The organism is Mesorhizobium sp. B1-1-1, from assembly GCF_006442955.1.
Lineage (GTDB): Bacteria > Pseudomonadota > Alphaproteobacteria > Rhizobiales > Rhizobiaceae > Mesorhizobium.
The window spans coordinates 1-111,711 of record NZ_VFWW01000015.1; the positions used below are offsets into that span (position 1 = coordinate 1).

The following is a 111,711-nucleotide window of genomic DNA, read 5'->3' on the forward strand; positions in this document are numbered from 1 at the left end:
GTGGATCTCGGTGCGAGCGATACGGTCCTTTTCGGCATCGGGCAGCACCGCGCCGATCTTGACCAAAGCCTCATCAGCGGCCCGGGCCATGGCCGCACCGCCAAAGGCACGCACCATGCGGGCGCCGGCGACCAGCGCCACGATCTCGTCACGCGTGAACATCAGCGGTGGAAGGTCGAAACCCTCCCTCATCATGTAGCCGACGCCCGCTTCCCCATCGATCGGCACTCCGGTCGACTGAAGGTCGGCTATGTCGCGATAGATGGTTCGCTCGGAAACCTCGAGCCATGTGCCAAGCTTCTGCGCGGTGACCAGACGGCCACCGCGCAAATGCTGCACGATCTGGAAGAGCCTGTCGGCGCGTCGCATCGTATGGTCCCTCGATGTTGTTCCTATGCATGTCGCCCAAAACCGGTTGGGCTGCATGCATCGTGTTCTTGCGCATGCCTTTATTCCGAAACCGCAGAACACTCGGCGGCATGCATCACGGTTTCAGGCCTTCGCACTCGCGCTGCGCGGCCACAGATTCCGCGCCGAAGGACAATTTCCTCCTTGTCGGCGTCATTGGCATCGAGCTCGCGCCAGAATGGCGCGACATCGCTCAGCGTCATGCCGCGCCCGAGATCCTCAATGGCTGCTTCGGCAACGGCACGCCGATGATAGCCGATCGCGACCGGGCATGTCACTTTGGCGCCACGGTCAAAGGCAAGCGCCGTGCGCAGCACGCGAACGTCCATCTCGACGCCTTCGGGAATCGAGCGGATGAATTCGTCGACCTGTTGCGCCGTCGGCACCAGCATCGTCTGCTCTTCGACTCCATCTGCCACCGTGCGCGGGGCCGGTTTGATGCCGTTCACCCCCGGCGTGTTCAATCTGTCGGTCCAGCTCTTCATCGCTCGTCCTGTTCACCGCTCGCATCTATGGCATGGCGCTCCTGACACCATTCTGTCAGGAGGGTTCAGCATACTCCCTGGCGAATAGCGTCCGCATCTCGGCAAGTTCGCCGTTTCGTTCAGGATAGAGCGTCTTCAGGAAGGCCAGCGCGAAGGTGCCGGGCGCCGAACCTGGCGCGGAAACGATCTTGCCGTCGGACACGGCATGCGGCACGTCCTGATAATTGTGATCGCCGGCATAGCCAGCAATGTGGCGATTGATCCAGTCACGGCCATTGCTGGTGTGCCTCGCCTTCTCGAACATGCCGGCTCGGGCCAGCGCCAGCGTTCCGGCGCAGATACCGCCGACGACACCATCCCGCATCGCAACGTCCCTAAGCAATTCCGCCACCTCGGGCGGCGCCTCGCCCGCCCATCGGTCGGAGCCAATGACGGCGATGGCATCGAGATCGGCATTTTCATCAGCGCCGGCCGAGCGGTCGGGCGTCAGCCGGAAACCGCTGATCCCGCTCACCGGCCTGCCATCGGGTGTCAGCGAAACCGCGCGGGCGCCGAACCATTCGACCGCCGAGGCGGCCAGCAGGCCATATTCCCAGTCGGCGAAGCCGTCCATGAAAAGAAGGCCAATTGTCTTCTGCTTGGGCATACGCTCGCTCCGTCCCTCGCGTGCCGGACTTATCCTCTGGGCGTTGGGGCGCCCACATCCAACCGCTTTGCCGAAAAATTCGTCTCAATTGTCGCGAAGGCGACGTTCGGCATACATGTCCGGCCAGCCGATATCCTTGCGAATGTCCGCCGGCAGCGAGTTGATGAACCGCTGGGTGCGGATCTCGTTGCGCATCGTACGAATCTTGCCGACATAGTGCTGCATGCCGCGCAGAATGGTGGAACCGGTCATGGCTAGTCTCCTCTCTGTGAATGAAGACAGTATCGCACACCCCTCCTGACAGCAGTCTGTCAGGAGGATGGCAGGGCCTGGATAATAGTTGCGATCGGTGCGTTATCCCTGTGAAGGTGTCGTTTTCACTGCATCAGACCGCAGCCCGAAGCAGGTTTAGAAGGCCGAGATTGTTCACTAATGCAATGCCTGGTCATGATCCATTGTTCAGCCTTTGGCGACGGACTGTCAGGATACGTGGTCTCCAGCCAGGGATCCGAAGTTCTGATATGGAAGGAGAAAATTCTTCCCCAAAAACAGGGAGACGACCATGAGCCTTCAACTGACAGGAATTCACCATCTGACCGCCATCACCGCCAATGCGCGTGGAAATCTTCATTTCTATACAAGGGTGCTGGGTTTGCGGCTGGTCAAGAAGACGGTGAACCAGGACGATACCTCAGCCTACCACCTCTTCTATGCCGATGGCGAAGCGACGCCGGGCACCGACCTTACTTTCTTCGACTGGCCGGTCGGCCGCGAGCGACGCGGCACCCACAGCATTGTCCGGACCAGCCTCAGGGTTGGTGGCGAGGACAGCCTTGCCTGGTGGAAGCAACACTTGACTGACGAAAATATCGTCACGAGTGAGATTGCCGACATCGGTGGCTACGCCAGCCTGGATTTCGAGGACCCCGAGGGCCAGCGTCTGCGCCTCGTCAGCGATGACGGCAAGGGCGACAGCCGCCCCTGGGCGCAAAGCCGCGTGCCGGTCGAACACCAGATCCGCGGGCTCGGGCCGATCGTCATCAGCGTTCCCGACCTCACCAATACCGAAGCAGTGGTGACGCAAGTGATGAACATGCGCAAGGTCCGAGACTATGCCTCGCCGGAGGGCCAGGTTCAGGTCTTTGAAATGGGCGAGGGTGGGCCGGCGGCGGAATTGCACGTCCTGGTGCAGCCGGGACTGGCGCCGGCAAGGCAAGGTGCCGGTGCGGTTCATCACGTCGCCTTCAGGGCGCCGGACCAGGAGACGCTGCATCAATGGACGGCGCGGCTGGCCGAATTCCGTCTGCCGTCGAGCGGCGAGGTCGAGCGCTATTATTTCCGCTCGCTTTATTTCCGCGAGCCGAATGGCATCCTGTTCGAGATCGCCACTGACGGGCCGGGGTTCACCGCCGACGAACCGCTGGAGACGCTGGGCGAAAAGTTGGCCCTGCCGCCATTCCTGGAATCGAAGCGCGCTTCGATCGAGGCCGGCCTCAAGCCGCTGAAGTAGATCGTTCCCCGATCAAAGGCTGGCGCCGCGTTCCAGTCCGGATCGCGGCGCCTATTTTTTTCGAGCGACGAACGACGCGCTTTGACAGCCGACCGCGATGCTGGTCAAAGGCGGCATGTCGAAACTCCTCGCCCTCGTCATCCTTGGCATCATGGTCATCCAGTTGATCAAGCCGCTCGGCTGGCCGGGGCTGAAACGGCGCAGCGACTTCTGGAAGCTGGCGCTCCTGGCCATGGCGGCCATTTCGATAACGGCCGTGCTTGGACATTGGACGTAGCGCAGTTCCAGGAAGGTGTCTGGCGGTTTCCCGCCTGGAATGCGCAGGATGGAATATCGGGCCGGCACGAGCCGGCGGCAATCACTCTTCGATCACGCAGCCGACGAGGTGCTCGGCCCAGGCCCGGTAACCGGCTTCCGATGCATGAAATCCGTCCGAGGCGAAGCCGGCTTCGGGATTGGTGATCGGCAAGCGCGGCGCCGGCACCGCACCGCGTTCGAGGCAAAGACGTTTGCCCATCCGGTTCATCTCACCGGCGCGAATTTCCAGGATCTTGCCGAGCAGCGGCGGCATGGCTGGCGCTTGCGTGAACTCCAGCACAGGAGACCACACCACGCGGGCCTCAGGCCATTTGGCGCGCAGGGCGTAGAGCAGACCGCCGAACGCCCTCTTGAAGCGGGGCACGGAGTGGAAATTCTTGGTGTCGTTGGTGCCAATGGCGAGCACGATATGCGTCCACGGATCGGCCGAGAGATTGGGCAGGACGTGGTCGCGGATCTGCCCCGACGTCGCCGAATTGAACCCGGCGGCGCGCCAGCGCACGGCGCGGCCGGTTCGCTGCGAGATCAGGACGGCCAGCTGCGCGGCCAGGCCATTCTCGGATTTTTCGATGCCGACCGAGGCGGCGGAGGAATCGCCCAGCACCAGCAGCCAAACCGCCGGCTTCCGGCCGGCTATCTCATGCATGACCGGGCCTTGCGCGGGCAGCATGCGCGAGGTGCGTCGGCGCACGCCAAGCCCCTGCCAGACATAGACAGGAAAGGCGAGCCAAGTGAGGAGAGCCGGAAAGCGTCGCATCGAGCAGCATTTAACGCATGTTTCGCCGGAGGTGAACGATCCTTGCACCGGTGGCGGACGCCTTCAAGCGTCCAATGTTCGATGGGATCGCTGAATGCCTAAGCCCTGTCCGCTTGCGACCTGTTTCCATACTGGTCATGCAGCCGCACCCAGTCCATCAAGGTCCTATAAGGCCCGGTCTCGTCGCGGCCTTTCGGCGCAAGGTCGAGATATTGATAGGCGCCGATCAGCTGTTCGCTGCCGCGGGCGCGCGACATGAAGGTCAGGAAGATGTCGCCGGTCTCGTCCCGGTAGAACACGGTGGTGCCCGGCAGGTCTTTCGATTTCAGAACGGGCGTCTCGAAGTTGTAGATCGCTTCACCGGACGATCTGCTTGTCGGTGAACGACACCTGCATGTCGAAGTTGAAGTCCGAGGCATAGGATGAGACCCAGTCGAATTTCCAACCCATGCGCTCTCGGTAGGGCAGCAGCTCGGCGAGCGGCGCGCGTGACACCGCGACAAGCGACACGTCATGGTGTCTCAGATGCTGATTGGCACCGTCCATGTGGTCGGCGACGAACGCACAGCCTTCGCAATGATGGGTCGAGCCGGACCCGAACACGAAATGATAGACGATCAGCTGGCTGCGGCCGGCGAACAGTTCGGCCAGGCATCTTGGACCCTGCTCGGTTTCGAAGACGTAGTCCTTTCTCACCTTCAGCCAGGGCAATTCGCGCCGTTCCGCCGCGATGCGCTCGCGAAATCGCGTCAATTCCTTCTCGCGCGCCAGATGCGCTTTGTGTGCCCGGAACCAATCCTCGCGTGAAACGACCTTGTTGCGATGCATGAACCTCTCCCTGGCTTCATCCCAAGGACGTTCGGGACGGGCATGAGCCGACATCGCGCCGGCTGCGCTGGAGAGAAATAGGGATGGAGGCGCTTCATCCCAAGTCCGGCGGAGCGCAGCAAAACCCGGGCGCATGGCCCGGGTCCGATAGAGACGGAAAACCGTGGTCAGGCAGCCTGCTCCAGGCTCGGCTTCCATTGTCCAAGCGCCGCCAGATGGTTCATGTGGGCACGGTGGGTGAAGGCGGCCTGACCCGCGGCAACATTGGATGCCTTGCCGCTCCAGGCCTTCTGCGGGGCAGCCTGCAGGGCGCGGCCATAGGAGAAGGTCAGCTTCCACGGATGCGGGCCGATGGCGTTGATGGCGTTGAGGTTGGCGGTCGCTTCCTCATCCTCCTGGCCGCCGGAGAGGAAGGCGATGCCCGGCACCGCCGCCGGCACGGCCTCACGGAACAGTTTTATGGTCTTTTGCGCGACCTCTTCAGGGCTGCTCACCGCGCCCGACTTCCTGCCCGCCAGCACCATGTTGGGCTTCAGGATCGTGCCCTCGAGCACCACCCGGGCCGCGTAGAGCTCGTCGTAGAGCTTCGTCAGCGTCGCCCTCGAGATTTCATAGCACGTGTCGATGTCGTGGGCGCCGTCCATCAGCACTTCCGGCTCGACGATCGGCACGATGCCGGCTTCCTGGCAAAGGGCCGCATAGCGGGCGAGCGCATGGGTGTTCGCGCTGATCGAGGTGACCGACGGCACGCCCTTTGCCTTGTCGATGTCGATCACGGCACGCCATTTGGCGAAGCGGGCGCCGAGCTTGTAATAGTCGGCGAGCCGCTCGCGCAGGCCGTCGAGGCCCTCGGTGACCGTGTCGCCGGGAAAGCCGGCCAGGGGCTTGGCGCCGGCATCGACCTTGATTCCGGGGATGGCGCCTGAAGCCTTGATGATATCGACCAGCGGCGTGCCATCGGCCGCTTTCTGCCGAATAGTCTCGTCGTAAAGGATGACGCCGGAAATATACCTGGTCATGGCGTCACTGGTGCGGAACATCATCTCGCGGTAGTCGCGCCGGCTGTCCGCGGTCGATTCGACGCCGATGACGTCGAAGCGCTTCTTGATGGTTCCCGAGCTTTCGTCGGCGGCCAGCAGGCCCTTGCCGTTGGCCACCATCGCGGCGGCAATGTCTTCGAGACGTTCGCTCATCGTGCTTCTCCTTGACGGTGTTGTTCTGCGCCTGACAGGACACTACCGCCAAAGGAATGACGCCGGAAAGCTCCAATCGATCGAAAGTCCCGGCAACGCCGCGCGCTCGCCTCGAGTTGATCGTCTCAATGCTTGAGCACGTCGACGCCCGGCAGCGGCTTGCCTTCCATCCATTCGAGGAAGGCGCCGCCGGCAGTCGAGACATAGGTGAAATCGTCGGCAACCCCGGCCTGGTTGAGCGCCGCCACGGTATCGCCGCCACCGGCCACCGAAACCAGCTTGCCGGCCTTGGTGCGCGCCGCCGCATGCCTGGCTGCCGCCATCGTCGCGCGATCGAAGGGTTCGATCTCGAACGCGCCGAGCGGCCCGTTCCAGACCAAGGTCGCGGCGCGGTCGATCCAGTCGGCAACGGCCCTCACGGTCTTTTCGCCGACATCGAGGATCATGCCATCCGCAGGCACGTCGGCGATGGCCACGGTTTCGCTGGCCGCGCCCCCCTTGAATTCCTTCGCCACGACGCCGTCGACGGGCAGGATGATGGCGCAGCCGGCCTCGGCCGCCTCGATCATGATCTGCTTGGCGGTAGCGGCGAGGTCGTGCTCGCACAGCGACTTGCCGACATCGGTGCCGCGTGCGGCGAGAAAGGTGTTGGCCATGCCGCCGCCGATGACCAGCGCGTCGACTTTCTTGACCAGGTTCATCAGCAGGTCGATCTTGGTCGAGACCTTGGCGCCGCCGACGATGGCGACCACCGGGCGAACAGGATTTCCAAGGCCCTTCTCCAGCGCTTCCAGTTCGGCTTGCATGGTGCGGCCGGCAAAGGCTGGCAACAGATGCGCCAGTCCCTCGGTCGAGGAATGCGCCCGGTGGGCAGCGGAGAAGGCGTCGTTGACGAAGATATCGCCATTGGCGGCGAGCCGTTCGGTGAAGGCCGGGTCGTTCTTCTCCTCGGCCTTGTAGAAGCGGGTGTTCTCGAGCAGCAGCACGTCGCCCTTGTTCATGGCGGCGACCGCGCTTCCCGCCGTGTCGCCGACGCAGTCGCCGGCAAAGCCCAAGGGACGGCCAAGCACCTCGGCCGTCGCCCTGGCGATCGGCTCCAGCGAAAATTCCGGCGAGGGACCGTCCTTGGGCCGGCCGAAATGGGCGAGCAGGATGACCTTGGCGCCCTTGCCTGACAATTCAGCGATGGTCGGCGCTATGCGTTCGATGCGGGTCGTGTCGGTGACCTTGCCGTCAGCGACGGGAACGTTGAGGTCGACGCGCACCAGCACGCGCTTGCCATTGATGTTGCCGATATCGTCCAGTGTCTTGAAGCTGGCCATGCTGGTTCCTTTCGCTGAGAAATCGCCGGGACCATACCCCGCACCGACGACGATGCAAGACTTGGCTGGGGAGGGCGCGAAATTTTCAAGGCGAAGGCGAAGGCGAGGGCGTTGACGTCGCGAAGCGTCAGGGCAGGCGGATGAGGGGGGCGCAAAGGGTCGCCGTTGTCAGCTCTCGGTCGTCGCCTTTTCCGCCGCCGGCTCCGGTTTCTCGTCCGCGTGTGCCTCTGCGATCGGTGGTTCCACCGGCTTGCGCCAGGTCTGGACGAAGGCCTTGATCCGGTCGGCGATCTCGCCGGCGCTGAGGAAGACCGGTACCCGCGCAACGGGCGCGGTCGGTTCGAAGGAGAGGCCCAGGCCTGTGATCCTGCCCTTGTCATCGACATCGCGCACGATCAGCTCGATCGGGCCGATCAGCACGCGGTCAGCATATTCGGCATGGCCGCCGAGCCGCGCCGTGACCAGGGCGCCGACGGTGAGCTTCTGTTCCGCCTCGCTCAGGCCCGGCGCGTATGCGGCTTCCAGTTCGGCAGCGGAACGCGCCGGATCGACGGCGAAGGCGCCGAAGAAATCGGCGTCCTCGGGGTCGACGACGGCGCGGCTGGCGAACAGCTTGTCGAGCAGGCGTGGATAGCGGTCCGGCACGAAGATGTAGACCTGGTCGCCGGCGGCAAGCCTGCCCATGTCCTGGAAACGCATCGAGCGTCCGTCGCGCAACACCAGCGAGGGCCGCGCCCAGCGAGGGATGCGCTCGCCGCGCGCCACCGGGCTGCCCGGCGCGACGCGGTAGGCGAGGAGCTCGTGATGGGCCGAGCCCGGCAGTTCGAGCTCGACCTTGTCCAGAGGTCCGAGCCGCGCCGGCACGATCAGGCCGAGACGGCGCGCCAGCGGACCAACGGTCCAGCCCTGGATGACGAGCGACACCAGGACGATGATGAAGGCGGCGTTGAAGATGGTGCGGCCATTCTCCAGCCCGCCGAGCAAGGGAGTGATGGCAAGCAGGATCGAGACGGCGCCGCGCAGGCCGACCCAGGAAACGAAGGCGACTTCGGGGCGCGGCAGACGAAACGGGACCAGGCAAAGCCAGACCGCGATCGGCCGGGCGACGAACATCAGGAACAGGCCAAGCAGCACCGCCGGCACCATGATCGCCGGGAATTGCGAGGGCGTCGCGAACAGGCCGAGGATCAGGAACATGATGATCTGCGCCAGCCAGGACATGCCGTCCTGGAAGCGCTTGAGGATGGTGACGGCGCGGATGTCGGAATTACCCGCGATGAGACCGGCAAGATAGACCGCCAGGAAACCGGAGCCGCCGATGGCGCCGGCGGCGGCGAAGACCATCAGCGATAGGGTCAGCACGAAGATCGGCAGCAGGCCATGGTCGAGATTGAGCCGGTCGACGAGGCGCACGATGGCGAGGCCCCCCAGCACGCCGACAATGGCGCCCAGGCCCATGTTAATGAGGAAGCCGAGGACGAGGTTGGTGACCAGGACATTGGCCTCGGGGTCGGCATGGGCGGCTATGATCTCGACCAGGGTGATGGTCAGGAAGATGGCGATCGGATCGTTGGTGCCGGACTCCACCTCCAGCGTGGAGCGCACGCGCTCGCGCAGATTGATCTCGCCGGCGCGCAAAAGGAAGAACACGGCGGCCGCGTCGGTGGAGGCGACGGCGGCACCGAGCAGGAAGGATTCCAGCCAGGTGAGATCGAGCATATAGTAGGCGGCGGCGCCGAACAGGCCAGTGGTGAGGATCACGCCGAATGTGGCCAGAGACAGCGCCGGCCCGGCTGCCTGCCGCAAGGCATTGAGAGGCGTGCCGAAGCCGGAATCGAACAGGATCACCGCCAGCGCCAGTGAGCCGGCAAAATAGGCGATGCGGGCATTGTCGAACTCGATGCCGAGGCCATCGGTCCCGGTGGCGAGCCCGATGCAGAGAAACAGAAGCAGCAGCGGTGCGCCGAAGCGGAAGGCGATCAGGCTCGAAAACGCGGCGACGACGACAAGCGCGGTGCCCACCAGCGTGACGAGATAGATCGCATGCTCCATCCGTGACTTGTCCCCTGCCTCTTCTCTCGATTCAAGGAAGAGTGGGGCGAAGGCATGGCCGGCGCAAGGCGGGAGAGCGGTTTTTTGGCCGAAGCCCTACAAGTTCGTCGTCCTTCGGCTTAGCAGGAGCGAAGCGGCGCCTTGCCGAGCACTCCGACGAAAAACGCCCGGACCAAGCCGGGCGTTTCAAGTCTCTGGAAGATGGGCCCGCGATCAGGCGATGGTCTTGCCGAAGGCGACCGCGGTATCGCCCATGCGATTGGAGAAGCCCCATTCATTGTCGTACCAGGACAGCACCGAAACGAAGTTGCCGTCCATCACCTTGGTCTGGTCGAGCGCCACGATCGAGGAGTGCGGGTCGTGGTTGAAGTCGATCGACACGTTCGGATGATGGGTAACCGACAGGATGCCCTTGAGCTTGCCATTGGAGGCGGCGATCACCGCCTCGTTGATCTCCTGCGCCGACGTCGAGCGCTTGGCGATGAACTTGAAGTCGACGAGCGAGACGTTCGGCGTCGGCACGCGGATCGAGATGCCGTCGAGCTTGCCCTTGAGCTCGGGCAGCACCAGGCCGATGGCCTTGGCGGCACCGGTCGAGGTCGGGATCTGCGAGAGTGCCGCGGCGCGGGCGCGGTAGAGATCCTTGTGCATGGTGTCCAGCGTCGGCTGGTCGCCGGTGTAGGAATGGATCGTCGTCATCATGCCCTTTTCGATGCCGACCGTCTCGTGCAGGACTGCGGCCAGCGGCGCCAGGCAATTGGTGGTGCAGGACGCGTTCGAGATGACGATGTGGTCCTTGTTCAGCTTGTCGTGATTGATGCCGTAGACGACGGTGAGGTCGGCGCCTTCACCGGGCGCCGAAACGAGGACGCGCTTGGCGCCGGCGGTCAGGTGTGCGGCCGCCTTGTCGCGGGCGGTGAAGATGCCGGTGCATTCGAGCGCGATGTCGACGCCGAGCTCCTTCCACGGCAGCTGGGTCGGATCCTTGATCGCGGTGACCTTGAACGTCTCCTTGCCGACGGTGATCTGGTCGCCGGAAACCGATACTTCGTGCGGGAAGCGGCCGTGTACGCTGTCGTAGCGCAGGAGGTGGGCGTTGGTTTCAACCGGGCCGAGGTCGTTGACGGCGACGACGTCGATGTCCTTGCGGCCGGATTCATGGATGGCGCGCAGGATGTTGCGGCCGATGCGGCCGAATCCGTTGATGGCAACTCTGACGGTCATTTTTCTCTCCTTGGGAGCTGGAGGGCAGATGATTGGTCCGCAGCTTCATAGCGGCGGAAGCGGAAAGAATCCAGCCGCGGCGACGTGGATTTAAATCGATTAGGTCAGTCCGGCGGAACCGCTGTACGCGGTTTCGCCGAGCGTTCTTGTTTCATACATGTCGCTGTCCCAAAATCGAGATACACTTTTGGGCAACAAGCACGGCCTTACTTGCCATGCAGGCGGGCTTCCGCCGCCTTGGCGGCCGCCTCGGCGGTGATGCCGAAATGCGGATAGAGCTGCTCGATCGTTCCCGAGGCGCCGAAGCCGGTCATGCCGATGAAGATGCCATCGGAGCCGATGAGGTGATCCCAGCCCTGGCGGATGCCGGCTTCGATCGCCATCTTCACCTTCGCATTGCCGATCGTCTTGCGGCGGTAGTCCTCGCTCTGCTTATCGAACAGTTCGAAGCAAGGAACCGAGACGACGCGGGTCGGATGGCCGTGCTTCTCCAGGAGGTCGCGGGCGCCGAGCGCGATCTCGACTTCCGAACCCGTGGCGAAGATCGTCACCGCGGCTTCGCCGCTGGCGGCGGCGAGCTCATAGGCGCCCTGGCTGCTCAGGTTCTTCTCTGTGAATTCGGTGCGCACGGTCGGCAGGTTCTGTCGGGTCAGCGCCAGCGTTGACGGCGTCTTTTCCGATTCAAGGGCCAACTGCCAGCATTCGGCGGTCTCGACCGCGTCCGCCGGACGGAACACGTTGTGGTTGGGGATGGCGCGCAGTGCCGCCACATGCTCGACCGGCTGATGGGTCGGGCCGTCTTCGCCGAGACCGATGGAATCATGGGTCATGACGAAGATCGAGCGGATGCCCATCAGCGAGGCCAGCCGCATCGAGGGGCGGGCGTAGTCGGAGAAGCACAGGAAAGTGCCGCCATAGGCGATCAGGCCGCCATGCAGCGTCAGCCCGTTGATGGCGGCAGCCATGCCGTGTTCGCGGATGCCGTAGTGGACATAGCGCTGGCCGTAGTCGTCCGGGGTGATGTTCTTGGTCTGGCTGGTCTTGGTGTTGTTGGAGCCGGTGAGATCGGCCGAGCCGCCGATGGTTTCGGGCACGGCGCCGTTGATGACTTCCAGCGCCATTTCGGAAGATTTGCGGGTGGCGACCTTCGGCTTGTCGGCGGAGAGCTTCTTTTTGTAGTCGGCAATGACGGCGTCGAAGTTGGACGGCAGCTTGCCGGCAACGCGGCGCTCGAACTCTGCCCTGAGCTTGGCGTCGGCCTTGGCGAGGCGACCTTCCCAGTCGGCGCGCGCCTCGGCGCCGGCCGTGCCGGCCGTGCGCCAGGCATCGAGGATGTCGGCTGGAACCTCGAAGGGGGGTGACTCCCAGTTGAAGAACTTGCGCGCGCCGGCGATCTCGTCGGCGCCGAGAGGCGAGCCGTGCGCCTTGTTGGTGCCGGCCTTGGTCGGGGCGCCGAAGCCGATGGTCGTCTTGCAGGCGATCATCGTCGGCTTGTCGGAATGGCGGGCGGCTTCGATCGCATAGGCGATGGCTTCCGGATCCGTGCCGTCGATGTGGCTGGCGTTCCAACCGGAAGCCTGGAAGCGCGCGATCTGGTCGGTATTGTCAGCCAGCGACACCGGGCCGTCGATCGAGATGTTGTTGTTGTCCCAGAACACGATCAGCTTGTTGAGCTTGAGGTGCCCGGCAAGCGCGATCGCCTCCTGGGAGACACCTTCCATCAGGCAGCCGTCGCCGGCCAGCACATAGGTGTAGTGGCTGACGAGGTCGTTGCCGAAGGCGGCGTTCATGATGCGCTCGCCGAGCGCGAACCCGACAGAATTGGCAAGGCCTTGGCCGAGCGGGCCGGTGGTCGTTTCGATGCCGGCGGCGTGGCCATATTCGGGATGGCCGGCGGTTTTCGAGCCCAACTGGCGGAAGTGCTTGATCTGGTCGATCGTCATGTCTTCGTAGCCGGTCAGGTAGAGCAGCGAGTAGAGCAGCATCGAGCCGTGGCCGGCCGACAGGATGAAGCGGTCGCGGTCGGCCCAATGCGGCGCCTTGGCGTCGAATTTCAGGAAACGGGTGAACAGCACCGTGGCAATGTCGGCGCAGCCCATGGGCAGGCCGGGATGGCCGGAGTTCGCCTTCTCGACCGCGTCCATGGAGAGAAAGCGGATCGCATTGGCCATCCGGTCATGTTGTTCACGCGACGTCATGGTTCCTCCGGGGTGGGGTTCGGGGCCTTGGGAGAGCCCTTGAAAAACGTGCGCGACACATAGCAGGCGCGCACTTTTAGTCAACAAACCGGTGCGCATTTGCCGGCCTTGTGATGCCGCGGGCAGGCCTATATTAGCGTTAGCAGGGGACAGTCGCGAGAGCTTTGTTGACGTCGCCTTCACCCGGTGCCTAATGTTTCAGAGATAACGCGTTCTGAACGCGAGCGATTCGGTGATGGGCAGGGCACAGGACGAGGCCATGACCGGGGAAACGACACTCAAGGAAGTCATCGCAAGGCTGGGCAAGGCCATGGAAGGCCTGGAAAACGCCGTCGCGGCCAAGCTCGAGCATGAGCGCGATTATTCGGAAGCCGAGGCCGAGGTGCAGCGGATGAATGCCGACCGCTCGCGGCTGGCGCAGGAGCTCGACAGTTCCGAGGCGCGCGCCGAGCGGCTGGAGGATGCCAACAAGGAAGTGTCGCGACGACTGGTGACCGCCATGGAAACCATCCGCGCTGTGTTGGATAGGTAGGCTGATGGCACAGGTCACGGTTTCCATCGACGGCAAGCAGTATCGGATGGCCTGCGACGAAGGCCAGGAAGAGCATCTGATCGATCTCGCCGAGCGTTTCGACCGCTACGTCTCGCATCTGAAGGATTCATTCGGCGAGATCGGCGACCAGCGGCTGACGGTCATGGCCGGCATCATGGTCATGGATGAACTCTCGGAGCTGCAGAAGCGCGTCAAGGGCATGGAAAGCGAAGTGCTGACCTTGCGCAAGACCCGCGACGAGGCGCTGACCAAGGCCGACAAGAGCGACAGCGTGCTGACAAATGCGCTTGGCGCGCTGGCGCAGCGCATGGAAGATCTTGCGGCGACGCTGGCCGTCAACAAGGCATAAGCGGTCTCCTCGGAAATTCCTGCCGAACTTGGCGGCAAGAAGAGAAATTTTTTCGCGGGCGCGACGGGCGCCTGTGGCTTTAGGCATTTGTGGGTTGCCGCCGAGGTGTTAAAAAGATTTGAGCGCTCGCCAGCCGTTGCCGGCAACATTTCAAGGGTAGGGAAACAACATGAGCCTTCGCATCAACGATATCGCCCCGGATTTCACCGCCGAGACCACGCAAGGACCGATCAGCTTTCACCAGTGGATCGGTGACGGCTGGGCGGTGCTGTTCAGCCACCCGAAGAATTTCACTCCCGTCTGCACGACCGAGTTGGGCACGATGGCGGGGCTCGAGGGCGAGTTCAAGAAGCGCAACGTCAAGATCATCGGCATTTCGGTCGATCCGGTCGAAAGCCACGGCAAATGGCAGGACGATATCAAGACGGCGACCGGCCATTCGGTGAACTATCCGCTGATCGGCGACAAGGATCTCAAGGTCGCCAAGCTTTACGACATGCTGCCTGCTGGTGCCGGCGAGACCTCGGAAGGCCGCACGCCCGCCGACAATGCCACCGTGCGTTCGGTCTATGTCATTGGGCCAGACAAGAAGATCAAGCTGGTGCTGACCTATCCGATGACCACGGGCCGCAACTTTGACGAGATCCTGCGCGCGGTCGATTCCATGCAACTGACCGCCAAGCACCAGGTGGCGACGCCGGCGAACTGGAAACAGGGCGAGGACGTCATCATCACCGCGGCCGTTTCCAACGAGGACGCCATCAAGCGCTTCGGCGCCTACGAGACCATCCTGCCCTATCTCAGGAAGACCAAGCAGCCTTCTGCGTAGACCATCTCTTTGTTTTTGCGCAGTTCCCTGGGCGAAGCGCTATGCGCTTTTCCCGGGAAACCGATTGGAATTGCTCCAATTGCCTGGCCGGCATTTTTCGACTTCCGTCGCTTTTCTGGCAAGGCGTGCTTGACGGCAGGGCCCCGCTAGACAAGCATGCTCTTATGTTGCTCTGGCAGAGAAAATCATTCCTGTCTGGCTAACGGAGGGGACGTCGGATTGGACATAGGTTCGGCAAAGCCTGAGGTCACCGGTTTCCACGACAAGCCGACCGGCGCCATCCAGTATGTCGTCGCCGACCGGGTGACGAAGCGGTGTGCCATAATCGATCCGGTCCTCGACTTCGACGAGAAGTCCGGCGCAGTTTCGACAGCCAATGCCGATGCGCTGCTGGATTTCGTCAGGGCGGAGGGACTGAGCGTCGAATGGATTCTCGACACCCATCCGCATGCCGATCATTTCTCGGCCGCGCAGTACCTGAAGCAAAGGACCGCGGCGCCGACGGCGATCGGCGAGAGGATCGTCGAGGTCCAGAAATTGTGGAAGGCGATCTACAACTGGCCGGATTTCCCCGCCGACGGCTCGCAGTGGGACCGGCTGTTCGGCGACGGCGAGGTTTTTCGGGTGGGAACGCTTCCAGCAAGGGTGCTTTTCTCGCCCGGGCACACGCTGGCGTCGATCACCTATGTGATCGGGGATGCAGCCTTTGTTCACGACACGCTGTTCATGCCCGACAGCGGCACGGCAAGGACGGATTTTCCCGGCGGCAGCGCCGCGCGCCTGTGGCACTCGATCCAGGGCATTCTGGCCCTGCCGGAGGACACGCGCGTCTTTGTCGGCCATGATTATCAGCCCGGCGGGCGCCAGGCGTTATGGGAGAGCACGGTTGCCGCGCAGAAAGCCGACAACATACATCTTGCCGCCGCGCGCGGCGAGGCCGAGTTCGTTGCCCTGCGCGAGGCGCGCGACCGGACATTGCCGATGCCGAGGCTGATCCTGCATGCGCTGCAGGTCAACATGAATGGCGGACGCCTGCCGGAACCGGAAGCCAATGGCCGACGGTATCTGAAGTTTCCGCTGGATGGGCTTTGAAGCAATCACAGCACCCGCTGCGGTATACAAAAAGGCGGCGCCAGTCTCCTGACGCCGCCGTTTTATCTTGTTGCCGATGCCGGCTTTAAGCCGCCGGCTGCGCCTCGATGGTGCGCAGCGCCTGGGTCTGGCGCTTGGCGGCGGCCTTGACGGCATCCTGCACCTTCTCGAAAGCGCGCACTTCGATCTGGCGCACGCGCTCGCGGCTGATGTCGAACTCAGCCGACAGTTCTTCTAGGGTCAGCGGCTCATCGGCGAGGCGGCGCGCCTCGAAGATGCGCCGTTCGCGTTCGTTGAGCACCGCAAGAGCACCCGACAGCATGCCGCGCCGGTTTTCCAGCTCGTCCTGCTCGATCAGCATCTCTTCCTGGCTTTCGTGGTCGTCGACCAGCCAGTCCTGCCATTCGCCGGACTCGCCTTCCGTCGCCCGGATCGGCGCGTTGAGTGAGGCGTCGCCCGACAGGCGGCGGTTCATCGACACGACTTCCGCTTCCGAGACGTTCAGCCTCGTGGCGATTTCGGCGATCTGGTCGGGCTTGAGGTCGCCGTCGTCAAGCGCCTGGATCTTGCCCTTCACCTTGCGCAGGTTGAAGAACAGACGCTTCTGGTTGGCGGTCGTGCCCATCTTGACCAGGCTCCACGAGCGCAGGATGTATTCCTGGATCGAGGCCTTGATCCACCACATGGCGTAGGTCGCGAGGCGGAAGCCACGCTCTGGCTCGAATTTCTTGACGGCCTGCATCAGGCCGACATTGCCTTCCGAGATCACTTCGCCAATCGGCAGGCCGTAGCCGCGATAGCCCATGGCGATCTTGGCGACGAGCCGCAAATGGCTGGTGACGAGCTTGTGCGCTGCGGAAGTGTCCTCATGCTCGGCATAACGCTTGGCGAGCATGTACTCTTCTTGCGGCTGAAGCATCGGAAAGCGGCGGATCTCTTCCAGGTAGCGGCTGAGGCCGCCTTCGCCGGAAACGATACTGGGTAGTGACTGGGCCATGATAGCGCCCCCTCTCTATTGGAGTGATGCCCCCGAAACGCGGCGGGCATGTGACGCGAGCACCAAAGGCTCGCTCGCGACATCAGATATATACAGGAACAAAACCAGAAAAGACAGGCATTTGTTCAACACGAAACAGTGTGTCACGCTGAAGTGAACAACGCCAGTCAGGTTTTTGGTGGTTGATTTGAAGCTTGCCGGGCGGCGGATTCAGAGACTGCGAAAGCCGCCGACGAGTTCCTCCATGTCCCTCGGTATCGGTGCCTCGAACCTCATCGACAGATGGGTAGTCGGATGGCGAAATTCAAGGAGCCAGGCGTGCAAAGCTTGCCGGGAGAAGGCCTTGACCTGGCTTCTCAGCGGTTCGGGCAACCGGTTGGCCTTGGTGCGAAAGGCTTGGCCGTAATCGGGATCACCGAGTACCGGATGACCGATATGGGCCATGTGGACGCGGATCTGATGGGTGCGGCCGGTCTCCAGCCGGCATTCGACCAGACTTGCGGTCGCGAATTCCTTTTGGTTTTCGCCGAAGCGCTCCTGCACCGCAAAATGGGTGACGGCGCGGCGGGCATCGTCGCGTCCTTCGGGTACTACGGCGCGACGCACACGGTCGGCGGCGCGGCCGAGTGGGGCATCCACCGTTCCGGCCGGCCGCTGCGGTATGCCCCAGACCAGCGCCAGGTAGGCGCGCTCGAGATCGCCTGTCAGGCCGTGATCGGCAAAGGCCTCCGAAAGCGCCTTGTGGGCGCGGTCGGTCTTGGCCACGACCATGACGCCGCTGGTTTGCTTGTCGAGGCGATGAACGATGCCCGGCCGGCGCACGCCGCCGATGCCGGACAGGCTGTCGCCGCAATGATGGATTAGCGCATTGACCAGCGTGCCGGTCCAATTGCCGGCGCCGGGATGGACGACAAGCCCGGCGGGTTTGTTGATGACGATCAGTTCGTCATCTTCATAGAGGATATCGAGGGCGATGTTTTCCCCCTGTGGCTCCGCCGGTTCCGGCTCCGGCATGGCGACCGAGACAGTTTCGCCCGGCGACATCTTGCACTTGGTCTCGACAACGGCCTTGCCGTCGACCAAGACCGCGCCCTGCCTGATCAGCATCTGCACGCGGCTGCGCGACATTTCCGGGCCGAGCCTGCCTGCCAGCCACTGATCGATGCGCTGGCCGGCATCGTCGGCGCCGGCCACGAGCACGATCGGTTCTGCCTGCATGAATTGGTCCTCTATCAATCCGGGGGCCTCTTCGTTATGAGCGCTCATCGAGAATCGTTCCGGAATGTTTGCCATGGCCCGCCCCGCCGCCGACGAAGACGCCGTTGTTGAAGGCGGGGAAAAGCCGCTCAACCCCGAGATCGAAAAGGTGCGCGGCAGGCTCATCCGCTTCATGGCCATCAATCTCGGCCTGCTCTTGCTGGCCCTTATGGTGGTGATCGCGGCGATTGTCTACAAATCACGCAAGGCAGCGCCGGTGAGCCCGCCGCTGGCTGGCGACATCCAGGTGCCCGCCGGCGAACCGCTCAGCGGAGACATCGTGCTGCCGGTCGGCGCCAGGGTGGTCAGCCAGTCGCTATCCGGCAATCGCGTCTCGATCGAGGCCGAACTTGTCGATGGCAGCCGCACGATCTTCGTCTACGATATGGGCGAGCGGCGCATAATCGGCCGCTTCGCAATCCGCAACAAATGAAGCCCGGCGCGCAATGACCGGCTTTGCCGAAAACCGTCATATCGCCACCGTTGCGCTGGTCGTCGACAGCTATGACGAAGCAATCGACTGGTATGTCGAGCGAATGGGCTTTGTGCTCCTGGAGAATGTGGACCTTGGCGGCGGCAAGCGCTGGGTGACGGTCGCGCCGGCCAGCGGGCGCGGCGCGCGGCTGCTTCTGGCCGAGGCCTCCGACGAGGCACAAAGGAAGAGCATCGGCAACCAGACCGGCGGGCGGGTTTTTCTCTTCCTGGAAACCGACAACTTTGCCCGCGATCATGCGGCGATGGTGGCGAAGGGCGTCGAATTTCGCGAGCCACCGCGCTTGGAGCCCTACGGCACGGTGGCGGTTTTCGCCGATCTCCACGGCAATCTATGGGACCTGATCGAGCCAAAACGCTAGCAGCAGCCAGCTTTTTCTTGATCCCGGGAAAGCCGGCGGACCCCAGTTGCTTTTTCTCCGCCGCCAGCCTATATCGCCGGTTCTTGAACGCGCCCATCGTCTAGCGGTCAGGACACCGCCCTCTCACGGCGGGAACAGGGGTTCGATTCCCCTTGGGCGTACCAAGAAGGCGACGGCTCAGCCGTTGATGATCCCTCCAGCATCAAACAATGTTCAAGGCCTCCGCGGAAGCTTCGTCATATGCGCGCATATGACCGCATGGAGCGCTGGCAAAAGCCGGGCTCGGAGCTATGGCATGGCGGCTTCGATTAACGTTTCGTTTACCTATAATCTGTCTATTGGAGACAATTCACCCGCGACCACGGATGTACTGGCGCTGCGGTGAAAACAAAGGTCGGCCCACTGCCGGCCTTTTGTTTTTTGGCCGGCCGCTGCGGGCAGGGCTGCCTCCAATGCTTTCGGCAAGAGCTTTCGCCAAAGCATATTGCCCTTGCCATCTCCAGCCCTACCATCAATCCTGACGATCGCACGCGGGCGGCCGGAAGGGTCGACGGTGGAGGAATTGCAATGAAAAGAACCGCTGGAATGCTCCTGATTAGCGGCGCATTGGCGATTGGCGCCACCTGCCCGTCGGCTGCCGCCCAGCTCAACACGATGGACGAAGTCGGCACGGCGATCCAGGCATGCTGGACGCCGCCGGCGGATGCTGGAAATTCCATCGTCACTCTGAGCTTCAGCTTCAAGCGCGACGGCACGCTGCTTGGTCCGCCACGGCCGACCGCCGCCAAGGTGGCCGGCGACGACAAGGCGCGAAAGTCGTTCATCGACGCCGCAATGACCGCGGTGAAGAATTGCACGCCGCTCAGCCTTTCGCCGCAACTGGCGCAAGGGATTGCCGGCAACGTGTTCACCTTGCAATTCGTATCTCCCAAGATCGGCCAATAGCTGTTTTCCGCAACTCTCCGCGCAGGGCGCGCCGCGGCTTAATGCGCTAGAGCCGTTCGGCGTTCGGATCGCCGATCCCGCTTCAATTTTTTACGCAATCCTGACGGAAAACGTCTGCCAGCCAGCCGCTCAGGTAGCGACTACCACCAAACCATCTCGCCCAGCACCGCCTTCACCGGTCAGTGGCTGGTACGCCGCGCCTCGGCGTGCCGCGCCAGGTCGGGTGTCTCGAAGACGTAGTCGTTCCAAGCCGATTCCGGGATTTGCCCGGCCAGATAGCATTCCAGCAGCAGGTTTTGCTCGGCGCTCAGGGGCCTCGGATCAAGTCCCAGGGAATGAAAAAGATTTCTTGTCAGTTCCGATACCGTGACCTGGATCGACATCTGCGTTCTCCTTCGCGCTTCAACGCGAAAGGACGGGCAAAGGTTTCAGGGCCCGTTTCCGGTAACGCCGGAGTGATTCGGCAGGCCTGCCAGCCGTCGGTCCGGCTGCATTGTTTTGCAGTTCGTCTCAATCTTGAAATAAAAATGCAATATTGAATTCACAGAGGTTCTTCTATTAAACTAAAGACAAGTCTCTCAATGCATGGATACTAGAAAGATTAGATGAAACTCATTTAGCGAAAGCTTACCGAAGTCGAAAGAGTTGTCATTCCAAGTTCTCAGCAACAAGGACCGCGTCCTTCCGATGATCCGTTTCTGGTCCCCCATGATGATCGCGTTCGTCACCCTGACCGTGCTCGCGCTCGGCATGTCCAGTTCTTATGCCGACAGTTGCAGTGCAATAAGAAATCAGTTGTCTTCGGCCGGCCGTGGCGGCGGCACGAGCCCCGAGCTTGCCCAGTTGCACCGCCAGCTTGCCGCGATCCAAGGCATCGAGAGGCAGCGCAAGTGTACGGCGAAAAATTCCCTCGGTGGTTTCTTCAACGCATGCGCCGATCTTGCCAGGAACAGGAGCGAGGTGCAGCGCCAGATCGCTGCGGCCTCCAATTCAGGCCGGGACATGTCGGGGCTGCGGGCACGCTTTGTCGCGCTTGGCTGCGCGCCAGCGGCAAAGCGCGCGGCGGCGAAGACCCAATCGGTATCTGCGGCGGCGCCAGCGGCGAGGGCAACGGGCGCCGGCAACGCGATGCTGTTCTGCGTGCGCCTTTCGGATGGATATTTCTTCCCAGCACCCAAGTCGCAGTTCGCCGGCAGCGACGATGTGAAGGATATGGCCGATCAATGCCGCTACATCTGCGACGAGCCGGGCGTCGACCTCTATACGCTCAGCGACGTCAGCCTCGAAACCGAAAAGATGGTCTCTCTCGACACGCGCAAGCCCTACACCGATCTGCCGACCGCATTCCGCTACCGCGACGACGTCAATTTCAAGGCATGTGACCTAAAACGCTACTACAGCAGGGTCGCCGAATTGAGGGCCCGAACGGTAACGCCCACAAACATGACCAATGCCATCATCCCCTTGCCGTCGGCCAAGCCGGACCTCGGCAGCGTCGCGGCAATTCCCGCGGCGGACGCCGAAGCCTCCGGGGCGGCCCAGCATCAGTCGATAGAGGCCGGCAAGCGGCCGGTGAGAATAGTCGGCCCGGCCTTCTTCCCAGCCGAATGATCATCCGCCCCCGGTTGTAGGCGCCGGTTTCTCAGCCAAGGTCAGTTTTGGGTGGCACCCATCAGTCGCAGACCATGCGAACCCTCTTTCCGGGTTCGCTGACATTCCTGCATGCCAGGGGCTTTTCCTCATCGGAGGACGGCGGAGGTGGCCTCGAAACTCTTGAAAGATGACGTCTCGGTGCGGCGCGCGGCGCGGGCCTGCGCTCGGAAAACCGGGTTGGCGGTTGTGGCGGCGCCGGAAAAGCGCCGTTTTCCATTCCGGACGGCCCGTATTCCACATTGGGCGGCGGCCGGTCCCAGAAACGCCGGGCATCGAGCGGGCGCGGAATGACGACGGTGCCGTCATAGCTGCGCGAACAGCCGCTGCCGAAAAGCAGCGCAGCGCTCAGCAAGCAAGGCACAATCCGTCCAAACATCAGCAACACCCCTGTATTGGCTTATAGCGCGGCTTCGATCCGGCCGACAACCGGGCGCAATGGCGCAGGCCAGGGCCCGTCCGGTGCGCAACGGCTTGTTAAGGTTAGCGGATCGTTAATGCTTCTCGGGCACATTCCGCCGACGAACCGCGGAGGGAGGGTTCGGCCTTGGATTCGGGGTGGGGACGGCATGGCTGAAGCGAACGAGACAGCCGGCGTGCGCGGCGAGCGCGGGTCGGGCGAAATGACAGTGAACGACGCGGCCTCGTTCACCGCAGGCATGGATTTGGCCATGCTACGCCAGCTGGTCGAGACGGGCTCGGACTGGATCTGGGAGACCGATGCCGAGCTGCGCTTTTCCTGGCTTTCGCACAACTACCAGGCGGTCACGGGCATCGACCCGGCCGCCGTGCTCGGCCGCTTCCGTTTCGATTTCCTGAAGCAGGTCCTGAACGGCAACCGCAGCGCGGCAATGCATCTGGAGGATCTGCAGGCGCATCGGCCGTTCCGTGACTTTGTCTACGAACTGAAGGGAGGTCGCGCCGATTGCCGCTGGGTGCTGACCTCAGGCTTTCCACGCTTCGATGACGAGGGGAAATTCGCCGGCTATCGTGGCATTGGACGCAATGTCACGGGATTGGCCGTCGCCTTCGAAGAACTGGAGCAGAAGCAGCAAGGAGAGGCGTCTTCGGGAGGCCTTCCCGACCTTCGCACGATGGTCGATTCGATGCCGATCGGGATCATGGTCCTCGACGCCGACCTGCGCGCCGAAGTGATCAACCAGGCCTTCTACAATTTGTGGAAAATCGATCCCCAGCGCGCCGGGATCGGCTCGGGCTTCCGCGAGTTGATGGAGGCCAGCCGCGCCGCCGATTCCTACGGCGCCGACGACGTTGCCTGGCAGCGTCATACCGCCGAGCGCGAGGCCGAGATCAGGGCCGGCGTCGCCGGCTCGAGACAATTGCCGCGCAATGACGGGCGTACCCTGGTTGCGTCGCTGGCCCCGCTGGCCGGCGGCAAGCGGCTCATCTCCTATGTCGATGTCACCGACATGAAGGATCGCGAGGCCGAGCTGGCCGACGCGCTGGAAAAGGCGCGACTGGCGGAAGCGGTGATCAACGGCGTCAAGGATCCGATCTTCGTCAAGGATGACGATCTGCGCTTCGTCTTCGTCAACGAGGCGTTTGCGGGCCTGTTCGGCCAGACGCCGCAAACCATGCTTGGCAAGCCCGGCGGCAATTTTCTCGCGCCGGCCGAGGTTGCGCTGTTCGAGAAAAGCGAGCGCGAGGTGCTGGCGACCGGGCGGCCTTACGAGGTGGAGGAAAGCTTCGAGGTCGACGGCGTCAACCGCTCGCGCGTCGTCAGGAAGAACCGCGTTAGAATGGTAAGCGGCCGCAACTACGTGGCCGGCTTCCTCTTCGACGTCTCGGACATGAAGGGCCGTGAGACCGAGGCGCAGGACGCCCGCAAACACCTGGCCAGCGTGCTGGAATCGCTGCCGGCCGCCGTGATCATCTACGACCGCGAGGACAATTTCGTTTTCGCCAACCGCAAGATGCAGGACACGCTGCCGGCGTTGAAGCCGGCGTGGCAGCCCGGCCGCACCTTCCGCGACGCGCTGGCACTCGGTCATTCGGCTGGCTATTTCCGCTCGAGCGGCGATCCGCGGGTCGATGCGCTCTATGATGGCGATCTCGATGGCTGGCTGGACAGCATCCTCGCCCGTTACCACCTGCCATACTCATCCTTCGAACGTCTCAATCCCGACGGCCGCTGGTATCAGGTTTATGACATGCGCACCGATGACGGCACGTTCATCGGCGTGCGCGTCGACATCTCCGAGATCAAGAGCCGCGAAAAGGCGCTGCACGATTCGATGCGGCAGATCGACCTGTTCCGGCACGTGCTGGACGAACTGCCCGTGGCCGCCTTCATCAAGGCGCAGGACCTCAGCATCGAGTTCGTCAACAAGGCCTGGTGCGCGATCACCGGGCTCGCCAAGGAAGACGTTATCGGCCGCACCGATCGGCAGCTGTTCGGCGACGGAGATGGAGAAAGCTACAGCCTGGACGATACCGAGGTTGCCCTCACGGGCAGCGTCAGGGAGGTCGAGGAGCCCGTCACCCATCGCGACGGCACGGTGCGGCAGTTGATGACGCGCAAGAGCCGGCTGGTGGCGCTGGACGGATCGGTGCATCTGGTCGGCTCCAGCACCGACATCACCGAGGTCAAGGCGCGCGAGCGGGCGCTGGAAGAAAGCATGCGCGAGAACGAGGTGTTCCGCAGCCTGATCGACAACGTGCCGGTGTCGATCTATGCCAAACGCTCCGATCTCAGGCAATTCTACGTCAACAAGGGCTGGTGCGATCTCACCGGCTTCAGCAAGCAGGACGCGATCGGCAAGACCGATATCGAAATTTTCGGGCCCGACGGCGAAGCCTTCGTCAATGGCGACCTCGCGGTGCTACGCAGCGGCGAAACCCAGGAGGTCGAGGAGACGGTGATGCTCCCGGACGGCAGCGTGCGCCACCAGTTCGCCCGCAAGGGCGCGATGATCGCGTCCGACGGGTCGCTCTACCTGATCGGGTCGACCACCGACATCACCGAATTGAAGCTGCGCGAGGCGGAACTGCGCGAGGCGCGCCAGCGCGCCATACTTGCCGACCGCGCCAAGTCGGAATTCCTCGCCAATATGAGCCATGAGATTCGCACCCCGATGAACGGCGTGCTGGGCATGGCCGAACTCCTGGCCAAATCCGATCTCGATCCGAAGCAGAAGACCTTCACCGACATCATCGTCAAATCGGGCAACGCGCTGCTCACCATCATCAACGATATCCTGGATTTCTCCAAGATCGATGCCGGCCAGTTGGTGCTCGATCCCGCCCCCTTCAATCTCGCCGAGGCGATCGAGGACGTGGCGACGCTGGTGTCGACGCGGGCCAAGGAAAAGGACCTCGAGCTCATCGTGCGCATCGAGCCTGGGCTCGAAAGCTTGTTCATCGGCGATGTCGGCCGCATCCGGCAGATCGTCACCAACCTGCTCGGCAATGCGGTGAAGTTCACCGAAGAAGGCCATGTGCTCGTCGACGTCACCGGCGAAAGTGTGCCGGACGGAACCAGGCTGACGATCTCGGTCACCGACACCGGGATCGGCATCCCTGAGGAAAAGCTGAAACAGGTGTTCGAGAAATTCAGCCAGGTCGACACCTCCTCGACGAGGCGGCATGAGGGCACTGGGCTCGGGCTCGCGATCACCTCGCGGCTGGTCGAATTGATGGGCGGCGACATCGGCGTGGAAAGCGCCGAAGGCAAGGGGTCGACCTTCTGGTTCACGGTCACGCTGCCCAGGGCCGGACAACAGAACGCGCAGCGCATCATGCCGGTGGACGTGACCGGCGCGCGGGTGCTGATCGTCGACGACAATGCCGTCAACCGCGCCATCCTGACCGAGCAGATGACGTCATGGACCTTCGATTCCTGCGCGGCCGAGAGCGGCGCCGAGGGACTGAAAGTGCTGATCGCGGCCGCCGCCTACGGCGTGCCGGTCGATTGCGTCGTGCTCGATTATCAGATGCCCGAGATGAGCGGCGCCGAGATGGCAGGTGTCGTGCGCAACACCGCCGGGCTTGCCGACACGCCGATCATCATGCTGACCTCCGTCGATCAGTCGCTGGCCAACACCAGTTACCGCGATCTCGGCATTGATGCCCAACTCATCAAGCCCGCACGCTCTTCGGTGCTCCTGGAAACGCTGGTCGCCACCATCCAGCGGCATCGCCACGCCACGGATGTCGCCCGGCCGCTTGCTGTCGAGGGAGACGGGGGGAACGGTCCGCAACCATCGCCAGCGGCTGCGTCGGGGCAACGCGCGTTGCTGCAGCCGCCGCCGGTCAGACCCCGGCTCGCCGCGATTGGCGGCGAGCAGCGGCTGGACATCCTCGTGGCCGAGGACAATGAGGTCAACCAGATGGTCTTCACCCAGATCCTCGGCGAGACCGGCTACGGTTTCGAGATCGTCGGCAATGGCCGCAAGGCGCTGGACGCATTCGGCAGGCTCAATCCCTGCATGATCCTGATGGACGTCTCGATGCCGGAGATGAACGGGCTCGAGGCAACCGCCGCCATCCGCCGGCTGGAAGAGGAAACCGGCACGCATGTGCCGATCGTCGGGGTCACCGCGCATGCGCTCAAGGGCGATCGCGAACGCTGCCTGGACGCCGGCATGGATGATTATCTGCCCAAGCCGATCAGCCCCAGGGCCCTGCTCGAAAAGGTCGAGCGCTGGGTCGGCGCTGGTCGCCAGGCCCGGCGCAACGCGGGATAGACTTTGCGCCTTCGGCCGGATTGCGGCGAGAATCAGTCGGGGTCGGCCGCTGCCCTTCGAGCAAGACTATGGTGCGATCGCACCATATCAAAGCCGGCGTCCAGCCGGGACAATGACGGCATCGAATTTCCGCTCTCTCTTGAGTTACGGGCGGGAGCAGCGACCGCCAGTATGAAGCAGCGTCAATCTACCCCAACGGACCTGTTTTTGGCGATGGCCCGGCCAAGACATCCTCTGGCCTCGAGCAACGCGCTCCCGTCCGGCTTTTCTTAGATCAGCGATCCATGCCGAATCCGATGGCTGTTTGGGTGACCGGATAGCGCAAGTCCCTGATTCCCGAAGGCAAACCGGCGCCATGCCGCAGCCGCCAATCGCCATCGCCTTTCCAAGCGCCGGCGACGCGTTACCGGGCTGACACGAAACTGTCATGCGACTGTTATAATCGAACGCTATTGGCCTCAGCGGGCGCTGGCAAGGAATGGCGCCGAGAGACCATCTTCCGAACAGGAGCAGGCCATATGAGACATTTCATCCGCTCGGCGGCCGTTGCGATCGCAATGGCTGCGGCGTCCACCCTCACCCTTTCCGCGGCAATGGCAGCTGACATCTCCGGTGCCGGCGCCACCTTCCCTTACCCGATCTATGCGAAGTGGGCCGATGCCTACAAGAAGGAGACCGGCATCGGTCTCAACTACCAGTCGATCGGCTCGGGCGGCGGCATCAAGCAGATCAAAGCCAAGACCGTCACCTTCGGCGCTTCCGATGCGCCGCTGAAGGGCGAGGATCTCGAATCCACCGGACTTGCACAGTTCCCGATGGTGATGGGCGGCATCGTTCCGGTCGTCAATCTCGAAGGCATCAAGCCGGGCGAACTGGTGCTCGACGGCCCGACGCTGGCCGATATCTTCGTCGGCAAGATCACCAACTGGAATGACGCGGCGATCGCCAAGCTCAATCACGACGTCAAGCTTCCCGACCAGGCGATCGCCGTCGTGCATCGCTCCGACGGTTCGGGCACCACGTTCAACTTCAGCTACTACCTGGCCGACGTCAGCGCCGACTGGAAGTCGAAGGTCGGCGTCAACACCGCGCTCGAATGGCCGGTTGGCATCGGCGCCAAGGGCAATGAAGGCGTCGCCAACAACGTCTCGCAGACCGGTGGCTCGATCGGCTATGTCGAATACGCCTACGCCAAGCAGAACAAGCTGACCTATGCCGACATGATCAACAAGGACGGCAAGAAGGTCGAGCCGACGGCGGCGGCGTTCTCGGCGGCGGCGGCCAATGCCGACTGGAGCTCGCAGCCGGGTTACGGCGTCATCCTGGCCAACCAGCCGGGCGCCGAATCCTGGCCGATGACGTCGGCGACCTGGATCCTGGTCTACAAGAAGCCCGGCGACGTGGCGGCGACCGGTGAAGCGCTCAAGTTCTTCGCCTGGTCCTACGCCAAGGGCGACGACATGGCCGGCGCGCTGGACTACGTTCCGATCCCCGACGCGGTCGTCAAGAGCGTCGAGGACATGTGGGCCAAGGACATCGTCGGCGAAGACGGCAAGCCGCTCTATTCCGCCATGTAATCCCTGCTGAACGAGGAGGGCGCTTCACGGCGCCCTCCCTGTCTTCCTTGAAACGCGAGGGCCAGATGACCGCCGTCTCCGAAGCCATGCCATCGTCGGCCGCCATGCGGGCCAGGGAAGCGACGGTCCGACGCTTCGCGCTCACCGATACGATTTTCCGAACGGCGACACGCTTTTCCGCCATCCTCGTCCTGCTCATCCTCGGCGGCGTGGCGATTTCGCTGTTTGCCGGCTCGTGGGAAGCGCTGTCGAAATTCGGGTTCTCCTTCCTGACGACCGAATCGTGGAACCCGGTCACCGAGAATTTCGGAGCGCTGGCCCCGATCTACGGAACCATCGTCACCGCCGCCATCGCCATCCTGATCGCCGTTCCCATCGGCATCGGCATCGCCATCTTCCTTACCGAACTCTGCCCGCGGCCACTCCGGCGCCCCATCGGCATCGCCGTCGAGCTGCTTGCCGGCATACCCTCCATCATCTACGGCATCTGGGGCCTGTTCGTGTTCGCGCCGTTCCTGCAGACGACGGTGCAGCCCTTCATCATCAAGCTTTTCCACGACGTGCCGGGACTCTCCAGCCTGTTTGCCGGCCCGCCCTACGGCATCGGCCTTCTGACCTCGGCGCTGATCCTTGCCATCATGGTCCTGCCCTTCATCACCTCGATCACCAAGGATGTCTTCGACACGGTGCCGGCGGTGCTGAAGGAATCGGCCTACGGCATCGGCTGCACGACCTGGGAGGTCACGCGCCGCGTCGTCATCCCCTATACCCGCGTCGGCATCATGGGCGGCGTCATGCTCGGCCTCGGCCGCGCGCTCGGCGAAACCATGGCGGTAACCTTCGTCATCGGCAACGCCCACCGCATCAGCGCCTCGCTGTTCGCGCCCGGCACGACGATCTCGGCGACCATCGCCAACGAGTTCACCGAAGCCGACGGCGATCTCTATACGTCTTCGCTGGTGGCGCTCGGCCTGATCCTGTTCGTCATCACTTTCCTGATCCTTGCCCTTGCGCGCTACATGCTGCTGCGCATGGACAGCCGCACGGGAGCCTGACCGATGTCGACGGCCACATCGCTTCACAATCGACGCAAGCGCAGGAATGCCGTGATGATGACGCTATGCGTCACGGCGGCGGGCATCGGCCTGGCCTGGCTGGCGCTCATCCTCGGCGCACTGCTCTATAAGGGCCTGTCGGGTGTTTCGCTCTCTGTGTTCACCGAAATGACACCGCCGCCCGGCGATGCCGGCGGCCTGCTCAATGCCATCTACGGCAGTATCATGATGACAGTCATCGCCGTCATCGTCGGCACGCCGATCGGTGTCCTCGCTGGGACCTACATGGCCGAATATGGCCGCTTCTCGCGCCTCACCACCGTCGTGCGCTTCATCAACGACATCCTGCTGTCGGCACCCTCGATCATCGTCGGCCTGTTCGTCTACGAGCTGCTGGTGCGGCCGATGGGACATTTCTCGGCGATCGCCGGTGCCGTCGCGCTGGCCATCCTGGTCATCCCGGTCGTCGTGCGCACCACCGAGGACATGCTCAACCTCGTGCCGAACGCCCTGCGCGAGGCCGGCGCCGCGATCGGCGCGCCGCGCTGGGTGGTCATCCGCTCGGTCGCCTACCGTGCGGCGCTGTCGGGCATCGTCACCGGCATATTGCTGGCCATCGCCCGCATTTCCGGCGAGACGGCGCCGCTGCTCTTCACGGCGCTCAACAACCAGTTCTGGTCGAGTAATCTCAATGCGCCGATGGCCAGCCTGCCCGTCACCATCTTCCAGTTCGCTCTCAGCCCCTACGAGGAATGGCAGCAGCTGGCGTGGACCGGCGCACTCATAATCACCCTTACGGTTCTCGGGCTGAGCATCTTCGCCCGCAGCCTTACCGGACGCAGAGAGGACAGATGAAACCGATGTTGTCCACCGAATTGAACACGCCCGAAGTCGCGGTCGAGAAAGCCAAGATCGAGGTCAAGAATCTCAATTTCTACTATGGCCAGTCGAAGGCGCTGAAGGATATCAGCCTGTCGCTGCCCGAGCGCAGCGTCACCGCCTTCATCGGGCCTTCGGGCTGCGGGAAGTCGACGCTGCTGCGCGTCTTCAACCGCATCTACGAGCTCTACCCGAGGCAGAGCGCCGAGGGCCAGGTGCTGCTCGACGGCCAGAATATCCTCGACCGCTCGCAGGACCTCAACCTGCTCAGGACCAAGATCGGCATGGTGTTCCAGAAGCCGACGCCGTTCCCGATGTCGATCTACGAGAACATCGCCTTCGGCGTCAGGCTCTATGAGAAGCTCAGCAAGGCGGAGATGGACGGCCGTGTCGAGCAGGCGCTGAAGCGCGCGGCACTGTGGAGCGAGGTCAAGGACAAGCTCAACGCCAGCGGCCTCAGCCTTTCGGGCGGCCAGCAGCAGCGCCTCTGCATCGCCCGCACGGTGGCGGTGAAGCCGGAGGTCATCCTGCTCGACGAGCCTGCCTCGGCGCTCGATCCGCTGTCGACCGCCAAGATCGAGGAGCTGATCGATGAGCTGCAGGCCGACTATACGATCGTCATCGTCACCCACAACATGCAGCAGGCGGCGCGCGTGTCGAAGCAGACCGCGTTCATGTATCTGGGCGAGTTGGTCGAGTTCGACCGCACCGAGAAGATCTTCACATCGCCCCGCGAGAAGCGCACGCAGGACTATATCACCGGCCGCTTCGGCTGATCCCAGGCATACGAGGACCAAGATCATGGCCGAACACACAGTCGCAGCCTTTGACGAAGATCTCGGACAGATCAGCAGGCTGATCCGCGACATGGGCGATCTCGCCTCATCGATGGTCGGCGGCGCCACCAAGGCGCTCCTGAATTCCGACAACGCGCTCGCCCAGCGCGTCGTCTCCGACGACGCCATCATGGACGCGCGCCAGCGCGAACTCGACGACCGCGCCATCACCCTGATCGCCAAGCGGCAGCCCATGGCGGACGATCTGCGCCATGTCGTCGGCTCGATCCGCATGGCGGGCGATCTCGAACGCATCGGCGATCTCGCCAAGAACATCGCCAAGCGCGTCGGCACCGTCGGCCTTGCCGCCACGCCGCGCGACCTGTCGCACTCCATCGACGCCATGGCGCAGCTTGTGCTGATCCAGGTGCAAGGCGTGATCGAGGAGTATGCGGCGCGCGATGCCGCGGCACTTGCGAAGCTGCGCGCCGACGATGAACGCATCGACGTCAAATACACGTCGGTCTTCCGCGAGCTGCTGACCTACATGATGGAGGATCCGCGCAACATCACCGCCTGCACGCATCTTTTGTTCTGCGCCAAGAATCTCGAGCGCATCGGCGATCACGTGACCAACATTGCCGAAAATGCCTATTATGTGCTGACCGGCACGCAATTGCCCGCCAATCGCCCGAAGCAGGACGAGACGGCGATGTCGGCGCCAGCGGCTTGACGGCAGGGGTGACCAGTCGATGATCGCGCCACGCATCATGGTGGTGGAGGACGAGGAGCCGCTGGGTGTGCTGCTCCGTTACAATCTGGAATCGGAGGGTTATCAGGTAGAGGTGGTGACGCGCGGCGACGAAGCCGAGATCCGCTTGCAGGAGAATGTCCCTGACCTTCTTGTGCTCGACTGGATGGTGCCGGCGGTGTCCGGCATCGAGCTCTGCCGCCGTCTCCGGATGCGGCCCGAGACCGAGCGGCTGCCGATCATCATGCTGACGGCGCGCGGCGAGGAAAGCGACCGGGTGCGCGGTCTCTCCACCGGCGCCGACGACTATCTGGTCAAGCCGTTCTCAACGCCGGAATTCATGGCACGCGTCAAGGCGCTGCTGCGCCGCGCCAAGCCCGAAGTTCTGTCCAGCGTGCTCAAGGTCGGCGACATCGTGCTCGACCGTGAATCGCACCGGGTCTACCGCAAGAAAAGCGAGATCCGGCTCGGGCCGACCGAGTTCCGCCTGCTCGAATTCATGATGCGACATCCCGGCCGCGTGTTCTCGCGCAGCCAACTGCTCGACAATGTCTGGGGCGAAACGATCTATATCGACGAGCGCACCGTGGACGTGCATGTCGGCCGGCTGCGCAAGGCGGTCAACAATGGCCGCATGCCTGACGTGATCCGCACCATTCGGGGCGCGGGGTATGCGATTCGCGAAGACTAGGGATATGTCACGCAACGTTCTCGCCCACGCCTGATTTCGCCTGTGCCCCCGGCGCGAAAATCTCCTGGTCGACGAAGGTCAGCGCGCGCATGGCGCAGCCCTCGCGGATCAGTGGCAGTTCGTTCGGCTCGGTGTCGAAGGAAATCGATTTCGAGTGCTGGCCGCCGGCGGTCTGGGCAATGGCCTCGCGCAGAGCCGGCTCGATCAGGTCGAAGGCGGCGGCGCTGACGCCGACCATGGCGACCGGCGCCGGATCGATCAGCGCGAACAGGCTGCCAAGGCCGTAACCCAGCGCCTCGCCGGCCTTGCGGTAGGCTTCGCGCTCCGGCCCGTCCTTTTCGCGCGCCGAGGCCGCCAGGGTGCGCATGTCGGCGTCGCTGACGTCGACGGGCTCGGTGTCCTCGCCAAGCTGCCTCGCGTTGCGCCAGATGGCATAGTTGCCGGCATAGGCCTCGACGCAGCCGCGCCGCCCGCAGCGGCAGAGCGCCCCGCCGGGGCGATGGATCATGTGGCCGAACTCGCCTCCGGATGAATGGGTGCCGGTGAACAGTTCACCCTTCAGCACCAAGCCCATGCCGATGCCGTGCGACAAAAGGATGGCGATGAAGTCGTCGCGGTAGCGCTGGGGATCGCGCCAGCGCAGCGCCACCGCCATCATGTTGCAATCGTTCTCCATGGTGGCGGGAATGCCGAACTCGGCCTCCAGTATGTCGGCGAAGGCGATGTCGGTCTGCGGCGTGATCGGCGACCACAGCATGGTGCGCGCATCCGTGTCGGTGATGCCCTGGATCGCCAGCGCGATACGGGCGATGCTGCCGACGTCGAGGTCGGGATCCTCGAACCGCCGCCTGACGATGGCCACGCATTCGCCGATCAGCGCCTCGCGCGACAGGGTGAGCGTGTCCAGCCGGCGCTGCTCTTCAGATATCACCTGGCCGGCATAGTCGATGACGGCGACGGAGAGAAAATTCAGCGACAGCACCACGGTCATCACCGCCGCGGCTTCAGGGTTGAGGCTGAGGCCGACCTGCGGCCGGCCGCGTTTCAGCGCACCGGCCTCGCTCGGCTTGCTCTGCGCCAGGATGCCTTCGCCAATCAGGTCGGAGGAGATCGCCGATATGGTGGAATGGCTGAGCCCGGTGGTCGCGGCAATCTCGGTGCGCGAGGGCTGCCCGGCACGGCGCACGGCCGCGATCACCATCGCCCGGTTGCGTCGGCGCAAATCGTCGTGGCGGATTCCGACCGACATGTTTCTCGCATCCTCCCCGTCGCCGCGTTCTCTCCCCAGGATCCCGACGACCGTCAAATACTGGCAGAACCGGCCTTGGCTGTCATTATTTATTCCGGAGCTCGAAAAAAATTCACGAGGACATCAAAATACATCAGAATCGACGTTGACAGCGTTCCGACGATGGACCAGTGTTTTTTCGAGGCTCGAAAAAATAGAGCCTTTGTGCCGGCCTACGGGCCTGTTTGGTCGCGCCATACGCGGCGCAGGGAGGATTAAGATGAAGAGATTCACAGCCGCCATCCTGGCGGGTGTCGCCATGTCGCTGACGCTCGCGTCGGTCGCGCAGGCGAAGGACAAGGTCATCGGCGTTTCCTGGTCGAACTTCCAGGAAGAGCGCTGGAAGACCGACGAGGCCGCCATGAAGAAGGCGATCGAAGCCGCCGGCGACAAGTATATTTCCGCCGACGCCCAGTCCAATCCCGGCAAGCAGCTCACCGACGTCGAGAGCCTGATCTCCCAGGGCGCCAATTCGCTGATCATCCTGGCGCAGGACGCCTCCGCCATCGGCCCGGCGGTGCAGAAGGCGCTCGACGAAGGCATTCCGGTCGTCGGCTATGACCGCCTGATCGAGAACAAGGACGTCTTCTATCTGACCTTCGACAACAAGGAAGTCGGCCGCATGCAGGCCCGCGAAGTGTTCAAGGTGAAGCCGGAAGGCAACTACGTCTTCATCAAGGGCTCGGGTGCCGATCCGAATGCCGATTTCCTGTTCTCGGGCTCCATGGAAGTGCTCAAGGACGCCATCGACAGCGGCAAGATCAAGAATGTCGGCGAAGCCTATACGGATGGCTGGCTGCCGGCCAATGCGCAGAAGAACATGGAGCAGTTCCTGACCGCCAACGACAACAAGGTCGACGCGGTCGTCGCGGCCAATGACGGCACTGCCGGCGGCGTCGTCGCGGCGCTGACGGCTCAAGGCCTGGCCGGTACCGTTCCGGTCTCGGGCCAGGACGGCGACCACGCGGCGCTGAACCGCATCGCGCTCGGCACGCAGACCGTGTCGGTGTGGAAGGACGCGCGTGAACTCGGCAAGAATGCCGCCGAGATCGCCTCGCAGCTGGCCGACGGCAAGAAGATGACCGATATCGCCGGCGTCAAGGACTTCACAACGCCCGGTGGGAACACCGTCAAATCGCTGTTCCTGACCCCGGTTGCGATCACCAAGGACAATCTCAACGTCGTCATCGACGCCGGCTGGATCAAGAAAGACGAGGTCTGTGCCGGCGTCGCGGCGGGCAGCGTAGCGGCCTGCAACTGATCTTCCATTTCATGCGATGAACGCCGCGGCTGCCAAGCCGCGGCGTTTTTTCAAGAAAATTTGTTTTTCCGCCCCGGGCGGGTAACTTCTAGGCTGGCTTCCGGCATCCCGCATCGGACGGGCAGGCCGGTGGGAGAAAATCATGACCGATACGACGTCCAACCCGCAGGCCGACACCGCGCGTGCGTCGGAACTCGGCGCCGTCGCCCGGTTCCTTAAGGCGACCGAGATCGACACGCGCATGCTCGGCATGATCGGCGCGCTGCTGCTGATCTGGATCGGGTTGCATGTCTTGTCCAGCCTGCGTCTCGGCGTCAATCCGCTCGATTTCGACAGCCGTACCTTTCTCACGCCGCGCAATCTGTGGAACCTGTCGGTGCAGACCTCGGCCGTCGCCATCATGGCCTGCGGCATGGTGCTGGTCATCGTCATGCGCAATATCGATCTGTCCGTCGGTTCCGCCGAAGGGTTGATCGGCATGGTCATGGGCTTCGCCCAGGTGCATTTCCTAGTGCGCTTCGTCGGGCTTGAGCTTGGCAACCCATGGATCTGGGTGCTGGCGCTGGTCATCGGCCTGGTGCTCGGTCTGTTGATCGGCGCCTTCCAGGGCTTTGTCATCGCCTATCTCGAAGTGCCGGCCTTTATCGTGACGCTGGGCGGGCTTCTGGTCTGGCGCGGTGCGGCATGGTGGGTTACCAGCGGCCAGACGGTGGCGCCGCTCAACGCGACGTTCCAGCTGATGGGCGGCGGCCCGGCCGGATCGATCGGCGCGACCTGGAGCTGGGTGGTCGGTATCGCCGCCTGCCTTGCGGTGGTGCTTGCGCTGTTCAACGGGCGGGTACAGCGCAAGCGCTTCCGTTTCCCGCTGCGTCCGATCTGGGCCGAGACGCTGATCGGCGTGGTGACCTGCGCCGTCATCATGGGCGCGGTTTGGCTGGCCAATTCCTATCCGTGGCCAGTCGGCATCGTGAACAGATATGCAGCCGCCAACAACATAACCGTGCCCGAGGGCGGCCTGTTCATCGCCCACGGCATCGCCATACCGGTGCTGATGGCCATCGCCGTCGGGCTGGTCATGACCTTCATCACCAAACGCACCCGTTTCGGCCGCTATGTCTTTGCCATCGGCGGCAATCCGGAAGCAGCCAACCTCGCCGGCATCAACACGCGCTGGATCACGATGAAAGTGTTCATGATCATGGGCGTGCTGGCCACGATCGCCGCCGCGATCTCGTCAGCCCGGCAGAACTCGGCCACCAACGTGCTCGGAACGCTCGATGAATTGCTGGTGATCGCGGCGGCCGTCATCGGCGGCACATCGCTCGCCGGCGGTTCGGGAACTATCATCGGCGCCATGCTGGGCGCGCTTTTGATGCAGTCGCTGCAATCCGGCATGGTGCTGCTTGGCGTCGACTCGCCGCTGCAGAGCATCGTCGTCGGCGCCGTGCTGGTCATCGCGGTGTGGCTCGACACCGTCTATCGCAAACGCGTTTGAGGGAGGAGGACAATCATGGCTGACAGGATCGCTCCCGCCGGCAACCCGCTGGTCGACATGCGCAACATCTCAATCGCGTTCGGCGGCATTCGCGCCGTCGACGATGCCTCGATCGATCTTTTCCCCGGCGAGGTCGTGGCCCTGCTCGGCCATAACGGCGCCGGCAAGTCGACACTGATCAAGATCCTGTCGGGCGCCTACAAGCGTGACGCGGGCCAAATCTTCGTCAACGGCGAAGAGGCTTCGATCTCCAACCCGCGCGATGCCAAGAAATACGGCATCGAGACGATCTACCAGACCCTAGCGCTCGCCGACAATGTCGACGCCGCCGCCAACCTGTTCCTCGGCCGCGAGCTGAGGACCGCCTGGGGCACGCTCGATGATGTCGCCATGGAGGCCGAGGCGCGCAAGGTGATGGGCAGGCTCAATCCCCGCTTCCAGCGCTTCAAGGAGCCGGTGATCAAGCTGTCGGGCGGACAGCGGCAGTCGGTGGCGATCGCACGCGCGATCCTGTTCAACGCCCGCATCCTGATCATGGACGAGCCGACGGCAGCACTTGGACCGCAGGAAACGGCCCAGGTCGGGGAACTGGTCAGGCAGCTCAAGTCCGACGGCATCGGCATCTTCCTGATCAGCCATGACATTCACGACGTATTCGAACTGGCCGACCGGGTGTGCGTCATGAAAAACGGCCAGGTCGTCGGCACTGCCCGCACCACCGATGTGACCCAGGACGAGGTGCTGGGCATGATCATCCTGGGCAAATGTCCGCCTGGCGCCATTCCCGGACCAGGCGCGTTGAAGATCGCTGCCTGAAGCCTGCTGGCCTGAGCCCGTTACCGATCTGCCGATCAGGTGATATGCCAGCCGGCGGGATGGCTTGGCCTTGCCATTGTGTTGACCGGGCGACTTGCCCATAAAGGGCTCACATGCTGATAGGCCGCATTATCCGTTGAAGAAGCTTTTTCCAATCGTCGCTTTCGTTGCCGTTGCGCTGATCAGCATGACAATGGCGGGGTTCGCCTATTTCGCGACGCAAGAGGCGGCTCGCATCAAGTTCGACGCGACCGCGGACGATGCGCTCAACCGTATCGAGAGCCGGATCGACCTGCAGCTGTCGCTGCTGCGCTCGTCGCAAGCCTTGTTCGACGCCCGCAATGGCGACATCTCGCAGAGCGAGTTCAAAGCGTTCTTCAATGCCCTCAATGTCGATACCAATTTCGCCGGCCTGCGCGGCATCGGCTTTCTCCGGCTGGTGAAAGCAGGCGACGAGGCGACGGTCGAGCGCGACATGCTGCATGACCAGGGCACCAGGCGTGCGATCTATCCGGACACCACCCAGCCATGGCGGACGCCCGTTGTGCTGTTCGAGCCGCTCGACCCGTCCAATAAGGCCAGCATCGGCTATGACATGTTCACCGAGCCCGTGCGGCGCGCGGCAATCGAGAAGGCAATGGCAGATGACCAGCAGCACGCGAGCGGGCTGGTGCAACTCGGCCAGGGCACGGGCGCGGCGCAGACCTTCACCGGCTTTCTCGTGTTCGTGCGGCTCAACGTCGAGACCGCACCTGATGCCATAAACGCATCGCGGTCCTCGACGGTAGGCTTTCTCTACGCGGCCTTCCGGGCCAGGGAGCTGTTCCAGATCGCGCTCAGCCGCGCGCCGCTGCTGCCGGTCAACACCGAAATCTACGATGGCGGGGTCGATCCGGATCATCTGCTGTTCCGGTCGGAGACACCGCCCGTCTCGGGCTTTGGCGACAGGCTGCTGGTCACCCGCAAGATCAGCGTGGCGGGCCGGCCGTGGACCGTGCAGTTCAGGCCGACAAGCGCCTTCTCGCAGCCATCGTCGCGGGCCATCCCGGTCATGCTCGGCCTGTTCGGGCTGCTGCTGGCTGGCGCCATCGCGCTCGTCGCGCGCTATCAGGAGCGAGCCTACGAGGCAGCGTCGCTGCTGCATGAGACGACGGAAAAGAGCCTGCTCGAAAAGGATTTGATGCTGCAGGAGATGAAGCATCGCATCAAGAATTCGATCACGCGAGTGCTGGCGATCGCGCGCCAGACCGCGTCACGTGCCAGCGACGTCAATGAGTTCTCGGCATCTTTCTCGGCCCGGCTGCAGGCAATGGCCGCGTCCCAGGACATGCTGACGCGCTCGCGCTGGCAGAAGGCGGATCTCGGCGATCTCCTGCGCATCGAGCTTGGCCAAGTGTTCGGAAAGGAGCTGCCGGAAGAGCTTTTGTCCGGGCCGGAGGTGCTGCTTGACGAAACCACGACGCAGGCACTGGGCCTCACCTTCCACGAACTGGCAACGAATGCGCTGAAATATGGCGAGGCCGGCAATACGGTCGGCGCCCTCAGGATCGAATGGTCGGTCGAAGGGCGCGGGCGTGACCGGGTCTTGGCTCTGAGCTGGCAGGAAACCGGGCAGAAGAAGGTCGACGCGCCGGCCACGACCGGCTTCGGCACCAAATTGATCGACCTCAATGTCACGCGTGAGCTGCGTGGCACGATCCACCGCGATTATCGCGATGACGGATTGAATGTGGAAATCAGGATTCCGCTGCCGGCGTGAATGCCATCGGGCCTTGGCGGAATCGCTCCAGGCTTCACGCGGCGGCCAATAAATTGCCGCACCGCTGCCGGGTTCGCGAATGAGCCCGACAGCGCGCGATTCAAGTTGCTCGGAGCGGTTCAGCGTCTGATAGATCGCCGATCCGCTCCTTGCTCGCAATTCCGGCGGGAAAACCGCTCCGCGCTTTTCCCGCCCGAATTGCTTAGTTGCAGCGAGCCGTGTAGATGCGACCCCGATGATCGCGATACTGGCAGTATCCATTGCGCAGGTTGCGGACCAGCAGGCCGGAGCCGGCACCGACGGCCGCGCCGATCAGCGCGCCCTTGCCGCCGCCGACCAAGCCGCCCACGCCGGCGCCGATCAAGCCGCCGCCGACGACATCCTGCTCGGTCGAGGTACAGCCGCTGACGGCGACCACGGCAGCCATGGCAATAAGAATTTTCCGCATAGGGTCACTCCTCACTTCGTGTCCTCACTTTAATAAGCTCCAGCCGTCACTTAGCATGAAAAAACGACCTTTGCTGCTCCAATTTATTGTTGGTGAAGAGAGTCTTTTTCTGGGCGCAGCTTTCCGATGCCTCGGCCGCCGAAAAACCCGAGCGATGTGCGCGCGCGAACGTGGGGGCGGGATCAGGCCAGCTGGGACAGGGCGATCAGGACAATTGCCGCGGCCAACGCCGGAGCGACGATGGGCAGGATGCCATGAGCAACCGGCGATGCCGTGGATGTCTCGGGATCCTGGATTTCGCCCATCGAAATGCGAGCGGCATGCTCGAGTCTGTTGATATCGGCGACCGTCAAGGCGCTCCTCCCCACTATGCTGCGGCAAAGCCCTCGAAAGCATGCTCGTCGGCTCGGCAGTTCCATCGGTATCTGGCAAAAACAGCATCTGCTTCTATGGTGAACAGCCGGTTAAAAAATGGCGGTCGCCTACTCCGTCTCGAAATTGCCGTGCGGAACAACGAGATGGTATTCGAGGCGACCATCCGCGATCTCGAGGCGCGCCGTTCCGTTCAGGGAAGAGGGCACTACGCGTTCCAGTGCGACGCTGCCGAAGCGCTTTTTGCCCTCTTGGTTGCTGTCGGTTCCTATGGTTTCGGCCCAGGTCAGCGACAGGGCAATGCCGCCATCGGCGGCGGTGTCGAGGACGGCGGTCACTTCGACGAAGCCCTCCGGCCGCGACAGGGCGCCATAGCTGACCGAGTTGACGGCCAGTTCATGCATCGCAAGGCCGATATGCAGCGCGGCGTTGGGGTTGAGGTAAGGATTTGCGCCGCGGAAGCGAAGGCTGTGCGACGCGTCCGTCCCGTAGCGGCCGACCTGACCGGCGACGAGTTCGCGAAGGGCAGCACCGCGCCAGTTGGAGGAGGTTACCAAATCCTGGGAGGAGGCCAGCGACTGGAGCCGGCCGCGAAAGCGGGTCAGGAAATCGCCGATGCTGTCGGAATAGCGTCCCGTCTGGGTGGCGATGCTCTGGATGATTGCCAGCAAATTCTTCGAGCGGTGCGTGACTTCGCGCAACAGCGTCGTCAGCGTCTGTTCGCGGCGTCGCTGCTCGGTCGTCTCGACCATGGTGGTGACGACACCTTGCACGTCGCCGGCCTCGCCATGGTCGGCGTCGATCCAGACCTGAAACCAGCGCATGCCGTCCTCCATCGGGACGCCGATCTCGAGGCGCTGCGGATCGCCGCTTGCGACGACGTTGCGCTTGGCAGCGCCAATGCGGTCGGCCTGTGCCGGCGGCAGGATGCCGTCGCCCTCGCTGCTGTCGGCGGCCCAGGGCGCACGCATGTTCCGCGCCCAGACCGTTTTCATGTCGCGGTCCTGGTAGAGGACGGAAATGCCGGCATTGTGGAGTGCGTGGAGAAGCGCCCGGCCAAGTTGCATGCCGCTTTCGGCGGGATGCAGGGCGATGACCTCGTCCCCCCGCTCGTTCTTCTTGGTATCTCGAGCCCTGGAACGCATCCGACCTGTTCACCCAACTCAGGCTGAACGGCTCACCGTCCAATGGGTTCCAAGGCAGGTTTTACGGGAACCAGACGCCCAAAAGCGGTCCGCCGGGCGGCGTCCTTGTGGGACACCACCCGGCGGTGGCTGGAAACCGTTTGAGGGGTGCGGCTTCCAGTGTTCGCCTGATAACCCTCAGGCCCGTCTGAACAGGCCGGCGAGAAGCGAAATGATGAGGAAAGCGAGAAAGATGAAGAACAATATCTGCGCTATCCCGGCAGATGTACCGGCAATGCCGCCGAAACCAAGCGCGCCGGCGATGATTGCCACGACGAGAAATACGAGCGCCCAGTAAAGCATGGTTCCATCTCCTTCCAACTATGTGAGAAAAACGTGGGTGGATGCGGTTTGTTCCACTTTTTGCCGAAAAAGACGATCCCCCCGCGCACCATCGTGGCGCGGAAAAGCAAGGCGCGGCCAGCGGAACCTTCCGGCTGGTCGCGCCCTGCTTTTGCGCGCGTTTGCGACTTCAGTTGCGCATGGCTATGCGGCTGCTTTCGCCTGCCGGTCGAAGAACAGAGCCTGGCTGATCAACGCCTTGACCATGTCCGGGTTGAACGGCTTCGTCACCAGGAAAGCCGGTTCGGGCCGCTCGCCGGTCAGGAGACGCTCGGGAAAGGCGGTGATGAAGATCACCGGCACGGAAGTCGACGACAGAATCTCGTTCACCGCCTCGATGCCCGAACTGCCGTCGGCGAGTTGGATGTCCGCGAGCACCATCTTCGGCCGCGTCTTGCCGAACATCGTCACCGCTTCGGCATGGGTGCGGGCGGTGCCGACGACCCGATGGCCCAGGCTCTCGACCATCTCCTCTATATCCATGGCGATCAGCGGTTCATCCTCGATGATCAGCACGTCGGTCGCCACCTGGCGGGAAATCTCGTTGCTCGCCTGGGCAAGCAGTTCTGAGAATTCCTGTTCGCCGACGCCAAGAATTTCGGCCGCCTCATCCTCGCTGAAACCCTCGACGGCCACCAGAAGGAAGGCCTGGCGGGGAAGCGGCGCGATCGCATTGAGATTGGCCGCGGCGCGCTGTTCCCATGCCGATTGCGCCTGTTCTTGTGGAACGCGGATGGCGACGGACGTGAACAGTTTGGCGAAGACCTTGTACAGCGCGATTCGGTCGCTAGATGCCTCGGGAAAAATGTCGACATCGGCGATGATGGCCTCGAGCATCGCGGCAACCAGCGCGTCGCCGCTCTCCTGCGATCCCGATACGGCACGCGAGAAGCGGCGCAGGAACGGCAGGTGCGGAGCGATGGTGGCGGATAAACTCATGACGGACGTCTCCCTCAGATGACGTGATTGACTAAAAATGCAGGTCAAGCCCCATTGCAAGCCCCAACGACACAAACGCGGGCTTTCGCAAAAAGTTCCGGCCCCGGGAACTAATACGCCTGAACGGCGTTTGAATTGGGGATGGGCAACCAGACGAGGATGCCGCTTGTGTTGTGTTGAGTTATGTTGAGCGGCTATGGGGCTGGATTAAAGGGCGAAATGAAGGAAATGACGAAAGATGTCTTGACTGGCGCCTCAATCAGGCGCCGGAACGGCGTGGGCGACCCGCTCGGGCCGAATTCCGAAATCGGACGCAAACTCAAGCAGTATTACGACGAGCTGGTCTCCGACGATGTGCCGGATCGTTTCGCGCAGTTGCTCAGCCAACTGGAGCGGGCCGAGCCCGCACAGAAAAAGGACTGAGGCATGGCAACGGTCTCACAAGGCTTCAAGACCGATCTGCTTGGGGCAATACCGAGCTTGCGTGCCTTCGCAGTGTCACTGACGCAGAATGCCGACAAGGCCGACGACCTCGTGCAGGAAACGCTGGTCAAGGCCTGGGACAAGCATGAGAGCTTTCAGCCCGGTACCAACCTGAAGGCATGGCTCTTCACCATCCTGCGCAACGAGTTCTATTCGCAGATGCGCAAACGCGGCCGCGAGGTGCAGGACAGCGACGGCATCATGACAGCCAGGCTTGCGGTGCATCCCGCCCAGCACGGCCAGCTCGACCTCAAGGATTTCCGCGGTGCGCTCGAGCAACTGCCCGAAGACCAGCGCGAGGCCATCATCCTCATCGGCGCCTCGGGCTTCTCTTACGAGGAGGCGGCCGAGATTTGCGGTTGCGCGGTCGGGACGATCAAGAGCCGCGTCAGCCGAGCCCGCACGCGCCTGCAGGAGATACTGAAAATCTCCGGCGAAGACGAGTACGGTCCCGATGCGATCTCAGCACAGGTCACGGGCACGGCGGCGCACTAAAAAAGCGTCGCATCGAAACGGCTGACAGAATCGCCATCGCATCCGCTCTGACTCTTACGCGACGCGACGCGACGTCGTCAGGCGGGCGGGACTCGTCCGCAGGCCCGGGCCACCGCTTCCACAAGATCTTCGCCCGAATAAGGTTTGCTGACCAGCCTTATCCCTGGAAAGGCAACCTTGATCTCGTCCGCATCCGAATAACCGGAGGCAAAGACGAAGGGCACGCCCGTTTCACGCAGGCGCGATGCAAAGTCGAAAGTCGGAGTGCCCCCCAGCATGAGGTCGACGATCGCCGCATCGAATTGGGTGGCAACCTGTCGACCATCGATCTCGGCCAGGTCGCGGACAAGCACTACGTCGTCGGCGCCGTGATCACGGCAAAGCTGCTCGACATCCATGGCGATGAGAAATTCATCTTCCAGGACAAGAATGCGCAATCCGTCAAGCAAAGGCGACACAGGCAATGGCTCCTTGAAACGCAGCGAGTCATGATCGCTATTTGACGCGCTGTCATTTAAAAAAGACATGCCACCGCAGCGGCTGAGCCCGCGGTTCTCGAGGAGCGGTCGAAATGTCAATCCAGAACGGCCTTGCTTCCTCCAGCCGCCGGTATGATTGCGAGAATTGCCCGCTGCGGCCGCTGCCGGGTTTCCGCAAATTCGAGAGATCGGAACTGGCCTTCATCGACAAATTGAAGAAAGGCGAGCTCGCGGTCGACAAGGGCGCAACGGTGCTGGTGGAAGGACGCCGCAGCACTCATCTCTACACGGTGCTGTCGGGCTGGGCTTTCCGCTACAAGCTGTTGTCGGATGGCCGCCGTCAAATCCTCAACTACGCCATCCCTGGAGATCTCATCGGGCTGCAAGGCAGCGTGATGGGCGAAATGCAGCATTCCGTCGAAGCCTTGTCGCCGATGCTGCTTTGCGTGTTCGAGCGGGAGTCCCTGCATGAGCTTTTCCGCAACCATCCGGGCCTGGCCTATGACATCACCTGGATCGCGTCGCGCGAGGAGCGGATGCTGGATGAGAACCTGCTCAGCGTCGGCCGCCGCAGCGCGATCGAGCGCACCGCCTATCTCATCGCCTTCATCGGCAGCCGGGCCAAGGCCGTTGGCCTCAATGGCGGGCGGCTCACCCGGATCGCGTTCACGCAGCAGCACATCGCCGATACGCTCGGGCTGTCGTTGGTCCATACCAACAAGACGATTCGCAAACTGATGGATCGCAAGCTGATCGCTTGGCGCGATGGCGGCTGCGAGATCATCGATCATGAAGGGTTGAAGCAGCTTGCTGGCTGGGAGGGGCTGGGCAAGGAACGACGGCCACTGATCTGATCGGATGCAGGAGGCCCCGTTTTGAGCTAGGGTCCAGATCGATGGAACCGGGACGGCCTCAATCCATTGGATTGAGCGTGATCTTTTGGCAAACCGACACCCGCTTTGCGGGATCATGCCCGTTTATCCGAGGGGCTCGGAACCTTGAGACATGCAGCGCGTTGAAATCAAAGCAATCACAGGGAGTTAAGCGATGGCAGCTGCCGCAGGAAAGAACGCAAGCGAAGCGCGGGCGAACTCGGACCTCGAAGCCGATATCAGGCAGTTGAAGGCCGATATCGACAAGCTGACGAAGCAGCTGGCAAAGACAGGTGAGCATGGATACGGCACCGCCCGCCGTGCCGCCGCCGAAGGTGTCGAGCATCTGCGCGCCCAAGGCGAGGCAGCCTTTGATAGCCTGCGCAGCAACACCAGGGATATAGAGGCGCAGATAGCGGCAAGCGTGCGCGAGAAGCCGGTGACTTCATTGGCGATCGCCGCCGGCGTTGGCTTCCTGTTCGCGCTCCTGGCGCGCCGCTAGTCCCGCTCAAATGGGATTGCTGGCTTCCCTTGTCTCGGGCCTGGCTTCGGGCGAAACCGTTGCAGCCATGCGCCGCGCGCGCACGGCTGCAATTGTCTATGCGCTTGCCGCGCTCGCGGCGCTGTGCGGTCTCGGCTTCCTGATCGGGGCCGGCTATATATGGGCTGCGGACCGCTATGGGCCGCTCGCGGCGGCGTTGGGCTTCGGCGTCGGCTTTCTGATCGTCGCGGGCCTGATCTTGCTGATCTATCGCTTCTCGGCCGGCTCGCGCGCACGGCGCCGGGCAGAACGGCGCAAGGCGGACATGACCGCAATCGGGGTCACCGCCGCACTGGCCGCTCTGCCGGCGCTGCTCAAGGGAAAGGGCGGCCTCGGGGCCATTCTCGGTCCCGCCGTGGCGTTGGCGGCTTATGCCATCTACCGCGAGAACGTGAAACCAGGTCCCGGCGGGCCGGCTGGCGGCGATCCTGATTGAGGCTGACCGGATGAAGGCTGCGTCCGGATTAAAGCTGGGCCGGTCACTTGGAGAGATCCTCCAGCGGCATGGATATTTCGGCAAAGACGCCTTCCGGCCGGAACTCGTGCGCCACTTCGCTGGAGATGACCTTGGCCAGGCTGCGGCGGATCAGGATCGAGCCGAAACCGTGCCGCTCGGGCGGGGCAACCGCAGGACCGCCGCTTTCGCGCCAGGTCAAGACAAGGCGCCGGTCGCTTTTTCTGCCTTGTGTCTTCCAGCTCAGATCGACCTTGCCGGATGTTGCCGACAGCGACCCATATTGTAGGGCGTTGCTGGCCAGTTCGTGCAAGATCAGGCCCAGCCCCACTGCCTGGTCCGGCGACAGCAACAGATCGGGACCGGTGATCGTCATGCGCAGTTGCTCGGCGGTGTCGAAGGGCCTCACCTCGATCTGGATGAGTTCATGGATGCCGATGCCGCGCCATTCCCGGTCGGACAGGAGATTATGGGCAATGCCGAGTGCCTGGAGCCGGGCGCCGAAGGCTTCCAGGAAAGCGCTCGGCTGCCGGGCATGGCGCACGGTCTGCGTCGCCAGCGCCTGAACGGTCGCCAGCGTGTTCTTGACGCGATGATTGAGTTCGCGAAGCAGCAGCCTTTGCCTTTCCTCCCCAAGCTTGCGTTCGGATATGTCGTAATTGACCCCGAAGATCAGCGTCGGCTTGCCGTCGCCATCGCGCTCGATGACGCGGCCGCGCGTCGCCAGCCAGCGGGGTGGATGGAAGCCTTTCACGCGGTACTCGCCGAAATAGTCGTCGCCGCCGGCCAAGGCGTCGCGGAAGCGGGTTTCGGTTTGATAGACGTCGCGTGGATCTATTGCCATCAGGATGTCGCGCGCCCGCAACCGGTTCGATCGCGGCAGATTGAACAATTCCGGCAGCAAACCATCGCATTCGATCATGTCGGTGCGGATGTCCCAGGCCCAGCTGGCAAGCGATGCCGCGTCGAGCGCTATGGCGCGCCGTTTTTCTTCGCGAACCAGCGCCGCCTCGGCGATGGCGCCGCTGCGCGTCGCATCCTTCAGCGTGAACAGGCTGGCGGCTAGGCCGGCCAGCGCCTTCAACTGGTCGAGCCTGACGCGCGATGGAAAGGGACGGGGCTTGCGGTCGAAAACGCAGAGCGTTCCGATCCTGGCGCCGGCGACGGTCACCGGCGCGCCCGCAAAGAAGCGGATGTGATGCTTGCCCGTGACCAGTGAGTTGGCTTTAAAACGCGGATCCAAGGTCGCGTCGGGTACCACCATCAGTTCGCCGCCCGCGGCAATCGCATGGGCGGAGAAGGAGATGTCGGTTGCGGTCTCGATCTCGTCCAGGCCGACACGCGACTTGAACCATTGCCGCTCGACGTCGACGAGCGTAACCAGCGCGATCGGTGCGCGCATGGCGGCCGCGGCAAGGCGGCTGACGCCGTCGAAGTCGGCGTCAGCCATCGTATCCAGCGCCTGCAAGCCGTGCAGCACGGCCAGCCGGCCGGCGTCGTTGACGACGTGCATTACTTCGGCCGGAAGGCCCGGCGCCAATTTCGCCGCCTTGTTCACCAGCGCCCCCGACGCTTCCTCGCGAGCCCTCCGACTTCGCCTTCCCGACTTGCCGGCGAAGGGCTTGGCCAAACGCGGAACCTTCGTAGCAAGGAACCGTTACCCGAAGATGTTTTGCCAGAGACGCTCAACGCGTCCACATCGCATCGAGGCCGGCTATGCCCAAGACCATTCCTGAAAACAAAGCGCGTCAGGGACACTGGGGCTGGCACGGCTTGCGGATCCTGATTGCGGGACTTCTCCTGGCCTTTGTCGTTTGGGGCATCGTCGAGATTTACGGCGAGTACACGAAATCCCCGACCACCGAACAAGGCAGCGCTCCGAGCGGCTAGTCTTCTGTTCCTCGTCGGCTGCCCCTGCATCAGGCCGCCTTTGCCCGCATGGCGTGCCGCGGCACCAGCACGTTCAAGGCGCCCGGGTGGATTTCGATGGTAATTTCGTCCTCGAGCTTGATAAGTTCACCGTCGAGGACGGCGCGGTATTTCCTGGCCGCCGACCGGATCTTCAGCACAGCCCGCTCTGTCTGATGGATTTCGACATGTTCATTGTCCCGCCATTTGCCACGCGCGACGTTGAAGAAGAACTTGACCAGTTCGGCGCGCTGCCGCGCGACCGTGACATAAATGCCGAGCACGCCGCCCGCCGGATTGTCGGCAAAGGGCAGGTGACCCTCTCCAAACAGGTTGTTGGTGACGCCGACGCCGGTGGTTCGCGCCGTGATCTCGGCCTCGCCAATGGTCAGGGTGACCGTCATCGCCGGCGGATTCTTGATCGTCTGCCAAGCCGCTTTCGCGGATGCCCGCATCTTGCCCAGCCGGGAGCCGAACTCCATGTTCTGGCGTAGCTGCACCATCTTGGCGTGCATGCCGATCGAGAACTGATGCACGAAAGGCCGGCCATTGGCGGTGGCGATGTCCACCGCCATCACCTCGCCATCGGCGAAGGATCGCAAAGCCGCATCGAGCGTCTGCGGGATGCCGAGCCCGCGCGCGAAGAGGTTCATGGTGCCTGCGGGCAATATGGCCAGCGCCTTTTTCTTGCCCATCAGCCGCGCCGCCGCCGCCGATATCGTGCCATCGCCGCCGCCGGCGAGAATCACGTCGATGCCGCGACGCGAAGCCGCGTTGTCCAATGCCGGCACGATGTCCTTGCCGGCAACCACGTCGATATCGATGGAATGGCCTGCTGCCTCCAGCAGGTCGCGCATGCGATCGCGAAAGCCATCCAGGTCGAGGGTGCGCAAGGTGCCACCGTCCCGGTTCAGCACCGCCGCAAACCGCATGTCCCCTCCGTGTTCTCAAAAAAACTCCGAGCCGGAGAAGCTCCAGCCGTCGGCTGAACGGCGCAAGTGGCAAAAAGGTTCCGGATGATGCGGCGAATTTCCCTTTGCAGGACGCAAGTTGCGAGCCGCGTGTGCGGAGAATATGCGTCCTGGCTTTTGTCGGAACAATGGGCGCAGTCACGACGTTGTGATCAGGCGAATGCCGCGTTCGCCCGTCGCCGGTGACGGCGGAGGCCGGTGCGGCATGCATGAAATCAGGCACGAGGAGACACCATCATGATCCGCAATCTTTTAGCCACGACTGCTCTTGCCATGTTCGTGGCGACGGGCGCGCATGCGCAGACAACTCCGACACCGGCTGCGCCTGGCGCGGAGCAACCCGCCGCTCCTGTGGTGCACGCCGAGGGCAGCATCGCCACCAACATCATCGGTGAATCGGTTTATAACGGCACCGGCGACAATGCCGAGAATATCGGCAAAGTAACCGACATCGTCTTCGACAAGGACGGTCAGGCCAAATCCATAGTCATCGGCGTCGGGGGCTTTCTGGGCGTTGGGACGAAGAATGTCGCGTTCGATTACGACAAGCTGCAGTGGGCCGAGAAAAACGGCGACCGCTGGCTGGTCGCCCAGACGACCAAGGACCAGTTGACGGCGCAGCCGGAGTTCGACACCAAGCCCTATGCTCCGGCACCGGCCGCATCGACAGCGGCACAGGCGCCGTCAACATCCGCGCCGAGCGATACCGCCCAGGCGCCAGTCGACATGAACGCGGCTCCGGCGGAACCGGTGAAGCGCGCCGACGGCAATCTCGCCACCAATATCATCGGTGAGAGCGTCTATAACGGGACCGGCGACGATGCGCAGAACATCGGCAACGTCAACGACATCGTCCTGACCAAGGAAGGCAAGGCGCAATCACTGGTCATCGGCGTCGGCGGCTTCCTCGGCATCGGCGAGAAGAACGTCACCTATGATTTCGGCAAGGCCCAGTGGGCCGAGAAAAACGGCGACCGCTGGCTGGTGGCCCAAACCACCAAGGAAGAGCTGCAGGCATTGCCGGACTTCAACCGCAAGGCTTATGATCCGGCTCCGGTCACGACCGCATCCAACGCACCTGCTGCGTCCACCCCGGCCGTCGCGCCGACAACCAATACGGCTCCGATGGACAAGACGGCGCAGGCCCCGTCCGCCTCCACGCCTGATGCGACCGCTCCCGACCAGACGAAGACCGCAGCGATCGACAAATCCAAACTGACCGAAATGCCTGTCGGCGAGGTCAGGGGCGACGATCTCAAGGGTACCACAGTTTATGGCGCCAACGACGTCAAGGTCGGCGAGATCGGCGATGTCGTGCTGACGCCCGACAACAAGACCGACGCGGTCATCGTGGATGTCGGCGGTTTCCTCGGCGTCGGCGAGAAGGAAGTCGCCGTCGGCATGGACAACCTGAAATTCATGACCGACAAGGACGGTAACAAATATCTCTACACGACCTTCACCAAGGAGCAGCTCGAGGCCCAGGCCGCCTATGACAAAGGCAGCTATGCGCAGAACCGCGAGCAGCAGCGGATGATCGTGAGATAGCAACAACGGCAGTAGGGCAGTAGGGCAGTAGGGCAGTAGGGATTCCCTATTCCCCTACTGCCCTACTTACACAGCCCACAACGCCATCCCTGGTCAGCTCCGCCAGCGCCAGCGACTGGTCGAGATGTTCGGCCCGCCAGGCAAGCAGCCGTTCGGCGAACTCGAGCCTGGTCGGGAGATAGGCGGGATCGGCGGCGAGATTGGCGAGCTCGGCGGGATCCTTCTCCAGGTCGAACAGCAAGGGCGGCAGGCCGCCGCCGAAATGCACATATTTGAATTTTTCCGTGCGGATCACGGCGAGATTGCACTGGCGCGAGGCATGGCCGAAATGCCGTTCGGCTTCGCCTTCCGCGATCGAACGAAAATCGAATTCCCAATGCGCGGCGTCGCGCCAGTCCGACGGCTCCTCGCCGACGATGAACGGCCGCAGCGAGTGACCGTCGAGATGCGGCGCCGGTTCGCCGCCCAGCAGGTCGAGCAAGGTCGGCAATATGTCCACCGCCTCGGTAAAGCGGTCGACGGCCACGCCTGCGGTGTGGCCGTGACGCGGGTCGCGGATGACCAGGGGGATATGATAGCTAGCGTCGAAGAAGCCGCCTTTGCCCAGCATGAAATGGTCGCCCATCATCTCGGCATGGTCGGAGGTAAGCACAACGATCGTGTCGTCCCACGCGCCCGCCGTCTTGACCGCCTGCCAGATACGGCCGAGCTGCGCATCGACTTCCGAGATCATGCCGTAATAGATCGCGCGGATGCGGCGGAAATCATCCTCGCTCCAGTCATGTACGCTGCCGGCGGCGCCAGGTCGAAACTTGTGCTTTTTCTGCCTGCCGAAATCGTAGGCGAGATAGGGATGGCTGTCCGCCTCTTTCTGCCAGCCTGCCGCGCGGCGAAAGCCGGGGCCGTCGGCGGGGTCGTACATCGCGTCGTATGGTGCAGGCGCGATGAAGGGCGGATGTGGGCTGATGAAAGAGAGATGCGCGAACCAGGGCGCGGCATGATCCTGTTCGCCCAGCCATCGGATGAATTCGCCGGCAAGAAAAGCCGTCGGCGTCTGCTCCTTCGAATAGACGGGCGGCGCAGTCGTCACGGAGCCGGCGTCGCCTGCCCCGTTCGCCGGTCGATGGATCGCGGGGGAGCCGGCGTCGGTATCGATGCCCTGCATTCCCAGCCATGACAGCCACTGCTTCTGATGCTCTGGCAGCAATTGGCGCACCGTGAAACCAGGAAGCACGCCTTCATAGCTTCGCAGCCGCGGATCAGCCGGAGCGAGCCGGCGCGGATCCAGCGATACGTCGGTGTAGCCGAACAGCGTCGGATCGTAGCCCAGCGCGCGCGCCGAAAGCGCTATATTGCCGTGACGGGCATCGAGCGGCGTGCCGTTGCGGCAAACCCGGTTATTCATCTGGTAGAGGCCGGTATAGAGGCAGGCACGGGCCGGCGAGCAGGGTGCCGCGCCGCCATAGTGCCGCTTGAACAATACGCCTTCCGCTGCCAATGCGTCGGCATTCGGCGTCTTCACCAGGGGATGGCCGGCCGCCGAAAGGCAATCGCCGCGCCATTGATCGCAGGTGATCAGGAGAACGTTCGGACGCCTGCCTTTTCCGGTCACTGGCGATAATCCTTGGCTAATGTGCGAGCGTCGCTCATGGAACCGAAATCCCGCCCCGGCGCAAGCCCGGGCTGCTGGTGGTTCGGTGAACAAACTGCTTTCGATTGTTCACTTCCAGAGTACAGTCCATCCCGTCTTTGTCGCCTTTGACGGGAACAGGCCGATGCTCATATTGGCGAGGACAGCGGCAGGGGCCGCAATAGAACAAGGGAGCAGCACTCATGCTCGACCAGATCAAGGGTTTGCATCACGTCACCTCGATGGCCAGCGATGCCCGCCAGAACAATGAGTTCTTCACTGGGAAGCTCGGCCTGCGCCGGGTCAAGAAAACGGTCAATTTCGACGCGCCCGACGTCTACCACCTCTACTATGCCGACGAGCTCGGCACGCCGGGTTCGGTGATGACCTATTTTCCGTTTCCCAATATCGGCAAGGGCCGTCACGGCGTCGGCGAGGTCGGCACCACCGCCTATTCGGTGCCGGAAGGCACGCTCGCCTATTGGGAAAGGCGCTTCGCCGAGGAAGGTATCGCCGGCCTTTCGCGCGAAGAGACCTTTGGCGAGAAGCGTCTGGCCTTCGCCGGACCGGACGGCGACGGTTTCGCGCTCGTCGAGGACAGGGCCGACACGCGCGCGCCATGGGCGAAGGGCGGCATTCCCGCCGACGAGGCGATCCGGGGCTTTCACTCCGTGTCGCTGCGCCTGAAGGATGGCGGCGCTACCGAGGAACTCTTGAAGTTCATGGGCTATGAGGAGCTCGACAAATCCGGCAATGTCCGGCGGCTGGCGATTAGGAACGGCAATGGCGCCGACGTCGTCGACATCGAATCGCTACCCGGTGCCGCCTTTGCCGATCTCGGCGCGGGCTCGGTCCATCACGTCGCTTTCGCTGTCGAGGATCGCGCCAGGCAGCTCGAAGTGCGCAAGGCGCTGATGGATACCGGCTACCAGGTGACGCCAGTGATCGACCGCGATTACTTCTGGGCGATCTATTTCCGCACGCCGGGCGGCGTTCTGTTCGAAGTCGCCACCAACGAGCCGGGCTTCGACCGCGACGAGGACACCGCCCATCTCGGTGAAGCTTTGAAGCTGCCGGCGCAGCATCAACACCTGCGGCCCTATCTCGAACAGCATCTGCAGAAGCTGGAAGACTGAGGGGCGGGGTCATGAGCACAGACAGCTACATCCACAAGGTGCTGCCCGGTTCGCCGGGCGGTCCGCTGCTCTTCGTCTTCCATGGCACCGGAGGCGACGAGGGCCAGCTCGTCTCGCTGGGGCGCGATCTCGCGCCCCAGGCAACCATCATCTCGCCACGCGGCGATGTGTCTGAACAAGGCGCTGCGCGCTTTTTCCGTCGCACCGGCGAGGGCGTCTATGACATGCAGGACCTGGCGCGCGCGACTCGGAAGATGGCGGGCTTCGTCAAGGCGCAGATAGCAGCGGCGAAGCCGTCGGCGATACACGCTCTCGGCTACTCCAACGGCGCCAACATCCTGGCGTCGCTGCTGTTCGAAGCCCCTGACCTGTTCGACGCGGCGGTGCTGATGCACCCGCTGATCCCGTTCGAACCGCAGGTGAACGGGAGTCTTGCCGGGCGCCGCATTCTGGTGACCGCCGGCAGGCGGGATCCGATCTGTCCGCCGAACCTGACTTCGCGGCTCGAAGCCTATTTGCGCGCCGATGGCGCCGATGTCACAGTGGAGTGGCATGAAGGCGGGCACGAAGTGCGGCCGAACGAAATCGAGGCGGCGCGGCGGCTCTTTGCCGGCGTGGCCCAAGGAGTAAGCGATGCCTGACCAACTGCCGGAGATCGAACTCGAAGATCGTGGTTCCAAGGGCCGCTACGTGCTGCGCGGTCCGGGCGGCGCCGAGGCGGAGATGACCTTCACCAGGATCGGCGAGCACCAGATCATCATCGACCACACCGAAGTGCCCGACGCGTTTCGCGGCCAGGGTGCCGGGCTTCGGCTCGTCACCCGCGCCGTCGAGGACGCGCGCGCGGCGGGCAAGAAGATCATCCCGCTCTGTCCCTTTGCCAACGCCCAGTTCCGCCGTCATCCGGAGTGGGCCGACGTGCTGAAGGGGTAGAATCAGCCGGCGCTTTACCAGTCGGGACCCGCGGGAGTAAAACAGTCTGATAGGCCAGCACGGCTTTGGCATTTGCACGCTCGGCCCATCTTGCCTAAGTAGATATGATATATCGCGGGCAGCGTGCGACACATCGAACCGAATGATCCCTTCATGACCGAAACCGATCTCGTTCCCGTCTTCGACGGCCATAACGACACGCTGCTCAGACTCTATCAGTCGAAAGACCCGGACGTCGAAAAGCTGTTCATGGAAGGGAAATCGGGCGGCCATATCGACCTGCCGCGCGCACGGGCCGGCGGGTTCGCCGGCGGCATGTTCGCGATCTTCCCGCCGCCTGTCGAGAGAGGCCGGCGCGGCGCTGTCCCGTCGACGCCCAGCGATGCCGAGCCTTTGCCGCCCGAACTCCCGCACAGCGATGCGCTGGCCTCGACGATTGCGATGGCCTCGATCCTGTTCAGGCTGGAACGGGCCGGAGCGCTGAGCGTCTGCCGCAATGCCGCAGATGTGCGCGGCGCCATGGCGCGCGACTCGATCGCTGCGGTATTCCATATCGAAGGGGTCGAGGCGATCGATCCCGAACTCACCATGCTCGACGTGCTGCATGCCGCCGGCTTGCGCTCGCTCGGCATCGTCTGGAGCCGCCCGAACGCTTTCGGCCATGGCGTGCCGTTCCGCTTTCCGTCCTCGCCCGATACCGGTCCCGGCTTGACCGATGCCGGCAAGGCGCTGGTCAAGGCCTGCAATCAACTCAGGATCATGATCGACCTGTCGCATCTCAACGAGAAGGGCTTTCGCGATGTCGCCGCGCTCAGCGATGCGCCGCTGGTCGCGACCCATTCCAACGTGCATGCGATCTGCGGCCACTCACGCAATCTCACCGACTGGCAGCTCGGCGCGATTCGCGAAACCGGCGGCATGGTCGGGCTGAACTTCGCCACCGGCTTCCTGCGCGAGGACGGAAAGATGAATGCCGATACCGGCCTCGACATCATGGTGCGCCACATCGATTCCCTGCTGCAGGCGCTGGGTGAGGATGGGGTTGGCCTCGGCTCCGATTTCGACGGAGCCATGATCCCGGCCGTCATTGGCGACGCCGCCGGCCTGCCGAAGCTCATCGATGCGCTCGCCGCACGCGGCTTCGGCCGCGGGCTGATCGAAAAGATCGCCTACCGAAACTGGCTGGCCATGCTGGAGAAAACCATAGGATAGGAAGTTCAGCCGAATCCCATGCGCTTCAGCCAGTCCTTGCCGACGCCGCGGTCGCGGATGATCGGCAGCGGGTTTTCCGAATCGAGCCGCGCGCAGATGCGGTAGACCTCAAGCGTCTCGGCGCTTATCTCGCCGCGCTTGTAGAAGAACATTGCGGCGGCATAGCGTGTGCGGCCCGACCATTTTTCGCCGAGTGGCGTGTTGACCAGTTCCCACTGTTCGGCCGCCTCTTCTTGCTGCTTGTCGGCTTCCTCGTCCATGGTCAGAAATCCGCCGGCGGATTGGCGGTGCGGCGATCGAGCTTGATGAACGGCCGCGGCACCACCTTGGCCCGCTTCATCAGCTTTTGGTATTGCAGCTCGCGCATGGCGTAGATCTCGACCCAGAGGTCGTCGACGACAGTATCACCATATGGTCGCGCCAGCGAAGCGATGGCGATGTTGCGCTTGGCCATCGGCGACCACATGGCGGCGCTGACCAGCCCGACCTCCTGGCTTTTTCTGTGATAGACGATGGCGTGTTCGGCCGGGATGTTGCCTTCGATCTCCAGCCCGACCAGCACATGCCGCAGCGTGCGCTTGGCGCGTCCCTCGAAGATGGCGCGACGGCCGTTGAAATGGGCCTTTTCCAGGTCGATCATGAAGCCGAGCCCGATCTCGTCGGGCATGCGCAAGCGGTCGGCACGGATGGCGTGTTCGGCTGTCGTGAAGTCGGCATTGGCGGCGATCAGCCCGGCCTCGATCCGGGCGCGGTTGAGCGCGGTATAGCCGATGGCTCGGATGCCGCGCAGTTCGCCGGCCGCCATCAGCCGGTCCCACAGGCTCAGCGCCTTGTCGGCCGGCATGAACAGTTCATAGCCGAGATCGCCGGTGAAGCCGGTGCGCGAGATGGTGACGGTTTCGCCATCATGCGGGAATTCGGCGAGGTCGAATGCCTTCAGCATTTCGACTCCGGCAAAACCGGCATCACGCAGCACGGCGAAAGAGGTCGGACCCTGCAATGCGAGGCCCGCGACGGCTTCGGTCTCTTCCTCCACCGTCACATCGAACCCGATGGCGCTGTCGAGCAGCCAGGGCAAATGCCGCTCCTGCGAGCACAGCCGGAACCGCATCGGCGAGAGCCGGAACAGCGTGCCGTCATCGAGGACGAAGCCGTCGTCGTTGCACCACGCGGTGTAATGGACGCGGCCCGGCTTCAGCCTGGTCACGTCGCGCAGCGTGACGCGGTCGAGGAAGGCCTCGGCGTCCGGTCCCTCGACGCGGTACTTGGTCATCGGCGAGATGTCGAAGAGCGCCGACTGGCTGCGAATGGCGAAATATTCGAGCTCCTCGTCCCACAGCGAATGGGGGGCGCGGTAGCCCGCCCAGTTGTACCAATCCTGGGTCTTGGCCAGAGCATCGATGCGCGGCTGGAACGGCGTGCCGAGACGCAACGTGCGGAAGTGGGATTGGGCTTCGATGCGGGCGGATGATGGTTGCTGATTCATGCTGGCGATCCTTCGCCGTAGAATGCGACTGCCGCCAACTGAAACATCGCCTTACCCCTTCATCGCAATGATACGTCGAGCGGCGTTCAATCCAGGTGCGCCGGAGACGCCGCCGCCGGGATGTGAACCGGCACCGGCGAGAAACAGCCCGTCGAGCGGTGTGTCGTAGCCGGACCAGCCCGAGACCGGGCGCGAGATCAGCATCTGGTCGGCCTGCAACTCGCCGTGGTGCCAGTGGCCGCCCGGCATGCGGTAGCGCGTTTCGATGTCGGCGGGCGTCAAGAGCTCGGTGTGGCGCACCGTCTTGCCGATGCCTGGCGCGTAGGCTTCGAGCTGAGCCGTGATTGCCTCCAGGAATTTCGCCTTGCCGGCGCCCCATCCCTCTTTCAGAGCATAGGGCGCGTATTGCACCACCGCCGACAGCACGCAGGCGCCGCCGGGCGCGAGCGATGGATCGGCGAGGCTTGGCAGCGTGATCTCCATCACCGGTTCGGGCGAGAACGCGCCGTATTTGGATGGATTGAAGGCGCGCTCGACATGATCGGGCGAGGGGGCGATAACCAGCCGCCCCCTGTGGCCGGCGGCATCGACACCTGTGAATTGCGGCGGCCTGTCGAGCGCCAGGTGAAGCTTGGCGACATCACCCTTCATGCGGATGTTGTTCACCTTGCGCACGAAGCCGGTGTCGAGTTCGCGTGGACCGACAAGGTCGAGCAAAGTCGTCGCCGGATTTGTCGCGGAGACGATCGTCCTGGCGCGCAGCACCTCGTCATTGTCCAATGCGACACCGACGGCGCGGTCTTTCTCGACAATGATCCTTGCGACAGGCGCCGATGTGCGGACGTTCACGCCGGCCTTTTCGGCCGAGGCGCGGATGGCGGCGATCACCGCGCCCATGCCGCCCTTCGGCACTATCTGCGCGCCGGCCGCACCGCCGGCCTCGCCGGCCAGCCGGTAATAGAGGCCGAGCAGCGAGGTGGGCGAGCGCGGACCGAGATGGCTGCCGAGCGTCGCGTCGAAGGACAGCAGCCCTTTCAGCCTGATGTCGGCAAGCTGCTCGTCGAGCAGGTCGGCGACGTTCATCAAGAGCACGCGCAGGAAATCGCGCATGTCTTCCTTGCCGAGCCTTTTCAGCGCCAGTGCGGCCTGGCCGAGCGCCGCTGTCTCCAGCAGCGACATGCCGGCCAGCTCGGGCGGACGACGCGAGAGGAAGGGTTCCAGGATGCCGGCGTAGCGCAGCAGCTGCGCGCGCAACTGCTTCCACGCCGATTGCTCCGACGAACTTGCGCCGGTCAGCGTTTCGCCATAGGCGCCGTGCAGGACCAGCGGGGAGCCGTCCATCGACAGCGCAACCGACGGCGCGAAGTCGTCTGGGGTGATCCGCAGACCATGCTTCTCCAGCTCCAGCGTCTTCACCACGTCGGCATGCAGGCGGTTCAGCAGATGGGCGATCGATGAGACATGAAAACCCGGCGCGAATTCCTCCGTGCGCGCGGCGCCGCCGAGTTCGGCTCCCGCTTCCAGCAGCAGCACCTTGCGCCCTGCCTTCGCCAGCGTGGCAGCAGTGACGAGGCCATTATGGCCGCCGCCAATGACGATTGCATCATATGACGTCATGGGCCGGGCTCATATGTGAGATCGATTTGGCGAGATCGCGCAGGATCTCCGCCGCGGCATTGCGTCCGGGCGCGCCCATGACGCCGCCGCCGGGATGGGTCGAGGAGCCGCACATATAAAGCCCGCCGATCGGTGAGCGGTATTGCGCGTAGCCCGGCACCGGGCGGTTGAACAGAAGCTGGTCGAAGGTCAGTTCGCCCTGGAAGATGTTGCCTTCGGTGAGACCGACCTCGGCCTCGATTTCGCGCGGCGTGCGCACCTCCATGTGGACGATGCGGTCGCGAAAGCCGGGCGAGTAGTCGGCAATCTGCGCAATCACGCTTTCGGCGAATCCGTCGCGATCGGCGTCGGTCCATTCATGGCCGTTTACCTTCGGCGGCGCGTATTGCACGAAGCAGCTCATGAAGTGTTTTCCCGGCGTCGCCATTGTCGGGTCGAGCGTCGTCGGGACGACCATGTCGAGGAAGGGATCGGCCGACCAGCGCCCGGCCTTCCAATCGTCATAGGCGCGCTCCATGCGCTCCATCGAATCGGTGAAATGCATGTCGCCGCGATAAACCGGCGAATCCTTCGGCAGAGCGGGGAATTCGGGCATCGAGTCCAGCGCGATGTTGACCTTGCCGGACGAGCCTCGGATCTTGAAGTTCCTGACCCGGCGCAGGAAAATCTCGGGCAGTTCCTTTTCCTCGACCAGCTTCAGGAAGGTTCGCTTCACGTCGGCGTTGGAGACGACGAGCTTGCCACGGATCTCCTCACCGCCGGCCAGCACCACACCCTTGGCCTTGCCGCGGCTCACCAGAACATGGTCGACCTCGGCGCCGGTGCGAATGGTTCCACCCGACGCCTTGAAGGACGCCGCCAGCGCTTTGGTCACCGCGCCCATGCCGCCGCGCGCATAACCCCAGGCGCCGACCGAGCCGTCAACCTCGCCCATATAGTGGTGCAGCAGCACATAAGCCGTGCCGGGCGACATCGGCCCGAGCGCCGTGCCGATGATGCCGGACAAAGCGAAATTGGCCTTGATGACATCGGTCTCGAAATATTCATCGAGGAAGTCCGAGATCGACATGGTCCAGAAGCGCAGCGTCAGCGCCATTTCCTCCGCCGACAGGCCCGCGAATTTCTTGCCCAGATAAAGGAGCTCGCCCAGATCCCGCGGCCGCAGACTGGTCGGGTCGGGCGCGGTGCGCATCAACAGCGGCTGGATGAAACGGCACTGGCGCGTCACGTCGCGCGCATAACGGTCGTAGGCTTCGGCATCGCGTTTCGAGAAGCGCGCAAATTCGCGCCGGTGTGCATCATGGTCCCGGTAATTGGCGAGATAATCGCCATCCCTGGTGAACACCGCGCCGCCCTCATAGGAGATAACCTGCAGGCCGAAGCGCGGCAGTTCGAGGTCGCGCATGATTTCAGGGCGAAACAGCGAACAGACATAGGAACAGTTGGAATAGAGGAAGCCCGGCGTCAATTCCCGGCTGGTGGCGGCGCCGCCGACCCAGGGATTCTTCTCCACCACCAGCACGTCGAGCCCGGCGCGCTGGAGATAGCAGGCATTGACCAGTCCGTTGTGTCCGCCGCCGATGACGATCGCATCCCAAGCTTTCATTTTGGCCCAGTCTTTCCATGCGATCCGCTGTTCATTTTGGCGTAATCCGTCCCCTCAATGCGCGAAACTTGGCATGGTAGTCGTCGTTTTGTCCAGCTATATTGAATGAATGTTCAACAAATGATGTTGCGTTTTCCCAGACATGGGCTAGGCTTTGCAGGCGTTCGAGACGGACATTCGTCGATTGGGGATCGAGGGTTGATGATCGAAACGGCCGAGGCCGAGCCGGAGTATGACGGAGCCGCCATCCGCTTCCTCGAGGCGCTGTGGGGCGACGGCTACCTGTCGCCGGGCGGGCCCGACGAAGTCGACCGCGTGCTCGAGGGGCTTTCGCTCGCAGGCAAGACCATCCTCGACATCGGCTGCGGGTCCGGAGGCATCACGCTGCATCTGGTCGAACGGCATGGCGCCGCGCACGTCACCGGCTTCGATGTTGAGCGGCCGGTGATCGAAACGGCCAGGCGGCGGGCAGCCTCCCGCAGGCTTGCCGACCGCGCCAGCTTCATCCAGGCGCCGCCTGGGCGGTTGCCTTTCGAGGATCAGTCCTTCGACGTCGTCTTCTCCAAGGATGCGCTGCTGCATGTCGCCGACAAGGATGCGCTGTTTGCGGAGATATTCCGCGTGCTCAAGGCCGGCGGCGCCTTTGCGGCATCAAACTGGATGATCTCGCATGACGGCGAACCATCACCGGAGATGAAGGCCTATGTCGCCGCCGAAGGGCTGTCCTTCGCGATGGCCTCGCCGGCGCGCTACGCAAAGGCGATGCGCCAGGCGGGCTTTGCCGAGATCGCGGTTCGCGACCGCAATCCCTGGTACCGCGAGGTGGCGCGGGGCGAACTGGAAAGGCTGAAGGGGCCGCTCTATCCGACGGTCGCGGCGGCAGTGGGCGCCGCCTATGTCGACAAGAACATACGAACCTGGGAGGCCATGCAGAAGGTGCTTGACAGTGGCGAGCACCGTCCCACTCATCTTCGCGGGCAAAAACCGAAGATGGTCGGCTAGCCGGCGATGTGGAGCATGACCGCACCCATGAAAATTGCAGCACGCCAAGAGCAGTCCGCCGAGGCATCGAGCGAACCCGAGAAACGCGGGCGTAAGGCTTCCAAGGAGGTCAGGCAGCTTCAGCTGATCGAGGCGACGATCGATTCGTTGGCCAAGCGCGGCTATTCGGAGACGACGATGGCCGACGTCGCCGATGGCGCGGGCCTGTCGCGCGGCATCGTCAATTTCCATTTCGAGAGCAAGGAAAAACTGCTGATCGCGACCTTGCAACATATGTATGACGAGTACTCGGCGCATTGGCGCAATGCCTTGGAGAAAGCGGGGAACGACCCCGCCGACCAGTTGCGGACCCTGGTCGCGGCCGATTTCGACCGTTCGATCTGCAACAAGCGCAAGCTGGCGGCCTGGTGCGCCTTCTGGGGCGAGGCCAAGTCGCGGCCGACCTATCAGGCGCTGAGCAGCGCCCGCGATGCCGTCTACCAGAACATCTTCATCGAGCTTTGCGCGACGCTCAAGCAAAGCGGCGGCTATGCCTATGAGCCGCAGGTCATGGCGCTGGCGCTCAGCGCGACGCTGGAGGGACTGTGGCTGCGCTTGATGATGGGCACCGAAGACACTACCCGCGAGAGCGCCTTGCAGGCAGCCAACGAATTCCTGTCGGCCGCATTCCCTAAACATTACCAGGGAGCAGCCGCCACCCGTCGCAAGGCATGAAGCAATCGATAAATAAAAGAGGATGGAACAGCAATGAAGACATCAATCCAGCGGCTGACATTGGCCCGACGCCTGACATTGACCCTGGCATTGACCGGCGTGCTGGCGGCCTCGGCCGCAGCCCTGGCGGTTGCCGCCGACAAAGACCTGGTCGTGTTCGACTGGTCCGGCTATGAGGATCCGAGCTTCCATCCGAAATATGTCGAGAAGAACGGCGATTCGCCGACCTTCGCCTTCTTTGGCGACGAGGACGAGGCGTTCGAAAAAGTGCGCTCGGGTTTCAAGGCCGATCTCGGCCATCCCTGCTCGCAGAGCGTGGTGAAATGGCGCGAGGCCGGCCTGCTGCGGCCGCTCGACACATCGAAGATAACAGGCTGGAAAGATCTCAATCCCGGAATCATGGCGATGAAGGATCTCGCCACGACGGCCGATGGCAAGGCCTGGTTCATGCCCTGGGACTGGGGCAACACCCAGCTCACCTATAATTCCGAAAAGGTCGACGCCAAGGACGTGCAGTCGCTGAAGGCGTTCGCCGATCCGAAGTTCAAGGGCCGGGTTTCGATCGGCGACAATGTCGACGACGCCTATGCGCTGGCAAGCCTGGCCATCGGCGTCAAGGACTGGACCAAGATGACCGACGACCAGTTCAAGCAGGCGTCGGATTTCCTGCGCCAGGTGCATAAGAACGTGCGCTCCTACTGGACCGACACAACGGACGTGGTGCAGCTTTTGAGCGGCGGCGAGGTCGATCTTGCCTGGGCATGGAACGACGCCACCGTGCAATCGGTCGCCGCCGGCGTGCCGATCAAAGCCAAGAAGGACACGGACGAAGGCATTTCGACCTGGGTCTGCGGCTATGTGCTGTTCAAGGATGCGCCCGGCAATGTCGACAAGGCATATGATTATCTGAACGCCGTCAACGATCCCGAAACCGCCAAGGTGCTGGTCAAGGACTGGGGCTATGGCCAGGCCAACGCCAAGGGCATGGCCGGCGTCGATCAGGCCGTGCTGAAGGAAAAAGGCTATGACGATGTGCAGAAATTCGTCGACAAGACGCTGTTCCAGTCGCCGGTGCCCTCGCAGCTCAAGCTCAAGATGATCGCCGAATTCGAGAAGATCAAAGCCGGATATTGAGCCGGTTCGGCCGCCCGCCCGCCTGCGGAGATGGTGGGTGGGCTCGCCAAGAGAGGCGAATTCTCATAACCTCGCGGCAGCCTTTCGCGACGGGGGAATTCGCACCATGAAGCCAGTGCTACGCAGCCTTGCCCTTGCCGCCGCCTGCGTGATCGGCGCCGGCGCCGTCTATGCCTGGGCGGAAGGTGGCGGCGACCTCGTCGTGTTCGACTGGTCCGGCTATGAGGACCCGCTGCTGCACCCTGCCTATGCCGCCAAATACGGCGCCGAGCCGACCTTCGCCTTCTTCGGCGACGAGGACGAGGCCTTCGAGAAGATGCGGGCCGGCTTCAAGGCCGACATCGCGCATCCCTGTTCGCAAAGCGTGGTCAAGTGGCGCGAGGCGGGCTTACTGCAGCCGCTCGACACGTCGAGGATAGCAGGCTGGAAAGACCTCAATCCCGGCATCATGGCGATGAAGGATCTCGCCACCACCGACGACGGCAAGGCGTGGTTCATGCCATTCGACTGGGGCAACACCTCGCTTCTCTACCGCACCGACAAGGTGACGCCGGAGCAGGCGCAATCGCTCAGGATCTTCGCCGACCCGAAGTTCAAGGGCCGCGTCACCATCGGCGACAATGTCGACGACGCCTATGCGCTGGCGAGCCTGGTCATCGGGCTGAAAGACTGGACCGGGATGACCGATGCCCAGTTCCAGAAGGCGTCCGCCTTCCTGCGCGACGTGCACAAGAACATCCGTTTCTACTGGACCGACGACACCGATCTCAACCAGGCCTTCATCGGCAATGAGGTCGATCTCGTCTGGGGCTGGAACGAGACCTATGTGACGCTGAAGGGGCAAGGCCTGCCGATCGCCATGAACCGCGACAGCAAGGAAGGCATCTCGACCTGGGTGTGCGGCTATGTGCTGATGAAGGATGCACCCGGCAAGCTCGATCAGGCCTATGACTTTCTGAATGCAGTCAACGCTTCTGCCGTTTCGGACTATCTGGTGAAGACCTTCGGCTACGGCCACGGCAACAGCGCCGGCATGGCTGTAGTCGACCACACGGTTCTGGCCGATCGCGGCTTCGACGATCTCGACAAATTCCTCGACAAGACGCTGTTCCAACAGCCGGTGGCGCCGGAGCTCAAGCAGCGCATGGTCGCCGAGTTCGAGAAGATCAAGGCCGGCTATTGAACAGCGAATCCACAAGAGCCGATGTCGTCATCATCGGCGCCGGCTTCACCGGGCTGTCGGCGGCGCTCGAGCTGAAAAAGGCCGGCGTCGATTTCGTGCTGCTCGAAGCGCGCGACCGTGTCGGCGGGCGCGTCGAGTCGATGGAGATCGGTTCCGGCGAGCGCATCGACAGTGGCGGGCAGTTCCTGTGCGAGGACATGCCGGAGCTGATGGCGCTTGTCGACGCGCGCGGCAAGACGCTTGTCGAAACCCATGTCGACGGCGCGTTTATCGCCCAGCCGCCAATCTCCGCCGCCGAGGCGAAGCGAACCTATTCTGGTTCGATGGCGATCCGCGATCGGATGAACGCGATCGCGCCGGACGATCCCTCGATTGCCGGGCTGACCGTTGCCGCCTGGCTCGACCGGCAAGACGATGCCGATGCCGCCAAGGCAGCCTTCCGCTCGATGATCGAAGGCCTGTGGTGCCTGACGCTGGAGAAACTGCCGCTCTGGCACCTGATCGACAACGATCGGCGCATCACCAATGAGGTGCCGGAGCTCCAGTATTTCCTGCGCGAGACGATGCAGTCGGTGGCCGAGGACCTGGCCAGCGATCTCGGCGACCGGCTGTGGCTCAACGCGGCCGTTTCATGCATCGAGCATGGACCGCAAGCCGTTCGCATCGTCTCGGCGGCGGGTGTCATTGAAGCGCGGGCGGCACTTGTCGCGGTGCCGCCGGTCATGGCGGCGAAACTGGGCTTCGCACCCGCCCTGCCCGAATCCCTGGCGAAGGCGCTCGGCGTTTGGGAAAGCGGCGCCGTGATCAAGGTGCTAGTGCGCTACCCCGCTGCCTTCTGGCGCCGCCGCGGCTTGAGCGGCATGGTGATGTGGCGCGACCCGCCGGGGCTGTTCGCTTGCGATGCCAGTCCGGATGAAGGCCACGCGGCGCTGGTCGTCTTCGTCGGCGGCCCGCTCGCCTTGCGCTGGGGTGAGCTTGGCGAGACGGCACTGCGCGCCGAAGTGACCGGGAAACTGGTGGAAGCCCTCGGTCCCGACGCGGCCGAAATCGCGGGTTTCAGCCAGCGCGACTGGACGCATGACCGCTGGAGCGGCGGCGGCTACAGCGACCTCATCGTCGACGTCGCGGCGACCGATGCCGAACCTGTGCTCCTGGCCGGCGCGCCGCCTGTTCATTTCGCATCGTCGGAGCTGTCGCCGTCATTTCCCGGCTATGTCGAAGGGGCGATCGTTGCCGGTCGCATAGCGGCGCGAAAGATCATCGCGGACCGTCAATCCGCCACCGCCACCAGGGCTTCGGGATCGTAGGCGAGGCGAATCGAAGTGCCGACCGGAATATCGTCGGCGCCGAAATCGTTGGTCTCGGTTACCGACAGCGGCTTTTCCAGGCCGGGGATCTCGACGATCAAATGGGTGATCTCGCCAAAATAGTGGCGTTCGACCACCTTTCCGGCAACCTCGAACTTGGCCGTCGCATTGTCCCACAGGACGCGCAGGCGCTCCGGGCGGATGCCGAGCGTGGCGCCGCCGCCATTGCGCACGAAGGCCTTCGGCTTGTCGGTCTTCACACGGCCGAAGCCCAGCGTGTCGACGACCAGCGAGGCGCCGTTCTCCTCGACGATCTCGGCCTTGACGAAATTCATGCCGCCGAGGAAGTCGGCAACCTGGCGGTTGACCGGCCGCTGGTAGATCTCCTTGGGCGAGGCGACCTGCGCGATCTTGCCGCCGAACATCACGGCGATGCGGTCGGACATGGCCAGCGCTTCATACTGGTCGTGGGTGACCAGCACGAAGGTGATGCCGACGGCCTGCTGCAGGCGGCGCAACTCGACCTGCATCTGCTCGCGCAGCTTCTTGTCGAGCGCCGACAGCGGCTCGTCGAGCAGCAGCACCTTGGGCCGCATCACCAGCGCGCGGGCGAGCGCGACGCGTTGCCGCTGGCCGCCGGACAGCTCGGTGGCGAGACGCTTGCCGAGGCCGGTGAGAGAGACCTGCGCCAGGGCTTCCTCGACGCGGCGCTTCTCCTCGCCGCCCTGCAATTTCAGCCGCTTCAGGCCATAGGCGACGTTCTGCTCGACGTTGAGATGCGGGAAGATCGCATAGCTCTGGAACACCATGTTGGTCGGTCGGCGATTGGGCGCAATGCCTTCCATCGGCTGGCCGCCGACCGAGATCGAACCGCTCGTCGGGTTGTCGAAGCCGGCGATCATGCGCAACAGCGTGGTCTTGCCGCAGCCGGACGGGCCGAGCAGCGAGAAGAATTCGCCCTCGCGGATGCTCAGGGAGGCATCGTCGAGCGCCTTGAAGGCGCCGTAGCTGCGGGTGACGCCGTTGATCTCGATCATCGTCCGTTCTGACAGGGTTCGTGCGGATGGGGCCTGCTCAGGCATAAAGCCCTCCCTCGTTCTTCGTGCGTCTGGCGGCGCGGCGGCGCAGGATTTCGGCGACGGTCATCAGCAGGAAGGAGGCGACCAGCAGCAGCGTGCCGAGCGCGAGCACGCCCGGCAGTTTCGCCGCGAAGCGCAACTGGCCCCAGATATAGATCGGCAGCGTCGCCTCGGTACCGGTCAGGAAGAAGGCGATGATGAACTCGTCCAGCGAAATGGTGAAGCAGACCAGCAGGCTGGAGATGATTGCCGGCGCCACCATCGGCAGCGTCACCCGCCGGAAGGTGCCGAAGGCGCTCTCGCCGAGGTCGGCCGAGGCCTCCTCGAGGCTGCGATCGAAACCCTCGAAGCCGGAGGTCAGCACCGTCATCGAATAGGGGATGCAGACCAGGACATGGCCGAGCACGACGGTGAACAGGGAGAGGCTCAAGCCGAGCTGCAGCATCACCAGCAGCATCGAGATGGCGACGATGACTTCCGGCAGCACGAGCGGCGCCATGATCAGGCCGTTGATGGCCCGCCGGCCGGGATAGCGGTAGCGGGTGATCGAGCGGGCGGCGAGGATGCCGAGAACCGTCGAAAGGACGGACGCCGAGACGCCAACGATCAGGCTGTTCCAGGTGGCGTCGAGCAGCGCCGGCGTGTTGGGCAGGTCCTCGTACCATTTGAGGGTGTAGCCGGTGAGAGGGAATTTCGGCGTAGCCGCCGTGTTGATCGAAAAGATCGGCAGGAAGATCACAGGCAGATAAAGGAAACCTACATAGAGGAAGGCATAGGCCGATAGCCAGCCGCCCGGCAGCAGACGTCGCGCCGCGCTCATCGCGCAAGCCTCTGGGCGGCACGGATGACCAGCACCGTGGCGCCGGCCATCAATGTCACGACCAGCATGGTGGTGACGGAAAGGGCGGCGCCCAGCGGCCAGTTCGAGGCCTTGCCGAACTGCGCCTGGATGGCGTTGGCGATCATGACGCCGTCCTTGCCGCCGACGAGCTTGGGGGTGACATAGTCGCCGACCGTCGGGATCATGACGATCAGCGCCGCCGAGATGATGCCTGGCGCCGACAGCGGCAAAGTCACGCGAAGGAACGAACGAAAGGGACCGTCGCCGAGATCCGTGGCCGCTTCCACCAGGGTCCGGTCGATCTTCTCCAGCGAGACGAAGATCGGCAGGATGGCAAAGGCCGCCCAGGCGTGGGTCAGCGTGATGATGACGGCGCTCGAATTGTAGAGCAGCGCCGTCGACGGCTCGTCGATGATGCCGAGGCCGATCAGCCCGGAGTTCAAGACGCCATTATAGCCGAGAATGACCTTCCACGACATCACGCGCAGGAGATAGCTGGTCCAGAACGGGATGGTGATGAGGAACAGCCACAGGCTCTTGTGGCGGCCGCCGTGGAAGGAAATGAAATAGGCGATCGGATAAGCCAGGACGACGGTGAAGAAGCTGACCGTCAGCGAGATATACAGCGAGCGCCACAACAGATCGCGATAGATCGGCTCGGTCAGGGCGACGCGGTAGTTTTCCAGCGTGAAGGTGCGGTCGATGGTCAGATAGTTCTGCGTCCAGAAGGAGTGGGCGATGACCACCAGGATCGGCAGGACCAGGAGGATGAGCGCGTAGAGAAAGGTCGGGCTGATCAGGGCAAAGCCCTGCACGGGTTCGGATTGCAGAAGGGCATTTCGTCTGGCCCGCGTCATGCGCAACGGGGGCGACCCTTCCGCCGCCGCCGTCATTGCCAGGCTCCGGGGGGCAGGGCTCCGGCTGTGATCTCGGTTGCTGGCCTGGAGCGTCCCGCCATGCGGTATCCCATTGGACTGGCGCCGGCTGTTTGTTCCCAATTTTGTTTTGGAGCGCGATCGAACGCAAAACCGGTGACCAGTTTTGCTGATCGCGCTCCGAGCTTGCCGGCTTTCTTTCATCATGCCCGCATCCGCGGATTGAAATCAAGCGCTATTTCTGAGATATTGATTGAACGGACATTCAAAATTGTGGGGATTATGCCGGAAATTTCCAGCATTGCCGGCCAAATTTCGAAATCCTGAATTCGACAAGTGATGTGGAGATGACGATGGCGGCTGCGAGGGACCTGAAGGCGAGCGAAATGGCCGGAGCCGGAGCTGCCGATGCCGTCGAGTTGGCCAGGCGCCATCTCGTCCAGCCTTGGCCGTATGCCGGTTCGGTCGGCGCGGAAGCGCGCGCGCTGATCGGCGAAGGCGACGGCATCTACATCACCGACGGCACCGGCAAGCGGTTGATCGACGGGCCGGCCGGCATGTGGTGCGTCAATGTCGGCCATCGGCGCGAGGAGCTCGCCAGGGTGATGTACGACCAGGCGATGGCACTGTCCTACAATACGCCCTGGTACACGATGAACGCGCCGTCGGCGGAACTTGCCGGTCGCATAGCAGGTCATGCGCCTGGCGATCTCAGCCACGTCTTCTACACCACAGGCGGCTCCTCGGCGGTGGAGACGGCGCTGCGCTTCATGCAGTTCTACAACAATGTGCGGGGCCGGCCGGAGAAGAAGCTGATCCTGTCGCGCGGCGGCGCCTATCACGGCTCGACCTATCTGTCGGCCTCGCTCAATGGCCGCCCGCGTGACCGCGACTGGATGGACGGCGCCGACGAGCTGGTGATCAAGCTGTCCTCGCCCGATCCGTTCCGTCGTCCGCAGGGCATGAGCATGGCTGATTTCACCGATTTCCTCGTCGACCAGTTCCGCGACACCGTCGCGCGAGTCGGTGCTGACCGGATCGGCGCTTTCGTCGGCGAGCCGGTGCAGGCCTCCGGCGGCGTTATCGTGCCGCCGGACGGCTACCTCAAGCGCATCCGCGAGATCTGCCGCGACAACGACATCCTCTATGTCTCCGACGAGGTGGTGACGGGCTTTGGACGGCTGGGCCATGTCTTCGCCTCCGGCGATGTGTTCGGCATCGATCCCGACATGATCACCTTCGCCAAGGGTGTGACGTCAGGCTATTTCCCGCTCGGCGGCGTCATCATATCGGAACGGCTGCTGGAGGAACTGCGCCGGTCGAACCATCCCGACGCGATGTTCGGCCATGGCCTGACCTACACCTCCCATCCGGTCGGCTGCGCAGTGGCGCTCAGGAATCTCGACCTTCTGGAGCAGGGCGTACTTGCCCACACGCAAGCGGTCGCGCCCTACTTCCAGGCGCAGATGAAGACGCTGGAAGAATTGCCGTTGGTCGGCGAGGTGCGCGGGCTGGGATTGATGGGCTGCGTCGAATGTGTCGCCGACCGCGAAAGCAAGGACCCGCTGCAGCTCGACAAGGATGTCGGCAAACGCATCGACGCGCATTGCCACGAGCTCGGCCTGCTGGTGCGGCCGCTGATCAACATGTGCGTGATGTCGCCGCCGCTGGTCATCACGCGCGAGCAGATCGACGACATGGTCGGCATTTTGCGCGAGGGCATTTCGCGCACGATGGATGATCTCAGGAAAGAAGGGGTGTGGCGGGGATGACGTTCTTTCTTCGCCCCGCATAGGACGGGGAGAGGAGCGCTCTCACCGATGGTTTCGCCAATTATCGGCGTCGCCTATCCACGCGACCGCAGCGCGTCGTTCAAGTTCCACATGTCGTTCTCCTCCGGCGCCGTTTCGAGCCCAAGCACGGGGATCTGCCTGCGCAGATGGTCGTGGTGGGTGCGCACTCCGTATTCTAGGTCGGAGAGGTAAAAACCCTCGAAGGCTTCCGACAGCATGGATTCGTTCGACCACACCGAAAGCTGGACATCCTCCGACATGGTGTCGCGGTCGATGCGGAAGGAGAGATAGCGGGCCGCAGCCTGCTCGCGGCTTTCGTCGCGATAGCGGTAAATGGCGCCGCGCAGCAGGGTCTCACCCGTCGACAGCGGGAACTCCTGATAGAACTGCACCGATTCCGGCATCACCGAGAGGACGGCATTGGGGAAGATGCCATAATAGACCCAGGCCTTCTTCAGATAGTCCGGCAGATGCGCCGGCTCCGGCGCGATCTTGACGTAGTTCCTTACGCTCCAGCGACGGCCGGCATGCGGGTTGTAGCTGGCGAAGGAGCGCGACACGCCGTTGACGAAGGGTTCGTCGAAATAGGTCGCGCCATAGAGGTCCTGCAGAGCCGGGTGCGCCATGGCGACGTGATAGCCCTCATTGTCGACGTCGCGCACCGACTTCCAGTTGACCGGAGTTTTCTGGGTCCAGATGCCCCAGGAAGGCACCATGTCGGCGGCCTTGTAGTGCGAGAATTCGGGCTCGATCGGCTTCATCAGCTCGGCGACGGAGGGCTGCGGGCCGCCAGCGCGGAAGCGAATGAAGATAAAGCCCATCCAGACCTCCAGATCGAGCGGCATCAGGCCGAACTCGGTCTTGTCGAGATCGGGAAAGGAACGCGGGCGGGCAGCGCCGCGCAACGTGCCATCGAGATTGTAGACCCAGCCGTGGAATGGGCACACAAGCGCGTTCTTGCAGTTGCCCTGGCTGTCGGCGACGACACGGCTGCCGCGATGGCGGCACATATTGTTGAAACCGCGCACGACGCCGTCCTTGCCGCGCACGATCAGAGCGCGTTCGCCGACGACGTCCATGGCCAGGTAGTCGCCTGCGTCAGGGATGTCGCTGACATGTCCGGCGATTTGCCAATGGTTGCGGAAAACGTGCTCCTTCTCGAGTTCGAGGAGGGCATCGGAATGGTAGCTCCAGCCAGGCAGTCCCCGCCGGTCCCAATCGTTGGGAATGGCCACGTCACGGAGATGCGGGTTCATAAAACGTCTCTTCTTTTTATTGAATATCCGTTCAATATAATCATATTTTTCATTGAAATGCAATGGCTTGTGGAGACAAGCATATTTTCGAAAGAAAATTGGCGCGCCGATTTCAATCCAATCCGATGCGACGGCTGGCCCCGAAAACCCCGGAGAATCCGGGCGTTAGCCCGGGTTTCAAAGCTTGGTTCCGGCAGGGTTTCGAAGCAAATCCTGCCACGGCGGAAGCCGAGGCAAAAGGCGTCGCCGCGCGTCTTGCCCGCTTGCCGATCCGCCGAGCCGAGATCGGCAAGCGGGCGCGTGATGCCCAGTTGGTGGGGTCTGCCGCGGGTGCCGTTTCAAGGCGGTTACAATATCAGATTCACGCCAGCTTTCCGCTGATACAGAGCGCGACTAAGTTCGTTTTATCAAAAAAAGAAAGTCAACGAAGGGGATGATGATGCATGCGAAAGTTCAGATTGCCAGCAATGACCGCCGGTCCCAGGCTCCGGAGCGCGTTGGCCGCCGCCCGAAGCTGGCGTTGCGCCAGCGCGCCAGCGACCACCCCATGGCGATGTTCATGGCGCTGGCTGCTTGCGCCTTCGCCGGCATGGCGTTCGCGCCGACGGTCGGCCCGGCCTTTGCTTCGCTCAATCCACCGGCCAACGTCGTCGGCGGCGCAATGACCACCACCAGAACCGCACGCCTGCCGATGCCGATGGTCGATTTTGCCTGCAAGAGTCAGGCCTGGGGCGCCGAGAGCGTCGACTGCCTGCGGGCCATAGCCGAGCAGTCCGGAGCCCACAAAGCCCGTGCGGTCCGGATGATCGCCAATGCCGCTGACCAATACGCCGAATATTTTCTGAGTTCGACTGAAACATGGTTCCGAAGCGGCTCCGCTTTGGAACGTGCCGCGGCGCTCCCCGAGCGCGTCCAGCGCTCCCTTCGGCTCCCGCCGCATGTCGGCCGGGGGCTTTTTTTACCGGTTGGTGCGGTCTATCCCTTCGAAACCACCTGGTCGGCAATGGCGGACAGGACGCTGCGCACATCCAGCGTGCTGAACGGTTTCTCCAGGATCTGCGGACGCTGCAGTAGCGGCAGCGCCTCGATTTCGGCCTTGGCGCCGATCAGGTCGCCAGTGACCAGCACGAAACGCCGCGCCAGTTCCGGTCTTTCGGCAAGCAACTCTCGATAGATGGTCATGCCGCTTGTTCCAGGCATGCGCAGGTCCGAAAAGACGATGTCGGGCGGCATGTGGCCAGCCAATATGGCTGTGGCCGTGTCCCAGAGGGGCGCGATCCGTGACTTGATGCCCATCAGTTCGAGTATGTCGGAGAGCGAACCGGCGACGTCGGGCTCGTCATCGATGATCAAGGCGTGGCGCAGCCCGCTCGATCGCGGCTGGCCCTCGCCGGCGATGGCGACGCCGGCTACAATGGCCGGCAGCTGGACGACGAAACGGGCGCCACTTGGCAGCACTTCCTCGAACCAGACATTGCCATTGTGCCGCTCGATGATCGATTTCGAGATCGACAGGCCGATGCCGGTTCCGACGCCGACCGGCTTGGTGGTGAAATAGGATTCGAAGATGCGGGACCGGATCGCTTCCGGTACGCCAGGCCCATTGTCCTCGACCGAGAAACCGGGATCGCCGCGCTCGCTGCGGAAGGTCCGCACCTTGATCAGCCGGTCGCCGCCTATGCCTGCCAGCGCATGCTGGCTGTTGATGAGGAAATTGGCGGCCACCTGGGTGACGTGATCGGCGTCGGCCATGGCCAGCAACGGGCCAGGCGCGAAATCGGTGTCGATGATGATCCCGCTCGAGCGCGCGCCGTAGGCGGTCACCTCGAGCGCCGCGCGGATCACCTGGTTAAGGTCCGTCTCGGCCCGCTCGGTCGGATGCAGCCGGACCATCGACAGGAAACTCTTGACGATACGGCCGCAGCGCTCGGCGGCGGCGCGAACTTTCTCGGCGCGAACCTTGGTCTGCGGATCGGAGGCGAATTCGTGCAGCAGCGTCGACTGGGCGACAACCACGGCCAGCGGGTTGTTGAGCTCATGCGAGACGCCCGCAAGCAGCGAACCCATCGCCGCCATCTTCTCGTTCTGGTGCAACTTCTCGCGCTGCCGATTGATCTCCTCCTCGGCGCGCAGCTTGTCGCGCAGGTCGCGGATGGAGCCGAAGATCAGGCGGCGGTCGGCGACTCGCATCTCGGTCGCCGTCAGTTCGATGGGGAAAATCTCGCCGGCGGCGTTCTGGGTCACCGTCTCGAGCCGCTGTCCGACCATTGGCGCGCCGCGGCCGGACATGTATTCGGCCCCCGACGCATAGCCCTTGCGGTAATAGATCGGCACGATGGTGTCGAGCAGGTCCTTGCCGAGGATATCGCTGCGCAGGAAGCCGAACATCTTCTCGGCGGCCGGATTGAATTCGACGATCGAGCCGGTCTCATCGATGACGAGGATGGCATCGAGCGAGGCTTGCAGCATGGTGCGGCGGATGACCTCGCTGGCGTGGGCGTCGGAGGGCGAGCGTTCGATCGCGTCGCCGATGGCCAGCGCGATGATGTGCAGCGTCGCTTCTTCCTCGTCGGTCCATTCGCGCTCCTCGATGCAGTCATTGACCGCCAGCGTCCCCCATAGGTGGCCATGCGCGAACACGGACACCGACAGGAACGATTTAATGCTCTGTTTTTCGAAATCGGCTCTCAGGAAGCCGTCCAGGTCGCGCGTATGGCCGGCGAAAATCTTGCCCTGCCGTTCATCCTCCTGCAGCCGTTCCAGCAGCGGATCGGCGTTGATGATCGACTGCACGATCACAGTCGGCGAGGCCAACTCGCCACCGAGCACGGGATCGATCCAGTAGGCGGCCACCGACTGGGCAAATCCCTGGCCGGGCAGTTCGCGCAGGCGGAACAGGATGCCGCGCTGGCAGTCCATTGCGTGGCAAAGCGTTTCCAGTATGGCTTCCATCTCGCGCTGCCAGTCGCCGGCCGCGCGCAGCCGCCGCACCACGCGCACGGCCGCCATCGCCGCGCCTTGCCGGCCGTCTTGCATGTCCGTGCCTGCTGCTTCAGCGGTCATTTTCAGCCATTGTTGCGGTGCCAAGCGGATTTCATGCGCCGCGTTTCAAATCCTTGTTTTTATGCCTTGTCCCAAATCCAAGAGCGTTTTTGGGCGACAAGTATTGCGACGGGTCCGTCCACAGACCAGCACAGGCGCGGGAGCAATCCCCGCGCCCACTTAGTGGCCGTCGCCGGCCGGCAGCGAGAAGATATAGCCTTCGCCGCGCACCGTACGCAGGAATTTCGGGCTGGCCGGATCCGTTTCTATCTTCTTGCGCAGGCGCATGATGCGAATGTCGACCGCGCGCGAGGATTCCGGATCTTCGGCGAGGCCGATCGCTTCGGAAATGGCAGCACGTGTCAGCAGCCGGTTGGCGCGGGTCAGGAAAACCTCCAGCACGTCGAACTCGCTCTTGGCCATGTCGATCACCGCGCCGTTGGCGCCGGTGACCAGCCTGCCGTCGAGATCAGCCTGGAAGGAGCCGAAAGCGACGGAGCGGCGGGGATCGCTCGCCTTTTGGCCGTGCATCGGCGCGTGCTGCGGAACCCGGCGCAGCACGCTTCGGACCCTGGCCAGCACCTCGCGCAGCTCGTAGGGTTTGACGATGTAGTCGTCGGCGCCGAGCTCAAGTCCGACGATGCGATCAAGCGCGGTGCCGGCGGCGGTGGCATAGATGATGCCGATCGGCAGTCTCGAGCGCAACCAGCGGCCGAGCGATAGCCCATCCTCACCCGGCATGGCGATGTCGAGGATGGCGAGGTGGAATGATTGCGTTTCGACCAGGCTGCGCGCGGCGGCCGCGGTTTCGGCGGTCGCCACGTCATAGCCGGCGGCGCCGAGATATTCGGCGACCGCCTCTCTTAGATCGGGCTCATCCTCGACAATTAAAATTCTTGCCCGCACGATGCGCTCGCTCCCACTTTCGGTGGAAAGTAGATTGGGTATAAACATGATGTCCAGCACTCATATCGGGTTGCCAGGAAATGGTTGGAAAACATGGCTGCACGCGCCGTTATCGGGCTTATCTGCGTCGCCGACGTGGTGGCGACCGAACTCGCCGATCACCTTGAGCGGCGAGGCCACGACGTGCGTCAGGCGCGCCAGCCCTGGGAAGCGGAATCTATGCTGGCGGGAAAGGGCGTCGACGTCGTCGTCGTCGGTGACAGCCTCAGCCAGGCGGAGGGACGTGATCTGCTCAGGCGTTATGGCAGCCAAGGCGGGGGCGGTGAAGGCGGACCGGATTTCATCCTGATCTGCCGGCCGTGCGACCTCGTCGACAAGGTGCTGGCGCTCGAGCTCGGTGCGGCCGACGTCATCGAAAGTCCGCTCAATGTCAGGGAACTCGCCGCCCGCGTCGGCGGCCTGCTGACGCGGCGGGGCAGGGCCGCCCAGGAACTGATCGTGTTGGAGAACGCGACCGTCGATTTGAGGTCGGCCATCGTCATGCACCGCTCGGGCACGGAGGAGCAGCTTTCGCCCGGCCAGGTGGCGCTGCTTCGGCTGTTCCTGGCCAGTCCCCGCAAGGTGCTGACGCGCGACGACATAATCGCGGCGGCGCCGGCCGAGAATGTCGACGCTTTCGACCGCTCGATCGATTCGCGCATCGTGCGGCTGCGCCGCAAGCTCGATACGGAAGCCATCATCACCATACGCGGCGCCGGCTACCGTTTCGATCCGCCGGCGCAATTCGCCGATTGACGGCCGGGCGCTCACGCAATTCCTCTGGTTGAGCATCGGATTTCCAAACCGGTTTTCACCTCGGGCCCGATTGCCCTGCGCTCAGCGCACCACCAGTAGCGATGGCCCCGGCGGCATGTCGCTGCCTGCCGCGAACTCGCCTGCATGCGCGCGCTCTTTCAAGAGCACGGTGGCGAGCCCGGCAAAGCCGAGCAGGCCCTGTGCGTAGAGCAGTGCCGAAAGCACCGAAGCTGCAAGTTTCGTTTTCATTGCGTCAATCCCCAGTAAATCATGTTGCGGCAGCTTGTTTTCCGAAGACCAACGCCCGTCTTGGGTGGGCGCGTGACGCCTCGGCATACTTCAGGAACTCCCGAAGTGCCCGCGCCGTCTACGGAGCCCCCCGTCACGGCGCGGGCCTTCGGTCCTCTCAGCAGCAAGTTGCCGGAGGGGCCGCGCAATGCCAGCAGCCGAAGGCCAACCCGCCAGTGGGCCTTGAGCCGGACGATGCGCAGGCTGGAACAATCCAGACCGTGGCACAAAACAGGACGGTATAGAGGGTTGAGATCTCACTCGAACTCATCGCCGCGAGGCTGGCCATGGAACCGTCGGCAACCGTGCCGGCGACGCTAATGGCTGCTGCTGCGATGCTGATCCCGAGAAACCAGGACCGCATGTTCGTTTTCGTTCCCGTGGTCGTTGCCGTCTGCTTTCGTTACGTCAACTTTGCCGACGGCCTGTATCCGCTTCATGCCGCCGAAAATGCGCTTTGTTGCAGATTCTGTTTCGAAATAGGGCTCCAACCTTTCAATTTTGGCTAATCCGAACTTTCGTTTCGGGCTGGATACCTATGTGCCTACTCCTGTCCAGGGTGACAGCGTCGATGTTCGCCATATGGGAACTTTGGCCCATTAACCAGAGGAAACATATTCGAAACACAAACGAGCATTTCACGAAATCTCTCCGAAACATGATGCAGGGATAAGCCGCTCATCGAATTTGGGGCCGGCCAGCCCGGCAGAGAGAGGGACATCATGCATACTGCTATTTCCGCCAAGCTCATCAACATCACCGCCGCCGCTGCCCTGACGGCTGCGGCGCTTCTGTTCGGCGCCGGCACGGGTACCGCGCATGCCGCCAACAAGATCGTGGCGCGCGTCTCGCTTTCGCAACAGGTGATGGAAGTCTCGGTCGACGGCCGCCCGGCCTTCGCCTGGAAGGTTTCCACCGGCGACAGGGCGCATGTGACGCCGACCGGCTCGTTCAAGCCGACGCGCATGCATGAAATGTGGTATTCGAAGAAGTACGACAACGCGCCGATGCCGCATTCGGTGTTCTTCAGCGGCGGCTATGCGGTGCACGCCACCTATGCCATCAAGCGGCTTGGCCGGCCGGCCTCGCATGGTTGCGTGCGGCTGCATCCCGACAATGCCGCCGATTTCTACCAGCTCGTCGAAACCTTCGGGCCGGCCAACACCAGCATCGTCATCGTCAAGTAGCTGGCTGGCAACGGATCGGCACAGCAGCCATATCCGTTCAGGGCTCCCGCCGGAACATTTTCCCACGGTAATCGAGCACAGCCAAAAAGAGGCCGGGACGTTTCCGGCCTCTTTTTTGTTAGTTTTTGTTAGTTCGGCAATGCCGTTTCCATCAGCTCGGCAATGCCGGCATCAATTTGGGATCCGGCTTCTCGGCCAGCTGGGGCAAGTCCTTGCTGGCAATGAAGGTATAGAACATGGGCACGACGAAGAGCGTGAACATGGTGCCTACCAGGATGCCGGTGAAAATGACCAGGCCCATCGAATAACGGGCCGCGGCGCCGGCGCCGCTGGACGTGATCAGCGGCACCACGCCAAGCGCCATCGCCGCCGTCGTCATCAGGATAGGCCGCAGCCGCACCTTGGCCGAAGCGATGATGGCGTCGCGCCGCCGCATACCGTGGATCTCGCGCTGCTGGTTGGCGAACTCGACCAGCAGGATGCCGTGCTTGGTGATCAGGCCGATCAGCGTGATCAGTCCGACCTGCGTGTAGATGTTGAGTGTGCCGAGGCCCAGATTGAGCGGCACGATGGCGCCGAAGATCGACAGCGGCACCGCCATCATGATGATCAGCGGATCACGGAAGCTTTCGAACTGCGCCGCCAGCACCAGATAGATGACGATGACGGCCGCCCCGAAAGCGATCAGGATCGTGTTGCCCTGTTCCTTCTCCTGCCTGGACTGGCCCGAATAGTCGATGAAGAAGGTGTCGGGCAGGCTCTCCCTGGCTATGTCCTCGAGGACTTTCAATCCATCGCCCGTGGTGACGCCGGGCAGCGGCAGCGCCGAGATCGTCGACGAATTCAGCTGGTTGAACTGCTCGATCGCGGCCGGCGACGCATTGGTCGAGATCTTCACCACCGCCGACAGCGGCACCATCTCGCCCGTTACGCTGCGCACGAAGTACTCGCCGAGTTTTTCGGGATTGTCGCGGAATTCTTTCGGCACCTGCGGAATGATGTCGTAGCTGTTGGAGTCGCGGTCGAACTGCGCCACTTCGGCGCCGCCGACCAGCAGCGTCAGCGTCCGGCCGATATCGGCGATCGGCAGGTTCAGCGCCGCGGCGCGGTCGCGATCGATGGTCACCGTCACCTGCGGCGCGTCATAGGCCATCGAATTCTGCACGACGATGAAGCGGCCGGAGGCCTGTGCCTTGTTCTTGATCTTCTCGGCCACGTCGTACACTTCCGAGGAGTCGCCGGTCGATCGCACCACCAGGGCGATGGGCAGGCCGCCGCCGGAGCCCGGCAGCGTCGGTGGCGCAAAGACGAAGGCCTGGACGCCCGCCACCTTGGCGAGACGGGCTGTGATGTCGGCCTGCAGCTCCTTCGAGTTTCGCTTGCGCTCCGCCCAGTCCTTGAAGGCGAAACCGACGAACGCGCTGTTCGTCGTGCCGCCGAACGCGACGGCCGAGAACTGCGCCCGCGTCTCGGGAATATCCTTCACCAGACCGAGCATCTGGTTGACGTAAGTCTCGGTGTAGTCGGATGTCGCGTAACGCGGCGCCGTTACAAGCGAGAGCAGGAAGCCCTGGTCTTCTTCCGGCGCCAGTTCGGTTGAGGTCTTGGTGAACATGAAGCCGGTCACCCCGACAAGCGCCAGCACGATGATCAGCGTCAGCGGGCGATAGTTGAGCGACCCGGTGACGGCCCGCTCATAGACGTGCTCGACCCGCGCGAAAGTGCCGTCGACAATGCGCTGGAAACGGCCTGGCGTGCCGGACTTCAGCAGGCGCGCCGACATCATTGGCGTGATGGTGATGGCGATCACGCCCGACAGCACCACCGAGCCGGCGAGCGTGACGGCGAATTCGCGGAACAGCGCGCCGGTCAGGCCGCCGGTGAAGGCCAATGGCGCGAACACCGCGGCCAGCGTCATGGTCATGGCGACGATGGCGGTGGCGATCTCGCGCATGCCGTTGAAGGCCGCCTGCATCGGCGACATGTGGTCCTCTTCCATGTGGCGGTGGATATTTTCCACCACCACGATGGCGTCGTCGACGACGAGGCCGATCGCCAGAACCATGGCGAGCAGGGACAGAAGGTTGATCGAATAGCCCACCGCGAACAACAAGAAGCAGACGCCGATCAGCGACAGGGGGATGGTGACGATGGGCATCATCACCGAACGGAAAGAGCCAAGGAACAGAAGGATGACGACGACGACGATGGCAACGGCCTCGCCGATGGTCTTGAACACTTCGTCGATCGAGGCGCTGATCTGCCCGGTCGCGTCGTAGACGATCTCGATCGTCATGCCTTTCGGCAACGTCTCCTGGATTTGAGGCACCAGCTTGGTGAGCGCCGCCGCCGTGGTCAGGGGATTGGCAGCCGGGGTCGGGAAGATGGCGAGGAAGGTGCCTGGCTTGCCGTTGAAGGAAACCCTGGTGTCGGTGTTCTCGGCGCCCAGTTCGACGCGGGCGACATCGCGCAGCCGCACCACATTGCCGTCGGTCGAGCGCAGCGGCAGCTCGGCGAAGGCTTCCGGCGTCTGCAGCGTCGAGCGCACGGTGATCGAGGAGACGACATATTCGTTCTCGGTGTTGCCGGGCGCCGACAGGAAGTTGGAGTTGTTGATCGCCGTCAGCACTTCCGATGCCGTCACGCCGCGCGCGGCGAGCCTGACCGGATCGATCCAGACGCGCATCGAGTATTCCTGGGCACCGAAGATCTGCACGTCGGCGACGCCTTCGACCGTCGACATGCGGGGCCTGATGACGCGTTCGATATACTCGGTCAGCTGCTCCTTGGTCATGTTCGGGTTCTGCATCGAGATGTACATCATCGCGAATTGCTGGCCCGTGCCCTTGACGATGACGGGATCCTTGGAGGCGTCCGGCAAGGTGCCGCGCACGCCCTGGACCTTGGACAGCACTTCGGTCAGCGCGACGTCCGGGTTGGAGCCGAGCTTCATCTGCACAGTCACGGTGCTGGAGGACGGTCGGCTCGACGACGTGACGTAATCGATGTTCTCGGTCGAGGCGACGGCGCGCGCGATCGGAGCGGAAATGAAGCCCTGGATCAGGTCGGCGCTGGCGCCCGGATAGGCCGTCGTGATGGTGATCGCGGTTTCGTCAACCTTCGGATACTGGCGGATCGACAGGCTGAATATGCCCTGGAAACCCAGGAGCAGGATCATGCATGCAAGGACCGTGGAGAGGACGGGCCGGCGAATGAAGAGATCGGAAACGCTCATTGCTGGTCGGCCTGCTTGTTCGCCGATTTGGTTGGGTCGATGGTGTTGTCGACGTTGACGGACATGCCGTTGAAGAGGCGATTCTGACCTGCCGTGACAACCTCATCGCCCGCCTTGAGGCCCTCGACGATCTCGACCATGCCCTCGTTGCGGCGGCCGGGCTTGACGAATACCTGCGACAGGACCAGGGCAGGCTGCTCGCCCCCGGTGGCCGGCTTGGCCTGATCGGCGGCGGCCTTGTCCGCTGGTTTTGCCGCATCGGCGGCAGGCTTCGCGGCTTCGGCCGGTTTGGCATCGGCCGCGGGCTTGGCGTCCGCCGGCTTGTCGGTCGCCGCCGCGGCGGGGTTTGTCTCCGGCTTGGTCGGCTGCGCCTCGGCGGGCTTTGCCGGGTGCACCACGAATATGTAGTCGCCATAGAGGCTGGTGGTCAGCGCCGTCTGCGGCAGCGCCAGCACATTCTGCTCCTCGGGCAGTTCGACACGCACTTGCACGAACTGGCCGGGGGTCAGCTTGCCTTCGGGATTGGCGACTTCCGCCCGGATGTTCACCAGCCGGCTGGACGGGTCGATCTTGGGATCGATACCGCGAATGGTCCCGGCAAAAGGCATGTCGCCGCCGCTGAGGCCCAGCCGAACCGTCTGCCCGATCTTGAGCAGCGGCAGTTGCTGTTCGGGAACCGTGAAGTCGACCCGCATCGTGTCGAGATCCTGCAGTGTCACCACGGCGGTGCCGGGCGCCAGATATTGGCCTAGATCGATCTTCGGGATGCCGACGGTTCCAGCAAAGGGCGCCGTCAGCTGCTTCTGGTCAAGCACTGCCTGAAGCCTGTTGACCTGGGATGCCGAGGCGGACGCGGCCGCACGTGCGGTGTCCAAGGTCGAGTCCGAGCCGACACCGCGCTTGGTCAGTTCGAGTGCACGGGTCAGCGATGTCTGATCGAGCGCCGCCTGCGCCTTCTGTGCCGCGAGATCGGCACGCTCTACGGCGTCGTCGAGCTGCAGCAGCACCGCATTGGCCGCCACTTTCTCGTTGGCATGGAAGGGGATCTCCTTGACGATGCCGGCGGTCTCAACCGTCAGGTCGACACCGCGCACGGCGCGGACCGTGCCGATCGCCTCGATGCCCGGCGTCCAGTTCGACGGCTTGACGATAGTTGTCGACACGGTTGCCGCTGGCGGCTTCATCGTGGCGAAATACTGCTTGATGCCGTTGTCACGCAGGAAATTGAACCCGACGATGCCGCCGACCATGATGACGAGCACGGCCAACACAACAATGATGATAACGAAACGGAGTATGCGCTTGAACAAGGAAGTCCCCTCAGTCGAAATCCGGCGCGAAGCGCGGATATCGGGACACATATCGACTGCGGGCCCCGATTTCAAATGACCGCGGTCTTACTGTACCGTCTGGACGGTCTTGTCAATTGGGCCTAAGCTTGCGATGGGAGGCGCCATGAAAGCCCAACGAACGAACTCGCGCGAGAGGATTCTCGCTGCGGCGGCGGACGTCGCACGGGAATCCGGCCCCGGTAGCCTGTCCCTGGATGCCGTCGCCAGCCGCGCCGGCGTATCGAAGGGCGGACTGCTCTACAATTTCCCGACCAAGGCCAAATTGATGCAGGGCCTGGTCGAAGGCTATCTGCGCGAGTTCGAGCAGGCGCTGGAGACCGCCAGCAGCAACGACAATGGCGCAAATCCGCTCGCCGTCTACATCAGGCTTTCGGCCAAGGATTGCGAGGACAAGCAGCCATCGGCGTCGTGGATATTTTCGGCGATCGCCGAGGATCCGGACTTCATGTCGCCCATAAAGACGTTCAAGCGACAACTCTTCCAACGACTGAAGAGCGAGACGCCGGATCTCAAATCGCTGCTGGTCTGCTATCTCGCCATCGAGGGCCTGCGCAGCATGAATCTGTTCGACGCGGATGTGCTTTCCCCAGACGAGCGGCAATTGCTGGTGTCGTCGCTGCTGGAAATCGCCGGATCGCCCGATGTCGGTCCTGCCCGGGCCAAGCGACCCTGACGGACCATCAGGGCCATTTGACCTATGGCCAGGGCGCCGCGGCCGAACTCGTCGCCATGGTGACCATCGGCATGGCCGACAGGCTCGGCCTGCCGGTGTCGACGACCCATGTGCTGTCGTCCGGCATCGCCGGAACCATGGCCGCCAATGGCTCGGGCCTGCAATGGTCGACGGTGCGCAACCTGCTGCTGGCCTGGGTGCTGACGCTGCCGTGCTCGATCACGCTGGCCTTCGTGCTGTTCATCATCTTTCACCAGGTGTTCTGAGCCGGGGCAGGCACTTTCAGAAAAAAGGCAGGCCGGTCGCCGGCGCTGCTTTTTTCTTTGCGCGAGGCTCTGTCATTATCATGCTGCGACGCACAATTATATCGTCATCTTCCCTCCCACTTCTCGCGAGATCGCCATGGCTTCCCTGTCTTCGAAAAACGCCCTCGTCACCGGCTCGACCAGCGGCATCGGCCTGGCTATCGCCCGCGCCTTCGCCGCCGAAGGCGCCAATCTCACCATCAACGGCCTGGGCGACGCCACGACCATCGAGCAGGAGCGCGCCGGCATCGAGAAGGATTTCGGTGTCAAATGCCGCTACTCCGACGCCAACATGATGGACGGCGCGGCGGTCAGCGCCATGGTGCATGAGGCGGAAGAGGCGTTCGGCAGCCTCGACATCCTGGTCAACAACGCCGGCATCCAGCATGTCGCGCCGATCGAGGAATTCCCGGACGACAAATGGGAAGCGATCATCCGCATCAACCTCGTGTCGGCCTTCTACGCGATAAAAGCGGCGCTGCCTGGCATGAAGAGCCGCAAATGGGGCCGCATCATCAACACGGCTTCGGCGCATGCGCTCGTCGCCTCGCCGTTCAAATCCGCCTATGTCTCGGCCAAGCACGGCATATCAGGCCTGACCAAGACGGTGGCGCTGGAAGTCGCGCAGGACGGCATCACCGTCAACGCGATCGCGCCCGGCTATGTCTGGACGCCGCTGGTCGAGAAGCAGATCCCCGACACGATGAAGGCGCGCGGCATGACCGAGGAACAGGTCAAGCGCGATGTGCTTCTGGCCGCACAGCCGACAAAGGAATTCGTCGCCGTCCAGGACCTTGCCGCCCTGGCGCTGTTCCTGTGCTCGGATTCAGCCAGGCAGATCACCGGCACGACCTTGCCGATGGACGGCGGCTGGACGGCACAGTAAAGCCCAGGCGAGGCGTTCTGTTCCCGGCTGATGCCGCAGGCGCCGGCAAGCGGTTGCAAGAGGCACCGGACCGGTCGGTCCTCCTGTTTATGCACCACCCGCCGTTCGGCATCCACATGCCGGTGCTCGACGAGGTCACGCTAACCGACGCCGATGCCCTTCAAGAGCTATTCCAACGCCATGGCAGTGTCCGTCACATCTTCGCCGGACGTGTCCACCGGCTGATCGCCGGCAAATGGCGCGGCATTCCGGTCAGCACCATCATCCATTTCCACGATTTTCCGGTTGGCTAGCACTTAAGCAGGGGGCGCCCCTTCTCTCGCCATCAAGCGCGCTCACGGTTGAAGTTTTTCCGGGCCCGAATGCGTCGAACCGTCGCGAGCGTTTGGTTGTCGGATTTGCCGGTTTTCCCACCTTGCTCGTGATGCTGGAAAGGGTACAAAAGTGCTACGAATCTGGACATTAGTCTTGACAGAAATACAGATGTTCAATACCCGTCAGGTGATTGAATAGCAGCATTACGGGAGGAATGAGCGGTATGGCTTCCAATGTTTCGTTGACGGGCCTTGCCCGTGATCTCGAGGTGCGGGCCAAGTCGGGCAAGCCAATCCGCATCGGCTTGATCGGTTCGGGCGAGATGGGAACCGACATCGTCACCCGCGTCGCCCATATGTCCGGCATCGAGATCGGCGCCATTTCCGAGCTGAACCTGCCCGCCGCCAGCAAGGCCGTGGATATCGCCTTCCAGGAAACCGGGCATGCGCGCGAAGTGTCGAACGCCTCGGCGATGACGGCCGCCATGGAGGCCGGCAAGGTGGCGGTCACCAACGACGCCAGCCTGGTCATCAACAATGACCTGATCGACGTCGTCATCGACGCCACCGGCGTTCCCGCCGTCGGCGCCGAGATCGGCTTGCGCGCCATGGAGCACGGCAAGCACCTGGTGATGATGAATGTCGAGGCCGACGTCACCATCGGCGCCTATCTCAAGAGCGAGGCCGACCGGCTCGGCGTCACCTATTCGCTGGGCGCCGGCGACGAGCCGTCTTCCTGCATGGAGCTTATCGAATTCGTCTCGGCGATGGGCCATCCGATCGTCGCCGCCGGCAAGGGCAAGAACAATCCGCTCAACATCGACGCCACGCCGCCCGACTATGAAGAGGAAGCCAAGCGCCGGCACATGAATGTGCGTATGCTGGTCGAGTTCGTCGACGGCTCCAAGACCATGGTCGAGATGGCGGCGATCGCCAACGCCACCGGGCTGGTGCCCGACAAGGCCGGCATGCATGGTCCGGCGGCGACGCTCGGCGAATTGTCCAAGGTGCTGGTGCCGCAGAAGGACGGCGGCGTGCTGTCGAAGGTCGGCGTCGTCGACTATTCGATCGGCAAGGGTGTCGCGCCCGGCGTGTTCGTCGTCGCCGACATGTCGCATCCGCGCATTTCGGAGCGCATGGAAGATTTGAAGATGGGCAAGGGCCCGTACTTCACCTTCCATCGGCCCTACCATCTGACCTCGCTCGAAGTGCCCCTGACCTGCGCCCGCGTCGTGCTCTACGGCAAGGCCGACATGGTGCCGCTGGCAAAGCCGGTGGCCGAAGTCGCAGCCGTGGCCAAGAAGGACATGAAGCCGGGCGAGAAGCTCGATGCGATCGGCGAATATTGCTACCGCGCCTGGATCATGACGGCGCCGGAAGCACATGCCGCCAGGGCCATTCCCTGCGGTCTGCTGCAAGGCGGTTCGGTGACGGCGCCGATCAAGAAGGGCGAGCTCATCACCTACGCCAATGCCGCCCCGGCTCCCGGCTCCAAGATCGCCGAACTGCGCGCGCGCCAGGACAAGCTCGTCTACGGAACCGTGGAGGTGTGATCATGGCCGCAGCCAGCAAAGCCGTCGCGGACAGCCGCGCCAACCTGCCCTTCGTCTATCGCCAGTACAGCGCCGAGCAGCTCAGACAGGTGCTCTACAAGATGTACCTCATCCGCCGCTTCGAAGAGGGCGCGGAGGAGAGCTACACGCGCGGCCTCATCCACGGCACCATGCATCTGTCGATCGGGCAGGAAGCCAGCGCCATGGGCATCTGCATGCCGCTCGGCGAGGATGACCAGATCACCTCGACGCATCGCGGCCACGGCCACTGCATCGCCAAGGGCGCCGAGGTCAAGCGCATGTTCGCCGAGTTCTTCGGCAAGACCACCGGCTACTGCAAGGGACGCGGCGGCTCGATGCACATCGCCGACGTGGCCAAGGGCAATCTGGGCGCCAATGGTATCGTCGGCGGCGGCATTCCGATCGCCGTCGGGGCGGCGCTCTCCTCCAAGATGATGAAGACCGGCAAGGTCGTGGTCTCCTTCTTCGGCGACGGCGCCAACAATGAGGGCGCTTTCCACGAGGCGCTGAACATGGCGGCGATCTGGAAGCTGCCGGTGATTTTCGTGTGCGAGAACAATGGCTACGGCATGTCGACGTCGACGGCCCGCTCGACCGCGGTCAAGAACATCGCCGAGCGCGCCGCCGCCTATTCGATGCCCGGCGTCATCGTCAACGGCAACATTTTTTCGGAGGTCGCCGAGGCGTCCTACAAGGCCGTCGAGCGCGCACGCGCGGGCGAGGGGCCGACGCTGATCGAGTCCAAGACCTACCGCCATCGCGGCCATTCCAAGAGCGACCGCAACCGCTATCGCACCAAGGAGGAGATCGAGGACTGGATGTCGAACCGCGATCCGATCACCCTGTTCGAAAGCGAGCTGCGCGACTTCGGGTTCATTGACGACAAGGGCATCGAGGCGATCCGCGAAGCGGTGGCCAAGGAAATCGCCGACGGCATCGAGTTCGCCAAGGCGAGCCCCTCGCCTGATGTCAGCGAGACCGGAAATTACGTGTATACGGAGCAGGCGTGATGGACGCGATGGTGCGTGAACTGAGCTACGCCCAGGCGATCCAGGAAGCCATGGCGATCGCCATGGACATGGACGAACGCGTCTTCCTGATGGGCGAGGACATCGGCGTCTATGGCGGCGCCTTCCAGGTGACCGGCGATCTGGTCGAGCGCTACGGCGCGGACCGGGTGATGGATACGCCGATCTCGGAACTGGGCGGGGCGGGTGTCGCGGTGGGTGCGGCCCTCACCGGGATGCGGCCGATCTTCGAGTTCCAGTTCTCCGACTTTGCCACGCTCGCCATGGAGCAGATCGTCAACCAGGCGGCCAAGATGCGCTTCATGCTGGGCGGTGAGGTTTCCGTTCCCGTGGTGATGCGCTTTCCCGCCGGTTCCGGCACCGGTGCCGCCGCGCAGCACAGCCAGAGCCTGGAGGCCTGGCTCGGCCATGTGCCGGGCCTAAAGGTCATCCAGCCGGCGACGCCGCACGATGCCAAGGGCATGCTTTTGGCTGCCGTCGCCGATCCCGATCCGGTGATGATCTTCGAGCACAAGCTGCTCTACAAGATGAAGGGCCCGGTTCCGGAAGGCTACTACACGGTGCCGATCGGCAAGGCCGATATCCGCCGCGAAGGGCGCGATCTCACCATCGTCGCCACCTCGATCATGGTGCAGAAGGCGCTCGACGCCGCGGCCGCGCTGGAAGCGGAAGGCATCGACGTCGAAGTCGTCGACCTCAGGACGATCCGGCCGATGGACAAGCAGACCGTCATCGACAGCGTCAAGAAGACGTCGCGGCTGATGTGCGTCTACGAAGCGGTCAAGACGCTGGGCATCGGCGCCGAGGTCAGCGCCATGATCGCCGAGAGCGAGGCGTTCGACTATCTCGACGCGCCGATCGTGCGGCTGGGCGGCGCGGAGACGCCGATCCCGTACAATCCGGAGCTGGAGAAGGCGACGGTGCCGCAGGTTCCCGGCATCATCACCGCCGCCCGCGACCTCGTGAGAGGGGTTCGCTGAGACATGCCGACCGAAGTCATTCTTCCCAAGGTCGACATGGACATGGCGACCGGACAGATCTCGCGCTGGTTCGCCGAGGAAGGCGCCCGGGTCAAGAAGGGCGACGTGCTGTTCGAGATCGAGACCGACAAGGCGGCGATGGAAATCGACGCGCCGGCCAGCGGCATCCTGCGCGATGTCTCCGGCAAGGAAGGCGTCGATATCCCCGTCGGCGCGCCGGTTGCGTGGATCTATGCCGATGATGAAAGCTACGGGGCCAAGCAGGACAAGGCGCCAATCTCCCCCCTTGAGGGGGAGATGTCGACGAAGTCGACAGAGGGGGTTGCCTCAGAAGGCCCCGCCCTCGCGCTGAGCCCGGTCGAACCGACCCCACCCGACCGGCCTTCGGCCGGCCACCCTCCCCTCGAGGGGGAGGGAAAAACCCGCGCTACACCCTTGGCGCGTCGATTGGCTCGTGAAGCAGGACTGAATCTCTCCGGCATATCAGGCACAGGCCCACATGGCCGCGTCGTGAAGGCGGATATCGATGCGGTACTCTCCTCCCCCCTCGAGGGGGAGGTGTCCGCGAAGCGGACGGAGGGGGTCGTCTCAGGAGGCACCGCTTTTGCGCCGAGCCCCGTCGAAGCGACCCCACCCGACCGGCCTGCGGCCGGCCACTCTCCCCTCAAGGGGGAGGGGGACGTGCTGCGCCTGTTCGAGGAAGGCTCCTATGAACTCGTCCCGCACGACAACATGCGCAAGACCATCGCGCGCCGGCTGGTCGAGGCCAAGACCACCATCCCGCATTTCTACCTGACGCTCGACTGCGAGCTCGATGCGCTGCTTTCGCTGCGCACGCAGCTCAATGCGGCCGCACCGGTAAAGAAGACCGACAAGGGCGAGGCGCCCGCCTACAAGCTGTCGGTCAACGACATGGTGATCAAGGCGATGGCCATGGCCCTGAAAGCGGTGCCGGATGCCAATGCCTCGTGGACCGAAAGCGCCATGGTCAAGCACAGGCATGCCGATGTCGGCGTCGCCGTCTCGATCCCCGGCGGCCTGATCACGCCGATCATTCGCAAGGCGGACGAAAAGACGCTGTCGGTGATCTCCAACGAGATGAAGGACCTGGCCAGCCGCGCGCGCAGTCGCAAGCTGAAGCCGGAAGAGTATCAAGGCGGCACCACGGCGGTGTCGAACCTTGGCATGTTCGGCATCAAGGATTTCGCCGCCGTCATCAACCCGCCGCATGCGACGATCCTGGCGGTGGGCGCCGGCGAGGAGCGGGCGGTGGCCAAGAACGGCGAGATCAGAATCGCCACGGTGATGTCGGTGACGCTGTCGACCGACCATCGCGCCGTGGACGGAGCACTCGGTGCCGAACTGCTGGTCGCCTTCAAGAAGCTGATCGAGAACCCGATGGGCATGCTGGTGTAGGTCACGTTGACGTGAGCCGGCGTCGAATGATGCGCCGGCTCACCACAGAATCGACTTGTCAGGCGCGAACCCTTCGCCCATGTTTCAGGTGGACTGTGATCAAGGGAGGTCCGCATGCCCGCATTCGATCCATCCGACGTCAAGACCCTGTTCGGCAAGGTGATGGGCGCGTCTCCGTCCGACATCAAGCTGGTGGCGCAGCGCCTGCACGATCACGCTTTCGAGCCGCGCATGTCGGCGGACGAAACCAAGCAACTCGTCGCCAGTCTCGGCTATGAGAGCCTGGATGCGTTCTGCGCCGACATCGGCTTGCCTGCGCATATCGCGGAGCGCTGGGGCCGCTTCGGCGTTTCCGGCGAGATGAAGCAGGTGTTCACGCTGCTGGCGGCCCAGCGCAGGCGGGTGGCCGAGGCGATCGCCGAATTCGAATCCATGACCCATGTCGGCGTCGAGGATTTCTTGCGCGAACGCGGCCTGATCTAAGCGGCACTGGAAGCAGCGTCAGCCAGCCTTTGCCAGCAGCGCCGTCGCCGTATCGCTGTCGGTGATCAGCACATTGGTGCTGACGGCCTTCAGCGCGGCGAGGATCGCGGCCACCTTGCGTTTTCCGCCGGCGGCCAGCACGACATTCGGCACCTGGCCGACGACATCGAGGTCGATGGCCATGACGCGGCCGTTGACTTCGTGGTCGACCAGCCTGCCTGAGGCATCGACGAAATAGCACAGCATGTTGGCGACCGCGCCCTTCGCTTTCAGCGACGCGATGAGCGACGACGGCACGATGCCGTGGCGGAAGATGGTCGCGTCCGGCGACATGTCGCCGACGGTAAGCAGCGCGATATCGGCGGCGGCAGCGCGCTGCCGCACGTCTTGCAGCGCCGGCTGCGCCCAGAGCAGGTCACGCAGCGAGGGGTTGTCGACCGTCACCGGCGCGGTGATCTGGTAGCTGTCGACCTCGAAGACATCGGCGACCTTGGCGGCGACGATGGACGGATTGATCCATTGCGAATGCGGCAGACTGCCGACGAGCGCCACGACCGAGGCGTGCTTCAGCTGCCGGCGGGCGAGAAAGCCCAAACTGGCATGCAGGGTCGCGCCGCCGCCGATTGCCAGCGTCATGCCGTCCTGCATCTGCTCGCCGAGATAGGCCGCCACGGCGTGGCCGATCGCCTTCTCCAGGTGGTCTTGCGCCGAAGGCGTCGGGATGACGACGGCGGCGTCGAGGCCCCAGCGCTTCTCGAGTGCACGTTCGAGCGCCACCTGTTCGGCGGTCGGCGCGTTGATCATGGTGACGACGATGCCTTCGGCCGTGCACGCGGCCAGCGTGCGCATGACCTTCACCCTGGAGACGTCGAGCTTCTCGGCGATCTGCTCCTGCGTGAAGCCCTCCACATAATAGAGCCACGCCGTCTTGACGTTGAGATCCGACGACACCATCGGCAATCCGGAGCGGGCCGGTCTGGGTTTTTCCACGGGCATCGCTTTTCGTCCTCATGAGCCTTGGCCTGGGCCCCGCATCGCCTCTTCGGAGAAAGGCCGGCCGCGTGTCAACTGGCGCCGGATGTCCGGCGTGTCGATTGTTGCACAGTTTTGTTCATTTGTAATTGACATCGAACATATGAACATATTTTGTATATCTCACGCGCTGTGTCATCCACCAGTCATATGCGCCGTGCAGGGAGGAAGAGACAGGGAACCGGCCGGGGCCGGACCGGTCGTGCACAGACAGGACAGGAGGTCTTATGAAGACGCTATTCATCAAGCTGCTGGGCAGCCAGCTGGCGCTCGCGGCAACTTTGTTTGCCGGCATGGCAAGTGCCGAAACGTTGACGCTCTACACATCCCAGCCGGAAGCCGATGCGGCCAAGACCGTGGAGGCCTTCAAGAAGGCGCAGCCCGGCATCGACGTGGCAATCTATCGTTCCGGTACCAGCGACATCCTCACAAAGATGGCGGCCGAATTCGCCGCCGGCAGCCCGCAGGCCGACGTGCTGTTGATCGCCGATGCGGTCTCGATGGAGCTGCTGAAGAAGGACGGCCGGCTGCTGCCTTATCCCGAGGCAAAGCTCGACGGCATCGAGCCGGATGCTTACGACGCCGACAAGACCTATTTCGGCAGCAAGCTGATCACCACCGGCATCGTCTACAACACCGCGGCCGCCGAGAAGCCGGAACATTGGGCCGATCTCGCCAAGCCGGCCTATGCCGATGGTCTCGTCATGCCGAGCCCGCTCTATTCAGGTGCCGCCGCCTACCTGCTTTCGGGCTTCGCCGGCGATGCCGATTACGGCTGGGATTTCTTCCAGAAGCTGAAGGCCAACAACACCGTCAGCGTGCGCGGCAATGGCGCGGTGCTGAAGTCCGTGGCATCAGGCGAGAAGCCCTATGGCATCCTCGTCGACTTCATGGCGATGAACGCCAAGAAGAAGGGCTCGCCGGTGGAATTCGTGTTCCCCTCGGAAGGCGTGCCGGCCGTGACCGAACCGGTCGCGATCATGAAGACGGCCAAGAATGTCGACGGCGCCAAGAAGTTCGTCGACTTCATTCTCTCGGACGAAGGCCAGAAGCTGGCGCTTTCCATGGGCTACCTGCCGGCACGGGCCTCGGTCGGCCGGCCCGAATGGCTGCCGGAAGGCGTCAAGGTCAAGGTGATGTCGTTCGACACCAAGGCAATCGTCGCCAAGACCGACGCCGACAAGGCGAAGTTCTCGGAACTGTTCGGCGGCTGACAAGGCTCGGCGATCCGGCCGGGATGCCGCTTCGGCGGCATCCCCACTGCGCGCTGGTCGAATTTCAGGAAAGCAACGATGCCATCAACGATCAGGGAAAGCCGGGGCCAGGAAATGGTCCTGACGGCGGCGGTAGCCGTCGTCATCGTGCTGCTCTCCCTGCTGCCGATGCTGCGCCTGATCAAGGAAATCGTGGCACCCGGCGGCACGGTGTCGACGATGGCCCTGGAGGCCGGACTGAGAAGCCCGGCGACCTGGATCGCCACCTGGCACACGCTTGTCGTCGGCATAGGCGGCACGGTGCTTGCCGTGCTGTCGGGAACGCTGGTGGCGGTGCTCATCACGCTGACCGACATACGCGGCCGAAGCGCGCTGGTGCTCTGCTACGTCATGCCGCTGATGATCGCGCCGCAGGTCACGGCGCTTGCCTGGCTGCAACTGTTCGGACCGGCCAGCCCGTTCCTCAAGCTGTTCGGCGCCGCACCGCCGCTGGGCACCAAGAACCCGCTCTATTCCACGTCGGGCATCATCCTGCTGCTCGGCGTGCAGTATGGCCCGCTGGTGTTCCTGCTGGTGCGCGCCGGCCTGCGCAAGCTGCCGCGCGAACTGGTCGAGGCGGCGCGAGCCGGCGGCGCGAGCTGGTTCACCGTGCTCGTCACCATCGTGCTACCCCTGATGACACCGTCGATCATGGCGGCAGCGGCACTGGCTTTCGTGTCCTGCGTCGGCAATTTCGGCATTCCCGCCTTTCTCGGCATTCCCGCCAATTACTTGGTGCTGCCGACCTTGATCTATCAAAAACTGGCCGGCGGCGGGCCGGCCGTGCTCGGCGAGACGGCGTTCCTGTCGGTGCTGATCGGCATCATCGCCATGGCCGGTATTATCGCCCAGGAGGTCATGAGCCGGCGCCGCGACTACCGCATCAGCTCCACCTCGCTGCCCGCCGATCCCTACGAGCTTGGCCGCTGGCGTCCGATCGTCCAGGCCGGCATGTGGCTGCTGGTCGTGCTGGTGTTGTTCCTGCCGCTGTTCGGGCTGGTGCTGACGTCGCTGGTTCCCGGCTACGGCATCGCGCTCAGCGCCAAGACGGCGACGCTCGACAATTACCGTTTCGTGCTGTTCGAGCACGCTGCCGCCAGCCGCGCCTTCTTCAACAGCTTCTGGCTGTCGATCGCCGCCGCCTTCTTCGCGGTCCTCGTCGCCGTGCCGATCGGCTATCTCATTGCCTGGGGCAAGCAGCGCTGGGTGCGGCTGCTCAATCTTTCGGTCGAACTGCCCTATGCCTTGCCCGGCGTGGTGCTGGCGATCGCATCGCTGCTGCTGTTCCTGCGGCCGATCCCGCTGACCGGCATACAGCTCTACAACACGGTCTGGATCATCCTCTACGCCTATCTCGCCCGCTTCCTGGTGCTGGCCTTGCGGCCGACGATCAGCGGCTATCACCAGATCGACCGGACGCTGGAGGAGGCTGCACAAGTGGCGGGCGCCGGCCTGTTCACGCGCATGCGCACCATCGTCTTTCCTTTGGTGGCGCCGGCGGCGATCGCCGGCGGCCTGCTGATCTTCATGACGGCGCTCAGCGAGCTCACGGTCTCGGCGCTGCTGTGGTCGTCGGGTTCCGAGACAATCGGCGTGGTGATGTTCTCGTTCGAACAGGGCGGCGATTCCAACTACGCGGCGGCGATGTCCGTCATCACGGTCGCGGTCACCTTCGTGCTGATGCTGGTGACCAACCTGCTTGCCCCTCACCTTCCGAGTGGAGTTCTGCCATGGCGCGATTGACCCTGGACCATGTGACCAAGAGCTTCGCCGAGTTCGATGCGGTCAAGGACGTTTCGATCGATGTCGGCGACGGCGAATTCCTTGCCGTGCTCGGGCCTTCCGGCTGCGGCAAGACGACGTTGCTGCGACTTGTCGCCGGCTTCGAGAAGGTGACGTCGGGCGAAATCCGGGTCGGCAGCGAGGTCGTGTCGGGTGCAGGCGGCAGCGTTCCACCAGAGAAGCGGCGGGTCGGCATCGTCTTCCAGAACTACGCATTGTGGCCGCACTTGACGGTCGCCGAGAACATCGGCTATTCGCTCAAGGTTGCAAAGCTGGACAAGGCGGTCGCCCGCCAGAAGGTTGCCGACGCGCTGGCCCTGGTCAATCTACAGGGGTTGGGAGACCGTAGGCCGGCCAACCTCTCCGGCGGCCAGCGCCAGCGCGTGGCCCTGGCGCGCTGCCTGGTCGCCGCGCCCTCGCTGGTATTGTTCGACGAGCCACTCGCCAATCTCGACGTGCATCTCAGGGCCTCGATGGAGGACGAGTTCGCCGCCTTTCACAAGCGCACCGGCACGACCATCGTCTACATCACCCACGATCAGGCCGAGGCCATGGCGCTGGCCGATCGCATCGCGGTGATGGATCACGGTCGCCTGGTCCAGCTCGCGACGCCGCGCGAGCTCTATCATGAGCCGGCGAATGAAATGGTGGCCTCCTTCATTTCACAGGGCATTCTGCTTCCGGCCGACGTGCTGAACGCCGAGGAAGCCGGTCATTGCAAGGTCCGGGTTCTCGGAACCGAGCTGGTCGTCCGCTGCCGGGCAGGCGAGCGGCCGCGCGCCGGCGCAAGGATCTGCTGCCGGTCGGCCGATCTCGACGTCTCGCCGGACGGCCCCGGCTTCGATGGCCTCGTCAAGCGGGTGATCTACCAGGGTGGCTCGGCGCGCATCGAATTTACGCCTTCCGCAGGACCTGATCTTACCTTGCATTTCGAGCAGCCCGACCCGGTCGTGCTGGAGAGCGGAGCCCAGGCGCGCCTGCGCATCAAGTCCGGCTGGCTGATCCCGGCGGAGGCGGCGTCGTGATGAAGCTGGACCTGGCCGGCGGCTTCGGCGAAAAGGGCCGCACCAGCGTTGCCGTCCGCAGCGGAAACGATCGCATCCTGCTCGATATCGGCATCAAGGTCGGGGCCACAGGGGCGGAGTACTATCCGGCACTTGACGGGTCGATCGCCGACATCGACGCGTTGTTTGTCTCGCATGCGCACGAGGATCACGTCGGTGCTCTGAGCTGGCTTTTGTCGCGCGGCTATGCCGGTCCGATTTTCATGACGGCCGAAACCCGCGCCGAGGCTCCGGCCACGCTCGCCGGCTATGCCGATCCCGGGGATCTCAAGCGATTTCCCTTTCCGGAAGATCGCATCGAGATTTTCGAACCCGGCGATTTGCTGAAGAGCGGCAATCTCACGGTCAGGACGGGGAGGTCGGGACATGTCGTCGGCGGCGTCTGGTTTGCCGTCGACGATGGCAAGAGCCGCGTCGTCTATTCGGCCGACGTGGTGCCGGACAGCAATGTCTTCGTGATGGACGCGATCCCCGAATGCGATCTTCTCGTTCTCGACGCGTCCTATGGCGCCGATCCCGTGCCGGGTGCGGCGCGCGCCGAGGCCATTTCGGGCTGGGTGGCGCGCCATTCGAACGGATGCCTTCTGCCGACGCCGCTGTCGGGGCGGTCGCTGGAATTGATCGCGGCCTTGCCGGGACCCTTCGCCATCCACGCCGGCATGCGTGCTTCGCTCGAAGCGCAGATCGCCGCCACTTCAGCGCTGCTGCCTGGCGTATCCGAGATCCTGCGCTTGCGGCTGGGTAGTGCCGCAGACTGGACCGACGCCGACCCGCTGCCCTCGCTGCCCTTGCTGGCCGATGACGGCATGGGCGAGGCCGGGCCTTCGTCCCGCCTGCTGCCGCGCGCCGACCGGGCCGGCTTTCCGGTGTTGCTGACCGGGCATCTGCCCTCCGGCTCCCCCGGCGATCTGCTGCACAAAGCCGGCCGGGCGGACTGGGTGCGCATGCCCACCCACCCAACGCTGTCGGGCAATGTCGATATCTGGGAGAAGGCAGGGCGCCCGGAGGCGCTCGGTCATTCCTGCGCGAGCGAACTCCTCGACGACCTGAAAGCCCATATTCCGTCGCTGCGCCCGCAATGCCGCACCGGCCAGAGCATAACGGTGCGCCGAGGAAAAGAGACATGAGACTCCTGATCTGCAACGATGACGGCATCGAGGCGCCGGGCCTTGTCCGGCTGGTCAAGGCGGCCGGCGGCCTGAGCGACGATTTGTGGGTGGTGGCACCCGACGGCAAGCGCACCGCCGCGGGCGCGTCGCTGACGATCGCGCGGCCGTTGACGATGCGACGCGTCAAGCCCGGCTGGTATTCGTGTTCCGGCACTCCGGCCGACTGCGTGGTGAGCGCGATGGCCTGGCTGTTCGCGGATGGCCAAAAGCCCGACCTGGTTCTGGCGGGCGTCAATGACGGGCGCAACGTCGCCGAGGACCTTGCCTATTCCGGGACGCTGGGCATTGCGCGCGAGGCGACATTCTGGGGTATTCCGGCGATCGGCTTTTCCCGGGTGAAGAATCCGGACTTCAGCGGTGTCGACGACGAGTGGCTCGGCGCGTTGATCGCCTCGCTCTGGCGGTCGCGTGAAGAGTGGGCGGCGGATGGCCATTGGCTCAGTATCAACCTGCCGGCTTCGCTGCCGGCCGGGATCCGGCAGCCGCGCATCGGCCGCGACAAGATCGGCCGCAAGGCTGAAATCCTGGAGAGCGACGGCGATCGCACCGTCATCACAGTCCCGCGCGGGCGCGCTCACGCAAGTGAGCCGGGCGACGAGAACGAGGCGATCGATGCCGGCTTCGTCAGCATCAACCGGCTGAACTGGTTTGGCGAAACGCCGCTGGACGGACAGTTTCTGGACGAGATCCAGCACCAGCGGCAAGGCTAGTCACTCGTCACAGAACAGGGTCGTTGCGAATATTCAGGACGGTACGGTCGCTCGACCAGCCGTGCCAACGCCTCGACGGGCGGCGCAGCGGCGCGGATCATCCAGATCACCGAGCTGTGCAGCGGTTAAATTGCATCAATCCAAAGCCTATGCTTGAAGCCGCCGCTATTTCATTCCACATCGGTCAGCATGAAGGACGAGGCACGAGAGCGGCGTCGGGATCTGTTGTGGGCGCTGCCCGCATCGCTGATCCTGCATGCGCTCCTCGCAGCGCTGGTGTTCTACAACCTGCCGAGGCCAGCCCAAGAGCCGCAGCAGGACCAGCCGGTAAATGTCGCGCTCGTGCCTCCGCCCGATCAGCCAAAACCGAAACCTGCTCCCGCACCGCCAAAGGAGCCCAAAGCCGAGAAGCCGCCGGAAACGAAGGCTGAAGAACCGCCCGCAAAGCAGCCGCGCAAGACGCCGCCGATCGAGACCTTGAGACCTGTCTTTCAGTTCGGCGACAAGGACGCCGGCCCCAGGAAATCCCTGGACGGAGCCAGCGCTCAAGACAATTCGCCAGCGCCTGCCAAGGAGGAGACGTCGAAGCCGCCTGTGACACCTGAGCCTGCGGAGACCAAGTCTGGCGCGCCGGCGGCCACCGAAAAGGGGGCAGAGTTGCCCGAGGCCGGCGAGAAGCCGGCAACCGCCGCGAAGGATGCCGAGTCCCTGAAGGATGCTGAGGAGGCGGAAACCCCCGACGCCGACAAGCAAACGGCCGCGGCACCGCCGTTGGCCGCCGATGACGGCGACACTGAGGTCGAGCTTCCCATATCGGCTGAAAAGCCGACGCCCAAACCCGCAAATGCGCCGAAGCCCGGCTCTTCAAAGGTCTCGAAGTCCCCCAAGGGGAGCGCGGGAGACCCAGCTTCCCCTGATGTCGCCAGTGCCGCGTCGCGTCGCTATTCCGGGCTTCCGGGCGTTCGCAAGCTCTATTCGCAAGACGCTACCGGCGATGCGCTGGCCACGACCTCGATGGGCGGCGTGCCGCGCGCCCAGCGTGGTGCCAAACTTTGCGCCAGCGCATTGCAGCAGCAATTGCTGGACGCCTCTTATTTCCCCGACTTGATCCCAAGCGTGCCGCTGAAGGCCGGCAATATTCTCAACGCCCCGGATGTCGCTTTCCGCGCAACGGGCACGTGGTACCATCTGGGCTTCCGCTGCGAGGTCGACAGCGATGTGACCAGGGTTTTGTCGTTCGGCCTACGTGTCGGATCTGTAATCCCGCCCGACGAATGGGTTCGGCTTGGACTACCCACTCGCTAGAACAAGCTCTTAGGCGGGGACACCGAGCCCGGACAATTGCCGGCTGATCTCTTGCCAGTCGGTGCAGACGAAATCGGCGCCGGCCGCCTTCAGTCGCGCGCCATGCTCGGGATAGGTGTGGCCGCCGCCGGTGTAGCCGATCGCCGTCATGCCGGCGGCAACCGCGCCCTGGATACCGAAGGGCGAATCCTCGATGACGATGCAGTCCGCCGGATTGGCGCCCCTCTTTGCCGCGGCGAACAGGAAAATGTCCGGCGCGGGCTTACCGTTCTTAACCATCGAGGAGCTGTAAATTGCGTCGCCGAAGAACCGTGCCAGCGCCGTCACTGCCAGGCTGTGGTTTATGCGCTCGACGGAGGACGACGAGGCAACGCAGCGGTCGCCCTCAAGCGCCTCCAGAAACGCGGCGATTCCTGGTGTCGGCTTCAGTTCCTGCGAAAACAGGATCCTGGTCTCGCTCCAGATGTCGCCATCCGCCGCCGCCGGAAACTGATGGCCGGTCAATTCCCTGATTTTGACGATGATGTCGGACTGTTTCATGCCGATGCACTGAGCGATGATGCCGCCGTGCACGCCCGGCATGCCGTGCTTTTCATAGACGCGCTCATAGGCCCTCGCGGCCAGCGGTTCGCTGTCGACGAGAACGCCGTCGCAATCGAAAATGATAGGCCTTGATCGCGCCACGCGCTTCTCCCCGGAGTTTTGCACTTTGCTACCGGCAAAAAGTCAAATGTTCAATAGCGTGGTGGTCGGGCGCCAAAATCTGTCAAAGCTGGCGTAGCGCATCGCTGGCCCGGGCCGACCCAAGCGCCCTTTGCATGGCCTGCCGCGATTGCGCGCGATCCGGCGTGATCCAGTTCGGTTCGGCGCCAAGGAAGCGGTCGAGGAAAGCCACGGCATAGGCCGGCATCTCGGTCACGTTCTCGCGATAGGACCACCATGTGCGCAGGTCGTCGGCGCATTTGTCGATGCTGGGCGCTGAGCCGAATTCCTGCTCGTAGATCGCCGAAATCACCGAAACGCAATAATTGGTGTAGAGGAACCCCTCAGGCCAGAAGCGGACGATTTCCAGCGTGCCGGCATTCTGCTCGGTCTCGACGAGATGGCTGAGGCCGGAGACTTCCCTGGCCGGCGCCTGCCGTATCAGTTCGCGCAGCACGAGGCCGGCGGCAAAGACGATGAAGTCGGCGCGGTCGATCGCGGCGAAACGCTTCTGCGCCTCCATGATCTCGACCCAGTCGAGAAAAGCCCTTGTGAGCCTGGCTTCGTCGATTTCAAAACGCACGCCGAATGTGTCGGACACCACCTTGGCGCTGCCGCGAAACGTGGCGCGGAACCAGCGCAATTGCCGCAACCGATGGCGAAGGTCGGGCATAAGGGCCAGTTCATCCCTGAAGGGCAGTTCCATTTCACATATCCCGTTTGACGACAGGCTAGCACAACCGTGCCGTCGCCGAAATCGGCCGACGGCCCTGTGGATGACCGTGACCGAGGTCAATATCATACATATTGACATTCTCGGAAACAAATGTTCTCACTTTGCTGTTGTCGCGCATCCGTCCAAGATGCGGTTCAATGAAGGCTTCGGGAGGAGAACCGAATGGCGATTTGGCAGTGGGGACTGCTTCTTCTGGTTATCGTGTGGGCGCTGCAGTCGCTCGGCGTCTGGCTGCAGATGCGGCACTATTCGGATGTCTTCCGGGGCGTCACCGACCAGTACAAGGATGGCTTCGTCGGGGCCGGCAATTTTCGCGGCCGGCTGGCCAAGGGCACTATCGCGCTCGTCGTGGTGACGCCGGACCTCATCGTGCGCCGCATGATGGTCATGAGCGGGCGCTCGGTGTTCACCAAATTCAAACGACATCAACAATTCGAGGGTGTTCCCCTCGATCAACTCCGGTCCAACCCTGCGATCATGGGGGAGGGGGAACCCGGTGTGGCCGAGGCCGTGAAACGGGCGATCGAACAGATCGACAAAGCACGGTCGGAGCCGGGGAAGAAGCCGGGCTTGTCCGGCTTGAACGTAGCAAGGGCCTAGAGGACGCCGCGCACCGGCCGGGATCAACCGGCGGGCGGCATAAGGAGGAGAAATGTCTGTATTTTCGTTATTGGCGCAGCATGCCGACATGGCCGTGCATAACCTGCATGTTGCAGGCACCATGGTCTCGGATGCTGCCTGGCACGGCAGGCTCGGCGTCGAGCATGCCACCGATCATCTCGTGGTGTTGGCGCAGGCGCAGACCGACAGCGCGCCTGTCACCGCCGATCAGCTGAAGGAACAGCTGAAAAACGTGCAGCAGGAAGAGCAACTCGGCTGGCTGACCGCAATCGGCAAATACTTCATCGGCATCTTCCAGAAAGGCGGCGAAGTGTTCGCCGGCTTCGTTACCGGCATCATCCCGACACTGGTGGTGCTGATGACCGCCTTCTACGCCGTCACCGAACTGGTCGGCGAGGAGCGCGTCCACGGCCTGGCACGCGGCGCCGGCAGGATCGCGCTGACCCGCTATACGCTGCTGCCTCTGCTGGCGGTGTTCTTCCTCACCAATCCGATGGCTTACACCTTCGGATCGTTCCTGGAAGAAAAGCACAAGCCCGCCTTCTATGACGCGGCTGTCTCCTACGTGCATCCGCCGCTCGGCCTGTTCCCGCATATCAACCCCGGCGAATACTTCGTCTGGGGCGGCATGCTGGTCGCATTGCTCGACCTGGAGAAGCGGGGTGTCGTCGCCGGAGGTTATCACGTCAAGGTGGCGATCTGGTACGCCATCGTCGGCCTCGTCGTCATCCTGCTCAAGGGCATGCTGACCGAGCGCATCACCGCCATCATGGCACGCCGCCAGGGCGTCGAGCTGTAAGGGCGGGGAGGACATCATGGCCAAGACATACAAAGCCGTAAGGATCTCCCGGGGCTCCACGGGCTGGGGCGGCCCGCTCGTCATCGAGCCGACCGCACAGCGCGACAAGATCGTCTCCGTCACCGGAGGCGGCATCCATCCCGTGGCACAGCTCATCGCCGACATGACCGGCGCCACGGCCGTCGACGGCTTCAAGGCGCCGCCGATCGAAAGCGAGATGGCGGTCGTCGTCGTCGACTGCGGCGGCACCGCACGCTGCGGCGTCTATCCGCGCAAGCGCATCCCGACCGTCAACCTGACGCCGGTCGGCCAGGCTGGGCCGCTCGCCCAGTTCATCACCGAGGACATCTACGTTTCGGGCGTGAAGCCGGCCAATGTCACGATGGCGGACGGATCCGAGGCGGTCACCACTGCGGGGGGAGCAGCATCGATGAGTCCAGGCAACAACACCGCGGCCGCGGCACCACGGCCGCTGCCGAGCGAAGGCGGGCTGATCGGCCTGATCAGCTCGATCGGCCGCGTCATGGGCCGCGTGGTCGGCATCTTCTTCAATGCCGGCCGCCGTACGATCGACCAGGTGGTGCGCAACGTGCTGCCGTTCATGGCCTTCGTGACCATGCTCATCGGCCTGATCCTGTACACCGGCATCGGCGACGTGCTTGCCCAGCCGATGGGACCGCTCGCCAACAACATCGTCGGCCTGCTGATCATCTCGGCTATCTGCGGCCTGCCGTTCCTGTCCCCCATCCTGGGACCGGGTGCGGTCATCGCGCAGGTCATCGGCGTCGCCATCATCGGTCCGCAGATCGCCAACGGCACGATTTCGCCGGCGATGGCGCTGCCGGCGCTGTTTGCCTACAACACCCAGGTGGGCTGCGACTTTGTCCCGGTCGGCCTGGCGCTCGGTGAAGCCAAGCCCAAGACGATCGAAATCGGCGTCCCGGCGGTTCTCATCAGCCGCCAGATCATGGGCCCGGTCTCGGTGCTGATCGCCTGGGTCGTCAGTCTGATCGTGTTCTAAGCAAATTCCGGGAAAGCCTGAAACGGCTTTCCCGGAAAAAGGCGCGTAGCGCTTTCCCTTGGGAATTGCGCCAAAGCACGGAGATAGAGGGGTTCACGGGCGTCCGTGACCCCCTCGAGGAAAGTAAGGAAATGAGGTTCGCCATATGACGGTTCTGCTGAGAACACGGGTCACTTCCATCGGGCCTGAAGTAGCGGACCTTGCCGAAGGGGGCGTGCTCATCCTGTTCGCGGATGGCTCGCCGCCGGAGCTTGCCGAGGTTTCCGTGCTCCACAAGACGGAACTCGGGCCCAGCGAAGGCGCGCCGCAGAAGGGCGCGTCGATCACCCTTGGACCTGTTTCCGCGACAATCACGGCGGTCGGCTCCAGCGCCTGGAGCAAGGTGCTCGAGATGGGGCATGTCGTCATCTCGTTCAATGGCGCCACCGAGGCCGAGCGGCCGGGCGAGATCTGCGCTTCGCAGGTCGACACCCAAGCGCTCGTGGCCGCCCTGAAGACAGACGCGATCATCACCATCGCCGCCTGAAGCATTCGCGCCGCGACCCATGTCGGCGCGGCGCCACAACAGAGTATTTGCCATGGAACGCTCGACCATCGTCAGAGTGCATGAAGGTTTGCACGCCCGTCCCGCCACGCGCTTCGTCAAGCTTGCCAAGGGTTTCGAATCCGATGTCGAGCTGGTCAAGGACGGCAAGGCGGTCAGCGCCAAGAGCTCGGTCAAGCTGATGCTGCTGGCGGTGAAGGAAAACCAGGAAGTCACCGTGCGGGCGAATGGCGCGGACGCCATCGAGGCGATCGAGGCGCTGATCGGCTATCTCGAGAATCCGAAGGCAGGTCTCGACGATGACGATCCGCAACCGGCCGCCAATACGGGCGAGGACATTGTGCCGGCGTCCGAACCCGCACCGGCTGCTTCAGGCGTGGCCGGTTTGCGCGGCGTCGCGGCGAGCGAGGGCGTCGCCATCGGGCCTGCCTTCGCGCATTTTCCGCCTGACATCGCTGGACAGGGCCGCATGCTGCAGGCGGAGGAGATCGCCGGCGAGATCGACAGGTTCCGCGCCGCCGTCGCCGCCGTTCAGGCGCGCATGGACAAGGCGCTGGCGCAGGACACCCTGTCCGCCGGAGATCGCGGCATCATCGCGGCGCTGCGGGACATCGCCGCCGACGACAGCCTGACCGGCGAGGCCGAGAAGGCGATCAAAAGCGGCAATGACGCTGTCTCAGCCGTCATCACCGCCGCCTCCACCATAGCCGCCGATTTCAGCGCGGTCGATGATCACTATCTCAACGCGCGCGCCGACGACTGCCATGCGGTCGGACGACAGATCTGTCTGGCGCTGCTCGGCCAGGATGACGCCAGCCTCGAAAATATCCCCGAAGGCGCCATCCTGATCGCCGACGACATCGGCGCCTGGGACCTGGCGCGGGCGCCGCTGAAGCGCATCGGCGGGGTGGTGTGCGGCCATGGCGGGGCCACCTCGCACATTGCCATCATCGCCCGTTCGCACGGCATTCCGGCAGTGCTGGGCCTTGGCGACCAGATCAATGCCCTGCGCAGCGCGCGCGAGGTGGCCGTGGACGGCAATGGCGGGCAGGTGATCGTCGATCCCGATGCGGCGACCCGCGCGGACTTCGCCGCCCGCGTCGAGGCGGCGGTCAAGGAGCGCGCCGGACTGGCCGTCTTCAAGACCGTGACGCCAAAACTCGCGGACGGCAGGATCATCGAGGTCGCCGCCAATATCGGCTCGCTGGAGGAAATCGAGGCAGCGCAGGAAGCCGGCGCCATGGGCGTCGGCCTGTTCCGCACCGAGCTTCTGTTCATGCGTCATATGCATCTGCCCTCCGAGGACATGCAGGCGGAGACCTATGCGGCGCTGGCCAAGGCATTCGCGCCCTATCCGGTCATCGTGCGCACGCTCGACATAGGCGGCGACAAGCCGATCGCCGGCATCGAATTTCCCGACGAGGAAAATCCCTTCCTCGGCTGGCGCGGCATCCGCATGTGCCTCGACCGGCCCGACATCTTCAAGCGCCAGCTACGGGCGCTGCTCAGGGCAGCCGTGCACGGCAACATCAAGGTGATGTTGCCGATGGTCTCCGACATATCGGAGGTGCGGCAGACGCGGGTTCTGGTTGCCGAATGCGCGGCGGAGTTGAAGGCGCAAGGCGTGCCGCATGCGGCGTTCGATCTCGGCGTGATGATCGAAACGCCGGCCGCCGTTCTGATCGCGCCGGCGCTGGCGAAAGAAGTGTCGTTCTTCTCGATCGGCACCAACGACCTGACCCAGTACATCATGGCCGCCGACCGGCTCAACCCGACCGTGGCCAAGCTCAATGATGTCGCCAACCCGGCCGTCATGTCGGCGATCGAGTTGACGGCAAGAGCCGGCGTGGCCGCCGGCATCATGGTGGGCATGTGCGGCGAGGCGGCCGGACGCCCCGACCTCATCCCGGCCTTTCTCAAGATGGGGCTGACCGAGCTCTCGATGAGTCCGGCCTCGATCCAGCGCGCCAAGAAGACCATCGCGGACATGGCGCTCGGGCGATAGTCTCGGCCAGAACCGGCAGCTACGGCAAATGGGCAAGCAAGGTGGCGAAGACAGGCGTCAATTCATCGACCGCGTTGGCCTTGGCACAGGCCTTGACGATGCGGTCATGACGGATGCCGGCCGCCAGAATGGCGGTCTCCAGCATGTCGGGCTCCGGCGCACCGTCGCTGGCCGTGGTGGCCAGACCGCAGGCCAGGACGACAGGTGCCAGGCAAGCTATGTCGAGGGTCCGGTCGCCCATTGCTTCCGGCTCGACTTCGACAAGGCGGACAGGACGGTGATTGAGGCATTCGACCAGCAGCGCCGCACAGGCAGCGGCGACGGCCGGCAGCGCGGCGGGGGTGGGTCTGGCGGGTATCGCGGCCAGCAGACCGGCGTGGCGTTTTCGCATGGCGGCGTGGACGGCGGCGAAATCCGCCTCGTGGATCCGGGCATTGTCGATCCTCAGGGCGGCGAGCACGGTCCTGGTCAGATAGTACATGTCGCGCCGGAAGACGCGCTCGGCGCTGGACCGGCGTTCCTCGTTGCCGGCCGGGAAATAGATGCCAAGGCCTTTCACGGTCGTTCCGTCGATCTTCGTCGGGCGGTCATGCGGGACAAAGGATTCGGCGATCGACAAGGCTTCGTCGACGGCACTGGCGGCATGGCCGAGCAGGCCTTCGATGCCTTTGCCCGGGAACGGCGGCAAATGGCTGGTTGCTTCCCGCACGAGATTGGCCTCGCTGTCGCTGTCGTGGCGGCTCTGGCGAATGATGTCGCGGACGTCGCGCAGCCGGTCCTTCAAATTGACGCGGACATCCCTGGAGATTTGTCGGAGCATCGCGAATCGCCTCGAAAACGTCTACCGGCCTCGGCCGCCGAGAGCCGGCCGCTGACCCTACATTGTTCCTATCGATTGGTAGCTCAATAGGCGATATTAAACCAGCGTGGAGAATCGGCGAGGGACTCCTACATCGCCGAGCGGGGAGACAGACAGTTGGGCAGGCGACGGCAGGGCGATAGCGAAAACGGCGGGGCCGAGGCGCCCGAACAGGTCGTCAACGAGAGCCGTACGGACCGCCTCCGGATCCGCGCCGCCTGGATGTATTTCGTCGAGCAGATGACGCAGAACGAGATAGCCGACGTGCTCGGCGTCGGCCGCGTCACCATCGTGCGCATGCTGGCGGAGGCGAGATCCCGCAACGAGGTGAAAATCACCATCGAAAGCGAGTTGTCAGAGATCGTGCGGCTGGAGCGCGCGCTGGAGCGCACGTTCGGCCTGAAGCAGGCGCTGGTGGCGCCGCTGACCGCGCCCAATGCCGATCCGATTCCCGCGATCAGCGCGAAGACCGGGATTTTCCTGTCCGACACGATGAAATCCGGCATGCGCGTCGGCGTCGGCTGGGGTCAGACGCTTTTCTCGAGCCTGCCCTTCATCAGCACCAAATCGCTCACCGACTTCAAGGTCATTTCGCTGCTGGGCGGTGTGGGCGTCGTGCGCCGCTACAACCCGGCCGAGTTCGCCTGGCGCTTCGCCCAAATCTTCCAGGGCGACGGCTATCTGATCCCGACGCCGGCCGTCGTCGACAGCGTCGAGACAAAGATCGCGCTGGTCGAGCGTTGCGGCCTGCAGGAAGTTTTTGAGATGGCCAACGTGCTCGATGCCGTTCTGCTGAGCGTCGGCGGCATCGCTTCGGCCACCACCTTCTCTCGCGGCGGCTTTCTTAAGGAGGCGGACCGCGAGGCCTTGGTTGCGCGTGGCGCCGTTGGCGACCTTCTGTTCCATTTCTTCGACCGCAATGGCGATTTGGTCGACCATCCCGTCAACAGCCATGTGATGTCAGTGGAGGTCGATCGGCTGCGCAAGGCGCCGATCCGCATTCTCACGTCCGGCGGCGAAGAGAAGACAGCGGCGCTGCTCGGCGCCATGAACTTGATCGCCCCGACGATCCTGATCACCGACGAGGAGAGCGCAAGGCGCATGCTCGAGGCGGTCAACGGAAGCTGAAGGACTCCGTGACGTAGTCCGGCCAGGCCTGCTCCTCGTCGAAAACAGCGACAAGATCCGAAGTGTCCGCCAATATCCCGCTCAGGACCAGCGCCGTGGCGATGCCGGAGCCGTTTCCGCCCGCTATGTCATGCTCGACACTGTCGCCGACGCAGACCACGCTGGCACGGTCGGGCTCGCCGGCCAGCGCCAGTGCGGCATCGAAGATCGCCGGGCCGGGCTTGCCGATGCGGGTGACGCTGCCGCCCAGGCTCTCGTAGAGATCGGCGATCTCGCCGGCGCCGAAGCGAGGCCCGACCGCCGTCAGCATGATCTTGTCGGGATTGGTGCAGAAGCATGGCACCTTTCGCGCCGCCGCCGGCGCCAGCAGGCGGCGATAATGGTCCAGGTCGTAGCGGTCGCCCTCGCTGGCCGCGATCAGTACCAGGTTGGCGGTATCGCCGGCTCCGGTCAACACAAAAGGCAGGCCCTCGATCGCTGTGCGGTCATTATCGCGGCTGATCAACAGGCAGTTCGTGCCGGGCCGCAACGCTCCGGTCCCCGCCATTTCGTGGAAGGATCGCCACGCCACCTCGCCGGAGGAAACGAAATGATCCCAACTTCCGGCCTCGAAGCCGAGCCTCAGCAAACGGTCCTCGTTGGGCTTGGCGCGCCTGCCGGAGTTGGAGACCAGCACCACGGTCTTTCCGGCGCGCTTCAGTGCCGCCAAGGCCGCCACCGCGCCGGGATAGGGGGCCGAGCCGTCATGCAGCACGCCGAACTGGTCGACCAGGAAGACCTGGTAGCGCTCCGCCAGCGGTCCGATGCCGTCGAGGCGTTCAGCCAGTTTCCGGTTCATAGCAGCCCCGCCTCGTTCGCACCCTTCAACGCCAGCCGCGCCGTTCCGGCAGCGGCCTCGTCCGACAAAGCCGGCAAGAACGCAACGCCGAGCTTACGCTGCCGGATCGCGCTCCACGCCGGATTTGCCGCGCCGCCGCCGACGCTGCGCACCGAAGTCAGCGCCGGCGCGCCGAGCTCGCCAAGCCGGCGATAGCCGAGCGCTTCGATCGCGGCCATGCCTTCGAACATCGCCTTGAGATAGTCGGCATCATCCGCCGGGCGCGGGACGAGGCGCGGGGGGAGCGCCGGATCGGCGATCGGGAACCGTTCGCCCGATGTGGCGAGCGGATAATAGTCGAGGCCGGTCTCGGTCGCCGGGTCGATCATGGCACTGAGCTCGATGATGCGCGCGAGGGGAAAATGCTGCGCCAGCACCTTGCCGCCGGAATTCGAGGCCCCGCCGGCCAGCCAGGCATTGCCCAGCCGATGGCTGTAGATGCCGTATCGCGGCGCCGAGATCGGCCGGTCGGACAGGATCTTGATGGTAAGCGAGGAGCCAAGCGCCGTGACTCCGTCGCCGACCCCCGCCGCACCCGTCGCCAGGAAAGAGGCGCAGCCATCGGTCGTGCCGGCAACGACGATCACGTCGCGGCCCAAGCCAAACAGATCCGCTATCGCCGCGGTGAGCGTGCCGGTGACGTCGCCCGGCTCGACGACGTCAGGCAGCAAATCCATGCGCATTCCGGTCGCCGCGATCCAGTCCGGCCAACGGCGGGCCTCGACATCGTAACCGGTTTTCAAGGCGTTGTTCTCGTCGCTGACGTCGAAGCGGCCCGAGAACTGTCCGGCGATCCAGTCCGCCTGATGCAGCACCGCCGCCACGCCCGGCAGATGCTGGAAGCGAAGCGCCTTGGCGAGGCCTGAGGTCGCGCCGTGCGCGGCGCTGCCCGCCGGCGCCTCGCGCGCGATCGCGGCCAGTATATCGTCGCCGGCGACCTTGTCGTTGTACATCAGCGGTTCGGCGAGCGGCCGTCCGGCACCGTCGACCGGCAGCAACGTGCCCGAGGTGCCATCCACGGCGATGGCGCGGACCGTGGTCCGGTCGATGCCCGCAATCAACTCCGCCAGCGCTGCCCGGACCGCTTGCCACCATGCCGCCGGGCTGCGCGGATCCTGGCCAAACGCGTCGAGGCGGACGGCGGCTTGGCCGGCAATTGAAAAGTCCGGGCGCATGGCTACGGCGCGGGCGCCCGAGGTGCCGATATCGACGCCGATGACGAGGCGATCCGAGAGAGGCGAGCCGGCGACGGGCGGCATGTCAGCCACCGGAGGCGTTCAGTTTCTGGCGGTACTGCTCGGCGTCCCAGTTGACGAGTTCGTCGTTCTCCGCCTCGGTAAGGTAATTCAACGTCGCCGTGACATCGACCCGCGCCGTCACGTCGGCAAGGCAACGCTGCATGGCGTCGGCGCCGGCGCTGGCATTGGCGCGCATCAGGACGCCGAGCCCCGGAAACAGGATCGACAGGGGCTGGGCGCCGCGACGCCTGACGACAGCGGCGACGTCCTCGCCGGGCGCAGCCACCACCGAACCCTTGCCGAGGAAGATGACATGGTCGGGATAGAGGCTGCCGCCCGATGCCATGCGGCGGCTGTCGGGATCGATGGCGACCGCGTGCGCCTCGGTGTCGATGGGCAAGCGGTAGCCGGAGTTTGCGGCAAGCGCGGTCAGTGCCGCGATGTCGGGCGCGGCCGCTTCGCGCGGCGCCCTTGCCAGAAGCCCGGTGACGCGGCGCAACAGCGCCTCCGCTCCGGTGACGGTCTCGGCCGCGACGACGAGGCCGTGATTGCCCAGGATCAGGACATCGATGCCCGGCCGCAGCCTTTCGGAGATGCCCTGGGCCAGCGGCAGGCCCGGCCGGCGGTAGGGAACATAGGCCCATTGGATGCCTGCGAGCCGGCGCGCGGCCAGGACCTCGCAATCGGCCTGCACCGCAAGCGAAATGGTGTCGACGCAGTGGACATGCAGGACCACGCGCTGCGGCATCAAGGCATGCACCGTGGTCTCGATCGAGGGACGCAGCCCGCGCGGGTTGAGCGCGCCAATGGCGAAGGCCTGAGGCTGGTCGGCGGCGGGGTCGCGTCGTTCAACCGCCTCGAGCAATGGCGCCATCGCCACCGGCACCATGATGTCATCGGCGAGCGCGTCTTTCAGCCAGGTCCCGGAAGCCTTGATCCACAGCGTGTCTCCGGCTTTCAGCGAGGTGTTGCCGCCGGCGGCCTGGGTCAGATGCGGATCCTGTCCGATGGCGGCCGAAAGCGCCCGCAGCGCCGCCAATTCCTGCGCATCCGCCTGGGTCGCCATCACGCATCTCCTCCAACAATCCGCCAACCGTCGAATGCGGTGGTCGGGCATTCGACGGGTTGATATCGCAGATAAGAGTGAGTTCCGTCAACCGTGATCGAATACCGTCAGTTGCGGCTTGCAATCGAGCTAATGTTGAGTAAGTTACACCAACTGCCGTCGCAGAACGGCGTTTTGGAGGAAACAGGTGAGCGACTCCGGCCGCCAGCGTCAGATCGTCGAACTCTTGCGTGATCGCCCCTTCGCCTCGGTGCGGGAGCTGCAGGAGCGGCTCGGCGTTTCGGCCGCGACGGTGCGGCGCGACATCGACCGGATCGACGAGGCGGGCGAGGCGCGCAAGGTCTATGGCGGTGTTTCGGCGCTCGACGGCACGTCGCAGGCCGGCGTCGCCTATGCCCGGCCCTATGACGAGAATCGCGACCTCGCGGTCGAGGCCAAGCGGCAGATCGCCAACCTAGCCGCGACCATGGTGCGCGACGGCGACGCGGTCATCGTGCATGGCGGCTCGACCTGTTTCCATCTCGGGGTCAAGCTCGCCGAGCGCAGCATCCGGCTCTACACCAACTCGATGCCGCTGGCGGCGTATCTGAGCGATCATGGCCATTGCAGCCTGACCGTTGCCGGCGGCGACCTGCACCGCGAGCCGGGCATCATTCACTCGCTCACCCATCCGGCACCTTTCTACGCTTCGAAGTTCTTTCTCGGCGCGCAAGGCATCGGCCAGGAAGGCTTGCTGGAATCGCACCCGCTGCTGGTGCGCTCGATCGTCGAGCTTAGCCAGTGCGCCGACCAGATCGTCGTGCTGGCCGACAGCCGCAAGCTTTCAATCCAGGCCCGTAACGTCGCGCTGCCCCTGTCGCGCATCGGCACGCTGGTCACCGACGACGGTCTTTCCGATGCCGACGCGCGCATGCTGGAGGATGCCGGCGTCATGGTGCGGATTGCTTCGACCATGGGAGCCATCGCATGAAGGTCGCGGTGCTCGACTTCGGCAAGACCAATTCGAAGCTGTTCGTCTTCGGCCAGGACGGACGCATTCTCGACGAGCGCCGGACCCAGCCGAAATGGGCGCGCCAAGGCGGCTTCAGCGTGCTCGATGAGGCCGACCTCCACGATTGGGCGCTCGGCGCCGTCACCGCTGTGATCGAAAACCATGGCGTGGAAGGGGTGATGGTGTCGGGCCATGGCTGCACCTTCGCCCTCGTGGACGACGCGGCGCTGACGCATCCGATCCTCGACTATGAGCAGGAGCCGCCGGCCGAAATCGCCGCGCGGATCGATCGCCGCATTCCGGACTACGCCGAGACGTTCTCGCCGCGGCTGCCGCTCGGTTTCAACTACGGCCGCCACATGCTGTGGCTGCAGGAGGCCGCATCCGACGCTTTCGCGACGGCGAAATGGATTCTCGGCTATCCGCAATATTGGAGCTGGCGCCTTGGCGGCAGGCCGGTTTGCGAAGTGTCCTATCTCGGCTGCCATTCGCATCTGTGGGCGCCGCGTCGTCACGATTTTTCCTCACTGGTCGACGCCGAGGGGTGGCGCCACCAGATGCCGGCCTTCGCGCGTGCCGGTACTGTCATCGGCGAACAGGACTTCGGCAGCGCGTCGCGGCCGCTCGCCATCCACAACGGCGTCCACGACTCGAATGCCGCGCTCCATGCCTATCGGCGGCAGGGGCTGGGCTCGGTGACAGTGGTTTCGACCGGCACCTGGGTCATCGTGCTCAATCCCGACTGTCCGCTCGAGGCGCTCGACCGCGATCGCGACATGCTGGTCAATGTCGATGTGGACGGCGGCCCGGTGCCGACCATCCGCTTCATGGGCGGGCGCGAATTCGCCGCCATCAGCGACGGCTGGCAAGGCCCGGTCGAAGGCGCGGCGGTGCAGCGGGCGATCGATGCCGGCATGATGGCATTACCGAGCTTCGCGCCGGGCGGGCCGATGCCAGGCCGTTCGGGCCGGCTGGTCGGACGCACGCCTGATGCCGGCGAGCGTGCGGCCGTGGCACTGCTCTATGTCGCGCTGATGCTCGACCTCTGCCTCGACCTCATCCATTCCAGCAACACCGTGATCGTCGACGGCGGGCTCAACACTGGCGGCCTGCTCGCCAGCCTGCTGGCGCAGCTGCGGCCGGAGCAGGCCTTCATGCAGGGCGCTTCGCTGCAAGGCAGCGCCACGGGCGCTGCGGCCCTGGCTTTCGAGAGCGTCGGGCGTGAATTCGCCGCCGAGCCGCCGGAGCCGGTGAAAGCAGCGCGCTTCACCAGCCTCGCCGGCTACCGCGACGGCTGGCGCGATCTGGTCGCCGGGACCGCCGGCAAGGTCGCAGCCCGATGAGCGCGCAGGCCAGGACGGAGACAGCCGGCATGGGGGCGGAACGCCACCCGGTGCTGGAAATGCGCCATATTTCGAAGACGTTCGGCGCGATCCGCGCCCTGCAGGATGTTTCGCTTACCGTCCAGGCCGGCGAGCTGCACGCGCTGATGGGCGAGAACGGTGCCGGCAAGTCGACGCTGATGAAGGTGCTTTCGGGCGCCTATCGTCCCGATCCCGGGGGCGAGATCCTGATCGATGGCATGCCCGCCGCGACCGGCGATCCGATCAAGGCGCGCGCCAGCGGCGTCGCGGTGATCTACCAGGAACTGTCGCTGGCGCCCAATCTGACCGTGGCGCAGAACATTTTCCTCGGCAACGAACCGCGCCGTTTCGGCATCGTCGACCGCGACCAGTGCAACCGGCGCGCGACCGAGATCATCGGCCGGCTCGGCGTTTCCTTTTCGGCGCGTGCCCTGGTTTCCGGCCTGTCACTCGGCGAGCGCCAGCTGGTCGAGATCGCCCGGGCGCTGTCGACCAATGCGCGCATCATCGTCATGGACGAGCCGACCACGTCGCTGACCTCGCGCGAGACCGAGCGGCTGTTCGAGGTGATCGCGACGCTGAAGGCGCAAGGCATCGCCATCATCTACATCAGCCATCGC

At 63.8% G+C, this 111,711-nt stretch carries 109 protein-coding genes, 1 tRNA gene and 3 pseudogenes (1 of these 113 only partly in view); 69 read left to right on the forward strand and 44 right to left on the reverse strand.

The window, feature by feature from the left end; all coding sequences use genetic code 11:
• The 4 genes from FJ986_RS26550 to FJ986_RS26565 form a co-directional block, all read right to left on the reverse strand.
• Window positions 1-369: HTH domain-containing protein (locus FJ986_RS26550; RefSeq protein WP_140509693.1), on the reverse strand; the 369-nt coding region annotated here is incomplete at its 3' end.
• 80 nt (window positions 370-449) lie between these two features.
• Window positions 450-893, reverse strand: coding sequence for a hypothetical protein (locus FJ986_RS26555; protein WP_246681841.1), 444 nt, complete (start codon window positions 891-893; stop codon window positions 450-452).
• Between the two features lie 55 nt (window positions 894-948).
• Complete coding sequence (locus FJ986_RS26560) at window positions 949-1,539, reverse strand: type 1 glutamine amidotransferase family protein (RefSeq protein WP_140561546.1); 591 nt, start codon at window positions 1,537-1,539, stop codon at window positions 949-951.
• Window positions 1,540-1,623: 84 nt separating this feature from the next.
• Window positions 1,624-1,791, reverse strand: a complete 168-nt coding sequence (locus FJ986_RS26565; protein WP_140500534.1) for a hypothetical protein — start codon at window positions 1,789-1,791, stop codon at window positions 1,624-1,626.
• Between the two features lie 310 nt (window positions 1,792-2,101).
• Here FJ986_RS26565 and FJ986_RS26570 point away from each other — a divergent pair, with 310 nt between their 5' ends.
• The gene (locus tag FJ986_RS26570) at window positions 2,102-3,049 is read left to right on the forward strand and encodes a ring-cleaving dioxygenase (RefSeq protein WP_140676401.1); all 948 of its coding nucleotides are present in this window, start codon (window positions 2,102-2,104) and stop codon (window positions 3,047-3,049) included.
• Window positions 3,050-3,146: 97 nt separating this feature from the next.
• Window positions 3,147-3,326, forward strand: coding sequence for a hypothetical protein (locus tag FJ986_RS26575; protein ID WP_181165425.1), 180 nt, complete (start codon window positions 3,147-3,149; stop codon window positions 3,324-3,326).
• Window positions 3,327-3,407: 81 nt separating this feature from the next.
• On the opposite strand, the gene FJ986_RS26580 is transcribed toward FJ986_RS26575, so the two are convergent.
• From FJ986_RS26580 to tkt, 7 genes and pseudogenes are all read right to left on the reverse strand, one after another.
• Window positions 3,408-4,124 (reverse strand): SGNH/GDSL hydrolase family protein, encoded by a 717-nt coding sequence (locus FJ986_RS26580; RefSeq protein WP_140584726.1) that lies wholly within the window; start codon window positions 4,122-4,124, stop codon window positions 3,408-3,410.
• Window positions 4,125-4,222: 98 nt separating this feature from the next.
• Window positions 4,223-4,952: pseudogene (locus FJ986_RS26585) on the reverse strand (thioredoxin family protein).
• A 167-nt stretch (window positions 4,953-5,119) separates the two neighbouring features.
• On the reverse strand, window positions 5,120-6,145 hold the full coding sequence (locus FJ986_RS26590; protein WP_140500540.1) for a class I fructose-bisphosphate aldolase: 1,026 nt from the start codon (window positions 6,143-6,145) through the stop codon (window positions 5,120-5,122).
• Between the two features lie 125 nt (window positions 6,146-6,270).
• Window positions 6,271-7,467 (reverse strand): phosphoglycerate kinase, encoded by a 1,197-nt coding sequence (locus tag FJ986_RS26595; RefSeq protein WP_140567456.1) that lies wholly within the window; start codon window positions 7,465-7,467, stop codon window positions 6,271-6,273.
• 168 nt (window positions 7,468-7,635) lie between these two features.
• The gene (locus FJ986_RS26600; RefSeq protein ID WP_140500544.1) at window positions 7,636-9,519 is read right to left on the reverse strand and encodes a potassium/proton antiporter; all 1,884 of its coding nucleotides are present in this window, start codon (window positions 9,517-9,519) and stop codon (window positions 7,636-7,638) included.
• Window positions 9,520-9,732: 213 nt separating this feature from the next.
• Window positions 9,733-10,743, reverse strand: coding sequence for a type I glyceraldehyde-3-phosphate dehydrogenase (gene gap, locus FJ986_RS26605; RefSeq protein ID WP_140500546.1), 1,011 nt, complete (start codon window positions 10,741-10,743; stop codon window positions 9,733-9,735).
• A 206-nt stretch (window positions 10,744-10,949) separates the two neighbouring features.
• The gene (gene tkt / locus FJ986_RS26610; protein WP_140672687.1) at window positions 10,950-12,941 is read right to left on the reverse strand and encodes a transketolase; all 1,992 of its coding nucleotides are present in this window, start codon (window positions 12,939-12,941) and stop codon (window positions 10,950-10,952) included.
• Between the two features lie 259 nt (window positions 12,942-13,200).
• On the opposite strand from tkt, the gene FJ986_RS26615 reads away from it, so the two are divergent.
• From FJ986_RS26615 to FJ986_RS26630, 4 genes are all read left to right on the forward strand, one after another.
• A complete protein-coding gene (locus tag FJ986_RS26615; RefSeq protein ID WP_140500550.1) occupies window positions 13,201-13,473 on the forward strand; it encodes a DUF4164 domain-containing protein in 273 nt (90 codons plus the stop codon).
• Window positions 13,474-13,477: 4 nt separating this feature from the next.
• A complete protein-coding gene (locus FJ986_RS26620) occupies window positions 13,478-13,843 on the forward strand; it encodes a cell division protein ZapA (protein WP_140500552.1) in 366 nt (121 codons plus the stop codon).
• A gap of 169 nt (window positions 13,844-14,012) precedes the next feature.
• The gene (locus FJ986_RS26625; RefSeq protein WP_140500553.1) at window positions 14,013-14,672 is read left to right on the forward strand and encodes a peroxiredoxin; all 660 of its coding nucleotides are present in this window, start codon (window positions 14,013-14,015) and stop codon (window positions 14,670-14,672) included.
• Window positions 14,673-14,891: 219 nt separating this feature from the next.
• Window positions 14,892-15,764, forward strand: coding sequence for an MBL fold metallo-hydrolase (locus FJ986_RS26630; RefSeq protein WP_140500555.1), 873 nt, complete (start codon window positions 14,892-14,894; stop codon window positions 15,762-15,764).
• Between the two features lie 85 nt (window positions 15,765-15,849).
• On the opposite strand, the gene rpoH is transcribed toward FJ986_RS26630, so the two are convergent.
• Both rpoH and FJ986_RS26640 read right to left on the reverse strand, forming a co-directional pair.
• Window positions 15,850-16,761: an RNA polymerase sigma factor RpoH gene (rpoH, locus tag FJ986_RS26635; protein WP_027023478.1), complete on the reverse strand. Its 912-nt coding sequence runs from the start codon at window positions 16,759-16,761 to the stop codon at window positions 15,850-15,852.
• Between the two features lie 210 nt (window positions 16,762-16,971).
• Complete coding sequence (locus tag FJ986_RS26640) at window positions 16,972-18,027, reverse strand: RluA family pseudouridine synthase (RefSeq protein ID WP_140500557.1); 1,056 nt, start codon at window positions 18,025-18,027, stop codon at window positions 16,972-16,974.
• A gap of 25 nt (window positions 18,028-18,052) precedes the next feature.
• On the opposite strand from FJ986_RS26640, the gene FJ986_RS26645 reads away from it, so the two are divergent.
• The 4 genes from FJ986_RS26645 to FJ986_RS26660 all read left to right on the forward strand — a co-directional run bounded on the left by FJ986_RS26645 (window position 18,053) and on the right by FJ986_RS26660 (window position 19,817).
• On the forward strand, window positions 18,053-18,451 hold the full coding sequence (locus FJ986_RS26645; protein ID WP_140517879.1) for a fimbrial protein: 399 nt from the start codon (window positions 18,053-18,055) through the stop codon (window positions 18,449-18,451).
• Between the two features lie 13 nt (window positions 18,452-18,464).
• Window positions 18,465-18,872 carry a VOC family protein gene (locus tag FJ986_RS26650; RefSeq protein WP_140525467.1) on the forward strand — a complete coding sequence of 136 codons (408 nt, stop codon included), beginning with the start codon at window positions 18,465-18,467 and terminating at the stop codon, window positions 18,870-18,872.
• Between the two features lie 89 nt (window positions 18,873-18,961).
• Window positions 18,962-19,036, forward strand: a tRNA-Glu gene (locus FJ986_RS26655).
• A 403-nt stretch (window positions 19,037-19,439) separates the two neighbouring features.
• Window positions 19,440-19,817, forward strand: coding sequence for a hypothetical protein (locus FJ986_RS26660; protein ID WP_140500560.1), 378 nt, complete (start codon window positions 19,440-19,442; stop codon window positions 19,815-19,817).
• A 179-nt stretch (window positions 19,818-19,996) separates the two neighbouring features.
• Here the strand turns inward: FJ986_RS26660 and FJ986_RS26665 are convergent, their stop codons facing one another.
• Window positions 19,997-20,200, reverse strand: coding sequence for a hypothetical protein (locus tag FJ986_RS26665; protein ID WP_140500562.1), 204 nt, complete (start codon window positions 20,198-20,200; stop codon window positions 19,997-19,999).
• A gap of 304 nt (window positions 20,201-20,504) precedes the next feature.
• Between FJ986_RS26665 and FJ986_RS26670 the strand changes: the two genes are divergently transcribed.
• The 8 genes from FJ986_RS26670 to phoB all read left to right on the forward strand — a co-directional run bounded on the left by FJ986_RS26670 (window position 20,505) and on the right by phoB (window position 31,902).
• A complete protein-coding gene (locus FJ986_RS26670; protein ID WP_140525468.1) occupies window positions 20,505-21,428 on the forward strand; it encodes a DUF2865 domain-containing protein in 924 nt (307 codons plus the stop codon).
• Between the two features lie 608 nt (window positions 21,429-22,036).
• Window positions 22,037-26,173 (forward strand): PAS domain-containing protein, encoded by a 4,137-nt coding sequence (locus FJ986_RS26680; RefSeq protein ID WP_181181926.1) that lies wholly within the window; start codon window positions 22,037-22,039, stop codon window positions 26,171-26,173.
• A gap of 518 nt (window positions 26,174-26,691) precedes the next feature.
• Entirely contained in the window at window positions 26,692-27,750 is a 1,059-nt protein-coding gene (gene pstS / locus FJ986_RS26685; RefSeq protein WP_140676407.1) for a phosphate ABC transporter substrate-binding protein PstS, read from the forward strand.
• Between the two features lie 65 nt (window positions 27,751-27,815).
• On the forward strand, window positions 27,816-28,805 hold the full coding sequence (gene pstC, locus FJ986_RS26690) for a phosphate ABC transporter permease subunit PstC (protein ID WP_140517886.1): 990 nt from the start codon (window positions 27,816-27,818) through the stop codon (window positions 28,803-28,805).
• A 3-nt stretch (window positions 28,806-28,808) separates the two neighbouring features.
• Window positions 28,809-29,660, forward strand: a complete 852-nt coding sequence (pstA, locus tag FJ986_RS26695; RefSeq protein WP_140500572.1) for a phosphate ABC transporter permease PstA — start codon at window positions 28,809-28,811, stop codon at window positions 29,658-29,660.
• Window positions 29,657-30,460: a phosphate ABC transporter ATP-binding protein PstB gene (pstB, locus tag FJ986_RS26700; RefSeq protein ID WP_140561568.1), complete on the forward strand. Its 804-nt coding sequence runs from the start codon at window positions 29,657-29,659 to the stop codon at window positions 30,458-30,460. Before pstA ends, pstB begins: the two co-directional genes overlap by 4 nt.
• Before the next feature lie 25 nt (window positions 30,461-30,485).
• On the forward strand, window positions 30,486-31,193 hold the full coding sequence (phoU, locus tag FJ986_RS26705; RefSeq protein ID WP_140500575.1) for a phosphate signaling complex protein PhoU: 708 nt from the start codon (window positions 30,486-30,488) through the stop codon (window positions 31,191-31,193).
• Window positions 31,194-31,212: 19 nt separating this feature from the next.
• Window positions 31,213-31,902 (forward strand): phosphate regulon transcriptional regulator PhoB, encoded by a 690-nt coding sequence (gene phoB, locus FJ986_RS26710; RefSeq protein WP_010911896.1) that lies wholly within the window; start codon window positions 31,213-31,215, stop codon window positions 31,900-31,902.
• Window positions 31,903-31,909: 7 nt separating this feature from the next.
• Here the strand turns inward: phoB and FJ986_RS26715 are convergent, their stop codons facing one another.
• Window positions 31,910-33,151, reverse strand: a complete 1,242-nt coding sequence (locus FJ986_RS26715) for an ROK family protein (RefSeq protein ID WP_140500577.1) — start codon at window positions 33,149-33,151, stop codon at window positions 31,910-31,912.
• A 259-nt stretch (window positions 33,152-33,410) separates the two neighbouring features.
• Between FJ986_RS26715 and xylF the strand changes: the two genes are divergently transcribed.
• From xylF to FJ986_RS26735, 4 genes are all read left to right on the forward strand, one after another.
• Window positions 33,411-34,451 carry a D-xylose ABC transporter substrate-binding protein gene (xylF, locus tag FJ986_RS26720; protein WP_140500579.1) on the forward strand — a complete coding sequence of 347 codons (1,041 nt, stop codon included), beginning with the start codon at window positions 33,411-33,413 and terminating at the stop codon, window positions 34,449-34,451.
• A 142-nt stretch (window positions 34,452-34,593) separates the two neighbouring features.
• Window positions 34,594-35,946 carry a sugar ABC transporter permease gene (locus tag FJ986_RS26725; protein WP_140561572.1) on the forward strand — a complete coding sequence of 451 codons (1,353 nt, stop codon included), beginning with the start codon at window positions 34,594-34,596 and terminating at the stop codon, window positions 35,944-35,946.
• A gap of 15 nt (window positions 35,947-35,961) precedes the next feature.
• Window positions 35,962-36,762 carry an ATP-binding cassette domain-containing protein gene (locus FJ986_RS26730; RefSeq protein ID WP_140500582.1) on the forward strand — a complete coding sequence of 267 codons (801 nt, stop codon included), beginning with the start codon at window positions 35,962-35,964 and terminating at the stop codon, window positions 36,760-36,762.
• Between the two features lie 136 nt (window positions 36,763-36,898).
• Window positions 36,899-38,521, forward strand: a complete 1,623-nt coding sequence (locus FJ986_RS26735) for a CHASE domain-containing protein (protein ID WP_140676410.1) — start codon at window positions 36,899-36,901, stop codon at window positions 38,519-38,521.
• A 202-nt stretch (window positions 38,522-38,723) separates the two neighbouring features.
• Here FJ986_RS26735 and FJ986_RS26740 read toward each other — a convergent pair whose 3' ends face one another.
• The 5 genes from FJ986_RS26740 to FJ986_RS26755 form a co-directional block, all read right to left on the reverse strand.
• Window positions 38,724-38,969, reverse strand: a complete 246-nt coding sequence (locus tag FJ986_RS26740) for a YMGG-like glycine zipper-containing protein (protein WP_140500585.1) — start codon at window positions 38,967-38,969, stop codon at window positions 38,724-38,726.
• Between the two features lie 182 nt (window positions 38,970-39,151).
• On the reverse strand, window positions 39,152-39,322 hold the full coding sequence (locus FJ986_RS30565) for a hypothetical protein (protein ID WP_181165419.1): 171 nt from the start codon (window positions 39,320-39,322) through the stop codon (window positions 39,152-39,154).
• A 129-nt stretch (window positions 39,323-39,451) separates the two neighbouring features.
• Window positions 39,452-40,486, reverse strand: coding sequence for a PAS domain-containing sensor histidine kinase (locus FJ986_RS26745; RefSeq protein ID WP_140500587.1), 1,035 nt, complete (start codon window positions 40,484-40,486; stop codon window positions 39,452-39,454).
• Window positions 40,487-40,663: 177 nt separating this feature from the next.
• Window positions 40,664-40,828, reverse strand: a complete 165-nt coding sequence (locus tag FJ986_RS26750; RefSeq protein ID WP_006203859.1) for a DUF1328 domain-containing protein — start codon at window positions 40,826-40,828, stop codon at window positions 40,664-40,666.
• Window positions 40,829-41,011: 183 nt separating this feature from the next.
• Window positions 41,012-41,806, reverse strand: a complete 795-nt coding sequence (locus FJ986_RS26755) for a response regulator (protein ID WP_140500589.1) — start codon at window positions 41,804-41,806, stop codon at window positions 41,012-41,014.
• A gap of 219 nt (window positions 41,807-42,025) precedes the next feature.
• Here FJ986_RS26755 and FJ986_RS26760 point away from each other — a divergent pair, with 219 nt between their 5' ends.
• Together FJ986_RS26760 and FJ986_RS26765 are read left to right on the forward strand one after the other, a co-directional pair.
• On the forward strand, window positions 42,026-42,229 hold the full coding sequence (locus tag FJ986_RS26760; protein WP_181165418.1) for a NepR family anti-sigma factor: 204 nt from the start codon (window positions 42,026-42,028) through the stop codon (window positions 42,227-42,229).
• 3 nt (window positions 42,230-42,232) lie between these two features.
• Window positions 42,233-42,784, forward strand: coding sequence for an RNA polymerase sigma factor (locus FJ986_RS26765; RefSeq protein WP_140500591.1), 552 nt, complete (start codon window positions 42,233-42,235; stop codon window positions 42,782-42,784).
• Between the two features lie 77 nt (window positions 42,785-42,861).
• On the opposite strand, the gene FJ986_RS26770 is transcribed toward FJ986_RS26765, so the two are convergent.
• Window positions 42,862-43,311, reverse strand: coding sequence for a response regulator (locus tag FJ986_RS26770; protein WP_140500637.1), 450 nt, complete (start codon window positions 43,309-43,311; stop codon window positions 42,862-42,864).
• A gap of 44 nt (window positions 43,312-43,355) precedes the next feature.
• Here FJ986_RS26770 and FJ986_RS26775 point away from each other — a divergent pair, with 44 nt between their 5' ends.
• From FJ986_RS26775 to FJ986_RS26785, 3 genes are all read left to right on the forward strand, one after another.
• A complete protein-coding gene (locus FJ986_RS26775) occupies window positions 43,356-44,117 on the forward strand; it encodes a Crp/Fnr family transcriptional regulator (protein ID WP_140525472.1) in 762 nt (253 codons plus the stop codon).
• A gap of 193 nt (window positions 44,118-44,310) precedes the next feature.
• A complete protein-coding gene (locus FJ986_RS26780) occupies window positions 44,311-44,637 on the forward strand; it encodes a DUF883 family protein (RefSeq protein ID WP_140517891.1) in 327 nt (108 codons plus the stop codon).
• A 10-nt stretch (window positions 44,638-44,647) separates the two neighbouring features.
• Window positions 44,648-45,112, forward strand: coding sequence for a hypothetical protein (locus tag FJ986_RS26785; RefSeq protein ID WP_140500594.1), 465 nt, complete (start codon window positions 44,648-44,650; stop codon window positions 45,110-45,112).
• Between the two features lie 43 nt (window positions 45,113-45,155).
• Here FJ986_RS26785 and FJ986_RS26790 read toward each other — a convergent pair whose 3' ends face one another.
• Window positions 45,156-46,643 carry an HWE histidine kinase domain-containing protein gene (locus tag FJ986_RS26790; protein ID WP_181173497.1) on the reverse strand — a complete coding sequence of 496 codons (1,488 nt, stop codon included), beginning with the start codon at window positions 46,641-46,643 and terminating at the stop codon, window positions 45,156-45,158.
• Window positions 46,644-46,846: 203 nt separating this feature from the next.
• Between FJ986_RS26790 and FJ986_RS30570 the strand changes: the two genes are divergently transcribed.
• Window positions 46,847-47,020: a hypothetical protein gene (locus tag FJ986_RS30570; RefSeq protein WP_181165417.1), complete on the forward strand. Its 174-nt coding sequence runs from the start codon at window positions 46,847-46,849 to the stop codon at window positions 47,018-47,020.
• Between the two features lie 29 nt (window positions 47,021-47,049).
• Here FJ986_RS30570 and FJ986_RS26795 read toward each other — a convergent pair whose 3' ends face one another.
• Window positions 47,050-47,970 (reverse strand): diacylglycerol kinase family protein, encoded by a 921-nt coding sequence (locus tag FJ986_RS26795; protein ID WP_140525473.1) that lies wholly within the window; start codon window positions 47,968-47,970, stop codon window positions 47,050-47,052.
• A gap of 276 nt (window positions 47,971-48,246) precedes the next feature.
• On the opposite strand from FJ986_RS26795, the gene FJ986_RS26800 reads away from it, so the two are divergent.
• Complete coding sequence (locus tag FJ986_RS26800) at window positions 48,247-49,557, forward strand: PRC-barrel domain-containing protein (RefSeq protein WP_140517892.1); 1,311 nt, start codon at window positions 48,247-48,249, stop codon at window positions 49,555-49,557.
• A 46-nt stretch (window positions 49,558-49,603) separates the two neighbouring features.
• Here the strand turns inward: FJ986_RS26800 and FJ986_RS26805 are convergent, their stop codons facing one another.
• A complete protein-coding gene (locus tag FJ986_RS26805) occupies window positions 49,604-51,169 on the reverse strand; it encodes an alkaline phosphatase family protein (protein ID WP_140525474.1) in 1,566 nt (521 codons plus the stop codon).
• Window positions 51,170-51,390: 221 nt separating this feature from the next.
• Here FJ986_RS26805 and FJ986_RS26810 point away from each other — a divergent pair, with 221 nt between their 5' ends.
• The 4 genes from FJ986_RS26810 (at window position 51,391) to FJ986_RS26825 (ending at window position 54,468) form a co-directional block, all read left to right on the forward strand.
• Window positions 51,391-52,323 carry a VOC family protein gene (locus FJ986_RS26810; protein WP_140558435.1) on the forward strand — a complete coding sequence of 311 codons (933 nt, stop codon included), beginning with the start codon at window positions 51,391-51,393 and terminating at the stop codon, window positions 52,321-52,323.
• Between the two features lie 11 nt (window positions 52,324-52,334).
• Window positions 52,335-52,964 (forward strand): alpha/beta hydrolase, encoded by a 630-nt coding sequence (locus FJ986_RS26815; protein ID WP_140676413.1) that lies wholly within the window; start codon window positions 52,335-52,337, stop codon window positions 52,962-52,964.
• Window positions 52,957-53,256, forward strand: a complete 300-nt coding sequence (locus tag FJ986_RS26820) for a GNAT family N-acetyltransferase (RefSeq protein ID WP_140500600.1) — start codon at window positions 52,957-52,959, stop codon at window positions 53,254-53,256. Before FJ986_RS26815 ends, FJ986_RS26820 begins: the two co-directional genes overlap by 8 nt.
• A 153-nt stretch (window positions 53,257-53,409) precedes the next feature.
• Window positions 53,410-54,468 (forward strand): dipeptidase, encoded by a 1,059-nt coding sequence (locus FJ986_RS26825; protein ID WP_140676415.1) that lies wholly within the window; start codon window positions 53,410-53,412, stop codon window positions 54,466-54,468.
• A gap of 5 nt (window positions 54,469-54,473) precedes the next feature.
• On the opposite strand, the gene FJ986_RS26830 is transcribed toward FJ986_RS26825, so the two are convergent.
• From FJ986_RS26830 to FJ986_RS26845, 4 genes are read right to left on the reverse strand one after another with little or no spacing between them, the layout of a single operon-like run.
• Window positions 54,474-54,728 carry a hypothetical protein gene (locus tag FJ986_RS26830; RefSeq protein ID WP_140676418.1) on the reverse strand — a complete coding sequence of 85 codons (255 nt, stop codon included), beginning with the start codon at window positions 54,726-54,728 and terminating at the stop codon, window positions 54,474-54,476.
• Window positions 54,729-54,730: 2 nt separating this feature from the next.
• Window positions 54,731-55,954, reverse strand: a complete 1,224-nt coding sequence (locus FJ986_RS26835) for an aminomethyltransferase family protein (RefSeq protein WP_140676421.1) — start codon at window positions 55,952-55,954, stop codon at window positions 54,731-54,733.
• A gap of 51 nt (window positions 55,955-56,005) precedes the next feature.
• Window positions 56,006-57,571, reverse strand: a complete 1,566-nt coding sequence (locus FJ986_RS26840; protein ID WP_140676424.1) for an NAD(P)/FAD-dependent oxidoreductase — start codon at window positions 57,569-57,571, stop codon at window positions 56,006-56,008.
• Window positions 57,558-59,177: an NAD(P)/FAD-dependent oxidoreductase gene (locus FJ986_RS26845; RefSeq protein WP_140676427.1), complete on the reverse strand. Its 1,620-nt coding sequence runs from the start codon at window positions 59,175-59,177 to the stop codon at window positions 57,558-57,560. The genes FJ986_RS26840 and FJ986_RS26845 overlap by 14 nt, the downstream gene beginning before the upstream one ends.
• Before the next feature lie 201 nt (window positions 59,178-59,378).
• Here FJ986_RS26845 and FJ986_RS26850 point away from each other — a divergent pair, with 201 nt between their 5' ends.
• The 5 genes from FJ986_RS26850 to FJ986_RS26870 all read left to right on the forward strand — a co-directional run bounded on the left by FJ986_RS26850 (window position 59,379) and on the right by FJ986_RS26870 (window position 64,517).
• Window positions 59,379-60,179 carry a class I SAM-dependent methyltransferase gene (locus FJ986_RS26850; protein ID WP_140676430.1) on the forward strand — a complete coding sequence of 267 codons (801 nt, stop codon included), beginning with the start codon at window positions 59,379-59,381 and terminating at the stop codon, window positions 60,177-60,179.
• Between the two features lie 27 nt (window positions 60,180-60,206).
• On the forward strand, window positions 60,207-60,893 hold the full coding sequence (gene betI / locus FJ986_RS26855) for a transcriptional regulator BetI (protein ID WP_224655901.1): 687 nt from the start codon (window positions 60,207-60,209) through the stop codon (window positions 60,891-60,893).
• A 33-nt stretch (window positions 60,894-60,926) separates the two neighbouring features.
• On the forward strand, window positions 60,927-62,027 hold the full coding sequence (locus FJ986_RS26860; protein ID WP_140525481.1) for an ABC transporter substrate-binding protein: 1,101 nt from the start codon (window positions 60,927-60,929) through the stop codon (window positions 62,025-62,027).
• Between the two features lie 106 nt (window positions 62,028-62,133).
• Entirely contained in the window at window positions 62,134-63,210 is a 1,077-nt protein-coding gene (locus tag FJ986_RS26865) for an extracellular solute-binding protein (RefSeq protein WP_140525482.1), read from the forward strand.
• On the forward strand, window positions 63,207-64,517 hold the full coding sequence (locus FJ986_RS26870) for a flavin monoamine oxidase family protein (RefSeq protein WP_246681842.1): 1,311 nt from the start codon (window positions 63,207-63,209) through the stop codon (window positions 64,515-64,517). The genes FJ986_RS26865 and FJ986_RS26870 overlap by 4 nt, the downstream gene beginning before the upstream one ends.
• On the opposite strand, the gene FJ986_RS26875 is transcribed toward FJ986_RS26870, so the two are convergent.
• The 3 genes from FJ986_RS26875 to FJ986_RS26885 are packed head-to-tail and all read right to left on the reverse strand — an operon-like array spanning window position 64,481 to window position 67,330.
• Entirely contained in the window at window positions 64,481-65,554 is a 1,074-nt protein-coding gene (locus tag FJ986_RS26875; protein ID WP_140676463.1) for an ABC transporter ATP-binding protein, read from the reverse strand. The two genes, FJ986_RS26870 and FJ986_RS26875, sit on opposite strands and share 37 nt — an antisense overlap.
• Before the next feature lie 37 nt (window positions 65,555-65,591).
• Window positions 65,592-66,416, reverse strand: a complete 825-nt coding sequence (locus FJ986_RS26880; RefSeq protein WP_140658314.1) for an ABC transporter permease — start codon at window positions 66,414-66,416, stop codon at window positions 65,592-65,594.
• Window positions 66,413-67,330, reverse strand: a complete 918-nt coding sequence (locus FJ986_RS26885) for an ABC transporter permease (RefSeq protein ID WP_140500612.1) — start codon at window positions 67,328-67,330, stop codon at window positions 66,413-66,415. Before FJ986_RS26885 ends, FJ986_RS26880 begins: the two co-directional genes overlap by 4 nt.
• Window positions 67,331-67,393: 63 nt before the next feature.
• Between FJ986_RS26885 and FJ986_RS26890 the strand changes: the two genes are divergently transcribed.
• Window positions 67,394-67,639, forward strand: coding sequence for a hypothetical protein (locus FJ986_RS26890; protein ID WP_140676436.1), 246 nt, complete (start codon window positions 67,394-67,396; stop codon window positions 67,637-67,639).
• Window positions 67,640-67,665: 26 nt separating this feature from the next.
• Complete coding sequence (locus FJ986_RS26895) at window positions 67,666-69,084, forward strand: aminotransferase (protein ID WP_140558454.1); 1,419 nt, start codon at window positions 67,666-67,668, stop codon at window positions 69,082-69,084.
• Window positions 69,085-69,158: 74 nt separating this feature from the next.
• On the opposite strand, the gene FJ986_RS26900 is transcribed toward FJ986_RS26895, so the two are convergent.
• A complete protein-coding gene (locus FJ986_RS26900; protein WP_140558455.1) occupies window positions 69,159-70,361 on the reverse strand; it encodes an aromatic ring-hydroxylating dioxygenase subunit alpha in 1,203 nt (400 codons plus the stop codon).
• A 62-nt stretch (window positions 70,362-70,423) separates the two neighbouring features.
• On the opposite strand from FJ986_RS26900, the gene FJ986_RS26905 reads away from it, so the two are divergent.
• Together FJ986_RS26905 and FJ986_RS31010 are read left to right on the forward strand one after the other, a co-directional pair.
• Window positions 70,424-70,798 carry a hypothetical protein gene (locus FJ986_RS26905; RefSeq protein ID WP_140558457.1) on the forward strand — a complete coding sequence of 125 codons (375 nt, stop codon included), beginning with the start codon at window positions 70,424-70,426 and terminating at the stop codon, window positions 70,796-70,798.
• Window positions 70,799-70,800: 2 nt separating this feature from the next.
• A pseudogene (locus FJ986_RS31010) lies at window positions 70,801-71,206 on the forward strand (hypothetical protein).
• A 130-nt stretch (window positions 71,207-71,336) separates the two neighbouring features.
• Here FJ986_RS31010 and FJ986_RS26915 read toward each other — a convergent pair.
• Together FJ986_RS26915 and FJ986_RS26920 are read right to left on the reverse strand one after the other, a co-directional pair.
• A complete protein-coding gene (locus FJ986_RS26915) occupies window positions 71,337-73,424 on the reverse strand; it encodes a sensor histidine kinase (protein WP_181181928.1) in 2,088 nt (695 codons plus the stop codon).
• 159 nt (window positions 73,425-73,583) lie between these two features.
• On the reverse strand, window positions 73,584-74,357 hold the full coding sequence (locus FJ986_RS26920; RefSeq protein WP_181181929.1) for a response regulator transcription factor: 774 nt from the start codon (window positions 74,355-74,357) through the stop codon (window positions 73,584-73,586).
• 45 nt (window positions 74,358-74,402) lie between these two features.
• Between FJ986_RS26920 and FJ986_RS26925 the strand changes: the two genes are divergently transcribed.
• Entirely contained in the window at window positions 74,403-75,104 is a 702-nt protein-coding gene (locus FJ986_RS26925; protein ID WP_140500617.1) for a response regulator transcription factor, read from the forward strand.
• Between the two features lie 81 nt (window positions 75,105-75,185).
• Here FJ986_RS26925 and FJ986_RS26930 read toward each other — a convergent pair whose 3' ends face one another.
• Window positions 75,186-75,353 (reverse strand): hypothetical protein, encoded by a 168-nt coding sequence (locus FJ986_RS26930; protein WP_140558462.1) that lies wholly within the window; start codon window positions 75,351-75,353, stop codon window positions 75,186-75,188.
• A 326-nt stretch (window positions 75,354-75,679) separates the two neighbouring features.
• Here FJ986_RS26930 and FJ986_RS30580 point away from each other — a divergent pair, with 326 nt between their 5' ends.
• Complete coding sequence (locus FJ986_RS30580) at window positions 75,680-75,901, forward strand: hypothetical protein (protein ID WP_181167427.1); 222 nt, start codon at window positions 75,680-75,682, stop codon at window positions 75,899-75,901.
• Between the two features lie 213 nt (window positions 75,902-76,114).
• Entirely contained in the window at window positions 76,115-76,579 is a 465-nt protein-coding gene (locus FJ986_RS26940; RefSeq protein WP_140525489.1) for a L,D-transpeptidase, read from the forward strand.
• Window positions 76,580-76,730: 151 nt separating this feature from the next.
• Here FJ986_RS26940 and FJ986_RS26945 read toward each other — a convergent pair whose 3' ends face one another.
• Window positions 76,731-79,814: an efflux RND transporter permease subunit gene (locus tag FJ986_RS26945; RefSeq protein WP_140525490.1), complete on the reverse strand. Its 3,084-nt coding sequence runs from the start codon at window positions 79,812-79,814 to the stop codon at window positions 76,731-76,733.
• Window positions 79,811-81,124 carry an efflux RND transporter periplasmic adaptor subunit gene (locus FJ986_RS26950; protein WP_140676439.1) on the reverse strand — a complete coding sequence of 438 codons (1,314 nt, stop codon included), beginning with the start codon at window positions 81,122-81,124 and terminating at the stop codon, window positions 79,811-79,813. The genes FJ986_RS26945 and FJ986_RS26950 overlap by 4 nt, the downstream gene beginning before the upstream one ends.
• Window positions 81,125-81,269: 145 nt before the next feature.
• On the opposite strand from FJ986_RS26950, the gene FJ986_RS26955 reads away from it, so the two are divergent.
• From FJ986_RS26955 to FJ986_RS26995, 9 genes and pseudogenes are all read left to right on the forward strand, one after another.
• Window positions 81,270-81,839 (forward strand): TetR/AcrR family transcriptional regulator, encoded by a 570-nt coding sequence (locus tag FJ986_RS26955; RefSeq protein ID WP_140517913.1) that lies wholly within the window; start codon window positions 81,270-81,272, stop codon window positions 81,837-81,839.
• A 14-nt stretch (window positions 81,840-81,853) separates the two neighbouring features.
• Window positions 81,854-82,105: pseudogene (locus FJ986_RS26960) on the forward strand (inorganic phosphate transporter); the annotation flags it as partial.
• A 136-nt stretch (window positions 82,106-82,241) separates the two neighbouring features.
• Window positions 82,242-83,030, forward strand: a complete 789-nt coding sequence (locus tag FJ986_RS26965) for a 3-hydroxybutyrate dehydrogenase (protein ID WP_140676442.1) — start codon at window positions 82,242-82,244, stop codon at window positions 83,028-83,030.
• Window positions 83,031-83,146: 116 nt separating this feature from the next.
• On the forward strand, window positions 83,147-83,323 hold the full coding sequence (locus tag FJ986_RS26970; protein ID WP_224619737.1) for a hypothetical protein: 177 nt from the start codon (window positions 83,147-83,149) through the stop codon (window positions 83,321-83,323).
• 245 nt (window positions 83,324-83,568) lie between these two features.
• Window positions 83,569-84,897: an NAD(P)H-dependent oxidoreductase gene (locus FJ986_RS26975; RefSeq protein ID WP_140525493.1), complete on the forward strand. Its 1,329-nt coding sequence runs from the start codon at window positions 83,569-83,571 to the stop codon at window positions 84,895-84,897.
• Window positions 84,898-84,899: 2 nt separating this feature from the next.
• Window positions 84,900-85,928, forward strand: a complete 1,029-nt coding sequence (locus FJ986_RS26980; protein WP_140500625.1) for a thiamine pyrophosphate-dependent dehydrogenase E1 component subunit alpha — start codon at window positions 84,900-84,902, stop codon at window positions 85,926-85,928.
• Window positions 85,928-86,926, forward strand: a complete 999-nt coding sequence (locus FJ986_RS26985; protein WP_140558466.1) for an alpha-ketoacid dehydrogenase subunit beta — start codon at window positions 85,928-85,930, stop codon at window positions 86,924-86,926. Before FJ986_RS26980 ends, FJ986_RS26985 begins: the two co-directional genes overlap by 1 nt.
• Window positions 86,927-86,929: 3 nt before the next feature.
• Window positions 86,930-88,342: a pyruvate dehydrogenase complex dihydrolipoamide acetyltransferase gene (locus tag FJ986_RS26990; protein WP_140676445.1), complete on the forward strand. Its 1,413-nt coding sequence runs from the start codon at window positions 86,930-86,932 to the stop codon at window positions 88,340-88,342.
• Window positions 88,343-88,456: 114 nt separating this feature from the next.
• Window positions 88,457-88,825 (forward strand): hypothetical protein, encoded by a 369-nt coding sequence (locus tag FJ986_RS26995; protein WP_140500628.1) that lies wholly within the window; start codon window positions 88,457-88,459, stop codon window positions 88,823-88,825.
• Between the two features lie 18 nt (window positions 88,826-88,843).
• Here FJ986_RS26995 and FJ986_RS27000 read toward each other — a convergent pair whose 3' ends face one another.
• Window positions 88,844-89,821 carry a sugar-binding transcriptional regulator gene (locus FJ986_RS27000; protein WP_140500629.1) on the reverse strand — a complete coding sequence of 326 codons (978 nt, stop codon included), beginning with the start codon at window positions 89,819-89,821 and terminating at the stop codon, window positions 88,844-88,846.
• Window positions 89,822-90,084: 263 nt separating this feature from the next.
• Here FJ986_RS27000 and FJ986_RS27005 point away from each other — a divergent pair, with 263 nt between their 5' ends.
• The 6 genes from FJ986_RS27005 to FJ986_RS31210 all read left to right on the forward strand — a co-directional run bounded on the left by FJ986_RS27005 (window position 90,085) and on the right by FJ986_RS31210 (window position 97,140).
• Window positions 90,085-91,071, forward strand: a complete 987-nt coding sequence (locus FJ986_RS27005; RefSeq protein ID WP_140500630.1) for an ABC transporter substrate-binding protein — start codon at window positions 90,085-90,087, stop codon at window positions 91,069-91,071.
• A gap of 78 nt (window positions 91,072-91,149) precedes the next feature.
• Window positions 91,150-92,853: an iron ABC transporter permease gene (locus FJ986_RS27010; RefSeq protein ID WP_140676448.1), complete on the forward strand. Its 1,704-nt coding sequence runs from the start codon at window positions 91,150-91,152 to the stop codon at window positions 92,851-92,853.
• The gene (locus tag FJ986_RS27015; RefSeq protein WP_140676451.1) at window positions 92,841-93,917 is read left to right on the forward strand and encodes an ABC transporter ATP-binding protein; all 1,077 of its coding nucleotides are present in this window, start codon (window positions 92,841-92,843) and stop codon (window positions 93,915-93,917) included. The genes FJ986_RS27010 and FJ986_RS27015 overlap by 13 nt, the downstream gene beginning before the upstream one ends.
• Window positions 93,917-95,083 carry an MBL fold metallo-hydrolase gene (locus FJ986_RS27020; RefSeq protein ID WP_140676472.1) on the forward strand — a complete coding sequence of 389 codons (1,167 nt, stop codon included), beginning with the start codon at window positions 93,917-93,919 and terminating at the stop codon, window positions 95,081-95,083. The genes FJ986_RS27015 and FJ986_RS27020 overlap by 1 nt, the downstream gene beginning before the upstream one ends.
• Window positions 95,080-95,835, forward strand: coding sequence for a 5'/3'-nucleotidase SurE (locus FJ986_RS27025; protein WP_140627881.1), 756 nt, complete (start codon window positions 95,080-95,082; stop codon window positions 95,833-95,835). Before FJ986_RS27020 ends, FJ986_RS27025 begins: the two co-directional genes overlap by 4 nt.
• 657 nt (window positions 95,836-96,492) lie before the next feature.
• Window positions 96,493-97,140, forward strand: coding sequence for a DUF930 domain-containing protein (locus tag FJ986_RS31210; protein WP_348640456.1), 648 nt, complete (start codon window positions 96,493-96,495; stop codon window positions 97,138-97,140).
• A 9-nt stretch (window positions 97,141-97,149) separates the two neighbouring features.
• Here the strand turns inward: FJ986_RS31210 and FJ986_RS27035 are convergent, their stop codons facing one another.
• Together FJ986_RS27035 and FJ986_RS27040 are read right to left on the reverse strand one after the other, a co-directional pair.
• Complete coding sequence (locus tag FJ986_RS27035) at window positions 97,150-97,824, reverse strand: HAD family phosphatase (protein ID WP_140676457.1); 675 nt, start codon at window positions 97,822-97,824, stop codon at window positions 97,150-97,152.
• A gap of 82 nt (window positions 97,825-97,906) precedes the next feature.
• On the reverse strand, window positions 97,907-98,548 hold the full coding sequence (locus FJ986_RS27040) for a hypothetical protein (RefSeq protein WP_140517923.1): 642 nt from the start codon (window positions 98,546-98,548) through the stop codon (window positions 97,907-97,909).
• Between the two features lie 192 nt (window positions 98,549-98,740).
• Between FJ986_RS27040 and FJ986_RS27045 the strand changes: the two genes are divergently transcribed.
• The 5 genes from FJ986_RS27045 (at window position 98,741) to ptsP (ending at window position 103,568) form a co-directional block, all read left to right on the forward strand.
• A complete protein-coding gene (locus FJ986_RS27045; RefSeq protein WP_140501610.1) occupies window positions 98,741-99,178 on the forward strand; it encodes a transcriptional regulator GutM in 438 nt (145 codons plus the stop codon).
• 52 nt (window positions 99,179-99,230) lie between these two features.
• Window positions 99,231-99,998: a PTS glucitol/sorbitol transporter subunit IIC gene (locus FJ986_RS27050; protein WP_140625045.1), complete on the forward strand. Its 768-nt coding sequence runs from the start codon at window positions 99,231-99,233 to the stop codon at window positions 99,996-99,998.
• A gap of 16 nt (window positions 99,999-100,014) precedes the next feature.
• Entirely contained in the window at window positions 100,015-101,019 is a 1,005-nt protein-coding gene (locus tag FJ986_RS27055) for a PTS glucitol/sorbitol transporter subunit IIB (protein WP_140501606.1), read from the forward strand.
• Window positions 101,020-101,164: 145 nt separating this feature from the next.
• A complete protein-coding gene (locus tag FJ986_RS27060) occupies window positions 101,165-101,545 on the forward strand; it encodes a PTS glucitol/sorbitol transporter subunit IIA (protein WP_140501604.1) in 381 nt (126 codons plus the stop codon).
• 52 nt (window positions 101,546-101,597) lie between these two features.
• Window positions 101,598-103,568 (forward strand): phosphoenolpyruvate--protein phosphotransferase, encoded by a 1,971-nt coding sequence (ptsP, locus tag FJ986_RS27065; protein ID WP_140525807.1) that lies wholly within the window; start codon window positions 101,598-101,600, stop codon window positions 103,566-103,568.
• 19 nt (window positions 103,569-103,587) lie between these two features.
• Here the strand turns inward: ptsP and FJ986_RS27070 are convergent, their stop codons facing one another.
• Complete coding sequence (locus FJ986_RS27070) at window positions 103,588-104,388, reverse strand: hypothetical protein (protein WP_140567503.1); 801 nt, start codon at window positions 104,386-104,388, stop codon at window positions 103,588-103,590.
• A gap of 156 nt (window positions 104,389-104,544) precedes the next feature.
• On the opposite strand from FJ986_RS27070, the gene FJ986_RS27075 reads away from it, so the two are divergent.
• On the forward strand, window positions 104,545-105,555 hold the full coding sequence (locus FJ986_RS27075; protein ID WP_140501598.1) for a sugar-binding transcriptional regulator: 1,011 nt from the start codon (window positions 104,545-104,547) through the stop codon (window positions 105,553-105,555).
• On the opposite strand, the gene FJ986_RS27080 is transcribed toward FJ986_RS27075, so the two are convergent.
• The 3 genes from FJ986_RS27080 to FJ986_RS27090 are packed head-to-tail and all read right to left on the reverse strand — an operon-like array spanning window position 105,542 to window position 108,736.
• Complete coding sequence (locus FJ986_RS27080) at window positions 105,542-106,393, reverse strand: TIGR01459 family HAD-type hydrolase (protein ID WP_140650652.1); 852 nt, start codon at window positions 106,391-106,393, stop codon at window positions 105,542-105,544. The genes FJ986_RS27075 and FJ986_RS27080 overlap by 14 nt on opposite strands.
• The gene (locus FJ986_RS27085; RefSeq protein WP_140676460.1) at window positions 106,390-107,691 is read right to left on the reverse strand and encodes an FGGY-family carbohydrate kinase; all 1,302 of its coding nucleotides are present in this window, start codon (window positions 107,689-107,691) and stop codon (window positions 106,390-106,392) included. Before FJ986_RS27085 ends, FJ986_RS27080 begins: the two co-directional genes overlap by 4 nt.
• Window position 107,692: 1 nt before the next feature.
• Window positions 107,693-108,736, reverse strand: coding sequence for a class II aldolase/adducin family protein (locus FJ986_RS27090; RefSeq protein WP_140517929.1), 1,044 nt, complete (start codon window positions 108,734-108,736; stop codon window positions 107,693-107,695).
• 187 nt (window positions 108,737-108,923) lie between these two features.
• Between FJ986_RS27090 and FJ986_RS27095 the strand changes: the two genes are divergently transcribed.
• The 3 genes in view from FJ986_RS27095 to FJ986_RS27105 are tightly spaced (each overlapping or abutting the next) and all read left to right on the forward strand, a layout consistent with a single transcriptional unit that may run on beyond the window.
• Window positions 108,924-109,706 (forward strand): DeoR/GlpR family DNA-binding transcription regulator, encoded by a 783-nt coding sequence (locus tag FJ986_RS27095; RefSeq protein ID WP_140517930.1) that lies wholly within the window; start codon window positions 108,924-108,926, stop codon window positions 109,704-109,706.
• Complete coding sequence (locus FJ986_RS27100; protein WP_140658332.1) at window positions 109,703-111,070, forward strand: FGGY-family carbohydrate kinase; 1,368 nt, start codon at window positions 109,703-109,705, stop codon at window positions 111,068-111,070. The genes FJ986_RS27095 and FJ986_RS27100 overlap by 4 nt, the downstream gene beginning before the upstream one ends.
• Window positions 111,067-111,711, forward strand: partial view of a sugar ABC transporter ATP-binding protein gene (locus FJ986_RS27105; RefSeq protein ID WP_140658334.1) — the 5' portion only. It continues 927 nt past the right edge of the window; only the first 645 of its 1,572 coding nucleotides appear in the window; its start codon is at window positions 111,067-111,069; its stop codon lies beyond the right edge, outside the window. The genes FJ986_RS27100 and FJ986_RS27105 overlap by 4 nt, the downstream gene beginning before the upstream one ends.

Bases quoted from the DNA above. Each gene is read 5' to 3' on its own strand.
- FJ986_RS26555 (WP_246681841.1), bottom strand. From the start codon at position 893: ATGAAGAGCTGGACCGACAGATTGAACACGCCGGGGGTGAACGGCATC.
- FJ986_RS26560 (WP_140561546.1), bottom strand. From the start codon at position 1,539: ATGCCCAAGCAGAAGACAATTGGCCTTCTTTTCATGGACGGCTTCGCC.
- FJ986_RS26565 (WP_140500534.1), bottom strand. From the start codon at position 1,791: ATGACCGGTTCCACCATTCTGCGCGGCATGCAGCACTATGTCGGCAAG.
- FJ986_RS26570 (WP_140676401.1), top strand. From the start codon at position 2,102: ATGAGCCTTCAACTGACAGGAATTCACCATCTGACCGCCATCACCGCC.
- FJ986_RS26575 (WP_181165425.1), top strand. From the start codon at position 3,147: ATGCTGGTCAAAGGCGGCATGTCGAAACTCCTCGCCCTCGTCATCCTT.
- FJ986_RS26580 (WP_140584726.1), bottom strand. From the start codon at position 4,124: ATGCGACGCTTTCCGGCTCTCCTCACTTGGCTCGCCTTTCCTGTCTAT.
- FJ986_RS26590 (WP_140500540.1), bottom strand. From the start codon at position 6,145: ATGAGCGAACGTCTCGAAGACATTGCCGCCGCGATGGTGGCCAACGGC.
- FJ986_RS26595 (WP_140567456.1), bottom strand. From the start codon at position 7,467: ATGGCCAGCTTCAAGACACTGGACGATATCGGCAACATCAATGGCAAG.
- FJ986_RS26600 (WP_140500544.1), bottom strand. From the start codon at position 9,519: ATGGAGCATGCGATCTATCTCGTCACGCTGGTGGGCACCGCGCTTGTC.
- gap (WP_140500546.1), bottom strand. From the start codon at position 10,743: ATGACCGTCAGAGTTGCCATCAACGGATTCGGCCGCATCGGCCGCAAC.
- tkt (WP_140672687.1), bottom strand. From the start codon at position 12,941: ATGACGTCGCGTGAACAACATGACCGGATGGCCAATGCGATCCGCTTT.
- FJ986_RS26615 (WP_140500550.1), top strand. From the start codon at position 13,201: ATGACCGGGGAAACGACACTCAAGGAAGTCATCGCAAGGCTGGGCAAG.
- FJ986_RS26620 (WP_140500552.1), top strand. From the start codon at position 13,478: ATGGCACAGGTCACGGTTTCCATCGACGGCAAGCAGTATCGGATGGCC.
- FJ986_RS26625 (WP_140500553.1), top strand. From the start codon at position 14,013: ATGAGCCTTCGCATCAACGATATCGCCCCGGATTTCACCGCCGAGACC.
- rpoH (WP_027023478.1), bottom strand. From the start codon at position 16,761: ATGGCCCAGTCACTACCCAGTATCGTTTCCGGCGAAGGCGGCCTCAGC.
- FJ986_RS26640 (WP_140500557.1), bottom strand. From the start codon at position 18,027: ATGAGCGCTCATAACGAAGAGGCCCCCGGATTGATAGAGGACCAATTC.
- FJ986_RS26645 (WP_140517879.1), top strand. From the start codon at position 18,053: ATGGCCCGCCCCGCCGCCGACGAAGACGCCGTTGTTGAAGGCGGGGAA.
- FJ986_RS26650 (WP_140525467.1), top strand. From the start codon at position 18,465: ATGACCGGCTTTGCCGAAAACCGTCATATCGCCACCGTTGCGCTGGTC.
- FJ986_RS26660 (WP_140500560.1), top strand. From the start codon at position 19,440: ATGAAAAGAACCGCTGGAATGCTCCTGATTAGCGGCGCATTGGCGATT.
- FJ986_RS26665 (WP_140500562.1), bottom strand. From the start codon at position 20,200: ATGTCGATCCAGGTCACGGTATCGGAACTGACAAGAAATCTTTTTCAT.
- FJ986_RS26670 (WP_140525468.1), top strand. From the start codon at position 20,505: ATGATCCGTTTCTGGTCCCCCATGATGATCGCGTTCGTCACCCTGACC.
- FJ986_RS26680 (WP_181181926.1), top strand. From the start codon at position 22,037: ATGGCTGAAGCGAACGAGACAGCCGGCGTGCGCGGCGAGCGCGGGTCG.
- pstS (WP_140676407.1), top strand. From the start codon at position 26,692: ATGAGACATTTCATCCGCTCGGCGGCCGTTGCGATCGCAATGGCTGCG.
- pstC (WP_140517886.1), top strand. From the start codon at position 27,816: ATGACCGCCGTCTCCGAAGCCATGCCATCGTCGGCCGCCATGCGGGCC.
- pstA (WP_140500572.1), top strand. From the start codon at position 28,809: ATGTCGACGGCCACATCGCTTCACAATCGACGCAAGCGCAGGAATGCC.
- pstB (WP_140561568.1), top strand. From the start codon at position 29,657: ATGAAACCGATGTTGTCCACCGAATTGAACACGCCCGAAGTCGCGGTC.
- phoU (WP_140500575.1), top strand. From the start codon at position 30,486: ATGGCCGAACACACAGTCGCAGCCTTTGACGAAGATCTCGGACAGATC.
- phoB (WP_010911896.1), top strand. From the start codon at position 31,213: ATGATCGCGCCACGCATCATGGTGGTGGAGGACGAGGAGCCGCTGGGT.
- FJ986_RS26715 (WP_140500577.1), bottom strand. From the start codon at position 33,151: ATGTCGGTCGGAATCCGCCACGACGATTTGCGCCGACGCAACCGGGCG.
- xylF (WP_140500579.1), top strand. From the start codon at position 33,411: ATGAAGAGATTCACAGCCGCCATCCTGGCGGGTGTCGCCATGTCGCTG.
- FJ986_RS26725 (WP_140561572.1), top strand. From the start codon at position 34,594: ATGACCGATACGACGTCCAACCCGCAGGCCGACACCGCGCGTGCGTCG.
- FJ986_RS26730 (WP_140500582.1), top strand. From the start codon at position 35,962: ATGGCTGACAGGATCGCTCCCGCCGGCAACCCGCTGGTCGACATGCGC.
- FJ986_RS26740 (WP_140500585.1), bottom strand. From the start codon at position 38,969: ATGCGGAAAATTCTTATTGCCATGGCTGCCGTGGTCGCCGTCAGCGGC.
- FJ986_RS26745 (WP_140500587.1), bottom strand. From the start codon at position 40,486: ATGCGTTCCAGGGCTCGAGATACCAAGAAGAACGAGCGGGGGGACGAG.
- FJ986_RS26750 (WP_006203859.1), bottom strand. From the start codon at position 40,828: ATGCTTTACTGGGCGCTCGTATTTCTCGTCGTGGCAATCATCGCCGGC.
- FJ986_RS26755 (WP_140500589.1), bottom strand. From the start codon at position 41,806: ATGAGTTTATCCGCCACCATCGCTCCGCACCTGCCGTTCCTGCGCCGC.
- FJ986_RS26760 (WP_181165418.1), top strand. From the start codon at position 42,026: ATGAAGGAAATGACGAAAGATGTCTTGACTGGCGCCTCAATCAGGCGC.
- FJ986_RS26765 (WP_140500591.1), top strand. From the start codon at position 42,233: ATGGCAACGGTCTCACAAGGCTTCAAGACCGATCTGCTTGGGGCAATA.
- FJ986_RS26770 (WP_140500637.1), bottom strand. From the start codon at position 43,311: ATGTCTTTTTTAAATGACAGCGCGTCAAATAGCGATCATGACTCGCTG.
- FJ986_RS26775 (WP_140525472.1), top strand. From the start codon at position 43,356: ATGTCAATCCAGAACGGCCTTGCTTCCTCCAGCCGCCGGTATGATTGC.
- FJ986_RS26780 (WP_140517891.1), top strand. From the start codon at position 44,311: ATGGCAGCTGCCGCAGGAAAGAACGCAAGCGAAGCGCGGGCGAACTCG.
- FJ986_RS26785 (WP_140500594.1), top strand. From the start codon at position 44,648: ATGGGATTGCTGGCTTCCCTTGTCTCGGGCCTGGCTTCGGGCGAAACC.
- FJ986_RS26790 (WP_181173497.1), bottom strand. From the start codon at position 46,643: ATGCACGTCGTCAACGACGCCGGCCGGCTGGCCGTGCTGCACGGCTTG.
- FJ986_RS30570 (WP_181165417.1), top strand. From the start codon at position 46,847: ATGCCCAAGACCATTCCTGAAAACAAAGCGCGTCAGGGACACTGGGGC.
- FJ986_RS26795 (WP_140525473.1), bottom strand. From the start codon at position 47,970: ATGCGGTTTGCGGCGGTGCTGAACCGGGACGGTGGCACCTTGCGCACC.
- FJ986_RS26800 (WP_140517892.1), top strand. From the start codon at position 48,247: ATGATCCGCAATCTTTTAGCCACGACTGCTCTTGCCATGTTCGTGGCG.
- FJ986_RS26810 (WP_140558435.1), top strand. From the start codon at position 51,391: ATGCTCGACCAGATCAAGGGTTTGCATCACGTCACCTCGATGGCCAGC.
- FJ986_RS26815 (WP_140676413.1), top strand. From the start codon at position 52,335: ATGAGCACAGACAGCTACATCCACAAGGTGCTGCCCGGTTCGCCGGGC.
- FJ986_RS26820 (WP_140500600.1), top strand. From the start codon at position 52,957: ATGCCTGACCAACTGCCGGAGATCGAACTCGAAGATCGTGGTTCCAAG.
- FJ986_RS26825 (WP_140676415.1), top strand. From the start codon at position 53,410: ATGACCGAAACCGATCTCGTTCCCGTCTTCGACGGCCATAACGACACG.
- FJ986_RS26830 (WP_140676418.1), bottom strand. From the start codon at position 54,728: ATGGACGAGGAAGCCGACAAGCAGCAAGAAGAGGCGGCCGAACAGTGG.
- FJ986_RS26835 (WP_140676421.1), bottom strand. From the start codon at position 55,954: ATGAATCAGCAACCATCATCCGCCCGCATCGAAGCCCAATCCCACTTC.
- FJ986_RS26840 (WP_140676424.1), bottom strand. From the start codon at position 57,571: ATGACGTCATATGATGCAATCGTCATTGGCGGCGGCCATAATGGCCTC.
- FJ986_RS26845 (WP_140676427.1), bottom strand. From the start codon at position 59,177: ATGAAAGCTTGGGATGCGATCGTCATCGGCGGCGGACACAACGGACTG.
- FJ986_RS26850 (WP_140676430.1), top strand. From the start codon at position 59,379: ATGATCGAAACGGCCGAGGCCGAGCCGGAGTATGACGGAGCCGCCATC.
- betI (WP_224655901.1), top strand. From the start codon at position 60,207: ATGAAAATTGCAGCACGCCAAGAGCAGTCCGCCGAGGCATCGAGCGAA.
- FJ986_RS26860 (WP_140525481.1), top strand. From the start codon at position 60,927: ATGAAGACATCAATCCAGCGGCTGACATTGGCCCGACGCCTGACATTG.
- FJ986_RS26865 (WP_140525482.1), top strand. From the start codon at position 62,134: ATGAAGCCAGTGCTACGCAGCCTTGCCCTTGCCGCCGCCTGCGTGATC.
- FJ986_RS26875 (WP_140676463.1), bottom strand. From the start codon at position 65,554: ATGATCGAGATCAACGGCGTCACCCGCAGCTACGGCGCCTTCAAGGCG.
- FJ986_RS26880 (WP_140658314.1), bottom strand. From the start codon at position 66,416: ATGAGCGCGGCGCGACGTCTGCTGCCGGGCGGCTGGCTATCGGCCTAT.
- FJ986_RS26885 (WP_140500612.1), bottom strand. From the start codon at position 67,330: ATGACGGCGGCGGCGGAAGGGTCGCCCCCGTTGCGCATGACGCGGGCC.
- FJ986_RS26890 (WP_140676436.1), top strand. From the start codon at position 67,394: ATGCGGTATCCCATTGGACTGGCGCCGGCTGTTTGTTCCCAATTTTGT.
- FJ986_RS26895 (WP_140558454.1), top strand. From the start codon at position 67,666: ATGGCGGCTGCGAGGGACCTGAAGGCGAGCGAAATGGCCGGAGCCGGA.
- FJ986_RS26900 (WP_140558455.1), bottom strand. From the start codon at position 70,361: ATGAACCCGCATCTCCGTGACGTGGCCATTCCCAACGATTGGGACCGG.
- FJ986_RS26905 (WP_140558457.1), top strand. From the start codon at position 70,424: ATGGCTTGTGGAGACAAGCATATTTTCGAAAGAAAATTGGCGCGCCGA.
- FJ986_RS26915 (WP_181181928.1), bottom strand. From the start codon at position 73,424: ATGACCGCTGAAGCAGCAGGCACGGACATGCAAGACGGCCGGCAAGGC.
- FJ986_RS26920 (WP_181181929.1), bottom strand. From the start codon at position 74,357: ATGTTTATACCCAATCTACTTTCCACCGAAAGTGGGAGCGAGCGCATC.
- FJ986_RS26925 (WP_140500617.1), top strand. From the start codon at position 74,403: ATGGCTGCACGCGCCGTTATCGGGCTTATCTGCGTCGCCGACGTGGTG.
- FJ986_RS26930 (WP_140558462.1), bottom strand. From the start codon at position 75,353: ATGAAAACGAAACTTGCAGCTTCGGTGCTTTCGGCACTGCTCTACGCA.
- FJ986_RS30580 (WP_181167427.1), top strand. From the start codon at position 75,680: ATGGAACCGTCGGCAACCGTGCCGGCGACGCTAATGGCTGCTGCTGCG.
- FJ986_RS26940 (WP_140525489.1), top strand. From the start codon at position 76,115: ATGCATACTGCTATTTCCGCCAAGCTCATCAACATCACCGCCGCCGCT.
- FJ986_RS26945 (WP_140525490.1), bottom strand. From the start codon at position 79,814: ATGAGCGTTTCCGATCTCTTCATTCGCCGGCCCGTCCTCTCCACGGTC.
- FJ986_RS26955 (WP_140517913.1), top strand. From the start codon at position 81,270: ATGAAAGCCCAACGAACGAACTCGCGCGAGAGGATTCTCGCTGCGGCG.
- FJ986_RS26965 (WP_140676442.1), top strand. From the start codon at position 82,242: ATGGCTTCCCTGTCTTCGAAAAACGCCCTCGTCACCGGCTCGACCAGC.
- FJ986_RS26970 (WP_224619737.1), top strand. From the start codon at position 83,147: ATGCCGGTGCTCGACGAGGTCACGCTAACCGACGCCGATGCCCTTCAA.
- FJ986_RS26975 (WP_140525493.1), top strand. From the start codon at position 83,569: ATGGCTTCCAATGTTTCGTTGACGGGCCTTGCCCGTGATCTCGAGGTG.
- FJ986_RS26980 (WP_140500625.1), top strand. From the start codon at position 84,900: ATGGCCGCAGCCAGCAAAGCCGTCGCGGACAGCCGCGCCAACCTGCCC.
- FJ986_RS26985 (WP_140558466.1), top strand. From the start codon at position 85,928: ATGGACGCGATGGTGCGTGAACTGAGCTACGCCCAGGCGATCCAGGAA.
- FJ986_RS26990 (WP_140676445.1), top strand. From the start codon at position 86,930: ATGCCGACCGAAGTCATTCTTCCCAAGGTCGACATGGACATGGCGACC.
- FJ986_RS26995 (WP_140500628.1), top strand. From the start codon at position 88,457: ATGCCCGCATTCGATCCATCCGACGTCAAGACCCTGTTCGGCAAGGTG.
- FJ986_RS27000 (WP_140500629.1), bottom strand. From the start codon at position 89,821: ATGCCCGTGGAAAAACCCAGACCGGCCCGCTCCGGATTGCCGATGGTG.
- FJ986_RS27005 (WP_140500630.1), top strand. From the start codon at position 90,085: ATGAAGACGCTATTCATCAAGCTGCTGGGCAGCCAGCTGGCGCTCGCG.
- FJ986_RS27010 (WP_140676448.1), top strand. From the start codon at position 91,150: ATGCCATCAACGATCAGGGAAAGCCGGGGCCAGGAAATGGTCCTGACG.
- FJ986_RS27015 (WP_140676451.1), top strand. From the start codon at position 92,841: ATGGCGCGATTGACCCTGGACCATGTGACCAAGAGCTTCGCCGAGTTC.
- FJ986_RS27020 (WP_140676472.1), top strand. From the start codon at position 93,917: ATGAAGCTGGACCTGGCCGGCGGCTTCGGCGAAAAGGGCCGCACCAGC.
- FJ986_RS27025 (WP_140627881.1), top strand. From the start codon at position 95,080: ATGAGACTCCTGATCTGCAACGATGACGGCATCGAGGCGCCGGGCCTT.
- FJ986_RS27040 (WP_140517923.1), bottom strand. From the start codon at position 98,548: ATGGAACTGCCCTTCAGGGATGAACTGGCCCTTATGCCCGACCTTCGC.
- FJ986_RS27045 (WP_140501610.1), top strand. From the start codon at position 98,741: ATGGCGATTTGGCAGTGGGGACTGCTTCTTCTGGTTATCGTGTGGGCG.
- FJ986_RS27050 (WP_140625045.1), top strand. From the start codon at position 99,231: ATGTCTGTATTTTCGTTATTGGCGCAGCATGCCGACATGGCCGTGCAT.
- FJ986_RS27055 (WP_140501606.1), top strand. From the start codon at position 100,015: ATGGCCAAGACATACAAAGCCGTAAGGATCTCCCGGGGCTCCACGGGC.
- FJ986_RS27060 (WP_140501604.1), top strand. From the start codon at position 101,165: ATGACGGTTCTGCTGAGAACACGGGTCACTTCCATCGGGCCTGAAGTA.
- ptsP (WP_140525807.1), top strand. From the start codon at position 101,598: ATGGAACGCTCGACCATCGTCAGAGTGCATGAAGGTTTGCACGCCCGT.
- FJ986_RS27070 (WP_140567503.1), bottom strand. From the start codon at position 104,388: ATGCTCCGACAAATCTCCAGGGATGTCCGCGTCAATTTGAAGGACCGG.
- FJ986_RS27080 (WP_140650652.1), bottom strand. From the start codon at position 106,393: ATGAACCGGAAACTGGCTGAACGCCTCGACGGCATCGGACCGCTGGCG.
- FJ986_RS27085 (WP_140676460.1), bottom strand. From the start codon at position 107,691: ATGCCGCCCGTCGCCGGCTCGCCTCTCTCGGATCGCCTCGTCATCGGC.
- FJ986_RS27090 (WP_140517929.1), bottom strand. From the start codon at position 108,736: ATGGCGACCCAGGCGGATGCGCAGGAATTGGCGGCGCTGCGGGCGCTT.
- FJ986_RS27100 (WP_140658332.1), top strand. From the start codon at position 109,703: ATGAAGGTCGCGGTGCTCGACTTCGGCAAGACCAATTCGAAGCTGTTC.